The 111,932-nt window shown below is 36.1% G+C and carries 103 protein-coding genes, 1 riboswitch and 1 other annotated feature; of the genes, 95 read left to right on the top strand and 8 right to left on the bottom strand.

Translation table 11 applies throughout. The annotated features are described in order from the left end of the window. Positions 1-158: 158 nt before the first annotated feature. A complete protein-coding gene (locus OEZ61_RS01220; protein ID WP_034531706.1) occupies positions 159-782 on the bottom strand; it encodes a 1-acyl-sn-glycerol-3-phosphate acyltransferase in 624 nt (207 codons plus the stop codon). 86 nt (positions 783-868) lie between these two features. Between OEZ61_RS01220 and OEZ61_RS01225 the strand changes: the two genes are divergently transcribed. From OEZ61_RS01225 to OEZ61_RS01395, 35 genes are all read left to right on the top strand, one after another. Further along, positions 869-1,621: a tRNA1(Val) (adenine(37)-N6)-methyltransferase gene (locus tag OEZ61_RS01225; protein ID WP_290046684.1), complete on the top strand. Its 753-nt coding sequence runs from the start codon at positions 869-871 to the stop codon at positions 1,619-1,621. Continuing rightward, on the top strand, positions 1,611-1,895 hold the full coding sequence (locus OEZ61_RS01230) for a GIY-YIG nuclease family protein (protein WP_034531703.1): 285 nt from the start codon (positions 1,611-1,613) through the stop codon (positions 1,893-1,895). Before OEZ61_RS01225 ends, OEZ61_RS01230 begins: the two co-directional genes overlap by 11 nt. 59 nt (positions 1,896-1,954) lie before the next feature. Continuing rightward, a complete protein-coding gene (locus OEZ61_RS01235) occupies positions 1,955-2,953 on the top strand; it encodes a D-2-hydroxyacid dehydrogenase (protein WP_290046685.1) in 999 nt (332 codons plus the stop codon). A gap of 159 nt (positions 2,954-3,112) precedes the next feature. Next, positions 3,113-3,859, top strand: a complete 747-nt coding sequence (rpsB, locus tag OEZ61_RS01240; protein WP_034533994.1) for a 30S ribosomal protein S2 — start codon at positions 3,113-3,115, stop codon at positions 3,857-3,859. Between the two features lie 113 nt (positions 3,860-3,972). Further along, positions 3,973-4,848, top strand: a complete 876-nt coding sequence (gene tsf, locus OEZ61_RS01245) for a translation elongation factor Ts (RefSeq protein WP_034531694.1) — start codon at positions 3,973-3,975, stop codon at positions 4,846-4,848. Positions 4,849-4,981: 133 nt separating this feature from the next. Beyond that, positions 4,982-5,704, top strand: a complete 723-nt coding sequence (gene pyrH / locus OEZ61_RS01250) for a UMP kinase (protein ID WP_034531692.1) — start codon at positions 4,982-4,984, stop codon at positions 5,702-5,704. A gap of 3 nt (positions 5,705-5,707) precedes the next feature. Continuing rightward, entirely contained in the window at positions 5,708-6,271 is a 564-nt protein-coding gene (gene frr, locus OEZ61_RS01255; RefSeq protein ID WP_034531690.1) for a ribosome recycling factor, read from the top strand. A gap of 22 nt (positions 6,272-6,293) precedes the next feature. Next, entirely contained in the window at positions 6,294-6,692 is a 399-nt protein-coding gene (locus tag OEZ61_RS01260) for a hypothetical protein (protein WP_034531688.1), read from the top strand. Between the two features lie 68 nt (positions 6,693-6,760). Beyond that, complete coding sequence (locus tag OEZ61_RS01265) at positions 6,761-7,519, top strand: isoprenyl transferase (RefSeq protein ID WP_053792787.1); 759 nt, start codon at positions 6,761-6,763, stop codon at positions 7,517-7,519. Between the two features lie 15 nt (positions 7,520-7,534). Next, on the top strand, positions 7,535-8,323 hold the full coding sequence (locus OEZ61_RS01270) for a phosphatidate cytidylyltransferase (RefSeq protein WP_290046688.1): 789 nt from the start codon (positions 7,535-7,537) through the stop codon (positions 8,321-8,323). Between the two features lie 19 nt (positions 8,324-8,342). Next, positions 8,343-9,614, top strand: a complete 1,272-nt coding sequence (gene rseP / locus OEZ61_RS01275; RefSeq protein ID WP_290046689.1) for an RIP metalloprotease RseP — start codon at positions 8,343-8,345, stop codon at positions 9,612-9,614. 22 nt (positions 9,615-9,636) lie between these two features. Next, positions 9,637-11,346 (top strand): proline--tRNA ligase, encoded by a 1,710-nt coding sequence (locus tag OEZ61_RS01280; RefSeq protein ID WP_290046691.1) that lies wholly within the window; start codon positions 9,637-9,639, stop codon positions 11,344-11,346. A gap of 58 nt (positions 11,347-11,404) precedes the next feature. Beyond that, a complete protein-coding gene (locus OEZ61_RS01285; RefSeq protein ID WP_290046692.1) occupies positions 11,405-15,730 on the top strand; it encodes a PolC-type DNA polymerase III in 4,326 nt (1,441 codons plus the stop codon). Positions 15,731-15,845: 115 nt separating this feature from the next. Then, positions 15,846-16,319 carry a ribosome maturation factor RimP gene (gene rimP, locus OEZ61_RS01290; RefSeq protein WP_034531677.1) on the top strand — a complete coding sequence of 158 codons (474 nt, stop codon included), beginning with the start codon at positions 15,846-15,848 and terminating at the stop codon, positions 16,317-16,319. Between the two features lie 19 nt (positions 16,320-16,338). Beyond that, positions 16,339-17,427, top strand: coding sequence for a transcription termination factor NusA (nusA, locus tag OEZ61_RS01295; protein WP_034531676.1), 1,089 nt, complete (start codon positions 16,339-16,341; stop codon positions 17,425-17,427). 26 nt (positions 17,428-17,453) lie between these two features. Continuing rightward, a complete protein-coding gene (locus OEZ61_RS01300; RefSeq protein ID WP_034531674.1) occupies positions 17,454-17,753 on the top strand; it encodes a YlxR family protein in 300 nt (99 codons plus the stop codon). Beyond that, complete coding sequence (locus tag OEZ61_RS01305; RefSeq protein WP_034531672.1) at positions 17,743-18,045, top strand: ribosomal L7Ae/L30e/S12e/Gadd45 family protein; 303 nt, start codon at positions 17,743-17,745, stop codon at positions 18,043-18,045. The genes OEZ61_RS01300 and OEZ61_RS01305 overlap by 11 nt, the downstream gene beginning before the upstream one ends. A gap of 20 nt (positions 18,046-18,065) precedes the next feature. Beyond that, the gene (infB, locus tag OEZ61_RS01310; protein WP_290046693.1) at positions 18,066-20,306 is read left to right on the top strand and encodes a translation initiation factor IF-2; all 2,241 of its coding nucleotides are present in this window, start codon (positions 18,066-18,068) and stop codon (positions 20,304-20,306) included. A gap of 14 nt (positions 20,307-20,320) precedes the next feature. Continuing rightward, the gene (rbfA, locus tag OEZ61_RS01315) at positions 20,321-20,674 is read left to right on the top strand and encodes a 30S ribosome-binding factor RbfA (protein WP_034531668.1); all 354 of its coding nucleotides are present in this window, start codon (positions 20,321-20,323) and stop codon (positions 20,672-20,674) included. Between the two features lie 114 nt (positions 20,675-20,788). After that, entirely contained in the window at positions 20,789-21,700 is a 912-nt protein-coding gene (truB, locus tag OEZ61_RS01320; protein ID WP_290046695.1) for a tRNA pseudouridine(55) synthase TruB, read from the top strand. A 17-nt stretch (positions 21,701-21,717) separates the two neighbouring features. Next, a complete protein-coding gene (gene ribF / locus OEZ61_RS01325) occupies positions 21,718-22,656 on the top strand; it encodes a riboflavin biosynthesis protein RibF (RefSeq protein ID WP_290046696.1) in 939 nt (312 codons plus the stop codon). Positions 22,657-22,760: 104 nt separating this feature from the next. After that, positions 22,761-23,801 carry a heat-inducible transcriptional repressor HrcA gene (gene hrcA, locus OEZ61_RS01330; RefSeq protein WP_290046697.1) on the top strand — a complete coding sequence of 347 codons (1,041 nt, stop codon included), beginning with the start codon at positions 22,761-22,763 and terminating at the stop codon, positions 23,799-23,801. Positions 23,802-23,815: 14 nt separating this feature from the next. Continuing rightward, a complete protein-coding gene (grpE, locus tag OEZ61_RS01335) occupies positions 23,816-24,388 on the top strand; it encodes a nucleotide exchange factor GrpE (RefSeq protein WP_171819660.1) in 573 nt (190 codons plus the stop codon). Positions 24,389-24,413: 25 nt separating this feature from the next. Beyond that, entirely contained in the window at positions 24,414-26,273 is a 1,860-nt protein-coding gene (dnaK, locus tag OEZ61_RS01340) for a molecular chaperone DnaK (protein ID WP_034531659.1), read from the top strand. 82 nt (positions 26,274-26,355) lie between these two features. Continuing rightward, entirely contained in the window at positions 26,356-27,513 is a 1,158-nt protein-coding gene (gene dnaJ / locus OEZ61_RS01345; RefSeq protein WP_217303846.1) for a molecular chaperone DnaJ, read from the top strand. 127 nt (positions 27,514-27,640) lie between these two features. Then, positions 27,641-29,479 (top strand): translation elongation factor 4, encoded by a 1,839-nt coding sequence (lepA, locus tag OEZ61_RS01350; protein WP_290046700.1) that lies wholly within the window; start codon positions 27,641-27,643, stop codon positions 29,477-29,479. Between the two features lie 177 nt (positions 29,480-29,656). Next, positions 29,657-30,907 (top strand): solute carrier family 23 protein, encoded by a 1,251-nt coding sequence (locus tag OEZ61_RS01355; RefSeq protein WP_290046701.1) that lies wholly within the window; start codon positions 29,657-29,659, stop codon positions 30,905-30,907. Positions 30,908-31,058: 151 nt separating this feature from the next. Continuing rightward, positions 31,059-36,098: a CDP-glycerol glycerophosphotransferase family protein gene (locus tag OEZ61_RS01360; RefSeq protein ID WP_290046702.1), complete on the top strand. Its 5,040-nt coding sequence runs from the start codon at positions 31,059-31,061 to the stop codon at positions 36,096-36,098. Between the two features lie 361 nt (positions 36,099-36,459). Then, positions 36,460-37,200 (top strand): hypothetical protein, encoded by a 741-nt coding sequence (locus OEZ61_RS01365; RefSeq protein ID WP_053792770.1) that lies wholly within the window; start codon positions 36,460-36,462, stop codon positions 37,198-37,200. A gap of 177 nt (positions 37,201-37,377) precedes the next feature. Beyond that, a complete protein-coding gene (locus tag OEZ61_RS01370; RefSeq protein ID WP_034531650.1) occupies positions 37,378-37,707 on the top strand; it encodes a hypothetical protein in 330 nt (109 codons plus the stop codon). Between the two features lie 75 nt (positions 37,708-37,782). Then, entirely contained in the window at positions 37,783-38,667 is an 885-nt protein-coding gene (gene prmA / locus OEZ61_RS01375; protein ID WP_034531648.1) for a 50S ribosomal protein L11 methyltransferase, read from the top strand. Continuing rightward, on the top strand, positions 38,668-39,411 hold the full coding sequence (locus tag OEZ61_RS01380) for a 16S rRNA (uracil(1498)-N(3))-methyltransferase (RefSeq protein WP_290046703.1): 744 nt from the start codon (positions 38,668-38,670) through the stop codon (positions 39,409-39,411). Positions 39,412-39,454: 43 nt separating this feature from the next. Further along, positions 39,455-41,683: a bifunctional (p)ppGpp synthetase/guanosine-3',5'-bis(diphosphate) 3'-pyrophosphohydrolase gene (locus OEZ61_RS01385; protein ID WP_248600923.1), complete on the top strand. Its 2,229-nt coding sequence runs from the start codon at positions 39,455-39,457 to the stop codon at positions 41,681-41,683. Positions 41,684-41,693: 10 nt separating this feature from the next. Then, positions 41,694-42,140, top strand: a complete 447-nt coding sequence (gene dtd / locus OEZ61_RS01390) for a D-aminoacyl-tRNA deacylase (RefSeq protein ID WP_057197922.1) — start codon at positions 41,694-41,696, stop codon at positions 42,138-42,140. Positions 42,141-42,182: 42 nt separating this feature from the next. After that, positions 42,183-42,812 carry an HAD-IA family hydrolase gene (locus tag OEZ61_RS01395; protein WP_290046706.1) on the top strand — a complete coding sequence of 210 codons (630 nt, stop codon included), beginning with the start codon at positions 42,183-42,185 and terminating at the stop codon, positions 42,810-42,812. On the opposite strand, the gene OEZ61_RS01400 is transcribed toward OEZ61_RS01395, so the two are convergent. Continuing rightward, the gene (locus tag OEZ61_RS01400; protein WP_290046707.1) at positions 42,809-43,657 is read right to left on the bottom strand and encodes a fructosamine kinase family protein; all 849 of its coding nucleotides are present in this window, start codon (positions 43,655-43,657) and stop codon (positions 42,809-42,811) included. The two genes, OEZ61_RS01395 and OEZ61_RS01400, sit on opposite strands and share 4 nt — an antisense overlap. 349 nt (positions 43,658-44,006) lie before the next feature. On the opposite strand from OEZ61_RS01400, the gene hisS reads away from it, so the two are divergent. The 7 genes from hisS to OEZ61_RS01435 all read left to right on the top strand — a co-directional run bounded on the left by hisS (position 44,007) and on the right by OEZ61_RS01435 (position 52,276). Then, positions 44,007-45,296, top strand: a complete 1,290-nt coding sequence (hisS, locus tag OEZ61_RS01405; RefSeq protein ID WP_034533963.1) for a histidine--tRNA ligase — start codon at positions 44,007-44,009, stop codon at positions 45,294-45,296. Between the two features lie 23 nt (positions 45,297-45,319). Continuing rightward, positions 45,320-47,101, top strand: coding sequence for an aspartate--tRNA ligase (gene aspS / locus OEZ61_RS01410; protein WP_041152338.1), 1,782 nt, complete (start codon positions 45,320-45,322; stop codon positions 47,099-47,101). A gap of 90 nt (positions 47,102-47,191) precedes the next feature. Next, on the top strand, positions 47,192-48,070 hold the full coding sequence (locus tag OEZ61_RS01415; protein ID WP_034530752.1) for a YitT family protein: 879 nt from the start codon (positions 47,192-47,194) through the stop codon (positions 48,068-48,070). 80 nt (positions 48,071-48,150) lie between these two features. Further along, on the top strand, positions 48,151-49,302 hold the full coding sequence (locus tag OEZ61_RS01420) for a CDP-glycerol glycerophosphotransferase family protein (RefSeq protein ID WP_034530753.1): 1,152 nt from the start codon (positions 48,151-48,153) through the stop codon (positions 49,300-49,302). 16 nt (positions 49,303-49,318) lie between these two features. Beyond that, complete coding sequence (locus OEZ61_RS01425) at positions 49,319-50,128, top strand: ABC transporter permease (RefSeq protein WP_034530755.1); 810 nt, start codon at positions 49,319-49,321, stop codon at positions 50,126-50,128. 38 nt (positions 50,129-50,166) lie between these two features. Continuing rightward, on the top strand, positions 50,167-51,381 hold the full coding sequence (locus OEZ61_RS01430; protein WP_041152412.1) for a CDP-glycerol glycerophosphotransferase family protein: 1,215 nt from the start codon (positions 50,167-50,169) through the stop codon (positions 51,379-51,381). Further along, positions 51,371-52,276 (top strand): deoxyribonuclease IV, encoded by a 906-nt coding sequence (locus OEZ61_RS01435; protein ID WP_081034723.1) that lies wholly within the window; start codon positions 51,371-51,373, stop codon positions 52,274-52,276. Before OEZ61_RS01430 ends, OEZ61_RS01435 begins: the two co-directional genes overlap by 11 nt. A gap of 24 nt (positions 52,277-52,300) precedes the next feature. On the opposite strand, the gene OEZ61_RS01440 is transcribed toward OEZ61_RS01435, so the two are convergent. Beyond that, positions 52,301-53,113: a pyruvate, water dikinase regulatory protein gene (locus tag OEZ61_RS01440; RefSeq protein WP_034530757.1), complete on the bottom strand. Its 813-nt coding sequence runs from the start codon at positions 53,111-53,113 to the stop codon at positions 52,301-52,303. 175 nt (positions 53,114-53,288) lie between these two features. Between OEZ61_RS01440 and rpsU the strand changes: the two genes are divergently transcribed. The 15 genes from rpsU (at position 53,289) to clpB (ending at position 69,585) form a co-directional block, all read left to right on the top strand. Then, positions 53,289-53,483, top strand: a complete 195-nt coding sequence (gene rpsU, locus OEZ61_RS01445; RefSeq protein ID WP_034530758.1) for a 30S ribosomal protein S21 — start codon at positions 53,289-53,291, stop codon at positions 53,481-53,483. A gap of 80 nt (positions 53,484-53,563) precedes the next feature. Continuing rightward, positions 53,564-54,007, top strand: coding sequence for a GatB/YqeY domain-containing protein (locus tag OEZ61_RS01450; RefSeq protein WP_034530760.1), 444 nt, complete (start codon positions 53,564-53,566; stop codon positions 54,005-54,007). A 120-nt stretch (positions 54,008-54,127) separates the two neighbouring features. Next, on the top strand, positions 54,128-55,096 hold the full coding sequence (locus OEZ61_RS01455; RefSeq protein ID WP_034533953.1) for a PhoH family protein: 969 nt from the start codon (positions 54,128-54,130) through the stop codon (positions 55,094-55,096). Positions 55,097-55,120: 24 nt separating this feature from the next. Further along, entirely contained in the window at positions 55,121-55,600 is a 480-nt protein-coding gene (gene ybeY, locus OEZ61_RS01460) for an rRNA maturation RNase YbeY (protein ID WP_034533950.1), read from the top strand. Continuing rightward, a complete protein-coding gene (locus OEZ61_RS01465) occupies positions 55,578-55,973 on the top strand; it encodes a diacylglycerol kinase family protein (protein ID WP_051961006.1) in 396 nt (131 codons plus the stop codon). Before ybeY ends, OEZ61_RS01465 begins: the two co-directional genes overlap by 23 nt. 18 nt (positions 55,974-55,991) lie before the next feature. Further along, positions 55,992-56,900, top strand: a complete 909-nt coding sequence (gene era, locus OEZ61_RS01470) for a GTPase Era (RefSeq protein ID WP_034530767.1) — start codon at positions 55,992-55,994, stop codon at positions 56,898-56,900. A gap of 27 nt (positions 56,901-56,927) precedes the next feature. After that, positions 56,928-57,689, top strand: coding sequence for a DNA repair protein RecO (recO, locus tag OEZ61_RS01475; protein WP_290046709.1), 762 nt, complete (start codon positions 56,928-56,930; stop codon positions 57,687-57,689). Positions 57,690-57,970: 281 nt separating this feature from the next. Next, a complete protein-coding gene (gene glyQ, locus OEZ61_RS01480; protein WP_054605619.1) occupies positions 57,971-58,903 on the top strand; it encodes a glycine--tRNA ligase subunit alpha in 933 nt (310 codons plus the stop codon). Next, positions 58,903-60,981, top strand: a complete 2,079-nt coding sequence (glyS, locus tag OEZ61_RS01485; RefSeq protein WP_263506456.1) for a glycine--tRNA ligase subunit beta — start codon at positions 58,903-58,905, stop codon at positions 60,979-60,981. Before glyQ ends, glyS begins: the two co-directional genes overlap by 1 nt. Positions 60,982-61,092: 111 nt before the next feature. After that, positions 61,093-62,934 (top strand): DNA primase, encoded by a 1,842-nt coding sequence (gene dnaG, locus OEZ61_RS01490; RefSeq protein ID WP_263506455.1) that lies wholly within the window; start codon positions 61,093-61,095, stop codon positions 62,932-62,934. Between the two features lie 16 nt (positions 62,935-62,950). Continuing rightward, a complete protein-coding gene (gene rpoD / locus OEZ61_RS01495; RefSeq protein WP_034530776.1) occupies positions 62,951-64,063 on the top strand; it encodes an RNA polymerase sigma factor RpoD in 1,113 nt (370 codons plus the stop codon). An 87-nt stretch (positions 64,064-64,150) separates the two neighbouring features. Then, positions 64,151-64,846: a tRNA (adenine(22)-N(1))-methyltransferase TrmK gene (locus OEZ61_RS01500; protein ID WP_263506454.1), complete on the top strand. Its 696-nt coding sequence runs from the start codon at positions 64,151-64,153 to the stop codon at positions 64,844-64,846. Next, positions 64,847-65,650 (top strand): Nif3-like dinuclear metal center hexameric protein, encoded by an 804-nt coding sequence (locus OEZ61_RS01505; protein WP_057197907.1) that lies wholly within the window; start codon positions 64,847-64,849, stop codon positions 65,648-65,650. It abuts the gene before it with no gap. 11 nt (positions 65,651-65,661) lie between these two features. Beyond that, the gene (pepT, locus tag OEZ61_RS01510; RefSeq protein ID WP_034533934.1) at positions 65,662-66,897 is read left to right on the top strand and encodes a peptidase T; all 1,236 of its coding nucleotides are present in this window, start codon (positions 65,662-65,664) and stop codon (positions 66,895-66,897) included. A 105-nt stretch (positions 66,898-67,002) separates the two neighbouring features. After that, positions 67,003-69,585: an ATP-dependent chaperone ClpB gene (clpB, locus tag OEZ61_RS01515; RefSeq protein ID WP_263506453.1), complete on the top strand. Its 2,583-nt coding sequence runs from the start codon at positions 67,003-67,005 to the stop codon at positions 69,583-69,585. Between the two features lie 36 nt (positions 69,586-69,621). Here the strand turns inward: clpB and OEZ61_RS01520 are convergent, their stop codons facing one another. Next, the gene (locus OEZ61_RS01520) at positions 69,622-69,810 is read right to left on the bottom strand and encodes a DUF2929 family protein (protein ID WP_034530781.1); all 189 of its coding nucleotides are present in this window, start codon (positions 69,808-69,810) and stop codon (positions 69,622-69,624) included. Positions 69,811-69,927: 117 nt separating this feature from the next. On the opposite strand from OEZ61_RS01520, the gene dnaE reads away from it, so the two are divergent. The 17 genes from dnaE to OEZ61_RS01605 all read left to right on the top strand — a co-directional run bounded on the left by dnaE (position 69,928) and on the right by OEZ61_RS01605 (position 88,590). Further along, positions 69,928-73,296, top strand: coding sequence for a DNA polymerase III subunit alpha (gene dnaE, locus OEZ61_RS01525; protein WP_290046711.1), 3,369 nt, complete (start codon positions 69,928-69,930; stop codon positions 73,294-73,296). A gap of 142 nt (positions 73,297-73,438) precedes the next feature. Further along, positions 73,439-75,199 (top strand): pyruvate kinase, encoded by a 1,761-nt coding sequence (gene pyk / locus OEZ61_RS01530; protein ID WP_034533926.1) that lies wholly within the window; start codon positions 73,439-73,441, stop codon positions 75,197-75,199. A 108-nt stretch (positions 75,200-75,307) separates the two neighbouring features. After that, positions 75,308-76,192, top strand: coding sequence for a S1-like domain-containing RNA-binding protein (locus tag OEZ61_RS01535; protein ID WP_034530787.1), 885 nt, complete (start codon positions 75,308-75,310; stop codon positions 76,190-76,192). Positions 76,193-76,206: 14 nt separating this feature from the next. Continuing rightward, entirely contained in the window at positions 76,207-77,094 is an 888-nt protein-coding gene (gene xerD / locus OEZ61_RS01540) for a site-specific tyrosine recombinase XerD (protein ID WP_263506451.1), read from the top strand. Positions 77,095-77,117: 23 nt separating this feature from the next. Further along, positions 77,118-77,486, top strand: a complete 369-nt coding sequence (locus OEZ61_RS01545) for a hypothetical protein (RefSeq protein ID WP_034530791.1) — start codon at positions 77,118-77,120, stop codon at positions 77,484-77,486. Continuing rightward, positions 77,467-78,222: a segregation/condensation protein A gene (locus OEZ61_RS01550; RefSeq protein WP_051592176.1), complete on the top strand. Its 756-nt coding sequence runs from the start codon at positions 77,467-77,469 to the stop codon at positions 78,220-78,222. Before OEZ61_RS01545 ends, OEZ61_RS01550 begins: the two co-directional genes overlap by 20 nt. Next, complete coding sequence (gene scpB, locus OEZ61_RS01555) at positions 78,223-78,783, top strand: SMC-Scp complex subunit ScpB (RefSeq protein WP_034530792.1); 561 nt, start codon at positions 78,223-78,225, stop codon at positions 78,781-78,783. Further along, a complete protein-coding gene (locus tag OEZ61_RS01560; protein WP_034530795.1) occupies positions 78,752-79,477 on the top strand; it encodes a pseudouridine synthase in 726 nt (241 codons plus the stop codon). The genes scpB and OEZ61_RS01560 overlap by 32 nt, the downstream gene beginning before the upstream one ends. Positions 79,478-79,535: 58 nt before the next feature. Beyond that, positions 79,536-79,656, top strand: a riboswitch (FMN riboswitch). A gap of 83 nt (positions 79,657-79,739) precedes the next feature. Further along, the gene (locus OEZ61_RS01565) at positions 79,740-80,321 is read left to right on the top strand and encodes an ECF transporter S component (RefSeq protein WP_057197899.1); all 582 of its coding nucleotides are present in this window, start codon (positions 79,740-79,742) and stop codon (positions 80,319-80,321) included. A gap of 3 nt (positions 80,322-80,324) precedes the next feature. Next, the gene (locus OEZ61_RS01570; RefSeq protein ID WP_057197897.1) at positions 80,325-81,362 is read left to right on the top strand and encodes a helix-turn-helix domain-containing protein; all 1,038 of its coding nucleotides are present in this window, start codon (positions 80,325-80,327) and stop codon (positions 81,360-81,362) included. Further along, entirely contained in the window at positions 81,352-82,797 is a 1,446-nt protein-coding gene (locus tag OEZ61_RS01575; RefSeq protein ID WP_263506450.1) for a RecQ family ATP-dependent DNA helicase, read from the top strand. Before OEZ61_RS01570 ends, OEZ61_RS01575 begins: the two co-directional genes overlap by 11 nt. A gap of 50 nt (positions 82,798-82,847) precedes the next feature. After that, entirely contained in the window at positions 82,848-83,414 is a 567-nt protein-coding gene (locus tag OEZ61_RS01580; RefSeq protein ID WP_290046714.1) for a LysM domain-containing protein, read from the top strand. A gap of 21 nt (positions 83,415-83,435) precedes the next feature. After that, positions 83,436-84,116 carry a (d)CMP kinase gene (cmk, locus tag OEZ61_RS01585; RefSeq protein ID WP_034530802.1) on the top strand — a complete coding sequence of 227 codons (681 nt, stop codon included), beginning with the start codon at positions 83,436-83,438 and terminating at the stop codon, positions 84,114-84,116. 77 nt (positions 84,117-84,193) lie between these two features. Continuing rightward, entirely contained in the window at positions 84,194-85,411 is a 1,218-nt protein-coding gene (rpsA, locus tag OEZ61_RS01590; protein WP_034533923.1) for a 30S ribosomal protein S1, read from the top strand. A gap of 80 nt (positions 85,412-85,491) precedes the next feature. Then, complete coding sequence (der, locus tag OEZ61_RS01595; RefSeq protein ID WP_034530806.1) at positions 85,492-86,799, top strand: ribosome biogenesis GTPase Der; 1,308 nt, start codon at positions 85,492-85,494, stop codon at positions 86,797-86,799. 173 nt (positions 86,800-86,972) lie between these two features. Then, positions 86,973-87,248, top strand: coding sequence for an HU family DNA-binding protein (locus tag OEZ61_RS01600; protein ID WP_034530808.1), 276 nt, complete (start codon positions 86,973-86,975; stop codon positions 87,246-87,248). 79 nt (positions 87,249-87,327) lie between these two features. Next, complete coding sequence (locus tag OEZ61_RS01605) at positions 87,328-88,590, top strand: tetratricopeptide repeat protein (protein ID WP_053791797.1); 1,263 nt, start codon at positions 87,328-87,330, stop codon at positions 88,588-88,590. On the opposite strand, the gene OEZ61_RS01610 is transcribed toward OEZ61_RS01605, so the two are convergent. After that, positions 88,562-89,407 carry a phage integrase N-terminal SAM-like domain-containing protein gene (locus OEZ61_RS01610; RefSeq protein ID WP_034530811.1) on the bottom strand — a complete coding sequence of 282 codons (846 nt, stop codon included), beginning with the start codon at positions 89,405-89,407 and terminating at the stop codon, positions 88,562-88,564. The genes OEZ61_RS01605 and OEZ61_RS01610 overlap by 29 nt on opposite strands. A 128-nt stretch (positions 89,408-89,535) precedes the next feature. Between OEZ61_RS01610 and OEZ61_RS01615 the strand changes: the two genes are divergently transcribed. The 13 genes from OEZ61_RS01615 (at position 89,536) to OEZ61_RS01675 (ending at position 102,609) form a co-directional block, all read left to right on the top strand. Next, a complete protein-coding gene (locus OEZ61_RS01615) occupies positions 89,536-90,744 on the top strand; it encodes a CCA tRNA nucleotidyltransferase (protein ID WP_290046717.1) in 1,209 nt (402 codons plus the stop codon). A gap of 4 nt (positions 90,745-90,748) precedes the next feature. Further along, on the top strand, positions 90,749-92,653 hold the full coding sequence (locus tag OEZ61_RS01620; protein WP_290046718.1) for an ABC-F family ATP-binding cassette domain-containing protein: 1,905 nt from the start codon (positions 90,749-90,751) through the stop codon (positions 92,651-92,653). Between the two features lie 10 nt (positions 92,654-92,663). Further along, a complete protein-coding gene (locus OEZ61_RS01625) occupies positions 92,664-93,614 on the top strand; it encodes a thymidylate synthase (protein WP_041152318.1) in 951 nt (316 codons plus the stop codon). A 22-nt stretch (positions 93,615-93,636) separates the two neighbouring features. After that, positions 93,637-94,128: a dihydrofolate reductase gene (locus OEZ61_RS01630; RefSeq protein ID WP_034530816.1), complete on the top strand. Its 492-nt coding sequence runs from the start codon at positions 93,637-93,639 to the stop codon at positions 94,126-94,128. A gap of 56 nt (positions 94,129-94,184) precedes the next feature. Beyond that, entirely contained in the window at positions 94,185-95,069 is an 885-nt protein-coding gene (locus tag OEZ61_RS01635) for a GDSL-type esterase/lipase family protein (protein ID WP_263506448.1), read from the top strand. Between the two features lie 11 nt (positions 95,070-95,080). After that, positions 95,081-95,671 (top strand): YpmS family protein, encoded by a 591-nt coding sequence (locus OEZ61_RS01640; RefSeq protein ID WP_041152316.1) that lies wholly within the window; start codon positions 95,081-95,083, stop codon positions 95,669-95,671. A 10-nt stretch (positions 95,672-95,681) separates the two neighbouring features. Continuing rightward, the gene (locus OEZ61_RS01645) at positions 95,682-95,900 is read left to right on the top strand and encodes a YozE family protein (protein ID WP_034530821.1); all 219 of its coding nucleotides are present in this window, start codon (positions 95,682-95,684) and stop codon (positions 95,898-95,900) included. An 83-nt stretch (positions 95,901-95,983) separates the two neighbouring features. Further along, entirely contained in the window at positions 95,984-96,841 is an 858-nt protein-coding gene (gene ylqF / locus OEZ61_RS01650; RefSeq protein ID WP_290046720.1) for a ribosome biogenesis GTPase YlqF, read from the top strand. 2 nt (positions 96,842-96,843) lie between these two features. Continuing rightward, a complete protein-coding gene (locus OEZ61_RS01655; protein ID WP_041152314.1) occupies positions 96,844-97,608 on the top strand; it encodes a ribonuclease HII in 765 nt (254 codons plus the stop codon). A 40-nt stretch (positions 97,609-97,648) separates the two neighbouring features. Continuing rightward, positions 97,649-98,527 (top strand): DNA-processing protein DprA, encoded by an 879-nt coding sequence (dprA, locus tag OEZ61_RS01660; RefSeq protein ID WP_263506446.1) that lies wholly within the window; start codon positions 97,649-97,651, stop codon positions 98,525-98,527. A 52-nt stretch (positions 98,528-98,579) separates the two neighbouring features. Continuing rightward, entirely contained in the window at positions 98,580-100,688 is a 2,109-nt protein-coding gene (gene topA, locus OEZ61_RS01665) for a type I DNA topoisomerase (RefSeq protein ID WP_034530828.1), read from the top strand. Positions 100,689-100,754: 66 nt separating this feature from the next. Next, entirely contained in the window at positions 100,755-101,666 is a 912-nt protein-coding gene (xerC, locus tag OEZ61_RS01670; protein ID WP_057197882.1) for a tyrosine recombinase XerC, read from the top strand. 67 nt (positions 101,667-101,733) lie between these two features. Further along, positions 101,734-102,609: an aldose 1-epimerase family protein gene (locus tag OEZ61_RS01675; protein ID WP_034530831.1), complete on the top strand. Its 876-nt coding sequence runs from the start codon at positions 101,734-101,736 to the stop codon at positions 102,607-102,609. Positions 102,610-102,652: 43 nt separating this feature from the next. Here the strand turns inward: OEZ61_RS01675 and yidC are convergent, their stop codons facing one another. Both yidC and OEZ61_RS01685 read right to left on the bottom strand, forming a co-directional pair. Next, the gene (gene yidC, locus OEZ61_RS01680) at positions 102,653-103,582 is read right to left on the bottom strand and encodes a membrane protein insertase YidC (protein WP_290046721.1); all 930 of its coding nucleotides are present in this window, start codon (positions 103,580-103,582) and stop codon (positions 102,653-102,655) included. Between the two features lie 75 nt (positions 103,583-103,657). Then, on the bottom strand, positions 103,658-103,933 hold the full coding sequence (locus OEZ61_RS01685) for an acylphosphatase (RefSeq protein ID WP_057197880.1): 276 nt from the start codon (positions 103,931-103,933) through the stop codon (positions 103,658-103,660). Positions 103,934-104,035: 102 nt separating this feature from the next. Between OEZ61_RS01685 and OEZ61_RS01690 the strand changes: the two genes are divergently transcribed. The 8 genes from OEZ61_RS01690 (at position 104,036) to greA (ending at position 111,784) form a co-directional block, all read left to right on the top strand. Next, on the top strand, positions 104,036-104,806 hold the full coding sequence (locus OEZ61_RS01690) for an RNA methyltransferase (protein ID WP_041152309.1): 771 nt from the start codon (positions 104,036-104,038) through the stop codon (positions 104,804-104,806). 24 nt (positions 104,807-104,830) lie between these two features. Next, positions 104,831-105,358, top strand: a complete 528-nt coding sequence (locus OEZ61_RS01695) for an HD domain-containing protein (protein WP_057197878.1) — start codon at positions 104,831-104,833, stop codon at positions 105,356-105,358. Next, complete coding sequence (locus OEZ61_RS01700) at positions 105,337-105,684, top strand: helix-turn-helix domain-containing protein (RefSeq protein ID WP_034530839.1); 348 nt, start codon at positions 105,337-105,339, stop codon at positions 105,682-105,684. The genes OEZ61_RS01695 and OEZ61_RS01700 overlap by 22 nt, the downstream gene beginning before the upstream one ends. A 35-nt stretch (positions 105,685-105,719) precedes the next feature. Next, positions 105,720-105,938: a binding site (T-box leader), on the top strand. Between the two features lie 39 nt (positions 105,939-105,977). Beyond that, positions 105,978-107,018, top strand: a complete 1,041-nt coding sequence (gene pheS / locus OEZ61_RS01705; RefSeq protein ID WP_057197874.1) for a phenylalanine--tRNA ligase subunit alpha — start codon at positions 105,978-105,980, stop codon at positions 107,016-107,018. Positions 107,019-107,030: 12 nt separating this feature from the next. Further along, a complete protein-coding gene (gene pheT / locus OEZ61_RS01710; protein ID WP_263506444.1) occupies positions 107,031-109,442 on the top strand; it encodes a phenylalanine--tRNA ligase subunit beta in 2,412 nt (803 codons plus the stop codon). Positions 109,443-109,464: 22 nt separating this feature from the next. Then, on the top strand, positions 109,465-110,589 hold the full coding sequence (gene mltG / locus OEZ61_RS01715) for an endolytic transglycosylase MltG (RefSeq protein ID WP_263506443.1): 1,125 nt from the start codon (positions 109,465-109,467) through the stop codon (positions 110,587-110,589). A gap of 21 nt (positions 110,590-110,610) precedes the next feature. Continuing rightward, complete coding sequence (udk, locus tag OEZ61_RS01720; RefSeq protein ID WP_034530846.1) at positions 110,611-111,285, top strand: uridine kinase; 675 nt, start codon at positions 110,611-110,613, stop codon at positions 111,283-111,285. 22 nt (positions 111,286-111,307) lie between these two features. Beyond that, positions 111,308-111,784 (top strand): transcription elongation factor GreA, encoded by a 477-nt coding sequence (greA, locus tag OEZ61_RS01725; RefSeq protein ID WP_034530847.1) that lies wholly within the window; start codon positions 111,308-111,310, stop codon positions 111,782-111,784. Positions 111,785-111,835: 51 nt separating this feature from the next. Here the strand turns inward: greA and OEZ61_RS08130 are convergent, their stop codons facing one another. Further along, entirely contained in the window at positions 111,836-111,928 is a 93-nt protein-coding gene (locus OEZ61_RS08130; RefSeq protein ID WP_080719905.1) for an IS3 family transposase, read from the bottom strand. Between the last annotated feature and the right edge of the window lie 4 nt (positions 111,929-111,932).

Consider the following 111,932-nt stretch of genomic DNA (forward strand, 5'->3'; position numbering starts at 1 on the left):
TTATTAATAATTTTTGTAAATCCTAAACCATTATAATAATCTTTAATGGCAGCTAATTTTAATTCTTTAGAAAACATAAAAGAACCCCTTAGGTTAGATTTCTCCAACTCAAGGGGTTCAGTTCAACTTAATTCAAAGATTAAGTCTTTTTTTATTGCTTATTTTTCTGAAGATGGGTCAACGTACTTAAAGTCAGGGTTGATTTCTTTATCTAACTTATCGAAAGCATCTTGCATTTGTTGTTCGACTGCTTTTTGACCTTCTTCGTTTAGCTTGATTGATTTGTCCAAGTAGATAGGGTCACCAAAGTTGATGACAGCTTTCTTACGTGAGAACAAACTCTTAAATGTAAGTGGACCTTGGTAAACAGCTGGAAGTAAAGGTGCTTTAGAAAGCTTGGCGATTAAAGTAGCGCCACCTTTTAGTGCTTGAGAATGTCTAGTTCCTGAAGGGAAAATGATTAGTGACTTGTCAGAGTTTTGAAGAATCTTAACAGGTTCCTTGATTACTGATGGGCCGGGATTTTCACGATCAACACTTAATACGTTTGCATGTCTTAATACGTATGCTAAAAGTGGATTTTTGAATAGCTCCTTTTTAGCGATGAAAGCAAATTCTTTAGGACTTGCTGCTAGGGCAAAGTACAATGGATCAAACCATGTACGGTGCGGTGCAACTAATATGTAATTGCCTTCCGGAATTCTTTGTTTGTTTTCAAACTTAGGCATTCCGTTAATTGGATATAAAATGATTCTACATAAGAACTTTAAAAAAGAATACATTAAATAAACTCCTCTCGTACTTTATTATTTAATAGTATTCTATTATTATTGATTTATGCAAGAAAAAAATAAGGTGGAATATTCAAGTGGACGATGTTTTAAAGGAAAACGAAAGAATAGATCAACTATATAGTAATGATATAAAGATAATTCAAAATCCCGAAGTGTTCTCATTCTCATTGGATGCGGTACTTTTAGCAGACTTTGCTAGGTTGCCGAAGAAGAGTGCTTCAAAGACTGTCGATTTGTGTGCCGGCAATGGTGCAGTTGGGTTATTTATGTCACATAAAACCAATGGGCATATTTACGAAATCGAACTACAAGATAAGCTGGCTGATATGGCAAAACGTAGTGTTAGTCTAAATAACTTAGATGACAAGTTGTCCGTGATAAACGATGACCTTGATAATACATTTGATTATGTTCAAAAGGATTCTGTTGACGTGATAACTTGTAATCCACCTTATTTCCCAGATTTAGAGGATAGTAAGAAAAATCCAAATCCATATTTAGCAATTGCTAGACATGAAATCACAACTAATCTAGACAAAATCCTAACCGTCTGTGAGGGACTTTTAAAGACAAACGCTAAAGCGTTCTTCGTATACCGTCCTGATCGGATGCTAGAACTATTTGATGCCATGCAATCTCACAACGTAATGCCAAAAAGGATTCAATACATTTATCCACGTGAGGGAAAGGAATCAAACATGATTCTAGTTGAAGGAATTAAAGCGGGGAAGAATGGTGGAACCAAGGTACTACCACCAATTTTTGTTTATAAAGATAATTCAAAAGAATATACAGGTTTTGTAAGGAAGATTTTATATGGAGAATAAGTTTTATATGTATGTTTTAAAGTGCGGGGATGATTCACTATATGGTGGATACACGACCGATTTGAAACATCGATTAGAACAACACCAAAGCGGAAAGGGTGCTAAGTACACTCGCAATCATTTACCAGTCGAAATGATATACTCCGAGAGCTTTGACAATAAACATGATGCTTTGAGTGCCGAGTATCATTTTAAACATCAAAGTAGAGTAAAGAAGTTAGAATACCTAAATGAAAATGGGGTAAATTTATCTAAATACGGTCTAAGCCTTTAAGACACGGAGTTAAGTGTTATAATTCTAACTGTAACGATGAATATTTGGAGGTTTTTGTATTGAAAATTATTGCTTATGGAATCAGAAATGATGAAATGCCATATTTAAAAGAATGGGAACAAAAAAATCCGGAAGTAGAAGTAAAGGTTGAAACCAAATTACTTGATTCATCAACTGTTGAAGAAGCTAATGGATTTGATGGTGTGGTTGCTTACCAACAAAAACCATACACTAAAGAAATTTTAGATAAATTAGGTAGTTTTAACATCAAGTACCTATCACTAAGAAATGTTGGGGTAGATAACGTTGATGCTGATGCTGCAAAAGCAAATGGAATTACTGTAACAAATGTTCCAGCATATTCTCCAAACGCAATTGCTGAACTAGCAATTACTGAAATTATGAGATTACTAAGAAATACAAAACGTTTTGAAGACAAGCAACGTTCAGGTGACTTAAGATGGGCTCCTGAAATTGGTCAAGAATTAAATTCAAAGACCGTTGGTGTTTTCGGAACAGGTCGTATTGGTCACGTATTAGTTGATATCTGTCGTGGATTCGGCGCAAAAGTGATTGCATATGATCCATTCAGAAACCCTGAACTAGAAAAACAAGGTATCTACGTTGATACTCCAGACGATTTATACAAACAATCTGATATCATTTCATTACACGCACCAGCCGTTAAGGAAAATGAACACATGGTAAACGACAAGACTTTATCAGAAATGAAAGATGGTTCATACATTATTAACGCTGCTCGTGGTTCACTAATTGATACTGATGCATTAATCAAGGCTTTAGATTCAGGTAAACTAGCAGGTGCTGCTTTGGATACCTATGAATCAGAAGTAGGTGTCTTCAATGCTAACTTTGATAGTTTCGATGATATTTCAGATGATCGTCTAAAGAACCTAATGAGCAGAGACAATGTTTTGATTACTCCACACATTGCTTTCTACACTGAAACAGCGGTTAGAAACATGGTTACACTATCATTGGATGCTAACAGAGACCTTATCAACACAGGTAAATCAGATAAGATTGTTAAATTGTAATATTTAGCTTGATAAATATTGGAGTTTAATATACAATAATATTCGGTATTTATTACCAATTCACACCTGTCATGACAACTCAGATAGTGCTATTTCTTGATAGTTTCTGGATTGATAGATTGACGGGGAGGAAAAAACTATTTTTGGAGGGCTATTAACATGGCTGTTATTTCTATGAAACAATTACTAGAAGCTGGTGTCCACTTCGGTCACCAAACTCGTCGTTGGAACCCTAAGATGAAGAAATACATCTTTACCCAACGTAACGGAATCTACATCATCGACTTACAAAAGACTGTTAAGATGATCGATTCAGCATACAACTTTATGAAGGATGAAGCTGCTAAGGGCGCTACTGTACTATTCGTTGGTACTAAGAAGCAAGCTCAAGACTCAATCCAAGAAGAAGCTGTACGTGCAGGTCAATACTACGTTAACCACCGTTGGTTAGGTGGAACTTTAACTAACTGGGACACTATTCAAAGCCGTATCAAGTACCTAAAGGATCTTAAGAAGATGGCTGAAGATGGTACTTTCGAAAGACTACCTAAGAAGGAAGTTGCTCTTCTAAAGAAGAAGACTGACAAGCTTGAAAAATTCCTTGGTGGTATCGAAGACATGCCTAAGATTCCAGATGTTATGTTCATCGTTGACCCTCGTAAAGAACAAATCGCTGTTCACGAAGCTCACAAGTTAAACATTCCTATCGTTGCTATGGTTGATACTAACACTGACCCAGATGACGTTGATGTTATTATCCCATCAAACGATGACGCTATTCGTGCCGTTCGTCTAATTACTGCTAAGATGGCTGACGCTATCATTGAAGGTAACCAAGGTGAAGAAAATGTTAGCGAAAGCACATTCGAAGACACTAAAGATGAAAATGAAAGTGAAGACAAGTAATATTTTTTAAATATTGATTTTGTTTGAACACTTAGGCTGACTCATGTTTTTGGACCGATAAGGCCTGGGATGAGTCGGCCTTTTTTAATATAAAACTTAAGGAGGCCATAACAATGGCAAAGATTACTGCTGCTCAAGTAAAAGAATTACGTGAAAAGACAAGTGTAGGTATGATGGATGCTAAGAAAGCTTTAGTTGCTTCAGATGGTGACGAAAAGAAAGCTCTAGAATACTTACGTGAAAAGGGTATCGCAAAAGCTGAAAAGAAGAGTGACCGTGTTGCCGCTGCTGGTTTAACTCGTGTTGTTACTCATGGTAACGATGCTGCTATCGTTGAAGTTAACGCTGAAACTGACTTCGTTTCAGGTAACGATGACTTCAAAAACCTAATTGATTTAATTGCAGCTAAGATTGTTGAAGCTAAGCCAGCTGATGTTGAAGCTGCTTTAGCACTTGACGTTGATGGTGAAACTATTAACGACAAGATCATTAACACTACTCAAATTACTGGTGAAAAGATCACTCTACGTCGTTTCGTTGTTTTAACTAAGAACGATGACGAAAGCTTTGGTCACTACCTACACAACCAAGGTCTAATTGGTGCCTTAGTTCAAATCCAAGGTGTTGACGAAACTGTTGCTAAGCACGTTGCAATGCACATTGCTGCTACTAAGCCAGAATACCTAGATAGAAACGATGTTCCTCAAGACAGACTAGAAGCTGAAAGAGAAGAACTAAAGAAGGAAGCCCTACAAGAAGGCAAGCCTGAAAACATCGTTGAAAAGATGGTTGAAGGTCGTCTAAACAAGTTCCTTGCTGAAATTAGTTTGGCTGACCAAGAATTCGTTATGGACTCAGACAAGACTGTTGCTGAATACGTTAAGGAAAACGGCGGTCAACTAAAGGCCTTTGTTCGTTATGAAGTCGGTGAAGGTATTGAAAAAGAAGAAACTAACTTTGCTGACGAAGTTAACTCACAAATCAAATAATTAATGAAAAAGGATGCGGATACGTATCCTTTTTTTATACATATTTATAATTAAATAATTGCAGTTATAAACTGTTTTTAAATTTCATATTATGCTAAAATTAAACTAACGATCATGTAATGGAGGAAATTCGATGTCTGACTTAAAATATAAGCGTATTGTTTTAAAGCTAAGTGGTGAAGCACTTGCTGGTGATGAAGGTCACGGTATTAACCCACCTGTAATCAAGAAAATTGCGCAAGAAGTAAAAAATGTTTACGAACTAGGAATTCAAATTGCTATTGTTGTCGGTGGCGGTAACATGTGGCGTGGAGTATCTGGTTCAAAAATGGGCATGGAAAGAACACAAGCTGATTACATTGGAATGTTAGCAACTGTTATGAACGGTTTAGCATTACAAGAAAACTTAGAATCACTTGGTGTTCCAACAAGAGTTCAAACCTCAATCGAAATGAGACAAATTGCTGAACCATATATTCGTAGAAAGGCAGTTCGTCATCTTGAAAAGAATCGTGTTGTTATCTTCTCTGGTGGAACAGGTAACCCATTCTTCTCAACAGATACAACTGCTGCTTTACGTGCTGCTGAAGTACATGCAGATGCTATTTTAATGGCTAAAAACGGAGTTGATGGTATTTACTCAGCTGATCCTAACAAGGATCCAAATGCTGTTAAATTTGATGAATTAACTCAAATGGATATCATTAACAAGAACCTACAAGTAATGGATACTACAGCAAGTTCATTATCAATGGATAATGATATTCCATTAGTAGTGTTTAACTTAAATGAATCTGGCAACATTGAAAAAGTTGTTAAGGGTGAAAAAATCGGAACTACAGTTAAGGGGAAATAAAGTATGGCAACTCAAAATGAAATTTTAGATACAGCAAAAGAAAAGATGCAAAAGTCAATTGCATCATTAAGACAAGAATTAGCAAGTATTAGAGCAGGTCGTGCTAACGCCAGTCTATTAAACGGTGTTACTGCTGAATACTATGGTGCACCAACACCATTAAACCAAATTGCTTCAATCACTGTTCCTGAAGCTAGAGTTATTATGGTTACTCCATATGACAAATCAGCTCTAGATGATATTGAAAAGGGAATCCTTGAAGCTGATATTGGTATTAACCCAGCTAACGATGGTGATAACATTCGTTTAGTTGTTCCACAACTAACTGAAGAACGTAGAAAAGAAATTTCTAAGAAGGTTAAGGCTGCCGGTGAACAAGGTAAAGTCGCTATTAGAAATGTACGTCGTGAAGCTATGGACGCTGTAAAGAAGGGTAACAAGAACGATGACTTTACAGATGATGAAACTCACGCACTAGAAGACAAAGTTCAAAAGTTGACAGATTCACAAATCAAAGATTTAGATGACGTTATTGCTGCCAAAGAAAAGGAAGTACTAAACGGATAAACTAATAAAAGGGGATGTCACCATGCAAGAACAAGAAGTTACACCAGGTACAGAGGAATTCAATAAGATGGTTTTCAAACTATCTGAAAGTATGAACGATGATACCAAGCAAGCATTGTCTTACAATGGTAATCAACTTGAAGAAATTCAAGATGGAATCTATGTTATGCCGGTATATGTTACTGACGATTTCAACATCTTTTTTGTGGTTTCACAATTAATTGAAGATGATTGGATTGTTGCATTTACTGAAGCAACAATTGAAAATGAAACTGAAATTACAGATTTAAGTGATCCAATTCCTACGGGTGAAGGATTAAATCTTTTAGGTGAACATAGTCCAAACGACGCTAACCAATTATTAAAATATTTCGAAACTTTAGTAGAAGCTAAACGTGGCGAATGGAGATTAATCCAATAAAATAACTTTACAAATGTGGGATGAGGATTGTTTCTCATCCTTTATTTGTATTAATAGGCGAGGTATATATGTTTAAGTTTAAGAAGAAAACTACCACAGAACTTGACTACAATAATATTCCCAAACATATTGCCATTATCATGGATGGAAATGGAAGATGGGCCCAACAAAGACATTTGCCAAGAATTGCTGGACATAAAAAGGGAATGAATGTGGTAAAGGACATTACAAAAGCAGCTAGTGATTTAGGTGTGAAGGCATTAACTTTGTACGCCTTTTCTACCGAAAACTGGAAACGTCCGGATCAAGAAGTTAACTACTTGATGGACTTACCAGAGAAATTTTTCTCTACTTTTGTTCCTGATTTAGTAAAGAATAACGTTAAAGTTAACGTTATGGGATATGTAGATCAATTACCTGAATCTACACAAAAAGCTATCAATGATGCCATTGAGGATACCAAGGAATGCGATGGAATGATTTTGAATTTTGCTTTAAACTATGGAAGTCAAGATGAAATCGTTACTGCCGTTCAAAAAATTGCTCAAAGGGTATCTGACGGTAGTTTAAACGTCGACGACATTAATAAGGACGTTGTTAGTGATAATCTAATGACTTCATCACTTGGTGAATTTGCTAACCCAGATTTATTAATTAGAACAAGTGGGGAAGAAAGATTATCTAACTTCTTATTATGGCAAGTTGCTTACAGTGAATTCGTATTTGACGACACTAAGTGGCCTGACTACACTAAAGAAGATTTAATGAATTGTATTGCTAAATTCCAAGGACGTCATCGTCGTTTTGGGGGATTAAAAAACAAGTAACATTAGGAGATTATTATGAAAACAAGAGTATTAACGGCAATTATTGCCTTATTATTATTTGTGCCAATAGTTTTATTGGGTGGCATTTTTATTCAAATTGGAGCAATTGCTTTAGGAATTGTTGCGATGTCTGAAGTACTAATCATGAAGAAAAAGTTAGTAATTTCACCAGAAGCAATCTTATCATTTATTGGTGTAACTTTATTAATTGCGCCAAGCGACTGGTTTAATGATCTACCATCATTTCTATCAGTTAACTTTTTGTTCTATTTAGTAGTAATGCTATTGATGTTAAGAAATGTTGTTACTAAGAACATTTTTTCATTTGATGATGCCGGTGTAATCACACTAGCAATGTTATACATTGGAATGGGTTTCCATTACTTTATTGCTGCTAGACATGTTGGAATTACAGTGTTGTTCTACGCACTATTTATCGTTTGGTTAACCGACTCAGGTGCATACATTTTCGGTAAGAAATTCGGTAAACACAAGCTAGCTCCACATGTAAGTCCTAATAAGACATGGGAAGGTTCAATCTGTGGATCATTATTAGCAACTATCATTGCTACTGCATGGATGTACTACTTCTCAGTTGGTCATACATCACTACTTGTTGCTGTTATCGTAACTCTTGTATTATCAATTGCTGGTCAATTTGGTGATTTAGTTGAATCAGCTCTTAAGAGATACTACCAAGTTAAAGATTCTGGAAAAATTTTACCTGGACACGGTGGAATTTTAGATAGATTTGATAGTTTACTATTTGTTTTGCCACTTCTTCACCTATTTGGCATTATTTAGATGTAAAGGAGTGATTTAATTGATTATCACAATACTAGCTTTCGTTGTTGTTTTTGGAATTTTAGTGTTTGTTCATGAATTTGGCCACTTTATCGTTGCAAAAAGATCAGGAATAATGGTTAGAGAATTTTCTATTGGAATGGGTCCGAAGATTTTCTTTTATCGTCACAATCAAACCACGTATACAATTCGTATTCTTCCTCTAGGTGGATATGTTCGAATGGCTGGGATTGCCGATAACGATTCACAGGAACTAGATCCTGGTACTCCAGTTACACTTAAATTTAATGAACAAAATGAAGTTATTTTAATTAATACCAGTCAAAAGCAAAAGACTATAGATGGGTTACCTCTTGAGGTTTCAAACGTTGATCTTGAACACGAGTTATTTATCGAAGGTTACCAAGATAACAATGAAGAGGTTAAGCGATTTAAAGTAAATCACGATGCGCTAATGGTTGAACACGACGGAACAAAGGTCCAAATTGCACCTGAAGATGTTCAATTCCAAAATGCACCAGTATTCAAAAAGTTATTAACCAACGCTGCTGGAATTGTGAATAACGTGATTTTAGCAATTGTTGCATTTACAATCTTGACATTCATGCAAGGTGGGGTAGCTTCAAATCAAAATACAGTTACTCCAATTCAAGGAAATTCCGTTGCAAGGGAGGCTGGAATTAAGAATGGTGACAGAATTGTTCAAGTGGATAATCAAAAGACCGACAATTGGAATGAATTAAGTTCAGCAATTCAAGCTAGACCTGATCAAAAGGTAACCTTAGTTGTTAAACGAAATGGTCAAGTAAAAATAATTAAATTAACCACTGAATCACAAAAGAACAATGGAAAAAAATATGGATTAATTGGAATTGGCAATACGGTCGATTCTAGTTTTACAACCAAGCTATTCTCTGGTTTTACCAGAACATGGAACATGACTAAGCAACTTGTGTCAGAATTAGCTTACATGGTATCTGGTCACTTTAGTTTAAATGACTTAGGTGGACCGGTTGCAATCTATGCTTCCACATCACAAGCTACTAAGTTGGGACTACAAGGAGTTGTTTACTTTATCGCATTCTTATCAATTAACTTGGCGATTATGAATTTAATTCCAATTCCGGTCCTAGATGGTGGTAAAATATTAATGAACATAATTGAGGCCGTTAGAAGAAAACCAACTTCTGAAAAAGTTGAAACAATTGTTACCCTTATTGGTTTTGCATTCTTAGTTGTATTAATGCTACTAGTAACAATTAACGACATTCAAAGATACTTTATCCATTAAGAACATATTTAAGGAGATTTTTATGAAGCAATCAAAAATGTTAATCCCAACGCTAAAAGAAGCGCCAAAGGGTGCTGAAGCTCTTAGTCATAAGTTAATGTTAAGAGCTGGATACATTAAGCAAATTTCAGCAGGGATCTACGCATACTTGCCTTTGGCATACAAAGTAATTTCAAAAATTGAAAACATCATTCGTAAGGAAATGGACGAAATCGACGCGAATGAAACTCTTATGCCGGCAGTATTACCTGCAGAGCTTTGGGAAAAATCAGGAAGATTACAAACTTACGGTCCAGCTTTATTTAAGCTAAAGAACAGACATGACACTGATTTCATTCTAGGACCAACTCACGAAGAAACTTACACAGAAATCATTCGTGACTCAGTTAAGTCATATAAAAAACTTCCTTTAGTGTTATACCAAATTCAACCAAAATATAGAGATGAAGAACGTCCAAGAAACGGTTTACTACGTGGACGTGAATTTATCATGAAAGACGGTTACTCATTCTCAATTGATGATGCGGACCTAGATCGTATCTATAACCAAATGGAAGATGCTTACCGTAAGATTTTCGACCAAGTTGGTTTAGATTACCGTACTATCATTGGTGATGGTGGAGCCATGGGTGGTTCAGATTCAATTGAATTCTCTGCACCAGCTGCTGTTGGTGAAGATACCATCGTTTACTCAGACGATAGCGAATATGCTGCTAACCTTGAAATGGCTAAGAGCATGTACGTACCTGAAAAGTCTAACGAAACTCAAAAAGAGTTAGAAAAGATTAGTACTCCAAACGTAAAATCAATCGAAGATGATGTGAAACTGTTAGACACAGATGCTTCTAACGTTATTAAGAGTGTTCTATTCATTGCTGACGAAAAACCAGTTATGGTTCTAGTTAGAGGTGATCACGAAGTTAACGACGTTAAGGTTAAGGGTCAACTTGGTGCTTCATTCTTTGACTTGGCAAACGATGAACAAATCAAAGAATTTACTAACACATCAAGAGGATACGTTGGTCCATTTAACCTAGATGAATCTGTAACGGTATTAGCAGATAACTACGTTAAAGATATGACTAATGCATTTGCTGGTGCCAACGAAGACGGTTACCACTTTGCTAACGTTAACCCAGAACGTGACTTTGAAAACGTTACTTACGGTGACTTTAGAGAAGTTGAAGAAGGTGAAATCTCACCAGACGGTTCAGGTGTATTGAAGTTCACTCGTGGTATCGAAATCGCTCATATCTTTAAGCTAGGAACTAGATACTCAAAGGACTTAGATGCAAACGTCTTGGATGAAAATGGTCGTCAAAAACCAGTTGTAATGGGTTGTTACGGTATCGGTATTAGTAGATTACTAACTGCTATTGCTGAACAACAAGCTGATGACAATGGTTTAATTTGGCCTAAGTCAATTTCACCATTCGACATTCACTTGATTCCTGTTAACACAAAGGATGAAACTCAAGTTAGTGTTGCTGATGGTATTGAAAAAGAACTTAAGGATGAAGGCTTTGATGTTTTAACTGATGACAGAAAAGAAAGAGCCGGAGTTAAGTTTGCCGATTCAGATCTAATTGGATTACCAATCAGAGTTACTGTTGGTAAGAAGGCTAGTGAAGGAATCGTAGAAATTAAGATTAGAAAAACTGGCGAAACTGTTGAAGTTAAGCAAGAAGAAGTTGTTAACACTGTAAAAATCTTACTTAAAGATTTGAAATAAAAAAGGGTCAGTTGAAGAGACTGACCTTTTTTAGCTGACTTAGGATGGAGGTATTAGATTGTCTAACCAAGAAGAATTATTTACAAAATTATTGAATCAATTACAGTTAAAAGACCAAATTGATTCCGATAATTTTAAAGGCGGTCAGATTGAGAAGATTGATATCCACAAACGTTCCAAAATTTGGGAATTCCACCTTACACTTCCACGAATTTTAGATTACGAAGTCTTCTTGGATTTTTATAGTCGTATGCAAGCGACTTTTGATGAAATCGCTACTACTAAAATTAATATCAAAGCAAACGACAATCAATTTGATAACAAGCAATTAGGCAATTACTGGGAATGGATTGTTAAACATGCTGATATCACTGATGCTATTAAAAATGAACTATTAAGACGTGATGCACCAAAGATTGTTAATCATAAAATCGAACTTAGTGCTGATAATGAAATCGTTAAGAACTTTCTTGTGGACAAAGCAGTTAGTCCAATTGAAGATTTGTATGAACGATTAGGGTTTCCACACTTTACCATCTCTGTTTTTGTTGATGAAACTGCTTCTCAAGAAAAAATCAAAGATTTTAAAGCTGAAAAGGAAAAGAAGGATGCTGAGTTAGCTCAAAAGGCGATGCAAGCAATCCAAGAATTATCTGCTAAACGTCAAAAGAACTCAAAGAATGCAGTTCCAAAGGGTAAAGTACAAATCGGTAAGAAGATTAAGGATGACCTAGAAGTTACTAAACTAATTGATATCGTTCAAGAAGAAAAACTAGTGATTGTAAATGGTCACATCTTTAGTAAGGAAATTCGTTCACTTAGATCAGGTCGTCAATTGATGATCCTAAAGATTACCGATTATTCATCATCAATCGAAGTTAAGAAGTTCTCTAACAATGAAAACGATGAAGCTAACTTTGCCGCATTGCAAGAAGGTGACTGGGTTAAGGTTCGTGGTGGTATCCAAGAAGATAACTACAGTCATGAATTAACATTGAATGCTTATGACATTAATCCATTACACCATGAAGGTCGTCACGATGATGCAGAAGAAAAACGTGTTGAACTACATCTACACACTAAGATGAGTCAAATGGATGCAACTAACAGTATTGAAGAATACGTGGCTAGAGCTAAAGAATGGGGCCATCCTGCGTTAGCGATTACCGACCATGCTGCTGTTCAAGGTTTCCCATTTGCTTACACTGCTGCACAAAAGAATGATATTAAGATGCTATACGGTGTTGAAGCAAACGTTGTAGACGACGGTGTGCCAATTACATTTAACGAAGATGACCGTGATTTAGCAGATGCTACTTACGTTGTTTTCGATATTGAAACAACTGGTCTTTCTGCAATTTACGATAAGGTAATCGAAGTTTCAGCCGTTAGAATGCAACACAATAATGTTTTAGACCAATTTGAAGAATTTATTGATCCCGGTTTCCACTTATCAGACTTTACAACTGAACTTACATCTATTACGGATGATATGGTTAGAGGTTCTAAGTCTGAAGAAGAAGTCTTTAAGCTATTTAGAGAATTCTGTGGTGACTCAATTGTTGTAGGTCATAACGTTACTTTTGACGTTGGCTTTATGAATGTTGGTTACCAAAGATATGGAATGGAAGAAATCCAAAACCCAATCATTGATACATTGCCGTTGGCTCGTTTCTTATATCCAAACTACAAGAGCTATCGTTTGAACACATTGGCTAAGAAGTTTGATGTTGCTTTGGAACACCATCACCGTGCCGTGTATGATGCGGAAACAACAGGTCATTTGAATTACTTGTTCATCAAGGATGCCGAAGAACGTTACAACATTACCAAGGTAAATCAACTAAATGAACACATGTCTGATAAAGACGCATACAAACATGCGCGTCCATTCCACGCCATCTTGATGGCTCAAACACAAGCTGGATTAAAGAACATGTTCAAGTTGGTTTCATTATCTAATGTTGAATATTTCTACAGAGTGCCAAGAATCCCACGAAGTGTGCTTGAAAAGTACCGTGAAGGAATTCTAGTTGGTTCTGCCTGTGCAAACGGTGAAGTATTCACCGCAATGCTACAAAAAGGTAAAGAAGAAGCCGAGAAGAAGGCTGAATTCTATGACTATCTTGAAGTCCAACCAAGTGCAGCTTATCAACCAATGATTGATTCAGAATTAATTCATGGTAAGAAGCACCTACAAGAATTAGTACAAAACATGGTTGATATGGGTCATGAAATGGATAAACCAGTTGTCGCAACTGGGGATGTTCATTACATGGATCCACAAGACTATATTTACCGTAAGATTTTGATTCATTCACAAGGTGGGGCTAACCCATTAAATAGACAAGAATTACCTAAGGTGCCATTCTTAACCACAGATGAAATGTTGAGTGATTTTGAATACTTAGGTGAAGACGTCAGCAAGGAAATCGTTGTTGATAATACCCAAAAGATTGCCAACATGGTTGATGATGAAATTCATCCGGTCTTAGACCGACTATACACACCACACATGAAGGGTGCCGAAGATGAAATCAGAAACTCAACTATGGATATGGCCCATAAACTTTACGGAGATCCACTACCCGAGTTAATTCAGGCCCGTTTGGACCGTGAGTTGAAGAGTATTATTGGTAACGGATTCTCAGTAATTTACTTAATCGCTAAGCGTCTTGTAGCAAAGAGTAATAAGGATGGATATCTGGTAGGTTCCCGTGGTTCCGTTGGTTCCAGTTTGGTAGCCACAATGGCGGGGATTACTGAAGTTAATCCATTGCCACCACACTATCGTTGTCCAAACTGTAAGTACTCTAAGTTCTTCACTAAGGGTGAATATGGTTCAGGATATGATTTACCACATGAAAATTGTCCAGAATGTGGAACATTAATGATTGGTGATGGTCATAATATTCCGTTCGAAACATTCCTTGGATTTAGTGGTAACAAGGTTCCAGATATCGATTTGAACTTCTCTGGTGACTATCAACCAATCGCCCATAACTACCTAAAGGTATTGTTCGGTGAAAATAACGTATACCGTGCCGGAACTATCGGTACTGTTGCCGATAAGACAGCTTATGGATACGTGAAGGCATATGAAAGAGATACTCAACAAACTATTCGTTCTGCCGAAATTGATCGTTTATCAAAGGGTGATACTGGTGTCAAGAGAACGACTGGACAACATCCGGCCGGAATTATTATCGTTCCTGACGATATGGATATCTTTGATTTCACACCAATTCAATATCCTGCCGATGATCAAAATGCAGCTTGGGAAACTACCCACTTTGATTTCCATTCTATCCATGACAACATCTTGAAGATGGATGTGCTGGGACATGATGACCCAACTATGATCAGAATGCTTCAAGATTTATCAGGAATTGATCCTCAATCAATCCCAATGGATGACCCTGGGGTTATGGGATTATTCTCCGGTACAGATACAATCGGTGTTACCCAAGACCAAATCCAATCAAAGACAGGGACTCTAGGAATTCCTGAATTTGGGACCAAGTTCGTTAGAGGGATGCTAGAACAAACTAACCCGGCAAACTTCTCACAACTACTACAAATTTCAGGTTTATCCCATGGTACCGACGTTTGGTTAGGAAATGCCGACGAATTAATCAAGGAAGGTAAAGCAACCATCGCCAACGTTATTGGTTGTCGTGATAACATCATGACCGACTTGATTAACTGGGGACTAGATTCAGAAACATCATTCCAAATCATGGAATATGTTCGTAAGGGTCGTGGAATTAAGGACGAATGGCAAAAGAAGATGCACGAAGCCAACATTCCACAATGGTACATTGATTCATGCTTAAAGATTAAGTACATGTTCCCACGTGCCCATGCGGCAGCCTACGTTTTAATGGCGTTACGTGTGGCTTACTTTAAGGTGTACTTCCCATTGGTATACTACTGTGCATACTTCTCAGTTAGAGCTGATGACTTTGATATCGTTTCAATGTGTCATGGTAAGGAAGCTGTTAAGGCCAAGATGAAAGAAATTAACGATCTTGGAAACGATGCATCTGCCAAGGATAAGAATCTATTAACTGTTCTTGAATTAGCCAACGAAATGATTGAAAGAGGTTTTGAATTCGAAATGGTTGATTTAAACCGTTCCGATGCCGAACAATGGTTAATTGACGGTAACAAGTTAATTGCACCATTTAGAGCCATTCCTGGTCTTGGTTTAAACGTTGCTAAACAAATTGTCGCAGCACGTGAAGATAAAGAATTTATCTCTAAAGAAGACTTATCCAAACGTGGAAAGGTTTCTAAGAAGTTAATCGAATTTATGACAGAAAACCATATCATCGATAACTTACCTGATGAAAATCAATTAAGTTTATTTGATATGATGTAGTATGTATTGAACAATTTCAGATAGTATGGTATGATACATTATGATTTATATCTGAGAGAAAGGAGTGAGCAGAAATGCTCGCTCTTTTTATTGGATTTTTTTAGGAGGCGTATCATTGAGCGAAGTTACAGAAGTGGTAAAAGAAGTAGTAACTCCAATTCTAGATAGTCATGACTTTTATTTATATGACATCGAATTTGTAAAAGAAAGCAAGAATTGGTATTTAAGGGTTTATGTCGATAAAGACGGCGGTATCAATATTGAAGACTGTGCGTTAGTATCTGACGAACTAAGTGAAAAATTAGATTCAATGGATCCGGATCCAATTCCACAAGCTTACTTTCTAGAAGTCTCATCTCCAGGAGCTGAAAGACCTCTAAAGAAACCAGAAGATTATGAAAAAGCTGTTAATGAATACATTCATGTTTCATTGTATGCACCAATTAACGGTGAAAAAGTCTATGAAGGGACTTTAAAAGAATTAAGCGAAGATGAATTAGTTTTGACTGTTAATTTAAAAGGTCGAATTAAGGATCTAACAATACCAAGAAAATCAATTGCCAAAGCAAGATTAGCAATTAAATTTTAGCTAAGGGAGACAATCAAAAATGAGTAAAGAACTTTTAGGTGCACTAGATGCCCTAGAAAATGACAAAGGGATTTCTAAAGAAACTGTTATTGATGCTTTAGAAGCTGCATTAACTTCAGCATACAAGAGAAACTACAACCAAGCACAAAACGTTGAAGTTTCTTTTGACGACAAGAAGGGTAACATCCATGTTTATGCTGTTAAGACTGTTGTTGAAGATGTAGTTGACCCAAGACTAGAATGCAGTCTATCAGATGCATTACAATTAAACCGTGGTTACGAATTAGGTGACGAAATTAAGTTTGAAGTTACTCCTAAGAACTTTGGTAGAATCGCTGCTCAAACTGCTAAGCAAGTTATCATGCAAAGAGTTAGAGAAGCTGAAAGAACAATTGTTTACAACAAGTACAGCAAGTATCAAGATGAACTAATCACTGGTGAAATCGAACGCCAAGATGATCGTTTTGTATATGTTGATTTAGGTAAGGTTGAAGCAGTTATGCCTAAGAACGACCAAATGCCAAATGAAACATACAGACCACAAGACAGAATCAAGGTTTACGTTAACCGTGTTGAAGACGCTACTAAAGGTCCTCAAATTTTCGTTAGTCGTACCGCTCCTGGTTTATTAAAACGACTATTTGAAGAAGAAGTTCCTGAAATTTACGATGGAACTGTTGAGGTCGTATCAATCGCTAGAGAAGCCGGAGACCGTGCTAAGGTAGCCGTTAGATCTAACAACGATGATATCGACCCAGTTGGTACAACTGTTGGACCAAGAGGTCAACGTGTTCAAACTATCGTTAACGAATTAGGTGGCGAAAACATGGACATCGTTCAATGGACCGAAGATCCTGCCGAATTCATTGCTAATTCATTAAACCCATCAGAAGTAGTTGATGTTATCTTTGATGAAGAAAATGAACGTGCATGTACTGTTATCGTACCTGACTACCAACTATCATTAGCAATTGGTAAGCGTGGACAAAACGCACGTCTAGCTGCTAAGTTGACTGGTTACAAGATTGATATCAAGTCTGAATCAGAAGCTGATGGTCTAACTGAAGACGTCCAAGAAGATAGTGACGACGCAATCGATAACGAATAATAACAAGTTTAAGGAGTGTTAATTCAATGAGAACAAGAAAAATTCCAATGAGAAAAGATATTGTTACTGGTGAAATGGCTCCCAAGAAAGATTTAGTTAGAATCGTTAAGGACAAGGAAAATAACGTTACTATCGATGAAACTGGAAAAAAATCAGGTAGAGGGGCATACGTTTCAATTGACGTAAAAGTCGCACAAAAAGCCAAGGATGAAAAGAAACTAAACGAAGTATTTTCAGTTGACTTAAGTGATGAATTTTACGATGATTTAATTGCTTACGTAGACCACAAACAAGCCAGAAAAGAACTTTTCGAAAATGACAAATAAAGAACAAATATTAAACTTTATTGGTTTAGCAAAGCGAGCCGGAAAGATAACTACTGGTGAAGATATATTGCTCAACGCAATCAAGAAGAATAAAATTAAATTTCTGATTATCGCTACTGACTCTGGAAAAGCCAGCTTGAAGAAATTTACAGATAAGGCAAATTCATATAACATTCCTACCAATCAAATGTTTACTAAAGTAGAGATAAGTGATGCAATTGGGATGCCGCGGACCATTATTGGGATCGCAGACAATGGATTTGCCAAACGTTTGAAAGAAATGACAAATTAATTGTAAAGGAACGTGATGGTATGGGTAAGAAAAGAATTTATGAGTTATCTAAAGAGATAAATGTAGCTAGTAAGACAATTATTGATGAAGCAAAGAAGAAGGGATATGACGTTAAAAATCATATGTCAGGTCTAGATGCTAACGAAGAAAAGGCTATCAGAGACCACTTTGCTCCAAAGAAAAAGCCGGTTAATGCAACCAAACCAGCTAACAATAATTCTAAGAAACCTGCCGAAAAGCCACACAAGACTTTAAACAAAAATTCTAACAATAAGGCAAAGCAATCTATGAACAATAACAACAGTAATAACAGCAACAACACAAACAAACCAAACAACAATGGTTCTTCAAACTTCAAAAAGGGTGGTAAGAAGAACAAGAAGAAATTCAACAAGAAAAACAACCGTGGTAACAACAAGTTTGCTGGTATGTACACTAAGAACCAACGTATCAGACAAAACCACAAGAACAACAAAGCACCAGAAAGAAAAGAACGTCCATTGCCAGAAACATTGGTATACACAGTTGGTATGAACGCTCAAGAAATCGGTAAGATTATCCATAGAGAACCAGCTGAAATCGTTAAGAAGTTATTCCTATTAGGAGTAATGGTTAACCAAAACGTTTCATTGGATAAGGATACAATCGAGCTTCTAGCTGCTGACTACGGTATTAAGGCTGATGAAAAGGTTGAAGTAAACGTTTCTGATATCGATAAGATCTTCGAAGAAGAAGCAGAAAACACTGACTACCTAGAAGACCGTGCACCAGTTGTTACTATTATGGGACACGTTGACCATGGTAAGACAACATTATTGGATTACTTGAGAAACTCACACATCACTGCTGGTGAAGCTGGTGGAATTACTCAAGCAATCGGTGCTTACCAACTTGAAAGAAATGGTAAGGTTATCACATTCTTGGATACTCCAGGACACGCTGCCTTTACTGCTATGCGTGCTCGTGGTGCTGATATCACTGATATCACAATCCTAGTAGTTGCCGCAGATGATGGTGTTATGCCACAAACAATTGAAGCTATCGACCATGCTAAGGCCGCAAAGACTCCAATTATCGTTGCAATTAACAAGATTGATAAACCAGGTGCAAACCCTAACCACGTTATCGAACAACTAGCAAGTTACGAATTAATCCCAGAAGACTGGGGTGGTGACACTATCTTCGTTGAACTATCAGCTAAGATGGGTACTAACGTTGATGAATTACTAGACATGATTCTTCTACAATCAGACGTGATGGAATTAAAGGCTAACCCTAAGCAACATGCTGCCGGTTCAGTTATTGAAGCTCGTCTAGATCGTGGTAGAGGTCCAGTTGCAACATTACTTGTTCAACAAGGTACTATGCATGTCGGTGACCCAATCGTAGTTGGTGACACATTCGGTCGTGTTAGAACTATGACTAACGAAAAGGGTAAGGACTTAGATGGTGCTAAACCATCAACTCCAATCGAAATTACTGGTTTAAATGATGTTCCAGAAGCTGGGGACCGTTTCGTAGTATTCGATGATGAAAAGACTGCCCGTGCTGCTGGTGAAGAAAGAGCTAAAGAAGCTCAAATGGAAGAACGTAAGAAGAACAACAGTGTTACTTTGGACAACTTATTCGAATCTCTAAAAGAAGGAGAAATGAAGGAAGTTGCCGTAATTATTAAGGCTGACGTTCAAGGTTCTGTTGAAGCACTTGCATCAAGTCTACAAAAGATTGATGTTGAAGGTGTTAAGGTAAACATCGTCCACAGTTCTGTAGGTGCAATTAACGAAAGTGATATTGCATTGGCTGAAGCAAGTAACGCTATTATCGTTGGATTTAACGTTCGTGCTACTCCACAAGCTAAGGCTCAAGCTGAAACTGATAACGTTGACATTCGTCTACACCAAGTTATCTATGATGCTATTGATGAAGTAGAATCAGCTATGAAGGGTATGCTAGCACCTAAGTACAAAGAAGAAGTTACTGGTGAAGTTGAAGTAAGACAACTTTACAAAGCTTCTAAGATTGGTACAATTGCAGGTGGAATGGTTACCGATGGTGTAATTAAACGTGACAGTAAGATTCGTTTAATTCGTGATAACGTTGTTATCTACAACGGTGAACTAAATAGTTTGAAGCGCTTCAAAGATGATGCTAAAGAAGTTAAGCAAGGATTTGAATGTGGACTTACTATTGAAAACTACAACGACATCAAGGAAGGTGACGTTGTAGAAGCCTACGAAATGAAAGAAGTTCCTGCTAAGTAAAGGAGTGAATTGGTATGGCTCAATACAGAGTTGGAAGACTAGAACAAGAAATTCAAAAAGAAGTTAATGACATCTTATTAAAGCGTGTGAGAGATCCACGAGTTCAAGGTGTAACTATTACAGGTGTTGACGTAACTGGTGACTTACAACAAGCTACTATTTACTACAGCATCTTATCTGATAACGATAATGATGAAGAAACTACCCAAAAAGGTTTGGATAAGGCAACATCATTAATCAGAGGTGAATTAGGTTCTCGTTTGAGTATCTACCGTACACCTGAATTAACATTCAAATTGGATGAATCAATTCAATATGGAAGTAAGATTGATCAATTAATCAACAAGTTAAAACAAGAAGATCGTTAATAAAAAAGAACCCGTAACTGATGTTATGGGTTCTTTTTGTTTGCTCTGATTTAGTGAAAAAAGGCGTCTATGATATAATTTAAGATATAAATAACATCTGAGGAGTCGTGTAATATGGACGGAATTATCCCATTATATAAAGAAAAGGGTATGACCAGTTTTGCCTGCGTTAGTCAATTACGAGGCATTTTAAAAATGAAGCGAATTGGTCACAGTGGAACACTAGATCCAAACGTAGAAGGAGTTTTACCAATTTGTTTAGGTAAGGGTACCAAACTAGTGGAATACCTAATGAACTCAGGAAAGGTATACCAAGGTAGCATTACCTTAGGTTTTGATACCACTACCGAAGATTTAGACGGTGAAGTGGTCAGTACTAAACCACTAGAAAAGCCACTAACAGATGATGAAATTGATGAACTACTTAACAGTTTTGTTTCTGAAGATTTAATTCAAATCCCACCAATGTATTCAGCTGTTAAAGTAAATGGTAAGAGACTTTATGAATACGCCAGAAATGGTGAGGAAGTAGAACGTCCAGAAAGGCACGTTCAAATTCATTACTTTAAACAAATCAAAGACAGCATTTACGATGAAGATAAAAAACAACAAACTATCTTCTTTGAAGTTGGTTGTGGTAAGGGAACCTATGTAAGAACGCTTGCTGTTGACTTTGGTAAAAGGATTGATATGCCAGCCGTGATGTCTAGTTTAACTAGAATTAAGAGTGGTGGTTTTACAATTGAAGATACTTTTAAGATTAGTGACGTAAAATCAGCCGTAGAAAATGGCACTATCGATGACATCGTTAAATCAATTGATTACGCATTGACCGACTTTAAGCACGTTGAACTAAATGAAAGCCAATGGAAAATCGTCCAAAATGGTGGTTTCTTGGATTCAGGTGCTTTAGGTATAAATGACGATAAATGTGTGTTAACGTTTAACAACGAAGTTAAGGCTTTGTATTCCTTTGACGAAAACAAACAAATTTACAAACCAGAAAAAATGTTTAGCAATCAATAATCGAAAGGCATGAAATTATGGAAATAATCAAATTACATCATCCATTGAGTTCTGATTTTCATCAATCAGAAAATCTAGTTTTAGCAATGGGCTACTTCGATGGAATTCATTTAGGCCATCAAAAGGTATTGGAAAAAGCGCGCGATATTGCCATGCAAAAGAACCTACCTTTGGCAGTATTAACTTATGACCATAAACCTGCTGTAGTATATAAACAATTATCACCACATGATAGAAGAAACATCATTATGCCAGACAGTAAAAATGAAATGTTTGAATCATTGGGTGTTAACAAGGTGTTCGTGGTTAACTATAGTTTTAGTTTTCAAAACCAAACACCACAAGAATTTGTTGATAACTACCTAGTTAGATTTAATGCCGACACCGTAGTTGCCGGAACAGATCATACCTATGGTGCCAAGGACGCAACAATGGACTTACTACCCAATTATGCGAAAGACAGATTTGACGTAGTTGCCGTTGACTTGGCAGATTACCAATTGGAAAAGATCAGTTCAACTCGAATTAGAAAGAATCTAGATGAAGGTCACATTCAAACAGTGAACCATTTGATGGGCAGACCATTTCAAACTGGTGGCATCGTTGTCCACGGCTTTGCTCGTGGTCGTGAATTAGGATATCCAACCGCCAACATCGAACACGATGAACTACAATGGCTACCAACTATCGGTGTCTACGTAGTTGATGTGTTTATCGGTGATCAAAAATATCATGGGATGGCATCAATTGGGCGAAACGTCACCTTTGGTGATAAGAACCCAATCACAGTGGAAATTAATATTTTAGACTTTAATGACAATATATATGGAGAAGTATTAAAGGTAGATTGGTTATATCGTATTCGCGGTGAAGTCAAGTTTGAAGGGATTGATAAGCTAATTAAGCAACTTCAATCTGATGAAGATTTTACCCGTCAATATTTCGAAAATAACTAGTCTTTTTCTTGACTTATATAGATGGCTTTGGTAAATTAATAATTGTGGTTAGCACTTAACACAGATGACTGCTAAATGTGCTAATCGATAAGGAGTGATCGGGTGTGCTTACTGAAAGAGAAAAAATGATTTTGAAAATCATCGTTAATGATTACACAAAATCAGGTGTTCCTGTTGGTTCAAAGGCATTATCCAGTCAATTACCAATACATGTCAGTTCAGCAACCGTCAGAAATGAAATGGCATTTCTAGAAGAAATTGGTTTAATTACCAAGAATCATTCTTCATCGGGACGTGTTCCATCAATCGAAGGTTATCGCTACTATGTTGATAACTTGTTGAATCCAAATCCAATTGATAATAGTGATATGATGATGATTCAAAACTCACTATCAGGAAGGTTTAGACAAATTGATGAAATCGTTCAACAATCAGCTGACATTCTATCTAACTTAACAAATTACACTGCATTGACTTTAAAGCCGGAACAAGAAACAACTCCCATTTTGGGGAGCTTTCGTTTAGTTCCACTTGGCAATCATAAGGTGATGGCAATTCTAATCACTGATAATGATGAAGTTGTTAACCAGGTTTTCCATATTGATGGTGACTTGGGCGGTGAGAAGTTAGATGCCGTTGTCAGAATGATAAATGACAAGTTAGCAGGGAAGCCTTTAGACGAAGTTATCACTAAGTTGAAGACAGAAATCGTACCTGAAATTCTCAAGTACGTTAAGAACCCTGATAGCTTAGTTCAAACTCTTGATGATGTTTTGATGCAAGCTTCTACTAATCAGTTTTATATCGGTGGTGAATTGAATCTATTGAGTTTTACTGATAATAATGACATCAGTTATCTAAAGCCAATTTACTCATTGTTAAATGATACTGATGATGCTGCGAAGTTCATCAAGAGTTCTGATAATTCGATTTCCGTTCAAATTGGACCGGAATTAAGCAATGATCTATTAAAGGATTACAGTATTATTACTGGTTCCTATGATGTTGGACCATATGGAAAGGGTGTTATCGCCGTTCTAGGTCCAACTAGGATGCCATATTCGAGAGTAATTGGAATCGTTGATGGATTTAGAAATGAATTATCAAAGAAACTGAGAAATTATTATGATAAATATAATCAGTAAAAGGAGGCATTCATTTGGCTAGCAAGAAGGATGATGAAAAAGACCTAGAAAAAGCAACTTCAAAGAAAGAAGCTGCTAAGGACAAAGGCGCCGACAAAAAGAAGGACGCTAAGAAAGATAAAAAGGATTCATTAGAAAAGCAAGTTGAAGAACTTCAACAACAAGTTGAAGATTTCTCTGACAAGTATCTTCGTGCTGAAGCAGAAATGCAAAACATGCAAACACGATTCAAGCGTGAACGTGCAGATATCTACAAGTATGATGGTCAAAAACTAGCAACTAGTATCTTACCTGCAATGGATAACTTGGAACGTGCTTTGGGTGTTGAAGTCTCAGATGATAGTGGAAAGCAATTAAAACAAGGTGTTGAACTTGTTCTAAAGCATTTCAACAAAGCATTATCTGAAAATGGCATTGAAGAAATTGATGTCTTAAACAAACCATTTGACCCAAGCGAGTGTCAAGCGGTTCAAACAGTTCCTGCAGATGATGATCATCCAGCAGACACTGTTGTAGAAATTTTACAAAAAGGCTACAAACTAGCTGATCGTGTTATTCGACCATGCATGGTTGTAGTTGCTCAATAAAAAATAATCAAGGAGATAATAAATTATGGCAAGTAATAAAATTATTGGTATCGATTTAGGTACTACTAACTCAGCTGTTGCTGTTCTTGAAGGTAAAGAACCAAAAATCATTACTAACCCAGAAGGTTCACGTACAACTCCATCTGTTGTTGCATTTAAAGATGGTGAACCACAAGTTGGTGAAGTTGCTAAGCGTCAAATGATCACTAACCCAAACACCATTGCTTCAATTAAGAGTCACATGGGTGAAGAAGGTTACACTGTAGATGTTGATGGTAAGAAGTACACTCCACAACAAATCTCAGCAATGATCCTACAATACATCAAGGGATTCGCTGAAGACTACTTAGGTGACACTGTTAGCGAAGCTGTTATCACTGTTCCTGCATACTTCAATGACTCACAAAGACAAGCAACTAAGGATGCTGGTAAGATTGCTGGTTTAGATGTAAAACGTATCATCAACGAACCAACTGCTGCATCATTAGCTTACGGTCTAGACAAGCAAGACAAAGACGAAAAAGTTCTTGTATATGACCTTGGTGGTGGTACTTTTGATGTTTCCGTTCTTGAATTAGGTGACGGTGTATTCCAAGTACTATCAACTAATGGTGATACTCACTTAGGTGGGGATGACTTTGATAAGAGAGTTATGGACTACCTAGTAGAACAATTTAAGAACGAAAATGGCATCGACTTATCACAAGACAAGATGGCATTACAAAGACTAAAGGATGCTGCTGAAAAGGCTAAGAAGGATCTATCAGGTGTTTCTGAAACTGAAATCAGTCTTCCATTCATCTCATCAGGTGAAAATGGTCCACTTCACTTACAAACTACACTATCACGTGCTAAGTTTAACGAATTAACTTCTGACTTAGTTGACAAGACTAAGGTTGCTTTTGACAATGCTCTAAAGGATGCTGGTCTAAGCACTTCAGATATTGATGAAGTTATCCTAAATGGTGGTTCAACTCGTATCCCAGCCGTTCAAGAAGCTGTTAAGAGCTGGACTGGTAAGGAACCAAACCACTCAATCAACCCTGACGAAGCTGTTGCTTTAGGTGCCGCTGTTCAAGGTGGTGTTCTAACTGGTGATGTTAAGGACGTTGTATTACTTGATGTTACTCCACTATCATTAGGTATCGAAACTATGGGTGGTGTATTCACTAAGTTAATCGATAGAAACACAACTATCCCAACTTCTAAGTCACAAGTATTCTCAACTGCCGCTGATAACCAACCAGCCGTAGATATTCACGTACTACAAGGTGAACGTCCAATGGCAGCTGACAACAAGACTTTAGGTCAATTCCAATTAACTGACATTCCTGCTGCACCTCGTGGTGTTCCTCAAATCGAAGTTAAGTTTGATATCGATAAGAATGGTATTGTAAACGTTTCTGCTAAGGACAAAGGTACCGGTAAGGAACAAAAGATTACCATCAAGGATTCAAACGGTCTATCAGATGATGAAATCAACCGTATGATGGATGAAGCTAAGAAGAACGAAGAACAAGACAAGAAGCGTAAAGAAGAAGTTGATTTGAAGAACGAAGTAGATCAATTAATCTTCCAAACTGACAAGACTCTAAAGGATGTTGAAGGTAAGGTTTCTGAAGATGAAATCAAGAAGGCTAAAGAAGCTGAAGATGCATTGAAGAAGGCTAAAGAAGACAACAACTTAGACGAAATGAAGGCTAAGAAGGATGATTTGAGTCAACAAGTTCAAGCACTTGCTGTTAAGTTATACCAACAACAACAAGAACAAGGTTCAGATCAACAAGGTAACGCAAACGATTCATCAGACAACAAGGGTAAAGACGACAATACTGTTGACGGCGATTTCCATGAAGTTCATGATGATGACAAAAACAATAAGTAATTAGATTACTTTAAAAAGGGTCAAAGTCTGACTTGTTGGGCTTTGGCCTTTTATTTCAAAATGAAGGTTATGGGGGATAAAAATGGCAGATAAGGATTACTATTCAATTCTGGGAATATCAAAAGACGCCAGTCAAGATGACATTAAGCACGCTTACCGTAAAATGTCTAAGAAGTATCATCCTGATATCAACAAAGAACCCGGTGCTGAAAAGAAGTTTAAGGAAATTAACGAAGCTTACGAAGTACTAAGTGATGAACAAAAACGTCGTAATTACGACCAATTTGGTTCAGCTGATGGCCCAGCCGGTGGATTCGGCGGAGGTGCCGGCGGCTTCGGTGGCGGAGCTGGAGGATTCTCTGGTTTCGGTGGCGGCGGCTTCGACGACATTTTCAGCCAATTCTTTGGTGGTGGTGCAAGAGGTGCTCAAAGAGACCCAAATGCTCCTGTTAAGGGTAGAGATCTTCAATACCAAATGACAATCAATTTTGAAGATGCCGTTTTCGGTAAGAAGACTACTATCAGATACGACCGTGAAGCTAAGTGTGATACCTGTGATGGATCAGGTGCAAAACCAGGGACTCATCCAGAAACTTGTCACCAATGTAACGGTAGTGGTTACGTAACATCAGTTCAAAATACACCATTAGGTCAAATGCAAACTCAACATCCATGTCCTACTTGTGGTGGAACTGGTAAAGAAATTAAGGACAAGTGTCCTAAGTGTGGTGGCTCAGGTCACATGCACGAAAGTCACAAGGTAGAAGTAAACATTCCTGCCGGTGTTGATGATGGACAACAAATGAGATTACAAGGTCAAGGTGAAGCCGGTGAAAACGGTGGACCTTACGGTGACTTATTCATCGTATTTAGAGTAAAACCTAGTCGTGACTTTGAACGTGATGGCTCTGATTTACATTACTCACAAAACATCTCATTTACTCAAGCTACTCTAGGTAGCACCATCAAGGTTAAGACCGTATATGGTGATGTTGAAATGAAGGTTCCAGCTGGAACTCAATCAAACACTACTTTCAGACTAAGAGGTAAGGGAATGCCTAAGATTAACAGCAGTTCAAAAGGTGATGAACTAGTTACTGTTAAGATTGTCACTCCTAAGAGTTTAAACAAACAACAAAAACAAGCTCTAAAAGCTTTTGCTGAAGCATCTGGTGAAGAAGAATACAAGAATGGTGGATTCTTCGAAAAGATGAAAGATGCTATGAACGGCAAGAAATAATTAAGGGGTCGCTTATGCGACTCTTTTTTGTTGCCGAAAAGAATTCTGATAGCATGATTTAGTTTGTGCATTGTCTTTTTGGTTGTTATAATTGTATTAATACATTACGTTGAAAGTAGGAATAAACATGGACATAGCAAAAATGAAGGAACATCAAAAATACATTCGTAACTTTTCGATTGTTGCTCATATTGATCATGGTAAATCTACTTTAGCCGATCGAATTTTAGAAATGACAGATACTGTCGCAAAAAGAGATATGCAAAACCAATTATTGGATGACATGGAACTAGAAAGAGAACGTGGAATCACAATTAAGTTGAATGCAGTTGAGCTAAAGTACCATTCTAAGGATGGTCATGACTATGAATTTCATCTTATCGATACACCGGGACATGTTGATTTCTCATACGAAGTATCAAGAAGTTTGGCTGCCTGTGAAGGGGCCGTTTTAGTTGTCGATGCTGCTCAAGGTGTTGAAGCCCAAACTCTAGCCAATGTTTACTTGGCAATCGATGATGACTTGGAAATTGTTCCTGTAATTAATAAGATTGATTTACCTTCTGCACAACCAGATATGGTTAAAAAAGAAGTTGAAGATATCATTGGTATCGATGCCGAAAACGCCGTTTTAGCTAGTGCTAAAAAGGGAATCGGAATTGAAGATTTATTGGAAAGAATCGTAGAAGAAGTACCTGCACCTCAAGGTGATTTAGATGCACCACTAAAGGCACTTGTCTTTGACTCTGTTTACGATGATTATCGTGGAGTTGTTTTGAGTGTTCGTTTACGTGATGGTGTTGTTAAACCAGGAGATAAGATTCTCTTAATGAACAGTGGTAGTGAATACGAAGTTACCGAAGTGGGTGTGAACTCACCACATCCTGTTCAAAGAGAATACCTAATGGCAGGAGACGTTGGTTACATCACTGCAAGTATTAAGGATATCAACCAAACCCGTGTTGGGGATACTGTTACTAATGCTGATGATCCAGCTGATGAACCATTACCAGGTTACCGTGAAATGGAACCAATGGTATATTCTGGTTTATACCCAACCGACAATGCTAAGTTTGGTGACTTAAGAGAATCACTTGAAAAACTTAAGCTAAACGATGCTGCCTTGGAATTCGAACCTGAATCATCACAAGCACTTGGATTCGGTTTTAGATGTGGATTCTTAGGAATGCTACACATGGATGTTGTGCAAGAACGTCTAGAAAGAGAATTCAATCTAGATTTAATCACTACTGCTCCATCCGTTACTTACCACGTCTTTACTACCGATGGTCAAAGAAAAGATGTGGAAAACCCATCTGAAATGCCAGATGCTTCAGAAATCAAAGCGGTTGAAGAACCTTACGTAAAAGCAACTGTAATGGTGCCTAATGATTACGTTGGTGCCGTGATGGAACTTTGCCAATCACGTCGTGGTCAATTCGAAACGATGGAATATATTGATGATTACCGTGTTAACATCATGTACTCAATTCCATTGTCAGAAATCATCTTTGACTTCTTCGATAAGTTGAAGTCAACCACTAGAGGATATGCATCACTTGATTACGAATTAGGGGACTACAAGCCTTCTGATCTAGTTAAGATTGATATCCTATTGAACGGTGAAAAAGTCGATGCATTGAGTTTTATTTCTCACCGTCAATTCTCAGCTAGCCGTGCTCGAGTAATCGTTGAAAAACTTAAGAAGATTATTCCACGTCAAAACTTCGAAATTCCTGTCCAAGCCGCAATTGGTGCTAAGGTAATTGCTAGAACTAACATCAAGGCATACCGTAAGGATGTTACCGCTCACCTATACGGTGGTGACAGAACCAGAAGAATGAAGCTATTAGAAAAGCAAAAAGCTGGTAAGAAACGTATGAAGGCCGTTGGTAAGGTGGAAATTCCACAAGCCGCATTCATGGCTGTTCTACAAACTGATGAAGAAGAAAGCGATAAAAAGTAATTGACTTCATAAGAAATTATCAGTATGATATATTAAAAATATAGAGTCTTTAATTTAGTCCCGTGAGGCTGATAAGATTAGCGAATTTAATAAAAATTTGTGAAGGTCTATTCGTCTAGGGATGAATGGACCTTTTTTGCTAGATTAAAGCTCGGAAATCATTTAGGGGGATTGGTTATGAATAAAAATTCAGACACCATTTTAGATGTTAACGATAAACCAGGATTCTGGCTTTGGGTCGGTTTATCATTACAACATATGTTTTCAATGTTTGGAAGTACAGTAATCGTACCGCTATTGGTAGGATTGAGCCCAAGCATCGCTTTGTTTACTTCAGGAGTGGGGACTTTAATTCACATTCTAGTAACACAAAAGAAGATTCCGGCTTACATGGGATCTAGTTTCGCGTTCATCGTACCTATGAAGTACTTAATGCAAGTGACTGGCTATCCGGGAATTGCCCAAGGGGTCATCGCGGTTGGTGTAGTTTATTTAATTGTTGCACTGATTGTTGCCATGATTGGTTCAGAATGGATTGATAAGTTACTTCCAGCAGTCGTGGTTGGTCCGGTTGTAATCGTAATTGGTTTATCATTAGCATCTAGTGCTGCCAATGATGCGATGCTAAACAAGGGAAATTATGACTACAAATACGTGTTTGTCGCATTAATAACGCTACTATTAGCAATCTTCTTTAACATGTACCTAAAGGGCTTTCTAGGCTTTATGCCAATTCTATTAGCCATCGTTTGCGGATATGTTATCTCAATTGCAATGGGATTAGTTAATCTAAGTACAATCGCCAATGCACCATGGTTTTCAATGCCTAAGTTTGAAATTCCGTTCGTTTCATACAATGTGAAATTTGAATGGGGTGCAATCATCGCCATCGCGCCAATTGCCTTCGTTACCATTACAGAACATTTAGGTCACTTGATGGTACTAGATGAATTAACAGGCAGAAACTACTTTAAGGATCCTGGTTTGAACAGAACCCTAACAGGTGACGGTCTAGCTTCAATGTTTGCCGGATTAGTCGGTGGTCCAGCCGTAACTAGTTATGGTGAAAACATCGGAGTGATGGCAATTACTAAGATTCACAGTGTCTATGTATTGATTGGTGCCGCAGTATTTGCCATTTTATTCTCATTTGTGAACAAGCTAAATGTATTAATTATGCAAATGCCACTACCTTTAATCGGTGGTATCAGTTTCCTATTATTTGGAACAATTGCTTCTAGTGGGATTAAAATCATGATTGAAAATCAAATTGATTTAGCAAATAAGCGTAATTTGATGATTGTTTCCACCATTTTGGTAATTGGAGTCGGTGGTTTCATGATTAAAATTGGAACATTGCCATTAAATGGACTAGCCGTATCCGTAATCCTAGGAATTTTATTGAATATTGTATTACCTAAAAATTAGTAAAGATTAATAAATACCAATTAAAAACAGTGCTTTTAGTGATATAATGCAGATAGGTAAATTAGAGAGAGTTTGCCGCATTATTAGACTGATATACCAAGTTTTTAATTGGTATTTTTATTGGAAAATATTATGAGAGAGGCACTTAAATATGAATGAACCATATCTATCCGTGATAGTGGCCTGCTATAACGTACAAGATTACATTGAAAAATGTTTGTCATCCATTGCTAATACTAATTTCCCTATGGAAAGCCTTGAAGTATTGATGATTGATGACGGATCAACTGATAATACAAGCAAAATTATTGATGAATTTGCAAATAAATATAATAGTTTTAGAGCACTACATAAAGAAAATGGTGGTTTAAGTAACACCAGAAATTATGGGATGAAGCACGCTAGAGGAAAGTACATTGCCTTCGTTGATGGTGATGACATTGTTCCTGCTAACGCTTATCCTTCAATGGCGTTTAAAGCACGTCAAAACGACTCAGACTTAGTTGTAGGTTTTGTTAAGCGATTTGATAAGGATCGTTATGAGAACTCATACCTACATTCTTTTGCTGTGCACGATGATTACGATAATACGCACATTACAACCAACCATGACTTGATTTACGACACAACCAGTTGGAATAAACTATACAAGCGTTCCTTCCTACTTGATAACAGCATCAAGTTTGTGGAAGGCATCATCTATGAAGATATTCCATTCTCAATGGAAGCACACTTGAAGTCACATAAGACATCAGTCGTAGAAGATGACGTTTATGAATGGAGATGGCGTGAAAGTGCCGATTCCATCACACAAACCAGAAGTGCGCTTTCTAACTTTGAAAGTCGATTAAGTTCACTTAGAAGAACTCTACAAATTATTTTGAATAATGGCTTTAGTGAAGAAGATTCATTTGTTCAAGATTTTAAATATAAGGCATTGTTCCTAGATCTATTTATCTTTACCCAAAGTCTAGGTGATAATAGCAGTGACTATATCTACCAAGCTCAAGAAATGGTTTACAAGTTCCTAAGAGATTGGCACTTATGGGATTCAGAAATCTTCTATCGTTTGCCAGTCAAACAACAAATCCTATATTCAGCAATTAGATATAACGATGTCGATGTCATTAACGACATTTCTTATAAAAAACAAATTGGTGAATTTAAACATTCAATTGGTGGATCAAACTACCGACTAATTGCACCTGAATTAGGTGATAAAAAGCAACTAGTTAATAATGTTAATTTAAACGATAATAACAGTCGTTTTAACCAAAATATTAGAGACGTTGAATTTACCAATGTTGATAACGGTGATATTAGAATCGATGGAGCATTCAAGATTAATAAGCTTCACCTTGTTAAACAAACATTTGGTGACGGAAACAAGAACGAATCACTACAAGCCAGCTTGATTAACGTTAAAAATCAAAAGACTATTAAGGTTCAAATCAAGAGGGTAGAAAGTCCTTTTGTTAGAAGAACTTTAAAGCCAAATGCTAAGTACAACAATGCTGATTACGAGGTTAAGTTTAATATTAAACAAGCTATCGACACTTTAGGTGTTGGAACTTGGAAGGTCCAAATCAAAAACACCGTGGATAACCACATCATGGTAAAGGATTTTGCTACTGATCCAATTGAAAAGCTAACTCAAAAAGCCATTTTACCGTTTGAATACAATGGGGTAAAAGTGATTACTAGATTTAACAGTGTTGGTTCACTAGTCTTTGAAGTAATTGATTTAAACTCAGATTCTGACAGAAGACCGGTAGTTAGCTATCCAACCGTCAGCGACGATAAACAAGAACTAAGTTTTAACGTTGATAACATGGACGTATCTGGTTACAATGCCGTTTTAATGGCTGCTAATGGTACTGCCATTCATTCAATCGACCAAAATGAAAACAGTTTTGCGTTTAACGTTAAGGAAATTAACGATAAAGCTCGTAACCAAGAACTTAAGTTAATTATCTTGGATAACTTTACCCATGCTGAAATGAACTACTCATTCTCTTCAAACAAGATTAATCAACAAATTAATCTAGACGATGGGGATGCCATTTCATTGTTCTATGGTGATATCAAAAACGTGCAACTAATGATTGAAGAAGCACCATTTGAGGCTAAGAAGGTCACTGTGGATGCCAACAACGTTCTACATGTTTCTGCCAAAATGAACAAAGCAGTTGATCCAAGCAGTGTCTTGGTATCACAAGCTCACGTTGAATTAATTAGTGCTGACAAGGCAACTAGAAAGGTATTAGATCCAGTATCTAACCATTTCCAAATTAATGGCGATAGCTTCGAATTTGACTTTGCACTAACTTCAAACAACAATGAACAACTAGACTTACTTGAAGGTGACTATCAATTTAAGATTTATCTTCAAGTTGATGGTAAGGCGCATACTTACCGCATCAAGTACGCCAAGAAGTGTCGTATTAAGACTACTGAATTGCCTTTCAATGGTAAATCTCAAATTTTCTACGCTGTAAAGAAGGATAAGAGCATGAATCTTATCTTCAAGGTAGATCAACCATTCTTTGGTGCAATGGATGCTAAGAAGGGCTTACGTGCCATTTCTTACTCTGTTTTATATCCATTGATGAGATTATTACCACTTAGAAACGTGATGGTCTTTGACTCTTATTGGTCAAGTAAGTTTGATAGTAACGAAAAGTTGATGTACCAATACGTTGAAGAAAATCATCCTGAAATTAAACCAGTATGGATTTTCAACAACATCGAAACCAAGATTACCGGAGACGGTGAAAAGGTTCGAGTAAACACATTTAAGTACTGGTACTACTTAGCTGTTGCTAGATACATTATTCAAAACACCAACATGCCTAACCGTTACGCTAAACGTAAGGGCCAAATCGAAGTAGAAACACTTCACGGAACATTCTTAAAGCACATGGGATTTGATGAACCACACTTTAAGTTTGGATCCAACAAGTTACAAAATCGTTTTGCAATGAGAAACCGTCGTTGGGACTACTTGGTTGTACCTTCTGATTACATGGAAAAGACTGCTAAGCACGCATTTAACTACAGTCAAAAGATTATTAAATCAGGTTTCCCTAGAAATGATGAGCTATACACTCACAACAATACTGATTACATTAATTCAATTAAGAACAAACTTGGTATTCCGCTAAATAAGCGTGTGATTTTATATGCACCAACATTTAGAGCAGATGGTGGTTTTGATTTCAAACTTGATTTAGACAAGTTACAAGAAAAACTATCAGATGGTTACGTGCTACTTGTTCGTTTGCATTACTTTGTAGCTCACTCAAATAGTTTCTACAACAATCCAGGATTCGTATACGATGTTAGTGACTACGACAACATTAATGATTTATACCTAATCAGTGATGCAATGATCACCGACTACTCATCAGTAATGTTTGACTACGCACATCTAAAACGTCCAATGATTTTCTACGCATACGATGCTGACTGGTACCTAGACGAAGCTAACCGTGGTGTCTACCTAGATTACTACAAGCAAATGCCTGGACCAATTGTTAAGACTGAAGACGAATTGATTGATCGCATCAGACATATCGATTCAGTCGCTGACAATTATGCAGACCAAATGGAAACATTCTGTGATGAGTTTGCTCAATACGGTCGTAATGGGGATGCCACTCAACAAGTTGTTGAAACAGTATTGAACACCCAAAGAGAAGATTTAGACCAAGAACCAGCCAAGAGTTTGCTATTTAAGAAGATTGGTCATTTCTGGGATACTAACTTCTTCCAAGCTAAGTTGTTAAACGAACTATCAAAACGCCTTTCTAAGAAGGATATCGTAATCTTCGATAGTTTCTTTGGAACTCAATATTCAGACAATCCTAAGGCGATTTATGAATACATGAAAGAAAACTATCCTGGCTTTAAACTTTACTGGAATGTAAACAAGGAAGATCGTGAAATATTTGAATTAAACCAAATTCCTTATGTAACCAGATTCGGCTTCAAGGGAATCTTAAAACAAGCTAGAGCTAAGTACTGGGTAACCAATTCACGTCGTCCATTCAGATGGCACCCAAGTAAGGACACTGTCGTATTACAAACTTGGCATGGGACACCACTAAAGACCATTGGTGCCGACGTTATGAAGGTAACAATGCCTGGTGTAAACGTTGCTAAGTATCACGAAGAAGTCTTTAAGGATAACAGAAGATGGACTAGATTGATTGCACCTAACATGTATTCAGCAGAAATCATGCAACGCTGCTTTAGAATGCAAGCCAGCCAAATTCAATTGGATGGATACCCAAGAAATGACATCTTAGTAAACTATACTTCTAACGATATCAGAGAAATCAAGGAAGACTTGGGCATTGAAGACAACAAGAAGGTTATTTTATATGCTCCAACTTGGCGTGATAATGAATACATTAAAAACGATGAATTTACCGCCAAGCTACACCTTGATTTACAAAAGCTACGCGAACGTTATGAAGGTAAAGCATACGTATTAGTTAGAACTCATTACTTAATATCTAACAATCTAGACTTAAGTGATTACGAAGGTTTTGCACTAAACGTAAGCAACTATCCAGATATTGCTGAATTGTATCTAATCAGTGATGTCTTGATTACCGACTACTCATCAGTAATGTTTGATTACGCAACATTAAAACGTCCAATGATCTTCTTTACCTATGACTTAGAAGATTATGCGAATGCCATTCGTGGATTCTACTTTGACTTCATTAAGGAAGCTCCAGGTCCAATCGTTAAGACTAATGATGAAGTAATTGAAAGCCTTGATGATATATTCAACAACGGATGGACTCCTGATGATAAGTATGAAGCATTCTACAAGAAGTATTCAGCTTGGATGGATGGTAATGCATCTAAACGTTCTGTTGAAAAGATGCTAAGTGATCATAGTCTTGAAACATTCTACAGTGATGATTTATCAACACAAGGATTAAGTGATCAAATGATTGCCAAAGACTGTGCAACCCTTTGGGCAAAAGATAAGGACTTCGCTAACTATCGTGATAATCATTTTGTTAAGTATCTCGATGGTGATAGAGAAGTGAAAGTAATTAAGACAGCTCAATTATGTGATAGAGAATTCAAAGAATTCTTAGGTGCTAAATACGCATTAGTAAGTTTAGACAATCATAATTACTGGATTAATACAGAAGAATTAAGCAAATAAGATTGAAGCATCAACGGTTTATCGTTGATGCTTCTTTTTTTGCTGAAAAAAAGATTGAGCTTTTTTATGAAAGGGGTTTATTTTATTTTTAAAATGGTTTATAATTTATTTTGTTATAAAGTTCACAAACAAAAAACAAGTGATGATTATTACAAAAATCATTTGCGAAGACATATCAAACCAATCGATATGCGAGGCAATTAACTTGATTTTATAATATTTCATGTTATTATTTATTTGTTAATTAAGTTTGTGCTTTATTGCACTAAGTCTTTGATAGCTTATTAGCTTTCAAATGCTAGATAAATTTTTCACAATTAAAAAATAATATTAAAATTTACAGGTAAGGGGTATTTCTATCATGCAAATTAGTGCAAGTGCTACTAAGTCAAAAAGAACCATTTCTTGGACAAGCTCTATTATTTACTTTTTAATCTCACTAGTTATTAACTCATTGGGGAATGTTTTAACACTAGTAACTAGTGCCAAAATTCATCCATCATTTCTAGGATCAGCATACTGGACAGCTGCTGAAAACAACCTAGGATACGCCGTTTTAGGTGATGGTAAATGGGTTTTATTCTGGGCATTCTTTGGACTAGGAATGTTAATTACAGTTCTTAACTCAATTCTAGTTGGAAAATGGAGCTGGAGCAGAGTTATTGGTAACGCTGCTTTCTTAGGACCATTCTCATTATTGATTAACTATTTCAACGGTGTTGTAAGTAACTGGTTACCAGAAGCACACGGAATTGGAATGACATTAGCATACGTATTACTTAACTTCGTTGGTGTTTCATTTATTGCAATCGCAATTTCAATTTACCAAAGAGTTAACATTGCGCTACATCCTGCTGATGATTTAATGCAAATTTTAAGATTTAAATACTGTGATGGAAATGCCTCAAAGGCAATGTGGTTCTCATACATTCCACCAACTATCATGGCTATTATCGCTATTGTAATTACTCACCAATTCAATAACTTTGGATTAGGAACCTTGTTCGCATTCTTCTTCCAAGGAGGAATCACAGGAATTGCTGATAAGCATGTCTTTACCAAGCTAAAGCATCAAGCTCTTGATGTTGGAGAAGTAAAATAATAAATCTTAAACGCCTAATTTCTGTGTAAACAACAGATATTTGGCGTTTTTATTTATGTCTAATATAGGTAGACAATTTAGCAAACTTAATATAAAATTTATATAGAATGATTTATGGACAGATTATGCTTTATTAAAAAGCAATTGCAAAATATTAAAAATGGAGGTGTACAAACAATGCTTAATCGAACTAAAAAGTTTTTAAGAGATAATGGATACTACTACAAAAAGACTTACATTAGACCATTGCTTACTCCAGATAATGTTTATGTGTTTAGATTCGGAAAGAAACATTTAGATAACCGTTTGATTATCAGATACGGTCACAAATGGACAGGTAGACAAAAAATTAATGAAATTGATTTAAGACTTCATAAACAAAAACATCCACGAATTTTTAAGGATGAAAATTCATTGATGCTTTATTTGGAATCTCACTTGCAACAACATGAGGAAAAACTTAAGCAGCTAAAGATTCAAGAAAAAGAAAAGACAGAATCTAAATAGTACGCTAAATTAATCGGGGGTGTGTCCTATAAGAGGGATGCACCTTTTTTGTAAAAGTTAACAGGGGTGTTTGAAATGGAATGGACTGAAATATCAGTATTAACAAATGATGAATCTCAAGATGCGGTTATTAACATCTTGATGGAATTTGGATCTCTAGGTGTGGAATTAGATTCAAGAGACGATGGAGTATTGAGTATTAACTCATATTTCCCAGAAGACTTTGACATTAAATCAAAGGTGCCAGCAATCCAAGAAAGAGTAGATCAATTAAAGAGCTTTGGACTAAATCCAGGGATGGGTAAGGTTGTTACCAAGGACTTAAATGATGACAAGTGGAACACTGAATGGGAAAAGTACTACCATGCAAAACGTATTACCAAGTTCTTAACAATTTCACCAGTATGGGAAGATTATAAGAAAGAATCAGATGATGAATTGGTAATCAAACTAGATCCAAAGAAGGCCTTTGGTACAGGGGTACATCCAACCACTGTTTTATGTCTTCAAGCAATTGAAAACATCATTAGAGAAGGTCAAAGCATTTTAGATATTGGAACTGGTTCTGGGGTCTTAAGTATCGGTGCCAAACTATTAGGTGCTTCCGATATTGAAGCCTATGACTATGATGACGATGCCGTTACATCTGCCAAACAAAACGTGGCCTTAAATGGCTTTGCTGACGACATTAAGGTTGGCAAGAACAGTTTGCTAGATGGCATTACTAAAAAGGTAGATATCATTTTTGCGAACATGCTTCCAGAAGCGGTATTACCATTAATTCCACAAGCAGTTAATAATCTAAATCCTGGCGGACAAATTATCATTTCCGGTATTATTAAGGAAAAACTAGATATTACCAATCAAACACTTAAGGACAACGATTTCGTGATTGATCAAGTATCAATGTTAGGTGATTGGTGCGGAATTACAGCACATTTAAGAAGGGATGATGAATAGATGCAACACTACTTTACAGACCAAATATTGAGTAATGATACTGAATTTGAGGTTAGTGCTGATATCGCTCATCACTTTATGGGTGTTTTACGTTCCACAGAGGGTAATCGTTTCGAAATCGTTGATGGAAATCACCAACTTTTTGTTGCTGAATTAACCGATAATGAAAACAATCTAGCTAAAGTAGTGGAAGTATCTGATAAGAATGTTGAACTACCAGCTGATGCTGTTATCATTTGTGGTTTGCCAAAGAAGGAAAAGGCCGAATTAGTGGTCCAAAAAGCCACTGAGTTAGGGATAAAAAAGATTATCTTTACCCCAACAGATTGGGCCATTGCTAAATGGAACAATAAAGCAGAAAAGAAGTTACAGCGTTTTAGAAAAATCGCTAGAAGTGCTGCTGAACAATCACACCGAAATGTGATTCCAGAAGTTGAATATATTAATTCAATCAAGGAATTAGCTAACTATGATTTTGATCATCGTTTAATTGCTTACGAAGAATCAGCTAAGCATGGTGAAAAATCTGATTTAATTAAGACACTAGATCAGACAAAACCGGGTGAAAGTGTCGCAATGTTCTTTGGACCTGAAGGAGGCATATCCCCTAAGGAAGTTGAAACTTTACAATCAATGGGATATTTGACTTGTGGATTAGGTCCTAGAATTTTAAGAACTGAAACAGCACCATTTTACTTTTTATCAGCTTTATCAGTTCATATGGAATTAAACTCATTAAATTAATGATAGAATATAGGAAATAAATGATTGGAAGAAGGTTTTGGAAATGTCTGAACATAAGATTTGGTCTAAAGAAGACTTATTTAAAGAAATTTCCAGTTACATGAATGAACAACATGTAGGAATTGTTAAAAAAGCATACGAATTTGCGTCAATTTGTCATAAAGACCAATTTAGACAATCCGGAGAACCTTATATTGTTCATCCAATTCAAGTAGCTAGTATTTTAGCAACATTAAAAATGGACCCAGAAACCGTTAGTGCGGGCCTATTGCATGATGTTGTTGAAGATACCGGAGCAGAATTATCAGATATCGCTGAATTATTCGGAAACGATATCGAACTAATCGTAGACGGTGTTACCAAGCTTGGTAAGATCAAGTACAAGTCTAACCAAGAACAATTAGCCGAAAACCACCGTAAGCTATTGTTAGCAATGTGTAAGGATATTCGTGTCATGATTGTCAAATTGGCTGACCGTTTGCATAACATGCGTACACTAAAGCATTTAAAACCAGAAAAGCAACGTCGTATTTCTAATGAAACATTGGAAATCTACGCGCCACTTGCCGATCGTTTGGGGATTGGGACAATTAAGTGGGAATTAGAAGATATCTCACTTAGATACCTTAACCCACAACAATACTACCGCATTGTTCACTTAATGAACTCTAAGCGAGACGAACGTGTTTCATACATTAACGAAGCCGTTAAAGAGGTTAACCAACAGGTTAAACAAATGGGACTTAAGAATGTGGAAGTCTACGGTAGACCAAAGCACTTATACTCCGTTTATCACAAGATGGTTATTAAAAAGAAGCAATTCGAACAAATCTATGACCTCTTGGCCGTTAGATGTATTGTTGATTCTATTAAGGACTGTTATGCAGTTTTAGGTGCTATCCATACTAAGTGGTCACCAATGCCCGGTCGTTTTAAGGACTACATTGCAATGCCTAAGGCTAACATGTACCAATCCTTGCATACGACTGTTGTTGGACCTGGTGGACGTCCATTAGAAGTTCAAATCAGAACTAAGGAAATGCATCAAATCGCTGAATATGGGGTTGCTGCTCACTGGGCTTACAAAGAAGGAGCTACAGATGAAGTTAAGGAATCTTCAGACAATAACCGTTTGAACTGGTTTAAGCGCATTATTGAATTACAAGAAGATACCGATAGCGCCTCTGACTTTATGGACGGCGTAAAGGGTGACCTATTCGGGGACCACGTATATGCATTTACTCCTCAAGGGGATGTTTTGGAATTACCAAAGGGTGCCGGACCGCTTGATATGGCATACCTAATTCATACTGATATCGGTAATCATACCGTTGGGTCTCGTGTTAACGGAAAAATTGAACCATTGGATTACCAAATTAAAACCGGTGACATTGTTGAAATCATGACATCTTCTAGCTCTGCTGGTCCTAGCCAAGACTGGATTAGTCTGGTATCAACAAGCCGTGCTAAACATAAGATTCGTCAATACTTCAAGACACGTGATCGTGAAAAGAACGTTAACGCCGGAAGAGAAATCTTGACCAAGGCCGTTAAGGATGCCGGTTATGATGTTAACGAAATCATGACCAAAGAACATCTTGAAGATGCAATCAAGGGCACATATTACAATCAAGTTAACGATATGTTTGCTGAAATCGGTTTTGGTAATAAACAACCAAACGGAATTGTTAACATTCTAACTGCCAGCATCAGAGATGAAGCTGAAAAGAAGAGAATTGAACAACAACAAAAAGATATTTTGGAAAACCACCAAACAATCGAAAAGACAACCGATGAGGTTAACAAGACTAATAAGAATAAGAAACCTTCAGATGGAATTGTAATCGAAGGAGTCGATAACCTATTAGTTCGTTTGAGTCACTGTTGTTCACCTGTTCCAGGCGATGAAGTGGTCGGATACATCACCAAAGGACGTGGGGTATCTGTTCACCGTAAGGACTGTCCAAACATTAACGATAATGACGAACGTTTGGTAAGTGTTACTTGGAACATTGCTTCAGATAATCACGCTTCATTCAGTGCTAACATCGAAGTTCAAGGATACAACCGTAATAACTTGTTGAACGATGTTATCAAGAAGGTCAGCACCATTTGCAAACAAATCAATTCAATTGAAGGAAAAGTGGATCACGATAAGACTGCCGTTATTTCATTGAAGGTAGGGGTTCGTAATCTAGAACAATTGGATATGATTATTGACCACTTGAAGAATATTCCTGATGTCTACGTAGTAAAAAGACCATTTATGTAAGGAGCTAATTATGCGAGTTGTACTTCAAAGAGTCAGTCATGCGAGTGTATCAATTGATAACGAACAAGTGGGTAAAATTAATCAAGGTTACTTGCTATTAGTTGGTATTAAAGATGGCGACACCAAAGACGATATTGATTACTTAGTGCGAAAAATTAGTAACTTACGCATTTTCGCTGACGAAGATGGTAAGACTAACTTGAGCTTACAATCAATTAATGGTGAAATCTTATCTGTATCTCAATTTACTTTGTATGCTGATACCAAGAAGGGAAACCGTCCTTCATTCACCAAGGCGGGAAAACCTGATTTTGCATCAGATATGTATGACCAGTTTAACCAGGCGTTAAGGGATGCTGGTAATCACGTTGAAACTGGACGTTTTGGCGCAGACATGCAAGTTGATTTGCAAAACGATGGCCCGTTTACAATTATTTTTGATACAGAAAACAAATAAAAAGAGCTTGTGAAAGCTCTTTTTTAATTAGGGGAGAAAGACATGGATTTAATTTGGGATTTTGATGGAACGATTATGGATACATATCCAATTATGGTTGATGCGTTTGTTGATGCCTTAGTTGATATGAGAATTGATGAGTTTGAGATTGATGATTATGAAATCAATCAGGTGATGCGTCGCCACTCGTTAGCAACATGCGTGCAAAAGTACGCTGCTCATTTCAACATTGATGCTGACACAATTAATGATAAGTATCGCCAATATGAAAAACAAAATGTCAAAGACGCTAACATCTTTATGAATGTAGATAAAGTGTTAGCACAAAATGTCGATGATGGCGGGAGAAACTTTTTACTAACTCACCGTGATGATGACGCCATTGCAATGTTGGAAAATGCCGGATTAAATGATTACTTCACCGAAATGGTAACAAAAAATCAGGCTTTCAAGAGAAAACCTGATCCAGAAGCTGTTAATTATTTAATTAAAAATAATGACATTAATCGTGACGATTGTATGTTCATGGGGGACAGAAAGCTAGACGTTGATGCCGCTCATAATGCCGGAATCAAAGCCTGCTTATTTGATCCAGATGGAATGATTAATTCAACTGGAAACCCTGAAATGACAATCAACAACTATTATGATTTCTTACATCGTAATGACTAGTATTGACTAAGAATACTCTTTACTTCTAGTCCATAGCCACCACCAAACATGACGTAGTGGGCAAGTAGATAGAAGAATTGATAGTATTGGATTCTTCTCTTCCATCCGGTGTCTAGTGGATAGGTATCGTTGTAACCTTCGTAAAAGTCGGCATTGAAACCACCAAATACGGTTGTTACACCAATGTCGAATTCACGGTCACCGTAGTAGACATCCGGGTCAATCAAGATTGGCTTGCCGTCTTCTAGAAATGAGAAATTGCCACTCCATAGGTCACCGTGAAGAAGGGATGCATCACTGTGATGATTATCCATATCCTTTTTGAAAGCTTCCTTTAGGTTATCAAAGTGGTTTAAATCTTCTTTGGAAATTTCACGGTTTTTAATTGCCATATCCATTAGTGGATTTAGACGTTGTTTGATAAAAAAGTTGGTCCAATTATCCTGCCATGTGTTTGTCTTTGGCACTCGACCTAGATTAAAGTCTTTGTCTAGACCAAAACGGTCATTGTGGTGCTTGTGAACGTCGGCTAACATTTTGCCCAATTGATATTGATCGCCAAATGGTGATAAGTTCATCCATTTTTGAATTAGAAAGCCGTCGCCATCAATTTCACCATAGTCAATAATGGTTGGGACGGTCGCATATTGACCGATAAGTTTGATTCCTTCGACTTCGTGTTCGAAGAATTCCTTTCCTTTATTGGGTTGGACTTTCATAAAGTATTTTTGGTTATCAGCAATGATTTCATATGAATCATTGATATCACCACCTGAAACAGGGGTTATTTTAGTTACGTTTTTAATTGGTAATTGTTCAAGCCATTCTTGTGTTAATTGCTTCATATATATCACCTCTATTCCATTCTACAATGGATTTAGAATGAAGCAAAATATGTGAGTTCTTGACTTTTTAAGTAAATTACATTAATCTAAAACATGAATAGAATACTCGCTGATGAAAAAAGAAGAGTACGGAATTTTCTTAGATATAAGAGAGCGTTAGTTTGGTGAAATAACGACGAAAGAAATCCTGGAAAGACACTTTTGAGGCTAATGGCTAAGCCATTCGTAATTATACGTTACATAAGAGTTAAAAAAAGGTGGTACCGTGCTTTTTGCGCCCTTGTCTAAATGATTTTATTTAGACAAGGGCTTTTTTTATTCAGTTATTAAAGTTTGCGGAGGGATTATCATGCGATATCAACGTCCAAAAGGAACCGCAGATATTTTGCCAGGAACTTCTGAAAAATGGCAATTTGTTGAAGAAACAGCTAGAAAGTTGTTTGCGGCTTATCGTTATCAAGAAATAAGAACACCAATGTTTGAAAGCTTCGATGTTTTCTCAAGAACATCAGGAGAAACTTCAGATATTGTTACAAAAGAAATGTATGACTTTCACGATAAGGGAGATCGTCATATTACATTAAGACCAGAAGGAACTGCCGGTGTAGTTAGAGCGTTTGTGGAAAATAAACTTTACGGTCCAGACACACCTAAGCCAGTTAAGATGTACTACATGGGACCTATGTTTAGATACGAACGTCCTCAATCAGGTCGTCAACGTCAATTCCACCAGATCGGTGTCGAAGCTTTCGGTAGCGAATCACCAGAATTAGATGTTGAAGTTATTTCAATGGCCGTTAACTACCTACAAAATCTAGGAATTGATGACTTGAGAGTAGCTATTAACACATTAGGTGATAAGCAAACTCGTGCTGACTACCGTCAAGCATTGATTGACTATTTGGAACCACACTTTGAAGAACTAAGTGATGATTCTAAGGAACGTCTACACAAGAATCCACTTCGTGTGCTAGATAGTAAAGCACCAGAAGATCAATTAATTGTTGATGGTGCTCCTTCCATTTTAGATTACCTAACCGATGATGCTCAAAAGCATTTCGACAAGGTAACTAGACTATTAGATGACTTAGGCATCAAATACGATGTTGATCACACAATGGTTCGTGGATTGGACTACTACAACCACACAATCTTTGAAATCATGGCCAACGCTAAGGAATTAGGTGAAGGCTACACTACAATCTGTGCCGGTGGTAGGTACGATGGCTTAGTTGAAGAACTAGGTGGTCCTCAAATGCCAGGTGTTGGATTCGGTCTAGGGGTAGAAAGATTACTTCTACTTATGGATTCAAAGAACTTCCAATTCCCAGACACATTTGGTTTAGATGCTTATGTAGTTGGAATAGGTGACGATGCTAGTGTTGAAGCACTTAAGGTTGTTCAAGCTTTAAGAAAGCAAGACTTTAAGGCTGATAAAGATTACCTAGCACGTAAACCAAAGGCACAATTCAAGAGTGCCGATAAGCTAGATGCTAAGTTCACCTTAACTCTAGGTGACAAAGAACTAGAATCAAACACCATTCATGTTAAGAACATGGCTGATGGAAACGAAGTTACTGTAGATATTAATGAAGTAAAAGATAACTTTGCAGAATTAATTTCAAAGAACTTTAAATAGAAAATAAGATTAGGAGAGATATTATGAACCGAACAACTTATTGTGGTTTAGTAGACGAAAGCTACTTAAACCAAGAAGTATGCTTAGACGGATGGGTTGCCAAACGTCGTGACTTAGGTAAATTAATCTTTGTAGACTTAAGAGACCGTAAGGGAATTGTCCAACTAGTATTTAGTGACAAGAACAGTGCTGATGCATTGTCAATCGCTGATCAATTAAGAAATGAATATGTAATCGAAGTAAAGGGAACTGTAGTTGCCAGAAGTGAAAAGGAAGTTAACCCAGACATTAACACTGGTAAGATTGAAATTGCTGTTTCTGAAGTAAAAATCTTAAACAAGTCTGAAAACCCTCCATTTGATATTAAGGACAACATCACAGCTTCAGAAGAAACTAAGTTGAAGTACAGATACTTAGACTTAAGACGTCCAGAAGTACAACGTGGAATTATCTTAAGAAGTAAGATTACTCAAGCAGTTCACGAATACTTCAACAACAATGGTTTTGTAGACATTGAAACTCCTAACTTAACAGTTTCAACTCCAGAAGGTGCTCGTGATTATCTTGTTCCTTCAAGACTTTACCATGGTTCATTCTATGCACTACCACAATCACCACAACTATTTAAGCAATTATTGATGGGTTCAGGCTTTGACCGTTACTACCAAATTGCTCGTTGCTTCCGTGATGAAGACTTACGTGGTGACAGACAACCAGAATTTACCCAAATCGATATGGAAACTTCATTCTTAAATGCTGAAGATATCCAAGACCTAACTGAAGGTTTAATCGTTAAGGTAATGAAGGATACTTTAAACATCGATATCAAGGCTCCATTCAAGCGCATTACTTGGCAAGAATCAATGGATCGTTTTGGTACCGACCAACCAGATGTTAGATTTGGTATGGAACTAAAGGATCTATCAGACATCGTTAAAGATGTTAACTTCAAGGTATTTAGTGGCGCAATTGAAAACGGTGGTAAGGTAAAAGCAATCGCCGTTCCTGGTGGTGCTGACAAGTACTCAAGAAAAGACATCGACAAGTATGCCGAATACGTAGAAAGATTCGGTGCCAAGGGTCTTGCTTGGATGAAGGTTACCGACGAAGGTTTAACTGGTCCAATTGCTAAGTTCTTTGATGACGAAAGTGTTGTTGATCAAATGCTTGCAGCTACTGAAGCTAAGGCAGGGGACTTATTACTATTCGCTGCCGACAGAGACAAGGTTGTTGCTGACACATTAGGTTACCTAAGATGTGCAATCGCTAAGGAACAAGATATGATTCCTTCAGACGTCTTTGACTTCCTATGGGTTGTTGACTGGCCATTATTCGACTACGACGAAGGTATCGACAGATGGGTTCCAGCTCATCATCCATTTACAATGCCTAATGAAGGTGATGAACATTACCTAAACGACGGTGAAGATCCTCACAAGGCTCACGCTCAAAGTTACGACATTATCTTGAATGGTCTAGAACTTGGTGGTGGATCAATCCGTATCCATACTAAGGAACTACAATTAAAGATGCTAAAAGCCTTAGGTTTCACTAGAGAAAGTGCCCAAGAACAATTTGGTTACTTCTTAGACGCCTTAGACTACGGTTTCCCACCTCATGGTGGTTTAGCTATTGGTTTAGACCGTTTTGCTAGATTATTAGCACAAACAGAAAACATTAGAGATGTTATTGCATTCCCTAAGAATTCAAAGGCTACTGAACCAATGACTAACGCTCCAGCACCTGTTTCTAAGAAACAATTAGATGACTTAGGACTAGAAGCTGAAGACGAACCAGAAGCTTAATAATAAAGAAAGACTTCCATTAGGGAAGTCTTTTTTTAATCCTTATTTATGTTATACTATTTTCATATTAAATGAGAGGTTATGAAACTTATGGACGATGTTCAAAGGATTTTAAGACGACATCAATACTTAGCGAAAGCATCAACTGCTTTTATGTACGGAATCATGGTATCAATTGCCATGAATTTTTTCTGGACACCAGGTAAAATCTACTCATCTGGATTTACTGGTTTATCACAGTTGATTAATACTTTATCAGGGAGATTTTTACCATTCTCCATTTCTCCTTCGATTGGTTTATTTGTATTAAATATTCCATTTTTTATACTGGCCTGGAAACAAATTGGTCATCAATTTACTTGTTTTACCATCTTAACTGTCTTTCTAGCCAGTTTTATGATTAAGTCATTGCATCCGGTGTATTTAACCAATGACCCAATGATTTGTGCCATCTTCGGTGGTGTGGTTAATGGTTTTGGAACGGGGATGAGTTTAAAAAACGAGATTTCTACAGGTGGATTGGACATTTTAGGAATCGTTATCAGAAGAAAGACGGGGAGGAGTATTGGAACGATTAATATCGCTTTTAATATCTTCATTATTACCGCAGCTGGATTTACGTATGGATGGCCATATGCATTCTACTCAGCAATTGGTATCGTGGTAAACGCTAAGGCAATCGACTTTGCCTACACCCGTCAACAAAGAATGCAGGTATTGGTTGTAACCGATCATCCAAAGACGGTGATTGATAGTATTCAAAACCACATTCCACGCGGAATTACCATCATTCATGGTGCTGAGGGTGCATATAAGCATGATGAAAAAACAATTCTATTTACGACCATTTCAAGATATGAACTATCCGAGTTACAGGAAGCTTTAGATGAATCAGATGAACATGCATTTGCAAGTGTGACTGAAGCATCTACTATTATGGGGCATTTCTATGAACACAAGGTTGAATAGTTAAATGTAATAATTTTTATACATTAAGTGTGATATAATACTGGATTGTGTGATAGTTTTTAAATATGGTGGGATCTGTTTTGAAGGTTATGTATATATTTTTAATTAAGATAGTATCTTTACTATTTTATTTCAGAAAAAAAGAGAATGTAATTTACATAATGAGCTTTGATAATAATCTTGGATTAATTAAATCGATGGCTCGTCGATTACCAAAAAATAAAAGGCTATATGTATATTATGAATCATCAAGCGAAGCAGCTGCGACTGATTTAGCTGCTTATGGAATTAAGACTGTCTTATTTAAGGACGGCTTCAAACTAATATTTGATTTAATTCCAAAGATAATGGCAAGTAATGTTATCTTTTGTGATAATTACTTTCCGTTCATGGGTGGCATTGCCCATCCTAAGGATTTAAAAGTTGTTCAATTATGGCATGCCAACGGGGCAATTAAGAAGTTCGGTTGGGAAGATGCTTCTACTAAAGATAGAAGTGCCTCTGACAAACGTCGTTTTCAAAAGGTTTATAACAGCTTTGATGAATACGTGGTTGCTTCCGAAACAATGGGACATGTATTTGAGAACAGTTATCATGTTTCCTTTGATAAAATGAAGATGATTGGTTATCCAAGATCTGATAGATTATTTAAGGAAAAATGGCAAAAGATTGCGAGAAGACGTGTTTATAGTTTTGCTCCCCAATTGAAGGGTAAACGAGTAATTTTATACGCACCAACATATCGTGATGAGGGAAGGTCATTTAATCCACCTAAGGGTGTTATTAAGGCTTTATCAAATGATCCTAATGCGATGGTAGTTGTAAAACTACATCCACTTCTAAAGGACTTAGAAGAAAAATTGCAAAAGGAATCAAAGAGTCCAAACGTGATGTTTTCAAATCAATTATCAACCACAGATTTGTTGGCTGTAACTGATACCTTGGTAACTGACTATTCATCAGTTGCTTTTGATTATTCACTATTGCCTAATGCGCATTCTCTATTGTTCTTTATGTTTGATTTAGACCAATATAAACAAAATCCAGGGATTCAAGATGATTTATTGAATTGGTTGCCTACAAACCCAATTACATCCTTGGATGATTTAAGAAAAGCAATTAGTGAAGATAAACAAACAGATTTTACCAATTTCAATCACCATTGGAACAAGTACAATGATGGTTTTGCAACAAGTCGAGTAATCGACAGATATATTAAAACTTTAAAGTAAAGGAAGTGTGATCGACTTGAAGGAAGTCATTACATTAATCAAAGAGCAAATTCAAAATTTACCAATAATGTTTAGAGTCTCAAAGTACCAAGATAAGTCAGACTATCAAAGTCATTATCTAGGTATTGTTTGGGCATACCTATACCCAATTATTCAAATCTTAATTTACTGGTTAGTATTCGGTGTTGGTTTGAAGAAGGGTACATCTGGAAGTGTTGATTACCTAACTTGGATGGTTATCGGTATTACACCATGGTTCTACATGAACAGTGTTACTTTAGATGCTTCAAAGAGTATCTACCAACAAGTTGGTATGGTTTCAAAAATGAAGTTCCCAGTTAGTGTTCTACCATCAATCAAGATTCTAACTAACTTAAGTTCATTCTGGGCTATGCTAGCATGTTCAATTATCTTAGGTTACCTAAAGGGTGGAGTACTACCTAACCTATACTGGATTCAATGGCTATACTACTTCTTTGCAATGATTTGCTGGCTATTAGCATTCGGTATCTTCAACTCAACTGTTACAATTCTTGTTCGTGATTATCGTATCTTCTTACAATCAATCATGAGAGTACTGTTCTACATGTCTGGAGTTCTATTTAACTTTGAAACAAATGCTTTCCCAGCATTCTTTGTAAGATTCTTACAATTGAACCCATTCTTCTACATTGTTTCTGGATTTAGAGAGTCAATGTTAGGTGAAGCTTGGTTCTGGCAAAAACCAATGTTGATGTTAATTTTCTGGCTAACAGTACTATTCTTCCTATTGGTTGGATCACATCTACACTACAAGTTCAGAGCTCGTTTCGTGGATTACATTTAGTTAAAAGTTAAAAGGATTGAAATTGTCGTATGATGAAATTGAAGAAAAAAGTAATTAGATTTATTAAGAAGTCGATTCGTCGAGTATTGATCTTGATTAATAATGTTTTGATTACTTTGCCAGTAAAGAAGAATTTAGTTGTTTTTGAAAGTTTCCAGGGTAAGGATATCAATGATAATCCGGCAGCTATCTATGAAAAATGGATTGAAAAGTATCCAGAAGATAAGACAAAAGCATACTTTACTGTCAGAAAAGCTCAATATAAGACTTTCAAGGAATTATATCCTGATATTAAGATGGTCAGAAAGTTCATGCCTAAATGGGTATGGGTAATGGCCAGAGCTAACTTCTGGGTATTTAATTCTAGAACACCAAAATGGTGGAACAAGAATAAGGGGACTGTATACATGCAAACATGGCATGGGACTCCTTTGAAAAAGTTAGGTACTGATATCGAAAACGTTATGATGCCTGGTACTAATACTGAAAAGTACAAGCAAAACTTTACTAATGAAGCCCATCGTTGGGATTACTTGATTGCACCAAATCAATACTCTAAGGATATCTTTGCTAGAGCATTTGATTTTAACAACCATTTCTTAGATATCGGATACCCAAGAAATGACGTCTTATACTATGGTGACAACCAAGATAACATTAGTAGACTTAAGAAAAAATACCTTGGTAGAGATGATTTAAACGTAATCACCTACGCACCAACTTGGCGTGATGATAATTACAAACGTAAGGGTGTTTACAACTTTGAATTGCCATTTAGTTTAAAGACTTTCTTTGAACAAGTTGATGACAACACTGTATTAATTATCAGACCACATTACCTTGTAAAAGATTTCATTGATATTAGGGGCTTTGAAGACCGTGTTTACATCATGGTTGAAGAAGACATCAGTGATTTATACCTAATGTCAGATTTATTAATCACAGACTACTCATCAGTAATGTTTGACTATGCTAACTTGAAACGACCAATGTTGTTCTATGCATATGATTTAAAACATTATGAAGACGATATTCGTGGTTTCTACTTTGACTACAGAACAGAATTACCTGGACCTGTTGTTGAAGATGAAGACGACTTTTACAAGCAAATTGATGCATTTAACAAGGAAAAGAAGTATTCTGATTACGACAAGAAGTATGAAGAATTCTATGAAAAGTATTGTGGATGGGAATCTGCAGACTCTTCAGAAAAATTTGTTGATGAAATGAGGATGATTAGTAATGACAAGTAAGTTTTTAATCGGATCTCACGTTAGCATGAATGGCTCAACCATGTTTTTGGGTTCTGCTAAAGAAGCTGACAGCTATGGTGAAAATGCATTTATGGTTTACACTGGTGCTCCTCAAAACACCAGAAGAAAGCCAATTGATGAATTAAGAGCCGAAGACGGTAAGGAATACATGAAGGAACATGGTATTTTGGAAACCGTTGTTCATGCTCCATACATCATTAATTTAGGAAATGTTACCAAGCCACAAAACTTTAAGTTTGGCGTTGATTTCTTACACGAAGAAGTTAAACGTGCTGAAGCCATTGGTGCAACACAAATTGTGTTACATCCTGGTTCTCATGTTGGTGAAGGTGCAGATAAAGCAATTGCTCAAATTGCCAAAGGTTTAAACGAAGTCATTGAACCGGATCAAAAGGTTCAAATCGCTTTGGAAACCATGGCAGGTAAGGGAACAGAAGTTGGCCGTACCTTTGAAGAAATTGCTCAAATCATTGATGGTGTTAAGGATAACGATAAAGTATCCGTTACTTTCGACACTTGTCATACTAATGATGCAGGTTACAACGTTAAAGAAGACTTTGATGGCGTCCTAAATGAATTCGACCACGTAATTGGTTTAGATCGATTAAAGGTTGTTCATTTAAATGATTCTAAGAATGATTTCGGTAGTCACAAAGATAGACACGAAATTATTGGTTTGGGAACAATCGGGTTCGATGCTTTGAACTACATTGCTCACCACGAATCATTAGTTGATGTTCCAAAGATTATGGAAACACCGGCTGTTGTTGTTGAAGGAACTAAGAAGAAGTTGTCTCCACATTACTTCGAAGTTAAAATGTTAAAAGAACAACAATTCAATAACAATTTGATGGATGATATTTTAAACCAATAAAAAAAGAGCTGTTAAGCTCTTTTTTTATTGGTATGAATCTAAATCAAGACTTTCCATAATTACGGTGGCAGTTTCTTCGATTGATTTATCATGGACGTCAATAATTAAACAACCAAGTTTATGGTATAAGTTGTTAGCATATTCTAATTCCTCATCAATATTCTTTGAGTTTGAATATGGTGTATCTTCATCGATACCATATGATTCCATTCTGGCTTTTCTAATTTTTTGAATATCTTTAGTTACGCTGGTAAGACCAATAATCTTCTTTGGATCAACGTCAAAAATTTCTTTAGGTAATTGGATGGTAGGACCAATTGGCACGTTTGAAACCTTCACTTGCTTGTTTGCAAGGTATAGTGATAGCGGGGTCTTGGATGTTCTAGAAATTCCTAGGATCACGACATCTGCTTTTGTTAGGTTTTGTGGGTTGCTTCCATCATCATTTTCAACGGAAAATTCCATCGCTTCAATGCGCTTGAAGTAGTCGTCATTTAAGTCATGAACAAGACCGCTAACACGTTCAGGGTTAAAACCTAATTGGCTACTAATTGCCTTCATAGGTTTTTGAACACAGTCAACGCTTTGTAAATTATTGGCCATTGCAAAATCTTCGATTAGTTTACTTAAATCAGCGTTAACTAGGGTATGAAAAATGACGGCTTCTTTTTGTTTAGCAATTTTTAAGATACCACTTAACATTGATTCGGTAGTGATAAATGGGTATCGTTCGTATGAAATATCAGCACTTTCAAATTGTGCACCAGCGGTTTTAGCTACTTGCATCGCTGTTTCACCACTAGAATCTGAGATGGCAAAGATATTAATATGTTTCATCAAAATCACTCCTTTTTTTACGACTTTATTATATCTAAAAAACTGTCATAAAAGTAGTTTTAAATTCAAATGTAATATTGACGTTATAAATATTGTTTTGTATAATTATTAAGAACAGTTTTAATAAATAAAAAGTAACTGTTGTATTTCGAGCTCGGAGGGAGGGAATTTTCATATGTCAAAAACAGTCGTTCGTAAAAACGAATCTCTTGATGATGCTCTTCGTCGTTTCAAACGTACAGTTTCCAAGAACGGTACTTTACGTGAATACCGTAAACGAGAATTCTACGAAAAACCAAGTGTTAAACGTAAATTAAAATCTGAAGCAGCAAGAAAGCGCAACAACAAGAAAAAAAGCCGTCGCTTTTAATTACTAAAAACGTTCCTGTTATTTCAGGGACGTTTTTTTTGCTAAAACTAAGCTGAATATTTTGAAAGAGGGAAACTATAATGAGTATCGCTACAAGTCTTAATGAAGATCTTAAAAATGCAATGAAGGAACACAACAAAACTGCTTTGAACGTTATTCGTTCTCTAAAATCAGCCCTAACTAACGAAAAAGTTGCTTTAGGTCATGATTTAAGTGATGACGAAGAACTAACTGTTATCAGTCGTGAAGTTAAGCAAGTTAAGGAATCTATTGCTGAATTCAAAGATGGTGGTAGAGATGATTTAGTTGCCGAACAAGAAGAACAATTAGCTGTGCTAAGCAAGTACGCTCCAAAACAAATGTCAAAAGAAGAAATTGACAAGGTAGTTGAAGAAACTATCAGTGAAGTTGGCGCTTCAGCAATGTCTGATTTTGGTAAAGTAATGGGTGCTATCATGCCAAAGGTTAAGGGTAAAGCTGACGGAAACGAAGTTAACCAATCTGTAAAAGCTCACTTAAGCTAATTATTTATAAAGTATGGTTGTGCTATTCCACAAGCATGCTTTGTTAGTACATATTAATAACTTTTTTAAAGTCAAAATCTGTGCTAATATTTGATTATCAATAAAAAAGGGGTCGCTATATTGACAGAACAAACTGAAGTAACCAAAGAATTTATTATTCATAATTTAGATTTTGAACCTAAGTTATTAGGGGCACAAAATAAATACGTTACAATTCTTGAAGAGGGTATGGAAGTATCAATTAATGCTTTTGGAACCAATGTAAAGGTATCCGGAAGTGAAGATAATGTTAATAAAGTTATTTCAATTTTTAAAAACTTAATGGACTTAATTCAAAACGGTGTCACATTGAATAGCAGTGACTTTGTTTCTGCTATGAATATGGCCAAAAATGATACGTTAAGTTATTTTAAAGAGCTATACAATCAAATATTAATCAAAGACTTTAAGGGTAAGCCAGTCCGTGTTAAGAACTTTGGCCAACGCCAATACGTGCAATCTGTAAAACGTAATGATATTACTTTCGGAATTGGACCAGCCGGTACTGGTAAAACATACTTAGCTGTGGTTATGGCAATCGCAGCATTAAAGCACGGTGATGTCGAAAAGATTATTTTAACAAGACCTGCCGTTGAAGCTGGTGAAAGCCTAGGTTTTCTACCAGGTGATTTAAAAGAAAAAGTTGATCCATACTTAAGACCAATTTACGATGCACTTCATTCAATTCTAGGTCGTGAACACACTGCTAGATTGATGGAAAGAGGAGTTATTGAAATTGCTCCATTAGCCTATATGCGTGGTAGAACATTGGACTCTGCCTTCGTTATCTTAGACGAAGCCCAAAACACCACAACTGCTCAAATGAAAATGTTTTTAACTCGTCTTGGCTTTGGTTCCAAGATGATTGTTAACGGTGATATATCTCAAATTGATTTGCCTAAACATGCAAGTAGCGGTCTAGTTCAAGCCCAATCAATCTTACAAAATGTTGAAAAAATTCGTTTTGTTAAGTTTGATTCTAAGGATGTTGTTAGACATCCAGTTGTTGCTAGAATTATCGATGCCTACGAAGAATATCAGCAAAAATAGAAATTTTATAACAGGAGTACCAGAATGGATTTAGAAATTTACGATAAGACAAAAGACGGTGTAGACCAAAAACACATCGATTTAGTGGAAGATGTATTACAATTTGCTAGCAAGTCATTAGACCTTAAGGATAATACTGAAATGTCAGTAACATTCGTTAATAATGACGAAATTAAGGAAATTAACAGTAAGTATCGTGGTGTTGACCGCGCAACTGATGTTATTAGTTTTGCGATTGAAGACGGTGATGACGATTTTCCATTAATTATGGATGATGAAATGGCCGCAGAAATCCCAGAGAACATTGGTGACATCTTTGTTTCAATCGATAAGGTTGCTGAACAAGCAGAATTTTTAGACCACTCATACGAACGTGAATTAGGGTTCCTTGTTGTTCATGGTTTCCTACACTTAAACGGTTATGATCACATGAAGCAAGAAGATGAAGACGTTATGTTCCCATTGCAAAGAAAGATTATGGATGACTATGGGCTTAAAAGATAAAAAAGTAGTCAGAAAAAATCGTAGTTTTGCTGAATCATTTAAGCACGCTTTTGATGGTTTAGTGATATTATGCAAGACAGAACGTAACTTTAGATTTCATCTAATTGCATCTTTAGTTGTAGTGATTATTTCGTTTATTCTTAAGATTGATTTGAGCCAATGGGTTTGGATTTTGTTAGCAATATTTATTGTCTTAATCGCTGAAGTTGTAAATACGTTATGTGAATCAATTGTTAATTTAATTGTTGGTAATAAGTATGATGAAATTGCCAAGAAGGCTAAAGACGTAGCTGCCGCAGGTGTGGTCATTGCGTCAATCTTTGCAGCAATTATCGGATTATTGGTATATGTTCCAATCATATTTGGACTTTAACAGCACGGAGGAATTATTATGGAATTTGATCCAAACTTTCATTCAGGATTTGTAGCAATCGTTGGTAGACCAAATGTTGGTAAGTCAACATTCTTGAACCGTATTATCGGTCAAAAGATTGCGATTATGAGTGATAAAGCACAAACAACTAGAAACAAGATTCAAGGTGTATACACCGATGATGAATCACAAATTGTCTTCTTGGATACCCCAGGAATTCACAAACCAAATAACAAATTAGATGATTTCATGGAAAAATCAGCTTTCTCAGCTTTAAAAGAAGTTGATGCTGTTTTATTCATGGTAAGTGCCACTGAAACAAGAGGTGCTGGAGATAACTTTATCATTAACCGCTTAAAGGATATTGATAAACCAGTTTACTTAATCATCAACAAGATTGATGAAATCAATCCAAACAAACTTCTAAGTATCATGGATATTTACAAGAAGGCGCTTGATTGGAAAGAAGTTTTCCCAATTTCAGCACTACAAGGTAACAATGTTGATGAATTGATGGACAACTTAAAGCAATTATTACCAGCTGGTCCACAATACTACCCAGAAGATGAAGTAACTGATCACCCAGAACGTTTTATCGTTGCTGAACTAATCAGAGAAAAAATCTTAATGTTAGCAAGAGACGAAATTCCATACTCAATTGCGATTGATATCTTAAGCATGAAGACCAAGGAAAACGGCAACGTAGATATCCAAGCTGATATCTTAGTAGACCGTCCTGGTCAAAAGGGAATCTTGATTGGTAAGCAAGGATCAATGCTAAAGAAGATTGGTACTCTTGCTAGACAAGATATCGAAGACTTATTAGGTAGCAAGGTCTATCTAAAACTTTGGGTTAAGGTTCATCCTGGATGGCGTAATGAATCATCCGTTCTTAAGTCACTAGGATACAAGAAGGATAATTACTAAAATTTTAAAAATGGTCGGTGAATAAAAATGGATTCACAAACATATATGAATTTTCACGGTATTTTACTATACCGAAAGAACTTCAAAGAAAATGATATGTTAGTTAAGTTTTTAACGGCCGAGGCAGGCAAGAAGATGTTTTTCATTCGAGGTGCTCGAAAAAGGGGCTTCAAGATGATGGCGGATATCTTGCCTTTTACCTATGGTACGTATTCTGGCAAGATAAATGATGAAAACTTATCTTATATTTATAGTGGATTAGATACTGGCCATTATGAAAACATTAGCGAGGATATTTTCTTAAATGCCTATGCCACCTACATTATGTCTTTAGTTGACGTTGCATTTCCTGACTCAACACCAATTCCACATTGGTTTAACCAGTTATTTGCAGCGTTACGATTGATCGATAATGGTGTCGACCCTGAAGTGATTACCAACATTTGTGAAATCCAACTTCTGGTTGAGTTTGGGGTGCAACCTGAACTAAGGGGATGTGCCATTTGTGGTCGTACTGATCTGAACTTTGACTATTCCGAAGCCTACGGTGGATTGATTTGTCAAAATCATTTTCATTTAGATGCTAACCGTTTGCACTTAGATCAAAAGACTATTTATTATTTACGTCGTTTCTCAATTATTGATTTAAATAAATTGGGTAACGTTAATGTAAATGACAATACAAAGCAAAATTTAAGAATGCTTCTCGATAAGATTTACTCGGATTCTGTAGGGATTCATCTAAAGAGTAAAAGTTTCTTAGATCAAATGAATGACCTAAGATTATAGAATTGATTTTTTCGCAATTGTAAACTATAATTAAATTAAATAAATACGAATGGTAATGACAAAAGAGGGTCATTGAATAAAATGATATCCAGCGATAGTAGGACAGTGTAAGCTACTTGCATTTTTCAATGATTGGCACTTTTTGAACCAAAGAAATCAAGCTGCTGACGAAAGTCAGAAGTAGGGTGGAACCGCGAATAATCGTCCCTATGTAAACTGTATTTAAGTATACTTTTTGCATAGGTTTTTTTTATGCCATTCGTTTATTAGGAGGAAGTAACATGACAGAAAAGTTGTCAATGCAAGACATCATTTTAAAATTACAACAATACTGGTCATCACAAGGTTGTATGTTAATGCAAGCATACGATACTGAAAAGGGTGCCGGAACTATGAGTCCATACACATTCTTACGTGCAATTGGACCTGAACCATGGAACGCAGCATACGTTGAACCTTCTAGAAGACCTGCTGATGGTAGATATGGTGAAAACCCTAACCGTTTATACCAACATCACCAATTCCAAGTAATCATGAAACCATCTCCTGAAAACATCCAAGAACTATACTTGGATAGTTTAAAAGAACTTGGCATTAACCCAGAAGAACACGATATTCGTTTCGTTGAAGATAACTGGGAAAACCCATCAATGGGTTGTGCCGGTGTCGGTTGGGAAATCTGGCTAGACGGAATGGAAGTTACTCAATTTACTTACTTCCAAATCGTTGGTGGTCAAGAAATGAACCCAGTTGCTTCAGAAATCACTTACGGTCTAGAAAGACTTGCTTCATACGTTCAAGACGTTAACAATGTTTTTGAACTAGAATGGAGTGATGGTGTTAAGTACGGTGATATCTTCAAGGAACCAGAATATGAACACTCAAAATACAGTTTCGAAGAAAGTAACCAAGAAATGTTACTCAAGATGTTCGATGACTTCGAAACAGAAGCTAAAAAACAAATCGCAAACGGCTTAGTTCACCCTGCATACGACTACGTTCTAAAATGTAGCCACACATTTAACTTATTAGATGCTAGAGGTGCCGTTTCAGTTACTGAACGTGCCGGATACCTTTCAAGAATCAGAAGAATGGCCAGAGAAATTGCTAAGGCCTTCATTGCTGAAAGAAAGAAACGTGGTTTCCCACTTATCAAAGATGAAAAATTAAGACAATCTCTTCTAAAAGATGATGAAAAGAAGGAGGAAAAATAATGGCTCACACATTTTTACTTGAAATTGGACTAGAAGAAATGCCAGCTCATGTGGTAAATCCTAGTATCAAACAATTAGTTAAGAAGACTGAAGATTACTTAAAAGATCAAAGAATCGATTTTGATGCTGTTAAGCCATTCTCAACTCCTCGTCGTTTAACTATCCAAATTGAAGGTTTAGCTGATAAACAACCTGACGTAAACGAAACTGTAAAGGGTCCTGCTAAGAAGATTGCTTTAGATGACGAAGGCAACTGGTCAAAAGCAGCCATCGGTTTCACTAAGGGACAAGGCCTAAGCACCGACGATATTACCTTTAAAGAAGTTAAGGGTACTGAATATGTTTTTGTTGAAAAACATATTGCCGGAAAGCCTGTTAAAGAAGTTCTAATGGGATTAAAGGATGTTATCACAAGCATGACATTTCCAACACTAATGAAGTGGAACGTTTACCGTTTGGACTTCATTCGTCCAATTAGATGGATGGTAGCTTTGTTAGATGACGAAGTATTACCAATTCAAATCCTAGACGTTACTGCTTCAAACGTAAGTCGTGGCCACAGATTCTTAGGTCAAGACACAACTATCAACTCAGCTGATGAATACGAAGAAAAGCTAAAAGAACAATTCGTAATTGTTGATGCTCAAAAACGTAAGGACTTAATCGTTAAACAAATCAAAGAAATCCAAGATGAAAACAACTGGGTAATTAACATTAACCCAGGTCTACTTGAAGAAGTTAACAACTTGGTTGAATGGCCAACTGCATTCTTTGGTAAGTTCGATGAAAAATATCTACAACTACCTTCAGAAGTTCTAATTACTTCAATGAAGGATAACCAAAGATTCTTCTACGTTAACGATCAAAATGGTAATATCCTACCATTCTTTATCTCAGTTAGAAACGGTAACAGCGAATACATCGAAAACGTGATTGCTGGTAATGAAAAAGTGCTTACAGCACGTCTAGAAGATGCAATGTTCTTCTACCAAGAAGATCAAGCTAAGGATATCGATTTCTACGTAAACAAGCTAAAGAAGGTAAGTTTCCACGACAAGATTTCAACTATGTTTGAAAAGATGCAACGTGTTGAAAAGATTGCCGAAGTAATTGGTCAACATGCTAAACTAAGCGACCAAGAACTAAAAGATGTTAAACGTGCTGCTCAAATTTACAAGTTCGATTTAGTAACCGGTATGGTTGGTGAATTCTCAGAACTACAAGGTGTAATGGGTGAAAAGTACGCTCTATTAAAGGGTGAAAATGAAGCCGTTGCTACTGCTATTCGTGAACACTACATGCCAATTTCAGCAACAGGTGAACTACCAGCAACCAAGGTTGGTTCAGTTCTTTCCCTAGCTGATAAGTTTGACAGTATCCTAACTTTCTTTGCCGCTGGTATGATTCCAAGTGGTTCAAATGACCCATATGCATTGAGAAGACAAGCTAACGGTATCGTTAGAATTGTTAAGAACGAAGAACTAAACTTCAACTTAACTGAAATGATGGAAGCATTCATCAATGCTGAAAAGGATGCTAACGTTGCTCCTGACTTGGATCAAAACAAGGAAATTAGCGAAATCGTTTCATTCATCAAGGATAGAATTGTTAAGCAACTAAAGGCCGACAAGATTAGATATGATATTATCGATGCTGCAGGTAACTCAAACAATGATAATATCGAATTTATCTTTAACGTTGCCGACATTCTAAACGAACACAAGGAAGATGATAACTTCAGGAAATCAGTTGAAGCATTAACTCGTGTTCTAAGAATTTCAGAAAAACAAGACTTTGCTTCAGACGACTTAAATGTTGATGAATCATTGTTTGAAAACGATTCTGAAAAGAACCTTCATTCAAACGTTGAAGCAATCTCTGGTGACTTCTTCTCACTAAGTGCAAACGACGAATATAACAAGTTATTCGACTTGAAGGATTCAATTAACGACTACTTTGACCAAACAATGGTTATGGCTAAAGACGAAAACGTTAAGAACAATCACTTACGTGAACTAACTAAGTTATCAAACATGATTAACTGGTTTGCTGATTTAAACCAACTAATCGTAAAATAGAATTGATAGACAAACCTATGATGGGTTGATAAAATACTGTATAATATTTATTCGTATTTTTAACAAAAGTCGCACTAAAAATCGGTGCGACTTTTATCAGTGAAAGGAGATATGCTGACAATGATTCCTGAAGAAGTAATTGATCAGATTAGAAATGAAACCAACATTGCCGATGTTGTTGGTCAATTTGTTTCATTGAAAAAATCTGGTAGTAATCTATTTGGTATATGTCCATTTCATAATGAAAACACTGCATCATTTTCTGTTAATGAACAAAAACAAATCTTTCACTGCTTCAGTTGTGGAAGAGGTGGAAATGTCTTTAAGTTCATGATGGAATTGGAAAATCTTTCATATCCGGAAGCGGTAATGAGAGTTGCTGATATGCAAGGAATTGAAATTCCAGACCAATATAGGCATTCCAATAAAGCTAAATCAAACATCAATCCGGTTGAGAAAAAATTAATCGATATGCATGAGTTAGCCACTGAATTGTACAGTCATATTTTGATGAATACTGAAGTGGGGCAACCAGCATTAGATTATTTGCACGAACGAGGATTGACCGATGAGACCATCAAGTTCTACCGTTTGGGATTTGCACCTAAGGAACAAATCTTAAATAAGTTTTTGGAAAACAAGAAAGTTCAATATGATGACATGAGAAAATCTGGTCTATTTATTGAAACTGACGATGGTAAACTTCGTGATCGTTTCTTTGACCGTATCATGTTCCCAATTAAAAACGAGTTTGGCAATCTGATTGGTTTCTCAGGACGTGTAATGGATAAAAATGCTTCAACGGCAAAATACCTAAACAGTCCTGAAACTGAAATTTTCAACAAACGAAAAGTCTTATTCAACCTATCTGACGCTAAGACAACCATTCAAAAGCAAAAGAATGTTATCTTGTTTGAAGGATTCATGGATGTTATATCTGCTTATCAATCAGGTGTAACCAACGGAATTGCTTCAATGGGAACTAGTCTTACCACCGAACAAATCGCTACGATTAAACGTTTAACACCAAGCGTTAGTGTTTGTTATGATGGTGATGCACCGGGACAAAATGCGATTAATCGAGCATTGTCATTACTAGGTAATACAGATTTATCTCTAGGTGTTATTCAAATGCCTGAGGGAATTGATCCCGATGAATATCGTAAACAATATGGTGAGGAAAAGTTTGCTAGTTATATGCATTCTGCGTATGAATCGCCACTTTCGTTCAAGATGCGATACTTCAAGTTGAACCGTAACTTGGATAACGAAACTGACCAGATTAGTTATATTAACGATGTCTTACAGGAAGTTGCTAAGATTTCCGATCCATTGGAAAGAGACATTTATGTTAACCAATTATCTGATCAATTTAACTTGAACAAGCTAGATTTGACTAATCGAATGAATACCTATATTCAAAAGAATAACGTTAAGAAGTCGATTCAAAAATCAAGGGATGAACCACAACAAGGTCATCCATTCATCCAACCAATTGATAACGTCAGATCACACAGCAAGGTTGAATTGGCGGAATTATATCTATTTAATCGCATTTTGATGTCACGTGAAATGTGGCAACATTTGATGAGTAAAGATGGTTTTTCATTTGTGGATGATGATTTTCAACTTCTGTACACATTGGCACAAGGCTATATGGCAACACATGACGAATATAAATCAGCAGAGTTTCAAGACTTCATTAAAGAAGAAAAGTTACAAAACATGTTGATTAATATCGAAATGTTACCGTTAAGCGATGCGCCAAATAAAGAAGAGGTTGACGATTATGTTAATATAATAATGAATGAGGCGCCGATCGATGTTCAGCTTAAGAACAAACAGGCTGAATTGAATGATGCCAAGAAGCTAGGGGATGTTGATAAGCAAACCGAACTAGCGATGGAAATCATCAAGTTACAAAGACAAAAACAGTTGAACGACAGATCGTAATTTAGGAGGCACTTTAATGGCTGAAAAGAAGTTAAACAAGAAAGAACTAAAAGAATCAACCAACGCTTTAATTAAGAAGCAAAAGAAAGTTGGACACGTTACTTATGACGATGTTAATGACACAATTGCTGTGCCATTCAAGCTAACTAAGACTGAAATGTATGAATTACTAGAAAAAATCGAAGACGCTGGTATCAGTGTTGTTGATAAAAATGGTGATCCAGATCCACGTGCCCTAGAAGCAGCTAAGAAGGTTACCCAAGCTGAATTGAAGAACTCAGCTTCAGCTCCAACTGGTGTTAAGATTAACGACCCAGTTAGAATGTACCTAAAAGAAATTGGACGTGTTCCACTTCTAACTGCTGACCAAGAAGTTGATTTGGCTCTTCGTATTGAAGAAGGCGATGAAGAAGCTAAACAAGAACTAGCTGAAGCTAACCTTCGTTTGGTTGTTTCAATTGCTAAGCGTTACGTTGGTCGTGGTATGCAATTCTTGGACTTAATCCAAGAAGGTAACATGGGTCTAATGAAGGCCGTAGAAAAGTTTGATTACAGAAAAGGTTTCAAGTTCTCAACTTACGCTACTTGGTGGATTAGACAAGCTATTACACGTGCGATTGCTGACCAAGCTAGAACTATCAGAATTCCAGTTCACATGGTTGAAACAATCAACAAATTAATCCGTATTCAAAGACAATTACTCCAAGATTTAGGTCGTGAACCTACACCTGAAGAAATTGGTGCTGAAATGGATATGCCAACTCAAAAGGTTAGAAGCATTCTAAAGATTTCTCAAGAACCAGTTTCTCTAGAAACACCAATTGGTGAAGAAGATGACTCTCACTTAGGTGACTTCATCGAAGACCAAGATGCAACTAGTCCAGCCGACCACGCTGCATACGAATTACTAAAGGAACAACTTGAAGGTGTCTTAGATACTCTAACTGACCGTGAAGAAAACGTACTAAGATTACGTTTCGGTCTAGACGATGGTCGTACTAGAACTCTTGAAGAAGTTGGTAAGGTATTTGGTGTTACTCGTGAAAGAATTAGACAAATTGAAGCTAAGGCTTTGAGAAAGTTACGCCACCCATCCAGAAGTAAACAACTAAAGGATTTCCTTGAATAATATTAAAACAGATAGCATTTGCTATCTGTTTTTTATTTTCTATAGCGGTTATAATATAAATAATAACAAAGTAGAAAAGGTGTTTTTATGGACGCAAATAAGTTATCTCAAAGATTGAAAGTAGTTGCAGATTTTGTTCCGCAAAATAGTCGAGTAGCAGACATCGGATCAGATCATGCTTACTTGCCAGTTTATTTGATGAAACAAAAACAAATTGAATTTGGAATTGCTAGTGAGGTTGCTCAGGGACCTCTAGACAACGCAATTCAAGAAATTAAAGCTGAAGGATTAAGTGACCGAATCGACACTAGACTAGCTGATGGTTTATTATCAGTGCAACCAGAGGATAGAATTGATTGTGTTACCATTGCCGGAATGGGTGGAACCTTAATCAAGAACATTCTAGAAAATGGCAAGTCACACTTGTCAGGCGACGAATTATTGATACTTCAACCAAACGTTGGAGAAGATCGATTAAGAAATTGGCTAACGAATAACCAATATGAAATTAGTGATGAAACCATCTTAAGAGAAGACGGTCATACCTATGAAATTATCGTTGCGAAAAAGACTGACAAAACTGTTAAATACACAGAACAAGAAATTAAGTTTGGCCCATTTTTACTAAAACAACACTCAAATGTCTTCGTTGAAAAGTGGGAAAACGAAATTGAAAGAATTGAAATGGTAATTGACCAAATGAACTTGGCTAAGCATGACAAACCAGTTGATAAGATTAATTCAATGAAGAAAGAAATTGAGGAAATTAAAGAGGTGTTATAAATGAAAGCATTCGACTTAATTAACCAGTTTGAAAAATTTGCACCAAAGGAGATTGCGGTTGAACACGACCCAATCGGTTTGCAAATCGGATCGATTAATCAAGAAATTCATAAGGTATTAGTAACCTTAGACGTTAGACCAGAAGTGGTTGAAGAAGCGATTGAAAACGACTGTGATATGATTTTTTCTCATCATCCAGCGATGTTTAGACCCGTTAAGAACATGGATTTAGATGTCCCACAAAACAAGATGTATGCCGATATCATTAAGCACAACATCGTTGTTTATTCTGCCCACACCAATTTAGATAATGCCGATGGCGGTATGAACGATTGGTTAGCTGAAGCAATGGACTTAAGAAACGTGGAAGGACTAGTAAGTCAAGGAGACTATAAGGGCGTTGAATACTTCATGGGTCGCATTGGTGAACTAAAGGAAACCACAACAGTCGAACAATTTGCGCATAATTGTAAGGAATACTTTAACGTTTCCGGCCTTCGATTAATTAGTCATGAATTGAATAAACCAGTTAAAAAAGTCGCGGTTTTAGGTGGCGATGGTGGTAAGTTCTATAATATTGCTAAGGGTAAAGGTGCAGACGTTTATGTTACCGGGGATGTTTATTATCATGTCGGTCATGATATGATTGCTGACCATATGTCAGTTGTCGATCCTGGCCACCATATTGAAAGTATTTGTAAGCCATATTTGGCAGAAATGTTCAAAGAGTGGGCAAAAGATTATGATTGGCCAATAGATGTGATAGAATCTTCTATAAACACTGATCCATATCAATTTATTTAGGGGGAAACACCATGAGTAAGTATGAAGACTTAGTACCTCGTTTTTTGAGATACGTTAAGATTAACACGCGTTCTGATGAAAGCAGCACTACTATTCCATCAGCAAACCGTGAAACAGTATTTTTGAACCAATTAAAGGAAGAACTAAAAGAAATTGGATTATCTAACGTAAGAACAAATGAAGAAAGTGCATATGTATTTGCGACTCTACCTTCAAACATCGACAAAGATGTGAAGAAAATTGGTTTCATTTCACATATTGATACTGCTGATTTTAATTCAGAAAATGTGAACCCACAATTTGTAGAAAACTATGATGGAAAATCAAACATCAAATTAGGTGACGGTGAATACAACTTAGATCCAAACGTATTTGAAAGTCTACATAAGTATTCTGGTGATACTCTTATCACAACTGATGGAACCACTTTATTAGGAGCTGACGACAAGTCAGGAGTTTCCGAAATCATTTCATCCATGAAGTACTTAATTGACCATCCTGAAATTAAGCACGGTGAAATCGAAGTTGGGTTTGGTCCGGACGAAGAAATCGGAACTGGTTCATTGAAGTTTGATGTTGAAGATTTCGGTGCTGACATGGCTTACACCGTTGATGGTGGGGCTAAGGGTCAACTACAATACGAAACCTTTAACGCTGCAGGTGCAACCGTTGAAATCAAAGGAACCGATGTCCATCCTGGTGAAGCCAAGGATGTTATGGTTAATGCAGCTTTATTGGCAATGGAATTCAATGCTAAGCTACCTGCATACGAAAGACCTGAATACACTGATGGCAAGGAAGGATTCTACTTCTTACTTGAAATCAATGGTACGCCAGACAACACTAAGATGTCATACATCATCAGAGATCATGACAGAAATCGTTTTGAAGAAAGAAAGCAATACTTCAAAAAGATTGCTGATGAAATGAACAAACAATTTGATTATGACCGTGTTCATGTTGAAGTTAAAGATCAATACTACAACATGGCCGAAGTAATCGAAAAGAATATGGAAGTCGTTGACTTAGCCAAAGAAGCAATGAACAACGTTGATGTTAAACCAGACATTTTCCCAGTTCGTGGAGGGACTGATGGTTCAACAATCTCATTTAAGGGATTACCAACACCAAACTTGTTTGCCGGTGGTGAAAACATGCACGGTCGTTTTGAATACGTATCTGTTCAAACAATGGAAAAAGCATGTGACGTCATTATTGAAATCGCTAAATTAAACGCAGAAAAATAATTAGTCAAAAAAGGTCAAAATAATTTGATTTAATGTGACCTTTTGGTAAAATTTACCTATGAGATGGATTTCTCATAGGTATTTTTTATTAAGTAGGTGAAATAATTGAATCCAGATGAATTAACAGAAGCAGTATCACAAGCGTTAGCTGAAGCACAAAAGGTGGCTGCTAATCGCAAACATCAAGAAATCACTATTACCCATTTATTCAAGGTATTGGTTCAACCAGGTGAATTAGCAAGACAAATTTTTGCTGAAGCAGGGATGAACGTTGATGATTTCGAAAAGCAATTGGATCAACAACTAGATGAAATTGCAACAGTAGATGGCCAAGGCGTGGCCTATGGACAAAATATTTCATCCAGTATGCTCGAACTATTACAAAATGCAGAAAAAGAAAAAACAAACTTGGGTGATGGCTACGTTGCTGTTGATACATTAGTAATCGCATTAATGGATACAACAGGAAACAAAGTTGTCGACTATGTAAAAGACCAAGGAATTACAAAACAAAAGATTGAAGAAGTAGTACAAAATATCAGAGGGGGCGAAAAGGTGACTTCAAAGAATCAAGAAGATAATTATCAAGCACTTAAGAAATATGGTGTCGACTTGGTTGCCGAAGCCAGAGCAGGTAAGTTAGGCCCTATTATCGGAAGAGACGAAGAAATTCTAGACGTAATTAGAATTCTTTCCAGAATGACCAAGAATAACCCTGTTTTGATTGGGGACCCTGGTGTTGGTAAGACCGCCATTGTTGAAGGTTTAGCAAAACGTATTGCCGTAAATGACGTTCCTGAAAACTTAAAGGATAAGTCTTTATTTGAATTAGACATGAGTTCATTGATTGCTGGTGCCAAGTACCGTGGTGAATTCGAAGAACGTTTGAAGGCTGTTTTAAAGGCTGTTAAAAAGTCTGAAGGTCAAATTATCATGTTCATCGATGAAATTCATAACATTGTTGGTGCAGGTAAATCAGAAGGTAGTATGGATGCCGGAAACATCTTAAAACCAATGTTAGCTCGTGGTGAGCTACATTTGATTGGTGCAACTACTGTTGATGAATACAGAAAGTACATGCAAAAAGATAAAGCACTTGAAAGACGTTTTCAAAAGGTTAGCGTTGATGAACCAAGTGTTGACGATACCATCACAATTCTTCGTGGAATTAAGGAACGACTAGAAATTCATCACGGAGTAAGAATTCACGACAACGCCTTAGTTGCAGCTGCTAAGTTAGCAGACCGTTATATTCCAGATCGTTTCTTACCAGATAAAGCGATTGATTTAGTTGATGAAGCATCTTCCACAATCGAAGTTGAAATGAATTCCAATCCAACTGAATTGGATCAAGCCAACCGTAAGTTAATGCGTGCCGAAGTCGAAGAAGCCGCATTAAAGAACGAAGAAGACGATGAATCCAAGGCTCGTTTGGCCAAACTAGAACCAGAACTAGCAAACTTAAAGGAAACCGTTAATAAGTTAAACGCTAGATGGCAACAAGAAAAATCATCCATTAAGACATTAGGTGACAAGAAGGCTGAATTAGACCAAGCTAAAAATGACTTGCAACAAGCCGAAAGTTCATACGACCTAAATAAGGCGGCAATTCTAAAACACGGTACGATTCCAAAGCTTGAAGAAGAACTTGCTAAGATGGAAAATCAAGACCATGAAGATGACTGGTTGGTTAGTGAGTCAGTTACAGAAGACGGCATTGCCGAAGTATTAAGCCGTGAAACTAAGATTCCGGTAGCCCGTTTGATGCAAGGTGAAAGAGAAAAACTACTTCATTTAGACGATAACTTGCACAAGCGAGTAGTTGGTCAAGATGAAGCCGTTGAAGCTGTTTCCGATGCGGTATTACGTTCTAGAGCTGGTCTACAAGACCCAAGCAAGCCATTAGGATCATTTTTATTCCTAGGACCTACCGGTGTTGGTAAGACCGAACTTGCAAAATCATTAGCTGAAAACTTATTTGATTCAGAAGAACACATGGTAAGAATTGACATGTCAGAATACATGGAAAAAGAATCGGTTTCCAGACTTGTTGGTGCTGCTCCAGGATATGTTGGTTACGAAGAAGGTGGCCAATTAACTGAAGCCGTTAGAAGAGACCCATACACCATTGTTTTATTTGATGAAATAGAAAAAGCGCATCCTGATGTCTTCAACGTCTTACTACAAGTGTTAGACGATGGAAGATTAACTGATGGTCAAGGCCACACAGTTGACTTCAAGAATACGCTATTGATTATGACATCAAACCTAGGTTCTGATATCTTATTGAATGGTTTGGATAAAGACGGCAATATTTCTGATAAGGCTAAGAAACAAGTCAATGAATTGTTGAAGAAGAGCTTTAAGCCAGAATTCCTAAACCGAATTGATGACATCATCACATTCAAACCACTATCCAAGAATGATGTAAGACAAATTGTTAAGCATTTAATCGACCAATTAGGTCAACGTTTAAAAGATCAACAAATCAAGATTGAAGTTAGTGATGAAGCGCTAGACTGGATCACTGATAATGGATACGACCCACAATATGGTGGAAGACCATTACAAAGATTTGTTACAAGAAATGTCGAAACACCATTGGCTAAGTTAATCATTGCAGACAAGGTAAAAGCCAAATCTACAGTTAAGATTGGATTATCTAACAATGAATTAACATTTGAATAAACAAAAAAAGCTCAAGTTAATTAACTTGAGCTTTTATTATTTGACTGAGTGTTTTGAAATAAGTGTTAAAGCGTTAACAGCGATTAATACAACAACGGCTGATACGACACCAATTTCAGTTAAGTTATAGGTTAGTCCAGTTAATTGACTGGCAATGTATCCGATGATTTCACCGAAGATAACAGCCCAGAAAATAACTAATAGATTTGAAATAATGAATTTCATCATATCCACCTCACATTTCATAGAAATTTTACCACAGTTAAGAAGTAAAAAACAGTTATAAATAATCCAACGAATTGATATTTTTGTTATAATTGTTGAAGGAAAGGGATGATTTTTATGGATTATACACCGTTAAACGTAATGAGCTCATACAGTTTGTTGAATAGTACAATCTCAATAGATGAATTAATTTCAACAGCAATTAAACGTGGGTATACTAACCTGGCGTTGACTGATGACAAAGTTATGTATGGTGCAATTGAATTCTATGATAAGTGTATAAAAAATAATATTCATCCAATCATCGGACTTACTTTGTCTGTTGAGAATGTCTCAGCGGATGAAGAGTCGAATCAATTGATTGTTTTAGCAAAGAATAATGATGGATACAGAAACATTATGAAATTATCAACTCTATCTAAAACAAGAGAAAACGAAAATCTCTCAACAGATGATGTACTTAGTTTTACCAAAGATACTTTTATAATTATTCCCGATTACGGCGAGGTAGCAGCGTTGATTAAACAACACCAAGTCGATACAGTGAGTGATTTTATAGGTAATCTTAAGAATGGGTACCAAGATGATGATATCTTCTTAGCGATTAGTGAAGAAAAACTAGAAGATAATGACTACATTGAACAAGTTAAATCATTATCAGAACAATTAGGGGTTGGCCTAATTGCATCATCTAGAGTCCAAAATCTAAATAGCGATGATGCATTTGCACTAAAGATAATGCAATGCATTCGAGATGATAATCGACGTTTAACTAATCCGCTTGGTGAAAGTCATGAAGGAACTCAGAACTGGTTAAAACAAAGTTCTGACGTGATTAATGACTACCAACTAAAAGGGCTGGAAGAGTGCTTAACTAATAACGAAAAAGTAGCAAAAAGCTGTCATGTCGAGATTAGTAAAAAACAACCGGTACTACCACACTATGAAAATGGCAAGAACATGTCATCCAAGGATTTCTTGGCAGAGTTATGTATAACTGGTTTAAAGCATCGTTTAGTAGAACTAGCGGTTCCAAAAGACAAATGGCTAGTATATCGTGATCGTCTAAAACACGAGTTACAAGTGATTGATGGCATGGGCTTCAACGATTATTTCCTAATCGTGTGGGATGTTATTAACTATGCCCATCAACAAAATATCATGACCGGTCCCGGACGTGGTTCAGCAGCTGGATCACTTGTTTCATTTTGTTTGTACATTACAGATGTTGATCCGATTGAATACGACCTATTGTTTGAACGTTTCTTAAATGACCAACGTGCCCAAATGCCGGATATTGATTTGGATATTCCAGATGATAAACGAGAAGTAATTCTAAACTATGTTCATGACAAGTATGGACATCAAAACGTTGCCCAAATCGTTACTTTTGATACGATGTCGACCAAACAGGTATTAAGGGATGTTGGTAGAACATTCGGATTATCTAAGTTTGAACAAGATGAGTGGAGTAAAGCAATTCCAAATAAGTTAAAAATTACACTTAAGGAATCTTACGATAACTCACAAAAATTAAGAAACCTGGTTAACGACAATGCCTTGAATAAGTTGATGTATGAAACGGCTACTAAACTAGAAGGTAACCCTAGACATTCATCGACGCATGCTGCCGGATTAGTGTTAAGCCAAAACAAAATTGTTGAGACTTCACCACTTCAATCAGGAAATGAAGAGCTATTGATTACTCAATATTCTAAGAACTACGTTGAAGAAATTGGTTTGTTGAAAATTGATTTTCTTGGTTTAAAGAACCTTTCAATTTTAAACGACATCATTCAACTAGTTAGAAAAGATGTTAACAGTAACTTTGATATCAGAAAGATTAATTTAAACGATTCAAAAACACTGGAATTATTCCAACAGGGTGATACTAATGGAATCTTCCAATTCGAATCTGACGGAATTAAGCGTGTTTTGAAATCATTGCATCCTGATAACTTTAATGAAGTTGCGGCAGTGGATGCATTGTACCGTCCTGGCCCAATGGAAAACATCGATACCTTCATTGCTCGAAAGAAGGGCAAGGAAAAGGTTGAAGGAATCGATTCAACCCTTGTTGATGTGTTAGGACCAACGTATGGAATCATTGTTTACCAAGAACAGGTAATGCAAGTCGCATCAATCATGGGTGGCTTTACACTTGGTGAAGCCGACTTGTTACGTCGTGCAATGAGTAAGAAAAAGCAAGGCGTAATGGAATCCATGAGAGATAAGTTTATTACTGGAGCCGAAAAGAAAGGTTATTCAAAGCAATCCGCTAGTCAAACGTTCGAATACATTGAACGATTTGCTAGTTACGGTTTCAATAAGTCTCATGCCGTCGCATATAGTAAAATGGCGTTTGAATTGGCATACTTAAAGGCTCACTTTAGTCGTCAATTCTTTACCGGATTGTTGAACTCCGTAATGGGAAATCATGACAAGATTAATGTTTACGTTGTAGAGGCCAAGAAGCGCAACATTAATGTATTGGCACCCGATATCAATAAGTCGTTTGAAGAGTTTATTGATGACGGGCAAAGCATTATCTTTGGCCTAAGATGCATCAAGGGAATCCGTAGTGATTTTATTCGTGAAATTGTTGAAGGTCGTGAACAAAATGGTCCATACAAGGGACTAGAAGAGTTCATTTCCAGAATTTCACCGCAGTTTAGAAAGAATGACTTATTAAAACCACTTATTTACGTAGGTGCTTTTGATAGTTTTAGCGATAATCGCTCCGAGTTAGCTAATTCAATCGATGAATACGTTGAATCAGTTAACCTAAGTGGCGGATCTCAAGACTTATTTAAGACATTAAAGCCTAAGAAGCGAGTTGCTGAGGAACTTAGTCTAGTTGATAAATTGGAGTTAGAAAATAAATACGTTGGTGTTTATTTATCAGGTCATCCAGTGGAACAATATCAACAACTACAAAGTGCGATGAAGATTGTTTCTTCAGACGAATTGGGTAGTTATGACGAACCAATTAACTGTCTATTGTTTGTCCAACGAGTTAAGACCATTAGAACCAAAAAGGGTGACAATATGGCATTCGTTGATGGAACCGATGTTGCCGGAGATATTAACGTGACAGCCTTCCCATCAACTTACAAACTTATTGCTAATTGGATTAGAACATCCATGGTAATTTTGGTAAGTGGTAAACCAGAAAAGAGAAACGGTCAGTATCAACTGATTGCCGATAAGATGTACCCAGCAGCAAATGTTTTGAGTAAAATCAAAAAACAAATGCCTAGTGAAAAATGGTATTTGAAGATTGATGAAGCCCACAATTCCAATCAAGTATTGAGAAATGTTTATGCATTGATGAAACAAAATCATGGAACTCATCAAGTCGTTATATATAATTCACAAAACGGTACTAAAAAGCTGTTAAGTACTGACAATAATTTGAATAATAGCAAGGAATTGCACGATAAACTTATTCAATTATTAGGCAATGGCAATGTAGTTTATAAATAATTTTGAATTATTAAAAAATTGCGCAAAAATAAAAGACATAAATTTTAAAAAGTGATACAATTCTAGATGAAACCTAGTTATGCATGATAGTCATCTTTTAGGGATGATTTATCATACAAAATAAAAGGAGAGATTTTTACTTATGAAGAAAACAAAAATCGTAAGTACATTAGGACCTGCTAGTACCGATGTTGACACTATTGTCAAATTAATCGAATCTGGCGCTAATGTTTTCAGATTTAACTTCTCACATGGTGACCATGAAGAACACTTTGATCGTTTAAACAAAGTTCATGAAGCCGAAAAGAGAACTGGTAAGACTGTTGGTCTTATGCTTGATACTAAGGGTGCTGAAATCCGTACTACTATCCAAAAAGATGGTAAGATTGAATTCCACACTAACGACGAATTTAGAATTTCAATGGACGAATCTATTGAAGGTACTAAAGAAAAGATCGCCGTTACTTACCCTGGCTTATTAGCTGACGTTCACGTTGGTGGCCACATCTTATTTGATGATGGTATCCTAGACTCAGTTATCAAAGAAATCGATGAAGCTAACAAAGAACTAGTTGTTGTTGCTCAAAACAACGCTACTCTAGGTTCACGTAAAACTGTTACTGCACCTGGTGTTTCAATTAACTTACCAGGTATTACTGAAAAGGATTCAAGCGACATTCGTTTTGGTCTTTCAGAAATGCACATTAACTTCATCGCCGCTTCATTTGTAAGAAAACCAGAAGATGTTTTAGACATCCGTAAATTACTTGAAGACGAACACAAAGAAGACGTTCAAATCTTCCCTAAGATTGAATCACAAGAAGGTATCGACAACTTTGAAGAAATCATGAAGGTTTCTGATGGTTTGATGATCGCTCGTGGTGACATGGCTGTTGAAATTCCAGCAGAAAATGTTCCAATCGTTCAAAAACACTTAATCCACAGATGTAACGAAATGGGTAAACCAGTTATTACTGCAACTCAAATGTTGGACTCAATGATTGAAAACCCACGTCCTACACGTGCTGAAGCTTCAGACGTTGAATACGCTGTATTAAGCGGTACTGATGCTACTATGCTTTCAGGTGAAAGTGCTAACGGTGACTACCCAGCAGAAGCAGTTGCTACTATGGCTAAGTTAGACGTTAAGGCTGAAAACCACTACGATGAATACGGTGACGCTCGTCCTGCATTCAACAACGGTGACGTTACTGAAGCATTCGGTAAGCAAGTTGCTGAAATGGTTAAGGATCTTGACATCAAGACTATCGTAACTACTACTTCAACTGGTTACTCAGCTCGTATGATTTCTAAGTACCATCCAAATGCTGATATCTTAGCATTAACTTTTGATGACCGTGTACGTCGTGGTCTAATGGTTAACTGGGGTGTTCAACCAATCGTTGTTGACAAGCCAGAAAACAGTGATGGTATGTTCGACTTCGCAGCTAAGAAGGCAGTTGAAACTGGCTTAGCTAAGGAAGGCGACTTAATCCTTGTAGTTGCAGGTCTACCTGTTGGCGAAAAGGGTACAACTAACGTAATGAGCGTTAAGTTGATCGGTTCAGAACTTGCTCAAGGACAAGGTGTTGGCGACAAGACTGTTATCGGTAAAGCTTTTTTAGCAAGTAACGCTGCCGATGCAAACAGCAAGGCTGTTGACGGTGGCGTGTTGGTAGCTAAGAATACCAACAAAGACTTCTTGCCAGCTATTAAGAAGGCAAGCGCAATTATCGTTGAAGATGGTGGTATGACATCACATGCTGCAGTATTAGGTATTTCACTAGGAATTCCTGTTATTGTTAGCGCTAAGGGTGCTACTGAAAACATCTCAGACGGTCAAACTATTACAGTAGATGCACGTCGCGGAATTGTTTACGCAGGCGCTGCTAACTCACTATAATATTTACTCGAAAAGAGGATGCATTTTAAATGCATCCTCTTTTTTTATCGAAATATTATGTAAATTAGTGTAGAATTGACATATAACGATTCGAAATGAGGAATATTAATGAATAACTTTTTAGGCCGTGTTGTTTCTGGTAAAGTAACTGACGAAAATGACAAAAACTATTTTGTTCAAATTGAAGGAACAACATTCCTATTGGATAAGGACGAAATATTAAAGCCACTAAAGATTGGTAGTAACTTTAAGGGATTTGCATATGAAAATGAAAACCACAAGATGCAAATAACAAGAAACATTCCAGATGTCCAAGTGGACCACTATGCATTTGGAACGGTTGTCCAAAGCAAGTATGGATTGGGAATCTTTGTTGATATCGGTTTACCTAACAAGGACATCGCTGTATCAATCGATGATCTTCCCGAATTAACAAAGTTATGGCCTCAACATGGTGATAAAGTCATGATTGCCTTAAAAATCGATAAAAAAGATCGAATTTGGGGTGAATTAGCTGACGAAGAAATCTTCAAAAGTATTTCAATCCCAGCTAATCCCAAGCTAAAGAACCGTAACATGAAGGCGACAACTTATAGATTAAAGCTAGCCGGAACACGTGTTATCACAGATGACTATCGATTAGGATTTATCCATCCGAGCGAACGTGAAATGGAACCACGCTTGGGTCAACAAGTTGATGTAAGAGTGATCGGAATTTTACGAGATGGAACATTAAACCTATCAATGAAACCTCGTGCATACGAAGCAATCAGTGATGATTCAAAAATGATTTTTGCTGTCTTGAAGAGATCAGAAGATGGAAAAATTGCATATACCGACAAGAGTACTCCTGAAGATATCAAGGCCTTCTTTGGTATCAGTAAGGGACAATTCAAACGTGCGGTAGGTAATCTTTTGAAGAACCGTCTGATTGAACAAAAAGATGGCGAAATGTTGTTAACTGAAAAGGGTAAAGAAACTGATATTGAATAAAATCGGGTGATATTATGGACTCCGAAGTTAAGGACTACTTACATTATTTGGTAATTGAACGCGGATTATCAGATAATACGATTAAGAGCTATCATCAAGACATTAAAGGATTTATCAATTATTTAAAAGACAATCATATTAGAGAATTTAAAAAAGTCGATTCAAAGACAATTTTAGATTATATGAAGTACATGAAGGATTGTGGAAAGGCAAGAAATTCCATAATCCGTTTTGTTTCAACGATGAAAAAGTTTTTTAAGTACCTACAAAGATATCACTTCATCATCGAAGATCCGATGGTCAATGTAGATACCCCTAAATCAGCCAATCATTTACCAGATGTATTGACGATGAATGAAATCGATAAATTACTGGCAGTTCCCGATACAAACGATAAATATGGCATTAGAGATAGGGCAATATTAGAAGTCATGTACGCTACGGGATTGCGTGTTAGCGAAGTAGTTAATTTGAAAATGGATAATTTACATTTGGATATGGGAATTATTCAAACAATTGGTAAAGGAGACAAAGAAAGAATTATTCCGATTGGTTCTCAAGCCATTAAATGGATATACACTTATATGGAAAACAGTCGCAATCTTTTGCTAAAAAGAAGACATTGTGATTATCTATTCTTAAATGCTCACGGGTCTGGTTTGAGTAGACAAAGCATTTGGCAAAAGCTTAAGCGATATGTTGGTTTAGCTGGAATTAAGAAAAAGGTTACGCCACATACTTTACGCCATTCATTTGCCACTCATATACTAGAAAATGGAGCAGATTTGAGAGTTGTACAAGAGTTATTGGGGCACTCGGATATTTCAACAACTCAAATCTATACGCATGTTTCCCATGAACATCTAAATAAGGCGTTTGATGACTTTCATCCACACGCTTAAAGCACAGATTGGAGGAATTTGGGATGCTACTAAAATATAGAACAGAATATAAAAAAATCGCTATGGATATGCTTTCTTTATTACCAGACATGAATAAGGGAAATCATTTAGAAGATGAAATGAACTGGTATGAAGATAGTGATAACCGTGTTATTTACTTATGGAAAAATCAAGATGACAATTGGGCTGGATTAGTCGCAATTGAACAAAAAAATGATTTATTAGTTCTAAGAAGAGTAGTCTTAACACCTGATTCTTGGAATATTAATAACTGTTGTTCAATGATCGATGATTTAAATAACTTATATATGGGTAAAAAGATTGTCGGAACAATGGATACCACTTCAATCTGTGAAATTTGGGAGAAACGTAATGGAACCAGAGTTCAATAACTCTAACAATATAAATATTCACATTGATGATTTTGATGGCCCCTTAGAATTACTGTTACATCTAATCAAGCAATCTGAAATGGATATCTATGACATCCAAATTGAAAAGATTACCAGACAATACGTTGAATATTTAACTGAGATGAAGAACCTAAACGTTAATATCGCAGGTGAGTACTTTGTAATGGCATCCAATTTGATGGCGATTAAGTCTAAGTTATTGTTGCCTCGAAATGATGAAATTAACGAAGATGACGATTATGAGGATCCACGGGATGAATTAGTAAATCAACTTTTGATTTATCAAGAATATAAAGAAGTATCAAAAGTATTGAAGAAGATGGAAACTAAGACTAGTCAATATCACAGTGTTGATCCCGTTTTACCAAGCGTCGATGAGATGATTGATTTTAACGATAACGAAAAATTCAGTATCGATTTAATTCAACAAGCGTTTGATCGAATTATTGAAAAAATTAAATCAAACGAACCATATGTACATTCAGTGATTGAATGGGAATACACTGTCAAAGGCCAATCAACATATGTTATGGATAGATTATCCAAACAACAATCGGTTGAATTTGATTCCTTATTTGATAAGACTAGTAACGTTGAATTTGTAGTTACTACATTTTTGTCACTACTAGAACTAGTTAAGGAACAAAAAGTCAAAGTCGGACAAATTGACGACAAACTTTATTTAGAAAAAATCGCAAAGCAAGGTGAAGAGTAATTGGTTAGTAAGTTAGCGCAGCTAGAGAGCCTAATATATATATCTGGTGAAGATGGAATAACATACGACAATCTAAGTACATTATTAAAACTAAGTACTAGTGAGCTAGAAACGTTAATGAATCAACTAAAGGAGTCTTTTGAACACGAAGACTCACCATTTACGTTGATGGAATATTCTGATAAGGTTCAACTTGCCACGAAGGAAGAACTAAACGACCTAATTAAGGGATATTTGCAAAGTGATGAAAGCATTTCTTTAACTCAAACAGCGCTAGAAACACTTACGATTATTGCTTATAATCAACCGATTACGAGGGTTGAAGTGGATGACATTAGAGGTGTGAACAGCAGTAAGACGGTCCAAAGATTGTTGAGACAAAGTCTAATTGCCACTGCCGGTTACAAGAAAGTACCGGGTCATCCGAAGCTCTATACAACAACTGATAACTTTTTGAAGTTGTTTGGAATTAAGAGCTTAAACGAATTACCAAAAATTGATAATGAAATTTTACTTCAGGAGGAAGAAAATGGCGGAACGACTACAGAAGATAATGGCTAAAGCCGGGGTTGCTTCAAGACGTAAATCAGAAGAAATTATTTTAGCCGGTCGCGTAAAGGTAAACGGTCAAGTTGTTACTGAACTAGGAACAAAGGTTAAAGTTTCTGATGAAGTGCAAGTTGATGGATTACCAATCAACAAGGAAGCACCAGTATATTACTTGTTATACAAACCAAGAAGAATTATCACTTCAGTGTCTGATGAAAAGGATCGTAAGACGGTCTTAGACTTTTTTGAAGATGTTGAACAAAGAATTTATCCAGTTGGAAGATTGGACTACGATACTTCAGGTCTTTTACTAATGACCAATGATGGAGACTTGGATAACCGTTTAACTCATCCTAAGTACGAAGTTGAAAAAACTTATGTTGCTAAGGTGGAAGGAATTCCAACTAACGATGAATTAAAACAACTAAGACTGGGTGTTAAGATCAACGGTAAGAAGACAGCACCTGCAAAGACAAACGTCTTAGAAACTGATAATGGCAAGAAGACAGCAGTTGTGCAATTAACAATTCATGAAGGTAAAAACCATGAGGTTAAGAACATGTTCAAGGCCATCGGTCATCCGGTTAAGAAGTTAAAACGTGAATCATTTGCTTTCCTAAACCTAAAGGGATTACAACCAGGTGATTACCGACCATTGAAGAAATTCGAAGTTGAAAAGTTATACGAAATGACTGAAAAGAGATAAAAGGCTTGTTTAGAACAAGCCTTTTTTGCTATAATCATTCTTGAAAAAATAAAAATTGGTTTATCTTCAGGGCAGGGTTAGATTCCCGACCGGCGGTTATAGCCCGCTACCTATCTTTTGATAGTTGATTTGGTGAAATTCCAAAGCCGACAGTACAGTCTGGTATAAAGAAGATCTCTTTTTGAGTACGCAAACAAGCTCATTGGTCTTCGATGGATCAATGGGCTTTTTTTGAAGATATTCCTCATATGGAGGATTTATTATGTTAAGTAGTACAAGTAGTCGTTTTAGTTTGAAGAACCTGGTTCAGGTTTCTATTTTAGGAGGATTGGCATATCTATTGACCTATCTTTCGGTGCCTATCTTACCGATGGCACCATACATGAAGTTAGATTTTGGTGATATTCCAATTCTTTTGGCAACTGTGTTATTATCAACTCGTAGTGGTTTGATTGTAGCATTGCTAAGAGCGGTACTATACTTCGTCTTTACCGGTGTTTCATTGATTAATTTGATTGGTATTTCAGCTTTATTAATCGCTAGTTTAACAATCGTATTATCAGTTACATTGGTTAACAAATTAGTTAAAAACAATGCTAAATACGTTATTATGGTTCTGTTTGAAACAGTCATGCTAACACTAGTTATGAGTGTATTGAACTATTTCGTGATTACACCACTATACATCAATTTAACAGGATTTAAATTGAGCTTTAGCCTATTGGATTCTGTATTATACACAGTCACACCATTTAACATTATCAAGGGATTATTCATTGGTATTGTATTCGTGATTGTATATAACAGAAGCAATGCATGGGAAAAATATAAAGAAAAGAGATAAACAATGAACAAAGATTTGCTGTTATTGCTTCTATCGTCGACTCAACCAAGAAGGATTAAATTAATTCAAAACTTGTTAAACGGAAAAAGAACCGTTTCGACACTTTTCTGGGCAATGCGTTATGGCATTTTGCAATACTCAGCAATTCTAAAGACATATGATCTAAATTCTATCAACGACGCAATCAAAGAGTTAATCGTAGAAGGTTTAGCAAAACAAGTTGATGAATTTCAGTATAAATTGACCATAAAGGGTCAAATTAAAAAGGATTCTGTAAAGGAATCCTTTTACATATTACAGAACACATCGTATCAATATGATTATGATGTGAATGAGTTTAAAGCAAGAATATTATTGGCTATTCAATCAGTGTCAGAATATAGCTATCAAAATAAGAATTATTATCCCGTTAAAGCAGATATGAAGAGTGCAATGATTGTAAAAAGATGGTTTATTCAAAATAAAGCAGAAATCGTAAGTCGATTAGAGAATTATTTAACCAAGTATTTGACACAAGTTGATGAGAAGAAGGCTAATATCATCGCTCAACAAATGATTGGTCACGATGTCTATGGGATGACAACCGGTCAATTGGCGGATAGCATGAATATTTCCAAAGTTGAAGCATTCTTCATGGAATATGATGGTTGGGTCGATTTTATTAACTATATTATTAATGACGATGATCAGCTATTATTTCCATTGATAAATGACGTTCGAACTTTAAAGATGAATCATCATGCGATTCAAACATATAAGCAATTTGTTAGTGGTAATACGCTAGATCAAATCGCCAATAACCTAAACGTCAAGCTATCAACTATCCGAGAACATCTATTAGAAATGGCAATTTGGTTACCAGAAAGTAAGTTTCCTTATTCTAAAATCGTAAGTGCTGAAGATGAAAGAACGTTACGCCAAGCTTTTGATAACCAGCCAATTGATGATTGGCAATTTCGTCAAATTAGCGAAAAAACAAATATTAATTTTTTTGAGTTTAGAATTTATCAAATATTAAGGAGCAAACAAGATGTTAAGTGATGAAGCATTAAAGAAACATCTAAAGAAATGGTTTGGCTTTAATGACTTTCGTTCTGGTCAAAAAGAGGTTATTCAATCAATCTTGGATGGTAAAGACACGTTAGGTGTTTTGCCAACTGGTACTGGTAAGACACTTATTTATCAATACGTTGGTAAGATGGTCGATGGGATGGTAATCGTGGTATCACCGTTAATTTCTTTGATGCAAGATCAAGTTGATAGAATGAGATACTTGGGTGAAAAGCAAACGGTGGCGATAACATCTAATCTTTCTTGGGTAGATCGAAAAAGAGTCATCAAGAATTTAAATAACTACAAGTATGTTTATGTTTCACCAGAAATGTTATCTAATTCGGATATATTAGATGCTTTTAAGCAGCACAAAATATCACTGTTTGTGGTAGATGAGGCTCATTGTATTAACCAATGGGGACCGGACTTTAGACCTGAATATCTCAATTTAAAGGATATAATCATTAGTTTAAATCACCCAACTACATTAATGTTGACTGCGACTGCTTCTAATGATGTCGTTTTAGACATTAAAGAAAAAATTGGCTTGCCAAACGTAGAAACGATAAAGTATTCGACAAATCGACCTAACATTGCATTAGCAGTTGATACATTTACTAGTAATGAAGATAAAAATAATCAGCTGCTTTACCTAGTCAATAAATTGATGAAGCCAGGGATTATTTACTTCTCTAGTAAGAAGGTTGCCAACGCGGTTTGCGAGTGGCTAAAAGAGAAAACCAATTTAAATGTTGAGGTTTATCATGCAGATTTAGATGCTGATAGTCGATATCGGATTCAACATCAGTTTATTAGTGACCAAATTGATATCATTTGTGCCACAAGTGCATTTGGAATGGGAATCGATAAGGATAACATCAGATTTGTTATTCATTACCACATGCCCGCTAATTTGGAATCATACGTCCAAGAGATGGGAAGAGCTGGTAGGGATGGTAAACAAAGTATCTCAGTTATCTTGTATAAAGAAAAAGACGAAATTTTACAATATCGATTTATCGATGACACGATTCCCAGTGAAGATATGATTAACTTCTTTTATAATCATTATCAACAACTAAAAAATAATGAATTGGACGAAAAAGCTGATCTCATTAACTATTATTTTCAAAGTGGTTTTACGAAAAACGGAGTAATTAATATATTTGAGGGAAGAAGAAATGAATTAGTAACATCCTTAAACCAAATGTTAGGTTATGTGAAAACAAAGGGATGTAAGCGAGCGTTTTTACTTAGATACTTTAACGAAAATTTTTCTGAACATGATGAAAATTGTTGTAATGGGGATGGGACCCAACTACAATTAGAACAGATGGATTTAGTTCAAGAAAGCAAGAGCCTGAATTCGCGGTCACGAAACATCAAATGGCAAAGTATTATTCAAACTCTTTTTTCTAAATAGTAAAATTCATGTATAATTAAGACATAAGATATTATTAGGAGGTCATTATTTTGAATAATAACGACGATTACAGTAATTTTTCAAGAGTAGAAAATAGAAGAAAACATAGAGGACATAAGACAGTTGCAATCGTTTTAATTACAATCCTAGTAGTAATTGGATTATTTGCGCTAGTATACGGAATGATTAGTAGCCCAAGTGGTAGCAACAACGTTGACTCTACAACAACTACTTCTTCATCATCTTCTTCAATGTCTTCAAAGAAGAAATCTAGTGATAAGGATAAAGAAAGTTCAAGCTCAATGAAGTCTAGCTCAAGTTCAATGAGTAGTTCTTCAGCAATGAGCAGTTCATCAAGCATGAACAACACAATGAATAATTCAAACAATAATACTCAAAGCCAAACTAACGACAATAACACACAAAATCAAACAACAACTACCAACCAATCAACAACTGATAACAACAGTGGATATGCTGTTATTGGCCAAGATGGTATGACTGATTTATACCGTGTTGCTAAGAAGTACGGTACAAGTGTTCAAAGTCTAATGAGACTTAACGGTATTGCTGATTCTAACAAGGTTAGAAACGGCCAAAAGATTCTAGTAAAATAAAATTAAGTGGTGTTTAAGTTTATGAATAATAGTAAGTTACAAGTAGCGATTGACGGACCAGCATCTGCTGGAAAAAGTACGGTTGCTAAATTAGTTGCAGCAAGATTTTCATATATTTACTGTGATACTGGTGCAATGTATAGATCAACTACTCTAAAGGCTTTACGATTAGGATATCCTTTGGATGACGAAAAAGTGATTTTAGACATGTTAAATGATACTGAAATTACTTTTGAACCTGGGGAAAAGCAACAAAAAGTTTTCCTTGATGGACAAGAAGTTACTAACGATATTAGACAAGAAGATGTTACAAATAATGTATCAACTGTTGCTAGTCTAGGTGCAGTTAGAAAAGAACTTGTTCAAAGACAACAAGATATTGCAGCTAAAGGTGGTATTGTTATGGACGGTAGAGATATCGGAACAACAGTTTTACCAGATGCTGAAGTTAAAATTTTCTTGATTGCTAGTGTTGATGAAAGAGCTGATCGTCGTTTTAAAGATAATGCCGAAAAGGGTATTCATGTTCCACTAGAACAATTGAAAAAAGAAATTGAAGAAAGAGACTACAAAGACTCTCATAGAGCCGTGTCTCCATTGACAAAAGCCGCTGATGCAAAGGAAATTGACACTACTTCAATGTCAATTGATCAAGTGGTTGATGCCATCTCTGATGAAATAACAAAAAAACAAACACTATAATTTAATCATTAAACTAGATTTTATTAATAACATAGTCTAGAATGTAAGTTATAGTAGTCTCAAGGAGGAAATATCAGATGAGTGAATCAGATGAACAAACAAACAAAGATTTATTAGAAGCCTTGGATAGTGTGGACCAAGTTAATATTAACGATGTTGTCAGTGGTGAAATTTTGGCCTTTGACAAGGATCATCAATTAATTATTGGTATTGACAACACCGGGGTTGAAGGAGTTGTTCCTCGTCGTGAACTATCCTCACAACCTGTCGATGACGTTGAAAGCAAATTTAAAGTTGGGGACAAAGGTAAATTTGTTGTAATTTCACGTATCGGTGATGATAAAGAAGGTGGAAGCTTCCTTCTATCAATTCGTCGTTTAGAAGAACGTAAGGTTTGGGACGAATTAAAGGCAAAAGCTGAAAACAATGAAACTATTACTGTTACTGTTCAAAACGCAGTACGTGGTGGTTTAGTAGTAGACGCTGGTGTACGTGGATTTATCCCTGCATCAATGATCACTAACCACTTTGTAAGAAACTTAAACCAATACAACGGTCAACAATTCGAATGTAAGATTGTTGAAATCGTTCCTGAAAAGAACCGTTTAGTTCTTTCACACAGCGACGTTGTAGCTAAGAACCAAGAAGAAGCTCGTTCAGAAGTTATGGACAAGCTAAATGTTGGTGATGTTGTTGAAGGTAAAGTTGCACGTATGACTGATTTCGGTGCTTTCGTTGACCTTGGTGGTATCGACGGACTAGTTCACGTTTCAGAAATTTCATACGAACGTGTAAACAAGCCTGCTGATGTTCTAGAAAATGGCCAAGACGTTAAAGTTAAGGTTATTGCTATGGACGAAGAACGTGGAAGAATTTCACTTTCAATCAAGCAAACTAAGCCACAACCATGGGATGAAATTGAAGAAAAAGCTCCTCAAGGTAGTACTGTAAAGGCTACTATCAAGAGATTAGTTGACTTTGGTGCTTTTGCTGAAGTAATTCCTGGTGTTGAAGGTTTAATTCACATTTCTCAAATTTCACACAAACATGTTAATACACCTTCTGATGTATTAAAGGTTGGTCAAACTGTTGATGCTAAAGTTCTAGATGTTAACCCAAGTGAACATCGTTTAGCTTTATCATTACGTGCTCTTGAACCTGAACCAGAAAATGCTCAAGATTCAAGTGAACATGTCGAAGCTACTGATAATGCTACTGAAAATGCTCCTGAAGAAGAAAATGGATTCACTTTAGGTGACATTGTTGGTAAAGGATTAGACGAAGATAATCAATAATATATTATAATCTTTAAAAATATCCTTCATTTTTTGGTGAAGGATATTTTTTTCATTATGAAAGAAAGGGTGAATATTAAATGAGTTTACCTACAGTTGCAATCGTTGGAAAACCTAACGTTGGAAAATCAACAATTTTTAACCGTATTGCTGGGGAACGAATTTCTATCGTTGAAGATACTCCTGGTGTTACCAGAGATAGAATTTATTCCCACGGTGAATGGTTAGGACACGAATTTAGTATGATTGATACCGGTGGTATTGAAATAGGTGATCAACCATTCGTAAAACAAATCACTGCACAGGCAGAAATCGCAATTGATGAAGCTGATGTAATTATCTTTATGGTTAATGGAAAAGAAGGAATTACTAACGCTGATGATAATATTGCCAGAATTTTATACAGAACCAATAAGCCAATCGTTTTAGCCGTTAACAAGGTTGATAACTTTGAAAGCCGTGCTAACATCTATGACTTCTATTCATTAGGATTTGGCGATCCATATCCAATTTCTGGTGCCCATGGATTGGGTCTAGGGGACTTATTGGATGAAGTTATTAAGAACTTCGATGAAAAAACAGAAGAAGAAAATGACGACAATATCAAGTTCAGTTTAATTGGCCGTCCTAATGTTGGTAAATCTTCACTTGTTAACGCCATTTTAGGTGAAGATAGAGTAATTGTTTCAAACGTTGCTGGAACAACTAGAGATGCTATTAATACTGAATTTGAACAAGACGGTCAAGAATTCACCATGGTGGATACTGCCGGATTGAGAAAACGTGGTAAAGTTTACGAAAATACTGAAAGATACTCAGTAATGAGAGCGATGAAAGCCATCGATAATAGTGATGTAGCCTTAATCGTTTTAAATGCTGAAGAAGGTATTCGTGAACAAGATAAGCGTATTGCTGGTTATGCCCACGAAGGTGGAAAAGGTGTCATCATCATTGTTAACAAATGGGATACTTTGAAGAAGACCAGTAAGACTCAACAAGAATTTGAAGCAGGGATTAGAAGTCAATTCCAATACCTATCATATGCTCCAATCTTGTTTGTTTCAGCTAAGACTAAGCAACGTTTAAGCCAAATTCCTGACTTGATCAAGCGTGTCTATGACAACCATGCTAAGCGTATTTCTTCATCAATGCTAAACGATGTATTAATGGATGCAATTGCCATGACACCAACACCAAGTATCAATGGTAGGAAGTTACGTATTTACTACGCAACCCAAGTTACTAGTGAACCACCTACCATTGTTATCTTTGTAAATGATGAAGAACTAATGCATTTCTCATATAGAAGATATATCGAAAATCAAATTAGAGAACACTTTGACTTTTCTGGGACTCCGATTAAAATCATTTCTAGAAAACGTAAGTAATAAAGGTTATTTAGTAAAAAAATTTAATATTTTATGCTGAAAAATATTAAAAATCGTTGAATTGCGGGCATTTATGTGATATCTTGAATAAATGTAATGACATTAATTTGTTGTGATTACATAAGTCGAAAAGCATAGATTGTTTTCCGAACATTGTGGGAGGTGAAACACACATGGCTAACAAGGCAGAATTAGTAAGTAGTGTTGCTACTAAAACTGGTTTAACTAAGAAGGATGCAACTGCAGCAGTTGATGCTGTATTTGATTCAATCCAAGGTAGTTTGGCTAAAGGCGAAAAGGTACAATTAATCGGCTTCGGTAACTTCGAAGTACGTGAACGTGCTGCTCGTAAGGGTCGTAACCCTCAAACTGGTGCAGAAATTCAAATTCCTGCAAGCAAAGTACCTGCATTCAAACCAGGTAAGGCTTTAAAGGATGCTGTTAAATAATAACAGTATGCTATAATTAGGCTAGTCCGTTTTACGGACTGGCCTTTTTTATATGTTTTAAATGATAGGAGCGAGATTTTTGAGCTACTCACAAAAAGCACTAGAATTCCTTGAAGAAGGAAAAATCGATGAATTTAATAAACAATATAATCTAGCATTACACCATGATAGCGATGAAATGGTGTATTCACTTGCTGAAGAACTATACTCATATGGTTTCACCAACCAAGCAAAAGAACTATATGAAAAACTCTTGAAGAAGTTCCCTGATGAAGACGAACTAAGAACCGACATCGCTGATATTTTAATCAGTGAAGGTAATACTGATGAAGCTTTGGAACAATTAAGCAAGATTAGCAAAGATTCACCTGCTTACCTTCAATCTTTGATGGTTCAAGCCGACTTATACCAAACTCAGGAGTTATTTGAAGTTAGCCGTGAAAAGCTGCTAGAGGCTAAAAAATTAGCCCCTGACGAGGAAGTAATCACATTTGCGTTGGCGGAATTGTATTACACAATGGGTGAATACAATAAGGCTATTCCTTTGTACTTAAGCTTGATTAAGAAGGGAATCACTAATCTATCAGCTGTTAACATTGTTGAAAGAATTGGGATTTCATACGCTAACGACAGTAACTTTGAAAATGCAATTGGATACCTAAAGCAAATTAAGACAATTGATATGTCTTCAGACGTTAAGTTCGAAACAGCGTTCACTTACCTACAACTAAAGGAATACGACGAAGCAATTGATTTATTTGAAGAACTTCGTGATTCAGATCCTCAATACGCAACACTTTACCCATACTTGGGACAAGCATTAGATGCAGTAAATAAACAAGAAGAAGCATATCGTGTATTGCAAGAAGGGCTAAGCGTTGACCAATACAACGAAAAGCTATTCTTAGCGACAGCTCGTGAAGCACTTAAGCTTTCTGAAAACGACGAAGCATTGGGCTACCTACAGCAGGGAAACGAAATTGATCCAGATGATATTGAAATTGTTTTGGAAATGTCTAACTTATTGGTTGCCAAAGAAGACTATGAAGAAAACATTAAATTGTTGAATAGTTATATTGAAAACCACGAATTGGATCCTCAATTCTACTGGAACCTAGCCGTTTCATACGATAAATTAGACAAACTAAAAGAAGCTCATAAGAATTACCTAGCTGCCAAACCATATTTCTCTGATAATGCTAGTTTCTTGAAACAAGCAGCATTATTCTTCCGTGAATACGGTGACCGTGATAATTCATATGAACTTCTTAAGAAGTATGTTCAACTTCAACCAAATGATGATGAAGCTGCATTTATGCTTGATGAATACATGGATGATTAGTCTTTTTGATTAATCCTTTGTAGTAATTAATCGATGATAAATCCAAATTTAATTGACTTGATAGTTTTGAGTCACTTAGGTCTGGATTTTTTTTGATGAAATCAACGACATAACCCTTGAATAGTTCTGATGGGCTAAGTGATAATCCAAGATATTTTTCACTAGGTGTTAAGTATTTATGCAAACCAGCAGAAGTGATGTGTGGATCTTTAGAAAGTCGTTGCTTTAAAAAGATATCTTGACTGTTTTGCTTTAACTGAATTGGTTCAATGAACTTATCAAATAAGTTGAGAAACACCTTTTCCTCATCCGAGAATGTGATTTGATTAAATAGTCGATAAAAACCAGGTTGGAGAAATTCTTCAGATTTGAATCCCTTGCTAATTAGTAGAACGGTCATTCTAGCGTAAAAATGGACGTTTGCGTCAGCTAGAATGGTATTTAGTTTATCTAACCAGGACATATCCAATTCGCTCTTAGGCTCGTGTTTTAAGCCCTTAATATCAATTGTGGGTAAATTGCTGTTCAATTGATGGGTGAATAGGTAATTAAAATAGACATTAATGTGTGATAGAACCTTGTTATAAGTGTTATGGTTGATTTTGCGTTCGTCTAAAAGCATTTGAAGATATTCTTCAATATCACGATTAAACAGGTTGCTAACTTTATGATTTTTTTGATAGCCCTTATTGAAATCTGATAGGTAGTCAAACATGTCAGATAGGATTTTGGTATATTCGTTAATCGTTACTTTTGCTAATCCTTTATTCTGCAAATCAATCTCAAAAGTATCTTGATATGGATAATCATTAGACATTTGGATAGTTCAACTCCTAATAGTTATTTATTCCTATTACAGCACTAAAGTTAGCAAACTTCAATCTGTAAATTGTAATGCTAATCTGTTAATATTTAATATAGATTGTATTGAGAGTAGGTATAAAGATGAAGATAGAAAACTTACCGAACGAATTTGAAAAAGCTCGTCCAGTGATGCAAAAAATTGAAGATGCTGGTTTTGAAGCTTATTTTGTTGGCGGAAGTGTTCGTGACACAATATTAGGACTAGACATTCATGATGTTGATATCGCAACGAGTGCTTACCCAGAAGAAATTAAAAAGATTTTCAAAAAAACGGTTGATACCGGAATTGAACACGGTACCGTAATGGTAATTCATGAAAAAAAGGGCTATGAAATTACCACCTTTAGAACCGAGTCAGGATACCAAGACTATAGACGTCCTGACAAAGTTGAATTCGTAAGATCACTTGCTGAAGACTTAAAGCGTCGTGACTTTACAATTAACGCATTTGCGATGAGAGAAAACGGGGATGTTACCGATTTATTCGATGGTTTAACTGACTTAAAAAATCATTTAATTAGAGCAGTTGGTAATCCTAATGAACGTTTTCATGAAGATGCATTAAGAATGATGCGTGCGGTTAGATTTGCTAGCAAACTGGATTTTGATATCGAATCAGAAACACTAGCGGCAATCAAATCAAACAGTGCATTGTTAGAAAAAATTGCGGTGGAAAGAATTTACACCGAATTTGTTAAGATGATGATGGCAAAAAGACCTAAGCAAGGTATTTTGGATATGATTAATACTGATATGTACAAATACGTCCCCGGTTTTGCCAGTCATCAAAGTGAATTGGAAGCAATTGCTAAGATTGATGCTTTAAACTTATCAGATGAGGTTTCAGTATGGTCATTACTATCATTTGAGTTTGGTCTTGATCGAACTGGGATTACTAGTTTTCTAAAATCTTGGAAGGCTTCTAACGATACTATTAAAAATACAGAAATTTGTACAAAGGCCGTTGAAAATCTAAGGGATGGCTCTCTAGACAAATGGGCGATGTATGAAACTGGTAAGGACCTTCTAGTTTTGGCTAACCACATTGCTAAGATGTATGGATTTGCCGAATCAGAAGAAGATTTAATATCTCAATACGATGCATTACCAATCAAGAATAAAAAAGAAATTGCAGTCAATGGTGGCGACCTGATTAAGAATGGCATTGTTAAGCCAGGTCCAGCATTGGGTAAAATATTATATGCAATTGAAACTGGAATCGTGAACGGAGAATTCCAAAACGAAAAAGCTGAATTAATTGAAGCTGCGAAAAAAATTGTGAAAGAGTGATTACATGCAAACGTTAAGAGCGGAAGGCTTAACTAAAACATATGGTGAAAAGACCTTATTTAAGGATTTAGATTTCATCATCAACGAACAAGATCGAATTGGTTTAATTGGGACCAATGGTAGTGGTAAGTCATCACTTTTAAATGTTTTATCACAGGAAGATATTGATTCTACTGGTGAAATTATTACCTCAAAGACATACACAATTGGTTACTTAAAACAACAACCTAAATTGGATGAATCATTAACCATTTTAGAAGCTGTGTTTGCCGGAAGTCAGGATATTTTTAACACCATCAGAAGATATGAACAAACCTTGCAAAACTATTCTAATCATCCAGATGATCCAAAGGCGGAAAGGCAATATCTTGATGCCGAAGCCAAGATGAACGAAGAAGATGCATGGAATGCTGAAAACGACGTTAAAACCATCCTAACCCAACTAAAGATTGATGATGTTAACCAAGTAGTTAGCACACTATCTGGGGGACAAAAGAGACGTGTTGGTTTAGCTCAAGTATTAATTCAATCACCTGATTTATTAATCTTAGACGAACCTACCAACCATTTAGATTTTGATTCAATCGAATGGTTACAAGAATACCTAGCTAAGTATAAGGGTGCGTTACTATTCGTAACCCATGATAGATACTTCCTAAATCAAATTGCTAACAAGATTTGGGAATTATCATTTGGAAGTCTATACGAATACACGGGTAACTACCAAGATTACTTGGAACAAAAGGCCGAACGAGTTGATCTAGAAGTTGCTGCCGAACATAAAAAGCAAAAACTTTACAAACAAGAATTAGCTTGGATGAAAAAGGGTGCTAAGGCCAGAACAACAAAACAACAGGCCAGAATTAATCGTTTTAATGACTTAAAGGAAAATGTTGGTAACCTCCAAACAGAAGAAGATATCGACATCAACCTAGGACAACAACGACTAGGTAAAAAGGTTATTGAAATTAAAGATGCTAACCTAACATTAAATAATAAGACGATTTTGAAGAACTTCAGTGATTTGGTTCAACGAAACGAAAGAATCGGTCTTTCTGGTGAAAACGGTGCTGGTAAATCATCGCTATTAAACGTAATTACCGGTAAGTTACCACTAGACAGTGGAACTATTGAAATCGGTGAAACAGTTAAGATGGCTTATTACACACAACAAACTGAACCAATTCCAGAAGACAAGCGTGTAATTAACTACTTAACAGATGTTGGTGAACACGTTACTGACAATACTGGAAATAAGATTAGTGTTACTGACTTATTGGAACAATTCCTATTTCCAAAGTTCATGCACGGTACACTAATTCGTAAGTTGTCTGGTGGTGAAAAACGTCGTTTGTATTTACTAAAATTGTTGATGCAACAACCAAACGTTTTACTACTTGACGAACCAACAAATGATTTGGATATCTCCACATTAACAGTGTTAGAAGATTATATTTCACACTTTAGTGGAACTGTAATCACCGTATCTCATGACCGTTACTTCCTAGATAAGGTTGCTAACCGTCTATTAATCTTTAATGGTGATGGCGATATTGAAAGTCATGTCGGATTGTTCACTGACTACTTGAAACAAGCAGCCAATCAAAACAAGACAGAAAAGAAGCAAGCACATGTTGAACATGCTGCAAAGAAAAAAGAAGAACAAAAACCAGCAGAAGAAAAGACTACAAAGAAGAAACTAACTTATGCTGAACAAATGGAATATGATCAGTTAGAAAAAGATATTGATGATTTAGACCAACAAATCAGTCAATTGAAAGAAGAAATGACCCATTTGGGAAATGATTATGATAAACTAGCTGAAACACAATTAAAGATTGACGACTTAAATAAACAGTCCGACGAAAAGATTAGTCGCTGGGAATATTTAAGCGAATATGTTGAATAGGGGTAATGACATGTTAGAAGATGCTTATTTAAATCTTGCCAAGTACGTTTTAGAAAATGGCCATCGTAAGGATGATAGAACTGGAACAGGGACAATTAGTACATTTGGTTACCAAATGCGTTTTGACCTATCAAAAGGTTTTCCTTTATTAACTACCAAGAAGGTTCCTTTTGGCTTAATCAAAAGTGAATTATTATGGTTCTTACGCGGGGATACTAATATTCAATTCTTACTAAAGCACAAAAACCACATCTGGGACGAATGGGCCTTTAAAAACTGGGTTGAATCAGACGAATACACTGGCCCAGACATGACCGACTTCGGTTTGAGAGCCGAAAAGGATGCAGAATTTAAGAAAGAATACCTAGCCGAAAAGAAAAAGTTCTGTCAAAGAATCGTCGAAGATGACGACTTTGCCAAGAAATACGGTGATTTAGGACTTGTTTACGGTAGCCAATGGCGTAAATGGAAGACCACTACTGGTGGCACTATCGACCAAATTCAAAACGTAATTGATCAAATTAAGACAAATCCTGATTCAAGAAGATTAATTGTTTCAGCATGGAATCCAGAGGACATTCCTTTTGTAGCATTACCACCTTGCCACACCATGTTCCAATTCTACGTGAACGACGGTAAGTTAAGCTGTCAATTATACCAACGTTCTGGTGACATCTTCTTAGGAGTACCATTTAATATTGCAAGTTACGCACTATTAACTTCACTAATTGCTAAGGAATGTGGATTAAAACCTGGTGAATTTATCCATACTTTAGGGGATGCTCATATTTACTCAAACCACGTTTCTCAAATTGAAGAACAATTGAGTAGAGAACCATACGAAGCTCCTAAACTATGGTTAAATCCTGATAAGGAAAGTATTTTTGATTACGACATGGACGACATTAAAGTAATCGATTATAAGCACCATGATCCAATCAAGGCACCAGTTGCTGTATAAACAATAAAGGGGACTATTACTAATGATTTCATTTTTATGGGCTGAATCAGATAATCATATAATTGGTTTAAATGGTGGATTACCATGGCATTTACCAGCTGATATGAAGTACTTTAAGGAAACTACCACACACCAAATCATCATGGCAGGAAGAACAACATACGAAAGTTTTAAGCGTCCACTACCAAACCGTTTAAACACCATATTAACTAGTCATGATAAAAGTGAATATCCTAACGACGTTGTTGTCTTCAACACGTTAGACGAATTCCTATCTTTTGCTAAAAAGTTTAGTGATAAGGAAATTTTCGTTGTTGGTGGTGCTAAGATTTTTGCTGAATTACTTCCGTATGTTGATCGTTTATACAAGACCGTAATCGAACACGACTTTGAAGGTGATACTCAAATGCCAGAAATTGATTATAGTCAATTTGATTTAGTATCAACCAAAGAAGGAATCATTGATGATAAGAACATTTATCCATACCGTTTTGAAATATTTGAACGTAAATAAAATAATAAAGAAAGGTTATGGATTGCTACATAACCTTTTTTTATGGGGTGATTATTATGAAAAAAATATTTAAATTCATACTATTTTTGATTGTTGTATTTGGAATTGCCGGTGTGAGCTATCAGGTTTATTCAAACGTTAGACACAAGACCCAAATCACGAATGTTAACAAGAACAAAAAAGTATCCATTGTTGCGTTAGGTGATTCATTAACACAGGGAGTTGGTGACCCAAAAAAAGCCGGTGGCTATGTATCTAGAACTAAACAAGCATTGAATAAAAAGGGGTATAAGCACGTCACAACAGTTAACTATGGAATTGCTGGACAACGTAGTGATCAAATTGATAAGCGTGTTCAAAACAATGTTAAAGGCCTTTCAAATAGTTTGAAAAAGGCTAATATTATTGTTCTAACCGTTGGTGGTAACGACTTACTACAAAGCTTACAAAGTAACGCTTTAGTTGATGGGAAAGCTAACTTTAATAGTAGGATGAAGAAAGCTTCTATCACTTATCAAGCCAAAGTGAATAGATTAATGAATGATATCAGAAAAGAAAATAAAAAAGCACCAATCTACGTGTTTGGTATCTATAATCCAATTTATGTATACTTTGCAAACGTCGATGTGATTAATCAATACGTTAAGAAGTACAACCAAATTACTTCTGGTGTTGTGTTAAGAAGTAAAAAAGCACATTTTGTTGACATCACACCACTATCATATGGACAATATAAGAGTAAGGCCCAAAAAGAAAAGTTAGTCGAATCAAGCGATGAAGTAACTTTTAATCCGTTGGACATTTTAAAATTAGATGATACAAAGGGCGAGTTGAACAATTATATTTCCCCAGATGATCATTTCCATCCAAATGATAAGGGATATAATTACATGACCGACAGACTTGTATCACAATTATTTAGATTTAATGACTGGAATTAGAGGCAATTGTAATGGAAAAAGCAAAAGAGAAAAAACTATTTAAGTACCTATTCATTTTATTAGTACTTGTATTACTTGGTGGTGCATTCTATGCTTGGAAGCAAATGAATAGTGAAACCGTAAATCCACAAATGGGAACAGCATCAAAAAACAATACACCAATTAGTGTTAGTTTGAATAAAAAACAAATTAACGCATTATCAAGTTACTACCTAGAAAAGTTCGAAAAGAAAGAAAAAAACATGGATTACAAGTTCTGGGTAGACAAACAAGCATACGTTTATGGTAAGATTACCATCTTAGGTTCCAAAGTAGGATACCTATTAAGTTTGGATCCACACCTATTAAGTAATGGTGATGTGGAATTAACCGCAAGTAAGCTTGAAGTTGGTAAGTTAAACGTACCACCTCGTTTTGTAATTGGTTATGTTGGTAAGCATTACAACATTCCAAAGTGGGTCGAATTAGATAGTAAGAACAGTCGAATCATTTTGCATGTCAACAAATTAGGTGGTAAGAAGGAACTTTCATATCAAGCTAATAAAATTGATATGAATGGTGACGGTGACTTTGAATTTAAAGTCTTAATTCCTAATCAATAAAGGAGCAACTATGAAAAGTTTTTACCAGTATTTAATGACTGAACGTAATCCTAAGAGTACCGAAGCCGTTGCTCAATTTGCAAATAACGCATTTTACGATCAATCATTTCCCAAGCAATCTACTGATTATGATGAAATTTCAGAATACTTGGAAGAAAATGCTAGTTATCTACCAAGTATGACAATTTTTGATGATGCTTGGATGGATTTTCAAAATAGTAAACACTAAAGAAATGAACCTATGAATTTAGGTTCATTTTTTGGTGAGTAGTATAGTACAATTAATATATATAAGTTAGGAGCGGATAAAATATGATTCAATGGTTTCCAGGACATATGGCGAAAGCAATTGGTCAATTTGAAGAAAATATTCATTTAGTAGATATTGTATTTGAACTGGTGGATGCAAGATGCCCATTTAGTTCAATCAACCCGGAAGTAGCAAGAATTAGTCAAGGAAAGCCTAGATTAATGATTCTTACAAAGGCTGATTTGGCAAACCCAAACATTACCAACCAATGGTTATCATACTTTAAGAATCAAGGATATGCAGCGATTGCAATTGATTCAAAGAAAAATACTACTGGTAAATACATCACCAAGGTTGTTAAGGATCTTTTAGCTGATAAGATTGATGATGCTAAGGAAAGAGGATTCGATAAAAAGGTTATTCGTGCAATTTGTGTTGGTGTTCCCAACGTTGGTAAGTCAACATTATTGAACCAAATCGTAAAGAGACGTGCTGCCCAAGTTGGTAACCGTGCCGGAGTTACCAAGGGTCAACAATGGTTAAAATCTAGTGACGAACTAGAATTATTGGATACCCCAGGGATTTTGTGGCCTAAGTTCCAAAATGATGACATTGCTAACAAGCTAGCGATGACAGGAGCAATTAAGGACAGCATTTACCACAGTGATGATGTTGGGTTGTTTGCTCTTCATTTCTTTAGAAACACTAATCCAAAAGAATTAATCGATCGTTACCATCTATCAGAAGATGATATGGAACTATCAGATGTTGATTTACTACTAAAGATTACTAAAAAAGTCGGCATGCAAGATGACTATGAAAGAGCTTCAATGAGAATTATTTTGGATTCCAGAAAAGGTAAGATTGGCCGCTTTACTTTAGATGATGTTAACAACCTATCTACAGAAGAGGAAGAATAAAAATGGCTGAATCAATCAAAGATATCAAAGAAATTTTAAAATCTGTTGATGATATAAATTCGGAACTACTGCAAAAATATAAAGATGATAGCAGAGTCGGCGTTCAAAAATTAATCACACAGCGTGTTAAACAGATTGAGAAAAGAAATCATGAGATAGAGAAATTTCACCAACGCTTAAAGTATGAACATGAATTTTGGAATGAAGGAATTAATGTCATTGCTGGAGTTGATGAAGTTGGAAGAGGACCACTGGCAGGACCGGTTGTGACATGTGCAGTGGTACTACCTCATGACTTTGATGTCTACGAAGTTAATGATTCAAAGCAACTTTCTGAAAAGAAAAGATATGAATTAGCTGAGCAAATTAAAGCTAAGGCAATTGACTATTCATATGGAATTGCTGATAACAAGTTAATTGATGATATTAATATTTATGAAGCAACTAGAGTAGCGATGAAAGAAGCGGTATTAGGGTTAAAAGAATTACCACAGGAAATCATCGTGGATGCAATGCAAATTGATGTTGATATCCATCAACTTAAATTGATCAAGGGAGATGCCAAGAGTGCCAGCGTTTCAGCTGCCAGCATCTTAGCTAAGACCTATCGTGATGACTTAATGAAACAATACGATAAGCAATATCCAGAATACGATTTTGCCAATAATGCCGGATATGGTACCAAGAAGCACTTAGACGCTTTGCACAAGTACGGTGCAACGCCAATTCATCGAAGAAGTTTTAAACCAGTTTCTGATTTATTGTAGTCACTTTTATCGTATATACCTTGTAAAACTGGAGGTATATATGAAAACAAGAGAATTATTATTAAAACTAAAATTAGCTAAGGGCATCAGTATTAAATCAGAATATCAATTTTATCAATGGCTTAAAAGCACTTATGACGTAATTCCTGACGAGTTAAATATAACTGCTGAAGAAATTTCAGAAACATTAATGTTATCTAAAAATAAATCAAAAACATTTATTAATTTCTATAATAGTGATAAATTAAATAGGGAACTTGATCATCATATAAATCATGTTAAATGGATAACCATTATAGATGACTTATATCCGGAGAATTTAAAAGAAGCATATTTGCCACCAATTGTGTTATTTTACTTTGGTGATTTAGGGCTTTTAGAAAATAAAGCATTAGCAATTGTTGGTTCTAGAAATAATACTGAATATTCAGTTGAGGTAATTAGGAGATTAATTCCTGATATTATTAGTAACCAAATAACGATTGTTTCTGGACTAGCCAAGGGAGTCGATAGATTGGCTCACTTGGCAGCAATTGCTAATCATGGTACAACTATTGCTGTGATTGGAACCGGTTTAGATCAATATTATCCACGAGAAAATGAATCGCTACAACGAACGATTGCTAAGAATCATTTGTTGCTAAGCGAATATCCAGTTGGTTGTCGACCAGCTAGGTATCATTTTCCGGAAAGAAATCGAATTATAGCTGGATTGGTACGCTCTGTACTGGTAACGGAAGCCAAGTATAGATCAGGTAGTTTAATCACCGCTAATTTAGCACTACAAAATAACCGAAACGTATTAGCAGTCCCAGGGAGGATTGATAGCGAATTATCGGTTGGTTGTAATGACTTAATTCAAGCTGGTGCCAAACCAGTAATTACTGCCAAAGACATATTAGAAGAATATAAATATTAATAATTAGCCTTTGGGAGATATTAAAAAAAAAATAAAATGACGAGGGATGTAAATGGCGACTACTACAAAATCAACAACAAAGAAAAAAAGACAGTCGGCAAAAAAGAAACTGGTGATTGTCGAATCTCCAACCAAGGCTAAAACCATTCAAAAATACCTAGGTAGAACCTACCGTGTTATCGCTAGTAAGGGTCACGTTAGAGATTTGCCAAAGAGTAAGATGGGTGTAGACGTCGACAACGATTTTGAACCTCACTACATCTCTATTCGTGGTAAGGGTGATACAATCAAGGAACTAAAGGCTGAAGCTAAAAAAGCCAAAAATGTTTACCTTGCATCTGACCCGGATAGAGAAGGAGAATCTATCGCATGGCATCTATCACACTTACTTGGTTTGAAAGAAGACGATAAGAATCGTGTTGCTTTCCATGAAATTACCAAGGATGCCGTTAAGGAAGCATTTAAGAACCCTCGAGAAATTGACATGAACTTAGTTGATGCTCAACAAGCTCGTCGTGTTTTAGACCGTTTAGTAGGTTATTCCATTTCTCCATTATTATGGAAAAAGGTTAAAAAAGGTCTAAGTGCCGGACGTGTTCAATCAATCGCTTTATGGTTGATTATCCAAAGAGAACGTGAAATCAAAGAATTCGTTCCAAAGGAATACTGGACCATTGACGCCGACATGAAGAAGGGTCGAGAAGCATTCAAGGCCAGCTTTTATGGAGTGAACGCTAAGAAGGCTGAACTAAACAGTAATGATGAAGTTCAAGCTGTGTTAGCTAAATTCGATAAGAGCAAACCATTTGAGGTTCAAAACGTTGTTAAAAAGGAACGTAAGAGACAACCTCAACCACCATTTACTACAAGTACAATGCAACAAGACGCCAACGTTAAGTTGAACTTCAAGACTGGTAAGACAATGATGGCTGCTCAACAATTGTATGAAGGTATCAATATTGGTAAAGATGGTAACCAAGGTTTGATTACTTACATGAGAACTGATTCAACTAGAATTTCTGCTTTAGCTAAGCACGAAGCATCTGAATTTATTCATGATAAGTACGGTGCAGAGTTTGCTGCAACTAAGCCAGTTAAGGGTAAATTGCCAGAAGGTGCTCAAGACGCCCATGAAGCAATTCGTCCAACTTCTGTTAAGAGAACACCAGCGAGCCTAAAGCAATACCTAACCAATGATCAATACAAGTTATACAACTTAATTTGGTCCAGATTCATGGCTAGTCAAATGACACCTGCTATCATGGACACCATGACAGTAGACATGGAACAAAATGGTGTTGATTTCAGAGCGAACGGTTCAAAGCTTAAGTTCGAAGGTTTCCTAAAGGTTTACAACAAAGGAAAAGAAAAGGACAATATTTTACCTGACCTAGCCAAGGGTGACGAAGTGAAGATGGCTAAGAACAATCCTGACCAACACTTCACTCAACCACCTGCTAGATATAGTGAAGCTAAGCTAATCAGAACACTTGAAGAAAACGGTGTAGGTAGACCATCTACCTTTGCGCCAACTTTGAGTACTATTCAAAAGAGATACTATGTTAAGTTAGTTGGTAGAAGATTCGAACCTACTGAATTAGGTGAAATCGTTAATAACATCATTGAAGAATACTTCCCTGATATCGTTAACATTGAATTTACTGCCGATCTTGAAAATAACTTAGATGAAATCGAAGAAGCTAAGCAAAACTGGGTTGAAGTTGTCGATAAGTACTTCAGACCATTTGAAAAAGAAGTTAAGAACGCCGAAAAGAACATGGAAGATGTTCAAATTAAAGACGAACCAGCTGGTTACAACTGTGAAGTCTGTGGTGCTCCAATGGTGATCAAGATGGGAAGATATGGTAAATTCTATGCTTGTTCTAGATTCCCAGATTGTAGAAACACCCAAGCTATCGTTAAAAAGATTGGCGTTACATGTCCTAAATGTAAGAAGGGCGATGTCATTGAACGTAAATCAAAGAAGAATCGAATTTTCTATGGATGTTCAAGATACCCTGAATGTGATTTTGTTACATGGGATAAACCAATCGGAAGAGACTGTCCTAAGGATGGTAACTTCTTGGTAGAAAAGAAGATTAAAGGTGGTACCCAAGTGGTATGTCCTAACGGTGATTACGAAGAAGCCGTACAAAAATAGTTAATAGCCCCTAAAGATTTAAAACTCTTAGGGGCTATTAGTTTAATAAGATAAGAGAGATAGCCAATGAAAAAATATCAAGATGAAGAATTAATTGAATGGTACATGGAATATCTAATCAATGAACGTCAATATTCTGATAACACAGCAATTGCTTATCAATCTGATATCAACGAATTTGTAAAAACATTAGCGGAAGAAGATCGCACCTTACAGCAAACTGATGATTTGGATGTTAGTAACTATCTTACGATTTTGAAGAAACGTGACGAAAGTAGAAATACCGTCATCAGAAAGATTTCATCACTTCGTTCTTTCTTCCATTTTTTGGAACGAAATGATGTCGTCTCACAAAATCCGTTTGATCAGGTGAACTTAAAGAAACATCCTAATCATTTACCTCGCTTCTTTTATCAAAAGGAACTATATGAGCTATTTGAAGCAGCCAAGCATGGTAAAAATGAGATGCTTAGCTACAGAAATTATGCAATTATTGAAATCCTATACGATACGGGGATGCGTGTAAGCGAATGTGTCAACTTACAGTTTAGCGATATCGATTTTGATAACCGTATTATCAAGGTAATTGGTAAGGGAAATAAACAAAGATACTTACCATTTGGTAACTATTTGATTAAGGCATTAAAGGAATATCAAACTAACTGTCGTGATTTATTAGTTAATAAGTATCACAAACACCATGATTATGTTTTCGTAAACCAATACGGTGACGAATTAACAAGTCGTGGAGTTGAATACATTTTAGATGAGATTGTTAAGCAAACATCTTTAACAACCAACATTCATCCACATATGTTAAGACATACGTTTGCTACTGAAATGCTTAATAATGGTGCTGATTTAAGAACAGTCCAAGAATTATTAGGCCACAGTAGTTTATCAACGACACAAATTTATACTCACGTTTCTAATGAGCATTTATTACGCGATTATAATAAGTTTTTTCCAAGATCTTAACATAACAATTGCATAATGAAAGCGCTTTATTGTAAAATGTAGTTATAAATTTGTTAGGGGGGAGACTATGATTAAAGCAATTAGTAATGAATACCTAAAAGTGAAAATTAATACGCATGGTGCTGAAATCAGCAGCGTTAAAAGTACTGATGGATTAGAATACATTTGGTCCGGAGATAAAAAGTATTGGGCTCGTCATGCGCCAATTTTGTTTCCAATTGTTGGACGTCTAAAGGATAATCAATATACTTATGACGGTAAGATTTATGAAATGGGTCAACATGGATTTGCGAGGGATATGGAATTCGATGTTTTAAACCAAGGTAGCGACTGGATTAATTTGCAACTTGTTAGTAACGAAGAAACTAAGAAGATGTATCCATTTGCTTTCAAACTAGTTATTCACTATGAATTGGACGATCATAAGTTGTCCACTAACATTAACGTGTTTAATACTGACACCAAAGAAATGTACTTTTCAGTTGGTGCCCATCCAGCATTCAACGTGCCATTGGTAAAGGATGGTAGTGAACAATATGACGATTATTCTGTTAAGTTCGCTAATAAAGGAACATATGACCAAATTCAATTTGATGTGCCATATGCTAACCTTGAAAAAGTTGAAAAAATAGAATTAGATCAACCAATTAAACTATCACATGAATTATTTTATGATGATGCTAAAGTGGTTGAAATTAAGAATAAAGAGTTTACAACTATTCTATCTAATGACGTTTCAGATCATGGAGTATCTATGACTGCCTATGATATTGAATATGGTGGATTATGGTCTGCAAAAAACGCACCATTCGTTTGTCTTGAACCATGGTGGGGAATTGCAGACGATGTTCATACAGACGGAAAGATTGAACATAAAGTCGGCATTAATAAAATTAGTCCAGACAAAAAGTTCACTGCTAAGTATGATTTATTATTTTTCTAAAAATATGTAATAAAAAAACACCTTTTTAAAAGGTGTTTTTGTTTTATCTATTTTGTTTTCCTGAATTACGTTTTCTCAAATCTTCATGGGTATCATGTTCTTCAACCGTTTCGATTTGTTCAGGTTCATCTGATGAATCTTCTTCTTCTACATCGTGTAAAATGACTTTTTCATCGTTTTGAGCTTGAGCAGCTGCTTGCGCTGCAACTTCTTCTCTAATCTTTGGACGGTACATGTTAATGATTAATGTTTGTAAACAAGCAAACAAACCACTAATGAAGAAGTAAATACCTAATCCAGCAGGAGCACTGAATGTTACCAACACAATCATGATTGGTGTGAAGTATGCCATCATCTTCATTTGTTTCTTTTGATCTTCAGGAAGACCTAAAGTCATCAAGTATCCTTGAAGGACATATGCTAAGAATGATAATACAACCAAGATTAGACTCTTATCACCAAGTTTTACACCTAAGAACATAGTGTGTGAAACTTCCGGTGAGAAACGAATTCCATTATATAAGGCAAGGTAAATTGGCATTTGAATGATTAATGGTAGACAACCAATACCACCGGCCATGCTAATGTTGTTATCCTTATATAGTTTCATCATTTCTTGTTGAATCTTCATTTGTTCTTCTTTAGAAGAAGCATTTTTTTGTCTTTCTTGAATTTCTTGCATCTTAGGCTTGATGAAACTCATCTTTTCTTGCATGATAGTAGACTTCTTAGTTTGACTAATCATTGCAGGAAGCAAGATCATTCTAACAATGATAGTTAAAATGATAATCGCCCAACCATATCCACCGAAGAATCTAGCGATAAAGTCTAGAATGTGTTGACCTGGTAGAGCAAGGTATTCATATGTAAGACCATATGGTTTACCGTTTGAATCCACACGTACACATCCTGATAAGACTAAAGCCATTACTACAATCAAAGATAGGGCACTGAATCTCTTTAATTTTTTCATTACAAAAAACCTTTCCTGTAAATTTCATTTACAATAATACCAGAAAATTGGAATTTTATCAGATAAAAACCCGAATTATTTTATTATAAACCCTTTATTGTGAATTTCATCGATATTAGTTATTTTCATACTATCTACTCGTCCATATGGTGTAGGTGAATCTTTAATTTCAGAAACGAATTCGTCAACAATTGATTCTTCACCGTTAACGTGAATCAAGACGCTGCCATCTGTTAAGTTTTGGACAAAACCGTTTAAATTCATTCTATCGGCGACTTTCTTGGTGCTGTATCTAAACCCAACACCTTGAACTCTTCCTAAAATGATGATTTCAATATTTTTATTGGTCATATTGATTCCTCCTTACTAAACAATAGTAACATATATGTTTTATTCGATTATTATGCTAAAATAATAGGAAAGATAATTAATTTAAAGGGGTCATATCCAGTAATGGAAAAAATTGTTTCTGCAAAAAATGAACGAGTAAAAAAATGGTCAAAGTTAAAAAACAAAAAGGGCCGTTTAAATAGTAACCAATACATTTTGGAAAGTTGGCATTTAGTATCTGAAGCGATTAATGCTAACCAAAAAGTTGAAGTAGTATTAACTACAAATAAGCAATATGAATTACATCAAAATGAAATTGATGCTTTTGACGGTGAGGTAATTGAAATTACTGATGATGTTTCAAAGGCATTGGGTTCAACATCAACTCCACAAGGAATCTTTGGAATTGTTGAATTGCCAAAAGAAGATCATTTTGATTCACTAGATATGAATGGTTCATGGCTTTTATTAGACCAAATTCAAGATCCAGGTAACATTGGAACAATGGTTAGAACTGCAGATGCTGCCGGATTTGATGGTGTTATCTTTGGTGAAGGAACATCCAGTCAATTTAATCCAAAGGTTTTACGTTCAATGCAAGGTAGTCAATTTCATTTGAAGTTACTGGAAGGTGATTTACTTGATTGGATTGGCAAGTTTAAGGAAAATGATGTGCCAGTTTATGGAACAGAATTAAATCCTCAAGCAGTGAGTTATGATCAGATTGAAAAACAAGATGCTTTTGCCTTAGTAATGGGAAATGAAGGTAATGGTATGCAAGATAAAATACTTGACCAAACCACTAAAAATTTATATATTCCTATCAAAGGAAAAGCAGAATCACTTAATGTAGCGATTGCTGCTGGAATCGCAATGTTCCATCTTAAAAAATAAATTATTGAGTTAGGAGATAGTATATTGAAAGAAGATGCATGGCGAAATGATAAAGAATATGTTAGCTATGTTTCTGATTTACTAAACAGTCCAGAAGTCTTGAGACTAGATAACTATATCCAACATCATTCATCAACCCGTTTACAACATTGTATTCATGTTTCATATGAAAGTTATTTAATCGCTAAGAAATTCGGTTTAGATGCTAAAGCTACAGCACGTGGCGGATTACTGCATGACCTATTTTTCTACGATTGGCGAGTAAGTAAGTTCCGCTTGGGTTCACATGCTTATATGCACCCAAGAGTGGCACTTAGAAATGCTGAAAAAATAACTAAGCTAGATGATAAGGAAAGAGATATTATCACTAAGCATATGTGGGGATTAACTTTAACAAAGCCTAAATATGCTGAAAGTGTGATTGTATCGCTTATCGATGATTACGATGCTATTCGAGAATATTTTGCGCCAAAATACCAAAATTTAAAAAACAAAATTAAAAATAGACACTATAAAAAGGAGGTTAGTTCATGGCAAAAGAAAGTCAAATGAGCACCACAATCGATTTTCATTTGTGTCCTAAGTTTGAACAAACTTTTCAAATGCTAGGCAAGAAATGGAATGGTTTAATTATTGAAACACTATTGGTAAATGGACCACAACGTTTCAAATGTATCGCAAACGTAGTTTCTAAGTGCAGTGATCGTGTGTTAGTTGAAAGACTAAAGGAACTTGAAGAAGACGGTATCATTACTCGTAAAACTTTTTGCGATTCTTCATTAATTCAATATGAATTAACTGAAAAAGGAGAAGCATTGGGTCCAATCATGGAACAAATTCATGACTGGTCAGATCAATGGTGTGATATTAACGATTAGCCTTGACCGACTAATGTTTTTAAGATATTATTTAGTTAAATGTGTTGAAGAAAAATTAGTAGGCGACAAACAATACAGAAAGACTGCATTTGATGAGAGTAGTCACAAGTCAGCTGAATTCATTTTCTGAACTGATATTGGGAGTTACAATTAACGAAAAATAATCCGGTATTCCACCGTTATGGATTTTGAGTGTATGAATTGCGAACCGCAATTTATAAACTAGGGTGGTACCGCGAAGCTTCGTCCCTTTTGGGATGAGGCTTTTTTTGTTGAAATGAGAGGAGAATACTATGTCATTAAAAGATGATTTAACCAAGTTGCGTGATGATGGAATTGCTCAAATCAATCAAGCAACCGACGTTAACGAAATTACTAAAGAAATTAAAGTTAATTTACTTGGTAAAAAAGGTCCAATTACTCAGGCATTAAGAGGTATTAAGGACTTACCAGTTGAAAAAAGACCTGAAGTTGGTAGCTATGCCAACGAAATCAGAGATGAAATTCAAAATGCTTTGGATGCAAAGCTAACAGAATTAGAAAACAAGGCCTTAGAAGCACAACTAGTTGCTGAAAAGATTGATGTTACTCTTCCAAGTACTCCAGTGGCTAAGGGACATCCACATGTTATCCAATCAATCATTGATGAAATATGTGATATGTTCATCGGTATGGGTTACGAAGTTAAAAGTGGTCCAGAAGTAGAAGAAGACAAGTATAACTTTGAAATGATGAACCTACCAAAGGATCATCCAGCCAGAGATATGCAAGATACTTTCTACATTACTAAAGAAATCTTGATGAGAACTCAAACCTCTCCTATGCAAGCAAGAACTCTTGAAAAACACGACTTCAGTAAGGGTCCATTGAAGATGATTTCACCAGGTGTCGTATACAGACGTGATACTGATGATCCTACTCATTCACACCAATTCCACCAAGTAGAAGGAATCGTGATTGATAAGAACATTACAATGGGTGACTTAAAGGGAACTCTTGAATACCTACTACACCAATTATTTGGTAACAAGTACGATATTCGTTTGAGACCAAGTTACTTCCCATTCACTGAACCATCAGTTGAAGCAGATGTTACTTGTTTCAAGTGTGATGGTAAGGGTTGTGATGTATGTAAGCACTCAGGATGGATTGAAGTTCTAGGTGCCGGAATGGTACATCCAAACGTATTGAAGATGGCCGGTGTAGATGCTAACGTATATGGTGGTTTCGCATTTGGACTAGGTCCAGATCGTTTTGCAATGTTGAAATACGGTGTAGAAGATATTCGTGATTTCTACCTAAACGATGTTAGATTTTTATCGCAATTTAATTAAGGAGAGATACTAATGAAAATTTCATACAATTGGCTAAAGGAATACATTGACTTAGATATTCCTGCTGACGAATTAGCCGAAAAAATTGAACGTTCATCAGTCGAAGTTGACTCTGTTATCAAACCTAGCGATGGACTTAAAAAAATCGTTGTAGGTAAGATTGTGGAAATGGAAAGCCATCCAGATTCAGATCACTTACACATTTGCCAAGTTGATGTTGGTGAAGACGAACCAGTTCAAATTGTCTGTGGAGCTCCTAATGCTCAAGTAGGCAAGAATGTTATTACAGCATTATCTGGTGCCAGAGTTGCTGATAACATGAAAATTAAAAAATCAAAGATGCGTGGAGTTCAATCCAATGGGATGCTTTGTGCACTAGATGAAATTGGTTACCCTAAAGATGTTGTGCCAAAGGAATGGGCCGACGGTATTTACTTCTTACCAGAAGATGCTACCTTGGGTGACGATGTTTACAAGTACCTTGGTATGGATGATGCACTAATTGATTTAGATGTAACTCCTAACCGTGGTGACATGCTAAGCATTTACGGTACTGTTCATGATTTAGCTGCTATCTACAACAAGCCAGCTAAGTTTGATTTAGATAAGGTTAACGAAACTTCAGATAAATTAACATCTGATCAAATCCAAAGTGATGTTAATGAGGAAATCGCTTGGACATACCTAAATCGTGTTGTTAATGATGTTGAAGTAAAACCAAGTCCACTATGGATGCAAGTTAGACTTTGGAATGCTGGAATTAAACCAGTCAATAACATCGTTGATATCACAAACTACTCAATGCTTAAGTTTGGTCAACCAATGCATGCTTATGACTTAGATAAACTTTCAGGCAATGTATCAGTTAGATACGCTAATGACGGTGAAAAGATTACTACTTTAGATGAAAACGAAGTGGAATTAGATTCAAACGATTTAGTAGTTGCTGATGACAACGGCCCAATCGCAATGGCTGGTGTAATTGGTGGTATGGACAGTTCAATTACTGCTGATACTAAGAACGTATTGTTCGAATGTGCTATCTTTGACCCAATTAAAGTTAGAAAAATGGCTAGAAAACACGTTATTCATACTGAAGCATCACAACGTTTTGAACGTGGTGTAGATCCAATGGCTGTTGAAGATGTTTTATCTTCAGCTAGTGAAATGGCTAGAGAAATTGCCAACGGTTCAGTTACTAGCGATGTGTTAGTTGGTAGCAAGTACGAAGCTAAGAAGGCTGTTATTGAAATCTCAGTTTCTCGTATTAACCATGTCCTAGGTATGGAATTAAGTGCTGCTGATGTGACAGATATTTTTGAAAGACTTGGTTTTGAAGTTAAGGCTACTGGTGATGATTTAGTTGTTACAGTTCCAACTAGACGTGGTGACATCCATATCCAAGCTGACTTAATCGAAGAAGTTGCTAGAATTTACGGATACGATAACCTACCAAGTACTTTACCAACAACTACTATGACAACTGGTGGTTTAAATGCTGAACAACAATTAATCAGAGACAGTCGTCATATTCTAGAAGGTTTAGGTTTAACTCATGCCATCTCATATGCTTTAACTACTGAAGAAAAAGCTAAGATGTTCATGATGGGTGAATCAGCACAAACTGATTTAAGTTACCCAATGAGCAGTGATCATACTACATTAAGAATGAACCTAGTTTCAGGACTATTAGATGACATTGCTTACAACAAGGCTAGAAAAGTTGATAACGTTGCCTTATACGAACAAGGACGTGTTTTCCATAAGGAAAATGCAGATGTTGTTAAACCAGATGAAATTGAACATTTAGCTGGTGCAATGACTGGTTCATTAGTTGATAATTCATGGAATCAACCTGCTAAGAACGTTGATTTCTTCCAAATTAAGGGAATTGTTAACGAATACTTGGAAACAATTGGTCTAAACGGTGAAATTAGCTATGTTGCTAACGAATCTTACCCAGAAATGCACCCAGGTAGAACTGCTGATATTTTTGTTCACGGTCACTATGTTGGTTTTGTGGGACAAGTTCATCCAAAGATTGCAAAGCAATTTAAGATTAATGAAACTTATGTCTTTGACCTAAACCTACAAACAATCATTGATTTACCTAAGAAAGAACAAAGCTACGAATTAGTTTCAAAATATCCTTCAATCAAGCGTGATATCGCAATGTTAATCGATAAGGATGTTGAAAACGATTCAATCGTTAAGGTAATTGAAAAACGTGGTGGAGCATACTTAGTAGATGTTAAGTTGTTTGACTTATACGAAGGTGAACATGTTCCTGAAGACAAGAAGTCATTAGCATATTCATTAACATTCCAAAACAAGCATGATACTTTGGTTGATGATGATGTAAATAATGCAATGGACAAAGTGCAAAGAAATCTTGAAAAAGAATTCAATGTAGAAATACGTTAATTTTTAAATGGAGGAAATGGATTTGAATGAAGAAAAGAACTCCAATGATTTCGAAAAGAAGCACACTAATTTAGGCAAAAAGATTTCACTAAGTATTATCGCCATCTTAATAGTTTTGGGAATTTTTATATTTATTCTTGGACATCAATACGTTAAAGAATCACTAAAACCATTGAATCCTAAGGATAAAGAATTAATTCAAGTTCAAATCCCAATGGGTGCTTCCGATAAGAAAATTGGATCAATCTTACAAGAAAGTAAAATTGTCAAAAGTGGTTTAGTATTCGACTATTTTGTTAATAGTCATAACTATTCTGGTCTAAAGGCGGGTTATTATGAACTTTCACCTTCAATGAGTTTGCAAAAGATTGCTGACAAGTTGAAAAAAGGTGGAACAGCTCAACCGCTACAAGGTAAATATGGTCGCTTGCTTGTTCGTGAAGGTGATAACATCGATGAAATTGCCCAATCAGTAGAACAAAGCAGTCAATATTCAAGTGCGGACTTCAAAAAGCTAATGAAAGATACTGATTTCTTGAATCAATTGAAGAAAAAATATCCTAAGCTTTTAGATTCAGCATTTAAGGCTAAGAATAGAAAGTATGTGTTAGAAGGATACCTATATCCAGCCACATACAATTCACAAAAAAATGTCACCTTGAAACAAATTGTTAACCAAATGGTAGCAAAGACTAATTATGAATTTAGTCCATATTTCAAGGAAATAAAGAAACAAAACCTAACAGTCGATGAAGCAATCACTTTGGCTTCATTTATTGAACACAATCATGTTGATAAAAAAGATCAAGAAAAGATTGCGGGAATATTATATAATCGTCTAAATAGTAATTTACCTCTTGAAGTGCAATCTTCTATTAGGTATGCTAATGGTAAAGTTTCTGGACAAAAACTTTCAAAGAAAGATTATGATGCTAATACCCCTTATAATTTATATAAGAATACTGGATTCCCACCTAGTGCGATTAATAACCCAACGGTTAAGTCACTAGATTCAATTTTGAATCCAAAGGATATGACTACTTTTTACTTAGCATATAGTGTTAATATGAATAATAAGAAGGTTAAGTATTATAATTCAGATAAAGATGTCGATGACTTAATCGGCAATGATAGTGTTATGAGATAAATCGGTTATGGAGAGATTATTATGGTAGAAAAGAAAAAGCGTCCCGTTGTTATTGGTGTTACTGGTGGTTCAGGTAGTGGTAAAACTACTGTTAGTCGTGCCATCTTTAACCAACTATTGGGTCATTCAATTATGATTTTGCAACAAGATTCTTACTACAAGGATCAATCACATAAGACAATGGCTGAAAGAGAAGAAACTAACTACGATCATCCATTAGCTTTTGATAGTGACTTATTACTAGAACATTTGAATAAGCTTCTAAACTATGAAGCAATTGAAAAACCGGTTTATGACTACACTAAATTAAATCGTAGTACTGAAACAGTTACTCAAGAACCACGTGATGTTATCATCTTAGAAGGAATCTTAATCCTAGACGACAAGCGTCTAAGAGATTTAATGGACATTAAGGTGTTCGTTGATACTGACGACGATATTCGTATTTTAAGAAGAATTCAAAGAGATACTAAGGAACGTGGTAGAACATTGGATGAAGTTATCCAACAATACTTGGAAACTGTTCGCCCAATGTACAACCAATTTGTTGAACCAAGTAAGCGTTACGCAGATATCATTGTTCCAGAAGGTGGTAAGAACCAAGTTGCGATTGATTTATTAACAACTAAGATTCAATCAATCTTGGTAAAACACGGTAACAACAAGGTATTCAATAATATTGATACAACAATCTAATTAATTTAAAGGAGAGTTTATAATGGCTAAAGATGAAAGCTACCCAATGACAGTCGAAGGTAAACAAAAACTTGAAGCTGAATTGGAAGATTTAAGATTAAATCAACGTCCACAAATCATTGAAAGAATCAAGATTGCCAGAAGTTATGGTGATTTATCAGAAAACTCTGAATATGAATCAGCTAAGAACGAACAAAGTATGTTAGAAAGCCGTATTACAACTGTAGAACACATGCTACAATACGCTGACGTTGTTGATAACGACGACGTTGAAAGTGATATGGTAAACGTTGGTAAGAAAGTTACTTTTAAAGAACTACCAGATGAAGACCCAGAAACTTACCAAATCGTTGGTGCTGCTGAAGCAGATCCATTGGAAGGTAAAATTTCAAACGATTCACCAATTGCTAAAGGTCTATTAGGTCACAAGGTTAACGATGAAGTAGTTATCGAAATCCCTGCCGGTGATATGAAAGTTAAGATTATTTCTGTTGAATAATTTTATAAAATAAAAAGGACTCTGACCTGAACCCCTAAAATTGGAAGATGGTTATGCTATTTTCTGGGAGGAATTGATCCGGTATTCAACCGGTGACATTCCTCCCAGTTTTTGTTTTATACGATAATTGTTGTAATAAGATATATAT

Origin of the sequence: Apilactobacillus sp. EABW-1NA (genome assembly GCF_030398685.1) — a bacterium.
In the GTDB taxonomy this organism is placed as follows: Bacteria; Bacillota; Bacilli; order Lactobacillales; family Lactobacillaceae; genus Apilactobacillus; species Apilactobacillus waqarii.

Excerpts from the sequence above, each read along its gene's own strand:
- OEZ61_RS01435 (WP_081034723.1), top strand. The coding sequence starts at position 51,371 with ATGACAAGTAAGTTTTTAATCGGATCTCACGTTAGCATGAATGGCTCA.
- truB (WP_290046695.1), top strand. The coding sequence starts at position 20,789 with ATGGACGGAATTATCCCATTATATAAAGAAAAGGGTATGACCAGTTTT.
- OEZ61_RS01505 (WP_057197907.1), top strand. The coding sequence starts at position 64,847 with ATGAAAGCATTCGACTTAATTAACCAGTTTGAAAAATTTGCACCAAAG.
- OEZ61_RS01280 (WP_290046691.1), top strand. The coding sequence starts at position 9,637 with ATGAAGCAATCAAAAATGTTAATCCCAACGCTAAAAGAAGCGCCAAAG.
- OEZ61_RS01500 (WP_263506454.1), top strand. The coding sequence starts at position 64,151 with ATGGACGCAAATAAGTTATCTCAAAGATTGAAAGTAGTTGCAGATTTT.
- ybeY (WP_034533950.1), top strand. The coding sequence starts at position 55,121 with ATGGATTTAGAAATTTACGATAAGACAAAAGACGGTGTAGACCAAAAA.
- nusA (WP_034531676.1), top strand. The coding sequence starts at position 16,339 with ATGAGTAAAGAACTTTTAGGTGCACTAGATGCCCTAGAAAATGACAAA.
- rpoD (WP_034530776.1), top strand. The coding sequence starts at position 62,951 with ATGGCTGAAAAGAAGTTAAACAAGAAAGAACTAAAAGAATCAACCAAC.
- OEZ61_RS01655 (WP_041152314.1), top strand. The coding sequence starts at position 96,844 with ATGGCTGAATCAATCAAAGATATCAAAGAAATTTTAAAATCTGTTGAT.
- OEZ61_RS01575 (WP_263506450.1), top strand. The coding sequence starts at position 81,352 with ATGTTAAGTGATGAAGCATTAAAGAAACATCTAAAGAAATGGTTTGGC.
- rpsU (WP_034530758.1), top strand. The coding sequence starts at position 53,289 with ATGTCAAAAACAGTCGTTCGTAAAAACGAATCTCTTGATGATGCTCTT.
- pyk (WP_034533926.1), top strand. The coding sequence starts at position 73,439 with ATGAAGAAAACAAAAATCGTAAGTACATTAGGACCTGCTAGTACCGAT.
- OEZ61_RS01570 (WP_057197897.1), top strand. The coding sequence starts at position 80,325 with ATGAACAAAGATTTGCTGTTATTGCTTCTATCGTCGACTCAACCAAGA.
- OEZ61_RS01265 (WP_053792787.1), top strand. The coding sequence starts at position 6,761 with ATGTTTAAGTTTAAGAAGAAAACTACCACAGAACTTGACTACAATAAT.
- OEZ61_RS01635 (WP_263506448.1), top strand. The coding sequence starts at position 94,185 with ATGAAAAAAATATTTAAATTCATACTATTTTTGATTGTTGTATTTGGA.
- OEZ61_RS01520 (WP_034530781.1), bottom strand. The coding sequence starts at position 69,810 with ATGAAATTCATTATTTCAAATCTATTAGTTATTTTCTGGGCTGTTATC.
- rbfA (WP_034531668.1), top strand. The coding sequence starts at position 20,321 with ATGGCTCAATACAGAGTTGGAAGACTAGAACAAGAAATTCAAAAAGAA.
- OEZ61_RS01465 (WP_051961006.1), top strand. The coding sequence starts at position 55,578 with ATGACTATGGGCTTAAAAGATAAAAAAGTAGTCAGAAAAAATCGTAGT.
- OEZ61_RS01400 (WP_290046707.1), bottom strand. The coding sequence starts at position 43,657 with ATGAAGCAATTAACACAAGAATGGCTTGAACAATTACCAATTAAAAAC.
- OEZ61_RS01685 (WP_057197880.1), bottom strand. The coding sequence starts at position 103,933 with ATGACCAATAAAAATATTGAAATCATCATTTTAGGAAGAGTTCAAGGT.
- OEZ61_RS01630 (WP_034530816.1), top strand. The coding sequence starts at position 93,637 with ATGATTTCATTTTTATGGGCTGAATCAGATAATCATATAATTGGTTTA.
- OEZ61_RS01700 (WP_034530839.1), top strand. The coding sequence starts at position 105,337 with ATGGCAAAAGAAAGTCAAATGAGCACCACAATCGATTTTCATTTGTGT.
- pyrH (WP_034531692.1), top strand. The coding sequence starts at position 4,982 with ATGTCTGACTTAAAATATAAGCGTATTGTTTTAAAGCTAAGTGGTGAA.
- OEZ61_RS01355 (WP_290046701.1), top strand. The coding sequence starts at position 29,657 with ATGAATAAAAATTCAGACACCATTTTAGATGTTAACGATAAACCAGGA.
- lepA (WP_290046700.1), top strand. The coding sequence starts at position 27,641 with ATGGACATAGCAAAAATGAAGGAACATCAAAAATACATTCGTAACTTT.
- OEZ61_RS01625 (WP_041152318.1), top strand. The coding sequence starts at position 92,664 with ATGTTAGAAGATGCTTATTTAAATCTTGCCAAGTACGTTTTAGAAAAT.
- cmk (WP_034530802.1), top strand. The coding sequence starts at position 83,436 with ATGAATAATAGTAAGTTACAAGTAGCGATTGACGGACCAGCATCTGCT.
- aspS (WP_041152338.1), top strand. The coding sequence starts at position 45,320 with ATGAACCGAACAACTTATTGTGGTTTAGTAGACGAAAGCTACTTAAAC.
- rpsA (WP_034533923.1), top strand. The coding sequence starts at position 84,194 with ATGAGTGAATCAGATGAACAAACAAACAAAGATTTATTAGAAGCCTTG.
- OEZ61_RS01690 (WP_041152309.1), top strand. The coding sequence starts at position 104,036 with ATGGAAAAAATTGTTTCTGCAAAAAATGAACGAGTAAAAAAATGGTCA.
- ylqF (WP_290046720.1), top strand. The coding sequence starts at position 95,984 with ATGATTCAATGGTTTCCAGGACATATGGCGAAAGCAATTGGTCAATTT.
- OEZ61_RS01385 (WP_248600923.1), top strand. The coding sequence starts at position 39,455 with ATGTCTGAACATAAGATTTGGTCTAAAGAAGACTTATTTAAAGAAATT.
- pheS (WP_057197874.1), top strand. The coding sequence starts at position 105,978 with ATGTCATTAAAAGATGATTTAACCAAGTTGCGTGATGATGGAATTGCT.
- OEZ61_RS01560 (WP_034530795.1), top strand. The coding sequence starts at position 78,752 with ATGGCGGAACGACTACAGAAGATAATGGCTAAAGCCGGGGTTGCTTCA.
- dnaJ (WP_217303846.1), top strand. The coding sequence starts at position 26,356 with ATGGCAGATAAGGATTACTATTCAATTCTGGGAATATCAAAAGACGCC.
- era (WP_034530767.1), top strand. The coding sequence starts at position 55,992 with ATGGAATTTGATCCAAACTTTCATTCAGGATTTGTAGCAATCGTTGGT.
- OEZ61_RS01230 (WP_034531703.1), top strand. The coding sequence starts at position 1,611 with ATGGAGAATAAGTTTTATATGTATGTTTTAAAGTGCGGGGATGATTCA.
- OEZ61_RS01380 (WP_290046703.1), top strand. The coding sequence starts at position 38,668 with ATGCAACACTACTTTACAGACCAAATATTGAGTAATGATACTGAATTT.
- infB (WP_290046693.1), top strand. The coding sequence starts at position 18,066 with ATGGGTAAGAAAAGAATTTATGAGTTATCTAAAGAGATAAATGTAGCT.
- topA (WP_034530828.1), top strand. The coding sequence starts at position 98,580 with ATGGCGACTACTACAAAATCAACAACAAAGAAAAAAAGACAGTCGGCA.
- glyQ (WP_054605619.1), top strand. The coding sequence starts at position 57,971 with ATGACAGAAAAGTTGTCAATGCAAGACATCATTTTAAAATTACAACAA.
- OEZ61_RS01550 (WP_051592176.1), top strand. The coding sequence starts at position 77,467 with ATGGAACCAGAGTTCAATAACTCTAACAATATAAATATTCACATTGAT.
- prmA (WP_034531648.1), top strand. The coding sequence starts at position 37,783 with ATGGAATGGACTGAAATATCAGTATTAACAAATGATGAATCTCAAGAT.
- greA (WP_034530847.1), top strand. The coding sequence starts at position 111,308 with ATGGCTAAAGATGAAAGCTACCCAATGACAGTCGAAGGTAAACAAAAA.
- udk (WP_034530846.1), top strand. The coding sequence starts at position 110,611 with ATGGTAGAAAAGAAAAAGCGTCCCGTTGTTATTGGTGTTACTGGTGGT.
- OEZ61_RS01615 (WP_290046717.1), top strand. The coding sequence starts at position 89,536 with ATGAAGATAGAAAACTTACCGAACGAATTTGAAAAAGCTCGTCCAGTG.
- der (WP_034530806.1), top strand. The coding sequence starts at position 85,492 with ATGAGTTTACCTACAGTTGCAATCGTTGGAAAACCTAACGTTGGAAAA.
- OEZ61_RS01610 (WP_034530811.1), bottom strand. The coding sequence starts at position 89,407 with ATGTCTAATGATTATCCATATCAAGATACTTTTGAGATTGATTTGCAG.
- OEZ61_RS01620 (WP_290046718.1), top strand. The coding sequence starts at position 90,749 with ATGCAAACGTTAAGAGCGGAAGGCTTAACTAAAACATATGGTGAAAAG.
- OEZ61_RS01270 (WP_290046688.1), top strand. The coding sequence starts at position 7,535 with ATGAAAACAAGAGTATTAACGGCAATTATTGCCTTATTATTATTTGTG.
- OEZ61_RS01450 (WP_034530760.1), top strand. The coding sequence starts at position 53,564 with ATGAGTATCGCTACAAGTCTTAATGAAGATCTTAAAAATGCAATGAAG.
- dnaE (WP_290046711.1), top strand. The coding sequence starts at position 69,928 with ATGGATTATACACCGTTAAACGTAATGAGCTCATACAGTTTGTTGAAT.
- OEZ61_RS01640 (WP_041152316.1), top strand. The coding sequence starts at position 95,081 with ATGGAAAAAGCAAAAGAGAAAAAACTATTTAAGTACCTATTCATTTTA.
- OEZ61_RS01645 (WP_034530821.1), top strand. The coding sequence starts at position 95,682 with ATGAAAAGTTTTTACCAGTATTTAATGACTGAACGTAATCCTAAGAGT.
- frr (WP_034531690.1), top strand. The coding sequence starts at position 5,708 with ATGGCAACTCAAAATGAAATTTTAGATACAGCAAAAGAAAAGATGCAA.
- pheT (WP_263506444.1), top strand. The coding sequence starts at position 107,031 with ATGAAAATTTCATACAATTGGCTAAAGGAATACATTGACTTAGATATT.
- rpsB (WP_034533994.1), top strand. The coding sequence starts at position 3,113 with ATGGCTGTTATTTCTATGAAACAATTACTAGAAGCTGGTGTCCACTTC.
- OEZ61_RS01220 (WP_034531706.1), bottom strand. The coding sequence starts at position 782 with ATGTATTCTTTTTTAAAGTTCTTATGTAGAATCATTTTATATCCAATT.
- dnaK (WP_034531659.1), top strand. The coding sequence starts at position 24,414 with ATGGCAAGTAATAAAATTATTGGTATCGATTTAGGTACTACTAACTCA.
- yidC (WP_290046721.1), bottom strand. The coding sequence starts at position 103,582 with ATGAAAAAATTAAAGAGATTCAGTGCCCTATCTTTGATTGTAGTAATG.
- OEZ61_RS01675 (WP_034530831.1), top strand. The coding sequence starts at position 101,734 with ATGATTAAAGCAATTAGTAATGAATACCTAAAAGTGAAAATTAATACG.
- pepT (WP_034533934.1), top strand. The coding sequence starts at position 65,662 with ATGAGTAAGTATGAAGACTTAGTACCTCGTTTTTTGAGATACGTTAAG.
- OEZ61_RS01305 (WP_034531672.1), top strand. The coding sequence starts at position 17,743 with ATGACAAATAAAGAACAAATATTAAACTTTATTGGTTTAGCAAAGCGA.
- xerD (WP_263506451.1), top strand. The coding sequence starts at position 76,207 with ATGGACTCCGAAGTTAAGGACTACTTACATTATTTGGTAATTGAACGC.
- OEZ61_RS01360 (WP_290046702.1), top strand. The coding sequence starts at position 31,059 with ATGAATGAACCATATCTATCCGTGATAGTGGCCTGCTATAACGTACAA.
- OEZ61_RS01535 (WP_034530787.1), top strand. The coding sequence starts at position 75,308 with ATGAATAACTTTTTAGGCCGTGTTGTTTCTGGTAAAGTAACTGACGAA.
- OEZ61_RS01565 (WP_057197899.1), top strand. The coding sequence starts at position 79,740 with ATGTTAAGTAGTACAAGTAGTCGTTTTAGTTTGAAGAACCTGGTTCAG.
- xerC (WP_057197882.1), top strand. The coding sequence starts at position 100,755 with ATGAAAAAATATCAAGATGAAGAATTAATTGAATGGTACATGGAATAT.
- OEZ61_RS01395 (WP_290046706.1), top strand. The coding sequence starts at position 42,183 with ATGGATTTAATTTGGGATTTTGATGGAACGATTATGGATACATATCCA.
- OEZ61_RS01300 (WP_034531674.1), top strand. The coding sequence starts at position 17,454 with ATGAGAACAAGAAAAATTCCAATGAGAAAAGATATTGTTACTGGTGAA.
- recO (WP_290046709.1), top strand. The coding sequence starts at position 56,928 with ATGGATTCACAAACATATATGAATTTTCACGGTATTTTACTATACCGA.
- hisS (WP_034533963.1), top strand. The coding sequence starts at position 44,007 with ATGCGATATCAACGTCCAAAAGGAACCGCAGATATTTTGCCAGGAACT.
- OEZ61_RS01370 (WP_034531650.1), top strand. The coding sequence starts at position 37,378 with ATGCTTAATCGAACTAAAAAGTTTTTAAGAGATAATGGATACTACTAC.
- OEZ61_RS01545 (WP_034530791.1), top strand. The coding sequence starts at position 77,118 with ATGCTACTAAAATATAGAACAGAATATAAAAAAATCGCTATGGATATG.
- dnaG (WP_263506455.1), top strand. The coding sequence starts at position 61,093 with ATGCTGACAATGATTCCTGAAGAAGTAATTGATCAGATTAGAAATGAA.
- dprA (WP_263506446.1), top strand. The coding sequence starts at position 97,649 with ATGAAAACAAGAGAATTATTATTAAAACTAAAATTAGCTAAGGGCATC.
- OEZ61_RS01600 (WP_034530808.1), top strand. The coding sequence starts at position 86,973 with ATGGCTAACAAGGCAGAATTAGTAAGTAGTGTTGCTACTAAAACTGGT.
- OEZ61_RS01415 (WP_034530752.1), top strand. The coding sequence starts at position 47,192 with ATGGACGATGTTCAAAGGATTTTAAGACGACATCAATACTTAGCGAAA.
- OEZ61_RS01440 (WP_034530757.1), bottom strand. The coding sequence starts at position 53,113 with ATGAAACATATTAATATCTTTGCCATCTCAGATTCTAGTGGTGAAACA.
- tsf (WP_034531694.1), top strand. The coding sequence starts at position 3,973 with ATGGCAAAGATTACTGCTGCTCAAGTAAAAGAATTACGTGAAAAGACA.
- glyS (WP_263506456.1), top strand. The coding sequence starts at position 58,903 with ATGGCTCACACATTTTTACTTGAAATTGGACTAGAAGAAATGCCAGCT.
- OEZ61_RS01365 (WP_053792770.1), top strand. The coding sequence starts at position 36,460 with ATGCAAATTAGTGCAAGTGCTACTAAGTCAAAAAGAACCATTTCTTGG.
- dtd (WP_057197922.1), top strand. The coding sequence starts at position 41,694 with ATGCGAGTTGTACTTCAAAGAGTCAGTCATGCGAGTGTATCAATTGAT.
- ribF (WP_290046696.1), top strand. The coding sequence starts at position 21,718 with ATGGAAATAATCAAATTACATCATCCATTGAGTTCTGATTTTCATCAA.
- OEZ61_RS01260 (WP_034531688.1), top strand. The coding sequence starts at position 6,294 with ATGCAAGAACAAGAAGTTACACCAGGTACAGAGGAATTCAATAAGATG.